The 112,740-nt window shown below is 59.0% G+C and carries 112 protein-coding genes, 3 tRNA genes and 1 pseudogene (2 of these 116 cut by a window edge); 55 read left to right on the top strand and 61 right to left on the bottom strand.

Translation table 11 applies throughout. The features are described 5' to 3' along the window. Nucleotides 1-646: the 5' portion of a pca regulon transcriptional regulator PcaR gene (gene pcaR / locus QFX16_RS06700; RefSeq protein ID WP_283183300.1), read on the bottom strand. It extends 197 nt beyond the left edge of the window; 646 of the gene's 843 nt are visible here — the first part of the coding sequence; it begins with the start codon at nt 644-646; its stop codon lies beyond the left edge, outside the window. A 503-nt stretch (nt 647-1,149) separates the two neighbouring features. Between pcaR and QFX16_RS06695 the strand changes: the two genes are divergently transcribed. From QFX16_RS06695 to QFX16_RS06685, 3 genes are all read left to right on the top strand, one after another. Then, nucleotides 1,150-1,278 carry a hypothetical protein gene (locus QFX16_RS06695; RefSeq protein WP_283183299.1) on the top strand — a complete coding sequence of 43 codons (129 nt, stop codon included), beginning with the start codon at nt 1,150-1,152 and terminating at the stop codon, nt 1,276-1,278. Between the two features lie 46 nt (nt 1,279-1,324). Further along, the gene (locus QFX16_RS06690; RefSeq protein ID WP_007935837.1) at nt 1,325-1,525 is read left to right on the top strand and encodes a hypothetical protein; all 201 of its coding nucleotides are present in this window, start codon (nt 1,325-1,327) and stop codon (nt 1,523-1,525) included. 375 nt (nt 1,526-1,900) lie between these two features. Continuing rightward, on the top strand, nt 1,901-3,376 hold the full coding sequence (locus QFX16_RS06685) for an inorganic phosphate transporter (protein ID WP_283183298.1): 1,476 nt from the start codon (nt 1,901-1,903) through the stop codon (nt 3,374-3,376). A gap of 160 nt (nt 3,377-3,536) precedes the next feature. Here QFX16_RS06685 and ccoM read toward each other — a convergent pair whose 3' ends face one another. The 3 genes from ccoM to QFX16_RS06670 form a co-directional block, all read right to left on the bottom strand. Then, nucleotides 3,537-3,650 (bottom strand): cytochrome c oxidase subunit CcoM, encoded by a 114-nt coding sequence (gene ccoM, locus QFX16_RS06680; RefSeq protein WP_054046898.1) that lies wholly within the window; start codon nt 3,648-3,650, stop codon nt 3,537-3,539. A gap of 144 nt (nt 3,651-3,794) precedes the next feature. After that, the gene (locus QFX16_RS06675; protein ID WP_095128014.1) at nt 3,795-3,956 is read right to left on the bottom strand and encodes a hypothetical protein; all 162 of its coding nucleotides are present in this window, start codon (nt 3,954-3,956) and stop codon (nt 3,795-3,797) included. Between the two features lie 100 nt (nt 3,957-4,056). After that, the gene (locus tag QFX16_RS06670) at nt 4,057-4,398 is read right to left on the bottom strand and encodes an aspartate-semialdehyde dehydrogenase (RefSeq protein WP_283183297.1); all 342 of its coding nucleotides are present in this window, start codon (nt 4,396-4,398) and stop codon (nt 4,057-4,059) included. Nucleotides 4,399-4,616: 218 nt separating this feature from the next. On the opposite strand from QFX16_RS06670, the gene rapA reads away from it, so the two are divergent. Then, entirely contained in the window at nt 4,617-7,463 is a 2,847-nt protein-coding gene (gene rapA / locus QFX16_RS06665) for an RNA polymerase-associated protein RapA (RefSeq protein ID WP_283183296.1), read from the top strand. 98 nt (nt 7,464-7,561) lie between these two features. On the opposite strand, the gene QFX16_RS06660 is transcribed toward rapA, so the two are convergent. Further along, the gene (locus QFX16_RS06660; RefSeq protein ID WP_283183295.1) at nt 7,562-8,911 is read right to left on the bottom strand and encodes a spinster family MFS transporter; all 1,350 of its coding nucleotides are present in this window, start codon (nt 8,909-8,911) and stop codon (nt 7,562-7,564) included. A gap of 288 nt (nt 8,912-9,199) precedes the next feature. Between QFX16_RS06660 and QFX16_RS06655 the strand changes: the two genes are divergently transcribed. Next, nucleotides 9,200-11,482: a putative bifunctional diguanylate cyclase/phosphodiesterase gene (locus QFX16_RS06655; protein WP_283183294.1), complete on the top strand. Its 2,283-nt coding sequence runs from the start codon at nt 9,200-9,202 to the stop codon at nt 11,480-11,482. Here the strand turns inward: QFX16_RS06655 and QFX16_RS06650 are convergent. After that, a complete protein-coding gene (locus tag QFX16_RS06650) occupies nt 11,373-12,269 on the bottom strand; it encodes an NAD(P)-dependent oxidoreductase (RefSeq protein ID WP_283183293.1) in 897 nt (298 codons plus the stop codon). The genes QFX16_RS06655 and QFX16_RS06650 overlap by 110 nt on opposite strands. A gap of 197 nt (nt 12,270-12,466) precedes the next feature. Here QFX16_RS06650 and QFX16_RS06645 point away from each other — a divergent pair, with 197 nt between their 5' ends. Further along, nucleotides 12,467-14,662 carry a hypothetical protein gene (locus QFX16_RS06645; RefSeq protein WP_283183292.1) on the top strand — a complete coding sequence of 732 codons (2,196 nt, stop codon included), beginning with the start codon at nt 12,467-12,469 and terminating at the stop codon, nt 14,660-14,662. A 299-nt stretch (nt 14,663-14,961) separates the two neighbouring features. On the opposite strand, the gene QFX16_RS06640 is transcribed toward QFX16_RS06645, so the two are convergent. Further along, on the bottom strand, nt 14,962-15,267 hold the full coding sequence (locus tag QFX16_RS06640) for a DUF2288 domain-containing protein (RefSeq protein ID WP_007906642.1): 306 nt from the start codon (nt 15,265-15,267) through the stop codon (nt 14,962-14,964). Nucleotides 15,268-15,605: 338 nt separating this feature from the next. On the opposite strand from QFX16_RS06640, the gene QFX16_RS06635 reads away from it, so the two are divergent. The 6 genes and pseudogenes from QFX16_RS06635 to QFX16_RS29675 form a co-directional block, all read left to right on the top strand. After that, a complete protein-coding gene (locus tag QFX16_RS06635; protein WP_283183291.1) occupies nt 15,606-16,733 on the top strand; it encodes a branched-chain amino acid ABC transporter substrate-binding protein in 1,128 nt (375 codons plus the stop codon). A 232-nt stretch (nt 16,734-16,965) separates the two neighbouring features. Further along, entirely contained in the window at nt 16,966-17,889 is a 924-nt protein-coding gene (gene livH, locus QFX16_RS06630) for a high-affinity branched-chain amino acid ABC transporter permease LivH (protein ID WP_008147295.1), read from the top strand. Then, complete coding sequence (locus QFX16_RS06625) at nt 17,886-19,142, top strand: high-affinity branched-chain amino acid ABC transporter permease LivM (protein WP_283183290.1); 1,257 nt, start codon at nt 17,886-17,888, stop codon at nt 19,140-19,142. The genes livH and QFX16_RS06625 overlap by 4 nt, the downstream gene beginning before the upstream one ends. Then, a complete protein-coding gene (gene livG, locus QFX16_RS06620) occupies nt 19,139-19,906 on the top strand; it encodes a high-affinity branched-chain amino acid ABC transporter ATP-binding protein LivG (RefSeq protein WP_283183289.1) in 768 nt (255 codons plus the stop codon). Before QFX16_RS06625 ends, livG begins: the two co-directional genes overlap by 4 nt. Beyond that, entirely contained in the window at nt 19,907-20,608 is a 702-nt protein-coding gene (locus QFX16_RS06615; protein WP_046046223.1) for an ABC transporter ATP-binding protein, read from the top strand. Between the two features lie 236 nt (nt 20,609-20,844). Beyond that, nucleotides 20,845-20,928 (top strand): annotated as a pseudogene (locus tag QFX16_RS29675) (DUF6124 family protein); the annotation flags it as partial. 110 nt (nt 20,929-21,038) lie between these two features. Here the strand turns inward: QFX16_RS29675 and QFX16_RS06610 are convergent. Next, nucleotides 21,039-21,959 carry a LysR family transcriptional regulator gene (locus QFX16_RS06610; protein WP_283183288.1) on the bottom strand — a complete coding sequence of 307 codons (921 nt, stop codon included), beginning with the start codon at nt 21,957-21,959 and terminating at the stop codon, nt 21,039-21,041. Between the two features lie 105 nt (nt 21,960-22,064). Between QFX16_RS06610 and QFX16_RS06605 the strand changes: the two genes are divergently transcribed. From QFX16_RS06605 to QFX16_RS06595, 3 genes are all read left to right on the top strand, one after another. Beyond that, nucleotides 22,065-22,664 carry a short chain dehydrogenase gene (locus QFX16_RS06605; RefSeq protein WP_283183287.1) on the top strand — a complete coding sequence of 200 codons (600 nt, stop codon included), beginning with the start codon at nt 22,065-22,067 and terminating at the stop codon, nt 22,662-22,664. A gap of 59 nt (nt 22,665-22,723) precedes the next feature. Next, entirely contained in the window at nt 22,724-23,389 is a 666-nt protein-coding gene (locus QFX16_RS06600) for a COG3650 family protein (RefSeq protein ID WP_283183286.1), read from the top strand. 95 nt (nt 23,390-23,484) lie between these two features. Then, entirely contained in the window at nt 23,485-25,098 is a 1,614-nt protein-coding gene (locus QFX16_RS06595) for an NAD(P)/FAD-dependent oxidoreductase (protein ID WP_283183285.1), read from the top strand. 143 nt (nt 25,099-25,241) lie between these two features. Here QFX16_RS06595 and QFX16_RS06590 read toward each other — a convergent pair whose 3' ends face one another. Then, entirely contained in the window at nt 25,242-26,336 is a 1,095-nt protein-coding gene (locus QFX16_RS06590; RefSeq protein ID WP_283183284.1) for a PLP-dependent cysteine synthase family protein, read from the bottom strand. A 239-nt stretch (nt 26,337-26,575) separates the two neighbouring features. Between QFX16_RS06590 and nhaA the strand changes: the two genes are divergently transcribed. From nhaA to QFX16_RS06575, 3 genes are all read left to right on the top strand, one after another. Continuing rightward, complete coding sequence (gene nhaA / locus QFX16_RS06585; RefSeq protein WP_283183283.1) at nt 26,576-27,763, top strand: Na+/H+ antiporter NhaA; 1,188 nt, start codon at nt 26,576-26,578, stop codon at nt 27,761-27,763. Nucleotides 27,764-27,884: 121 nt separating this feature from the next. Continuing rightward, nucleotides 27,885-29,075: an S-type pyocin domain-containing protein gene (locus tag QFX16_RS06580; RefSeq protein WP_283183282.1), complete on the top strand. Its 1,191-nt coding sequence runs from the start codon at nt 27,885-27,887 to the stop codon at nt 29,073-29,075. 11 nt (nt 29,076-29,086) lie between these two features. Next, the gene (locus QFX16_RS06575; RefSeq protein WP_283183281.1) at nt 29,087-29,338 is read left to right on the top strand and encodes a pyocin S6 family toxin immunity protein; all 252 of its coding nucleotides are present in this window, start codon (nt 29,087-29,089) and stop codon (nt 29,336-29,338) included. 64 nt (nt 29,339-29,402) lie between these two features. On the opposite strand, the gene QFX16_RS06570 is transcribed toward QFX16_RS06575, so the two are convergent. Further along, entirely contained in the window at nt 29,403-29,867 is a 465-nt protein-coding gene (locus QFX16_RS06570) for an outer membrane lipoprotein (RefSeq protein WP_017336812.1), read from the bottom strand. Between the two features lie 168 nt (nt 29,868-30,035). On the opposite strand from QFX16_RS06570, the gene QFX16_RS06565 reads away from it, so the two are divergent. Then, on the top strand, nt 30,036-30,272 hold the full coding sequence (locus tag QFX16_RS06565) for a hypothetical protein (protein WP_283183280.1): 237 nt from the start codon (nt 30,036-30,038) through the stop codon (nt 30,270-30,272). 5 nt (nt 30,273-30,277) lie between these two features. Here the strand turns inward: QFX16_RS06565 and pdxH are convergent, their stop codons facing one another. The 5 genes from pdxH to dinG form a co-directional block, all read right to left on the bottom strand. Beyond that, complete coding sequence (gene pdxH, locus QFX16_RS06560; RefSeq protein WP_283183279.1) at nt 30,278-30,925, bottom strand: pyridoxamine 5'-phosphate oxidase; 648 nt, start codon at nt 30,923-30,925, stop codon at nt 30,278-30,280. Nucleotides 30,926-30,949: 24 nt separating this feature from the next. Next, complete coding sequence (locus QFX16_RS06555) at nt 30,950-32,077, bottom strand: OmpA family protein (protein ID WP_283183278.1); 1,128 nt, start codon at nt 32,075-32,077, stop codon at nt 30,950-30,952. 113 nt (nt 32,078-32,190) lie between these two features. Further along, complete coding sequence (locus tag QFX16_RS06550) at nt 32,191-33,336, bottom strand: serine hydrolase domain-containing protein (protein ID WP_283183277.1); 1,146 nt, start codon at nt 33,334-33,336, stop codon at nt 32,191-32,193. A 139-nt stretch (nt 33,337-33,475) separates the two neighbouring features. Next, a complete protein-coding gene (locus QFX16_RS06545) occupies nt 33,476-35,998 on the bottom strand; it encodes a beta-galactosidase (RefSeq protein ID WP_283183276.1) in 2,523 nt (840 codons plus the stop codon). 95 nt (nt 35,999-36,093) lie between these two features. Continuing rightward, a complete protein-coding gene (gene dinG, locus QFX16_RS06540) occupies nt 36,094-38,238 on the bottom strand; it encodes an ATP-dependent DNA helicase DinG (RefSeq protein ID WP_283183275.1) in 2,145 nt (714 codons plus the stop codon). A 99-nt stretch (nt 38,239-38,337) separates the two neighbouring features. Here dinG and QFX16_RS06535 point away from each other — a divergent pair, with 99 nt between their 5' ends. Beyond that, nucleotides 38,338-38,802, top strand: a complete 465-nt coding sequence (locus QFX16_RS06535; protein WP_283183274.1) for a CopD family protein — start codon at nt 38,338-38,340, stop codon at nt 38,800-38,802. A gap of 45 nt (nt 38,803-38,847) precedes the next feature. Here QFX16_RS06535 and QFX16_RS06530 read toward each other — a convergent pair whose 3' ends face one another. From QFX16_RS06530 to QFX16_RS06515, 4 genes are all read right to left on the bottom strand, one after another. Beyond that, entirely contained in the window at nt 38,848-39,606 is a 759-nt protein-coding gene (locus QFX16_RS06530; protein ID WP_283183273.1) for a collagen-like triple helix repeat-containing protein, read from the bottom strand. After that, nucleotides 39,599-39,877, bottom strand: coding sequence for a DUF1145 domain-containing protein (locus QFX16_RS06525; RefSeq protein ID WP_283183272.1), 279 nt, complete (start codon nt 39,875-39,877; stop codon nt 39,599-39,601). The genes QFX16_RS06530 and QFX16_RS06525 overlap by 8 nt, the downstream gene beginning before the upstream one ends. A 147-nt stretch (nt 39,878-40,024) precedes the next feature. After that, nucleotides 40,025-40,741 (bottom strand): PA1041 family peptidoglycan-binding anchor lipoprotein, encoded by a 717-nt coding sequence (locus QFX16_RS06520; RefSeq protein ID WP_283183271.1) that lies wholly within the window; start codon nt 40,739-40,741, stop codon nt 40,025-40,027. 89 nt (nt 40,742-40,830) lie between these two features. Further along, nucleotides 40,831-41,526 (bottom strand): PA1041 family peptidoglycan-binding anchor lipoprotein, encoded by a 696-nt coding sequence (locus tag QFX16_RS06515; RefSeq protein ID WP_283183270.1) that lies wholly within the window; start codon nt 41,524-41,526, stop codon nt 40,831-40,833. Nucleotides 41,527-41,718: 192 nt separating this feature from the next. On the opposite strand from QFX16_RS06515, the gene QFX16_RS06510 reads away from it, so the two are divergent. The 4 genes from QFX16_RS06510 to QFX16_RS06495 are packed head-to-tail and all read left to right on the top strand — an operon-like array spanning nt 41,719 to nt 43,442. Beyond that, complete coding sequence (locus QFX16_RS06510; RefSeq protein WP_283183269.1) at nt 41,719-42,216, top strand: DUF6231 family protein; 498 nt, start codon at nt 41,719-41,721, stop codon at nt 42,214-42,216. 4 nt (nt 42,217-42,220) lie between these two features. Continuing rightward, nucleotides 42,221-42,697 carry a YchJ family protein gene (locus QFX16_RS06505; protein WP_283183268.1) on the top strand — a complete coding sequence of 159 codons (477 nt, stop codon included), beginning with the start codon at nt 42,221-42,223 and terminating at the stop codon, nt 42,695-42,697. A 44-nt stretch (nt 42,698-42,741) separates the two neighbouring features. Next, nucleotides 42,742-43,236, top strand: a complete 495-nt coding sequence (locus QFX16_RS06500) for an LEA/WHy family protein (RefSeq protein ID WP_283183267.1) — start codon at nt 42,742-42,744, stop codon at nt 43,234-43,236. Continuing rightward, the gene (locus QFX16_RS06495) at nt 43,233-43,442 is read left to right on the top strand and encodes an SEC-C metal-binding domain-containing protein (protein WP_007906737.1); all 210 of its coding nucleotides are present in this window, start codon (nt 43,233-43,235) and stop codon (nt 43,440-43,442) included. The genes QFX16_RS06500 and QFX16_RS06495 overlap by 4 nt, the downstream gene beginning before the upstream one ends. 143 nt (nt 43,443-43,585) lie before the next feature. Here the strand turns inward: QFX16_RS06495 and QFX16_RS06490 are convergent, their stop codons facing one another. Together QFX16_RS06490 and QFX16_RS06485 are read right to left on the bottom strand one after the other, a co-directional pair. Next, entirely contained in the window at nt 43,586-44,521 is a 936-nt protein-coding gene (locus QFX16_RS06490; protein ID WP_283180612.1) for an IS110 family RNA-guided transposase, read from the bottom strand. A gap of 287 nt (nt 44,522-44,808) precedes the next feature. Continuing rightward, nucleotides 44,809-45,375: a cysteine hydrolase family protein gene (locus tag QFX16_RS06485; protein ID WP_283184526.1), complete on the bottom strand. Its 567-nt coding sequence runs from the start codon at nt 45,373-45,375 to the stop codon at nt 44,809-44,811. Between the two features lie 146 nt (nt 45,376-45,521). Between QFX16_RS06485 and QFX16_RS06480 the strand changes: the two genes are divergently transcribed. From QFX16_RS06480 to QFX16_RS06440, 9 genes are all read left to right on the top strand, one after another. Continuing rightward, a complete protein-coding gene (locus QFX16_RS06480; protein WP_283183266.1) occupies nt 45,522-46,166 on the top strand; it encodes a glutathione S-transferase N-terminal domain-containing protein in 645 nt (214 codons plus the stop codon). A 140-nt stretch (nt 46,167-46,306) separates the two neighbouring features. Further along, the gene (locus QFX16_RS06475; RefSeq protein ID WP_283183265.1) at nt 46,307-48,757 is read left to right on the top strand and encodes a penicillin acylase family protein; all 2,451 of its coding nucleotides are present in this window, start codon (nt 46,307-46,309) and stop codon (nt 48,755-48,757) included. A 150-nt stretch (nt 48,758-48,907) separates the two neighbouring features. After that, on the top strand, nt 48,908-49,942 hold the full coding sequence (locus tag QFX16_RS06470; RefSeq protein WP_283183264.1) for a ligase-associated DNA damage response exonuclease: 1,035 nt from the start codon (nt 48,908-48,910) through the stop codon (nt 49,940-49,942). Further along, complete coding sequence (locus tag QFX16_RS06465; protein ID WP_283183263.1) at nt 49,939-51,627, top strand: ATP-dependent DNA ligase; 1,689 nt, start codon at nt 49,939-49,941, stop codon at nt 51,625-51,627. Before QFX16_RS06470 ends, QFX16_RS06465 begins: the two co-directional genes overlap by 4 nt. Nucleotides 51,628-51,952: 325 nt before the next feature. After that, the gene (locus QFX16_RS06460) at nt 51,953-52,735 is read left to right on the top strand and encodes a transporter substrate-binding domain-containing protein (RefSeq protein ID WP_283183262.1); all 783 of its coding nucleotides are present in this window, start codon (nt 51,953-51,955) and stop codon (nt 52,733-52,735) included. 56 nt (nt 52,736-52,791) lie between these two features. Next, nucleotides 52,792-53,520, top strand: a complete 729-nt coding sequence (locus QFX16_RS06455; protein WP_283183261.1) for an ABC transporter permease — start codon at nt 52,792-52,794, stop codon at nt 53,518-53,520. Continuing rightward, entirely contained in the window at nt 53,517-54,227 is a 711-nt protein-coding gene (locus tag QFX16_RS06450; RefSeq protein ID WP_283183260.1) for an ABC transporter permease, read from the top strand. Before QFX16_RS06455 ends, QFX16_RS06450 begins: the two co-directional genes overlap by 4 nt. Before the next feature lie 24 nt (nt 54,228-54,251). Continuing rightward, nucleotides 54,252-55,370: a succinylglutamate desuccinylase/aspartoacylase family protein gene (locus QFX16_RS06445; protein WP_283183259.1), complete on the top strand. Its 1,119-nt coding sequence runs from the start codon at nt 54,252-54,254 to the stop codon at nt 55,368-55,370. Nucleotides 55,371-55,383: 13 nt separating this feature from the next. Further along, nucleotides 55,384-56,148: an ABC transporter ATP-binding protein gene (locus QFX16_RS06440; RefSeq protein WP_283183258.1), complete on the top strand. Its 765-nt coding sequence runs from the start codon at nt 55,384-55,386 to the stop codon at nt 56,146-56,148. Nucleotides 56,149-56,277: 129 nt separating this feature from the next. Here QFX16_RS06440 and QFX16_RS06435 read toward each other — a convergent pair whose 3' ends face one another. Together QFX16_RS06435 and dcd are read right to left on the bottom strand one after the other, a co-directional pair. After that, a complete protein-coding gene (locus QFX16_RS06435; RefSeq protein WP_084321795.1) occupies nt 56,278-56,487 on the bottom strand; it encodes a hypothetical protein in 210 nt (69 codons plus the stop codon). A 106-nt stretch (nt 56,488-56,593) separates the two neighbouring features. Beyond that, the gene (dcd, locus tag QFX16_RS06430) at nt 56,594-57,160 is read right to left on the bottom strand and encodes a dCTP deaminase (protein ID WP_074874089.1); all 567 of its coding nucleotides are present in this window, start codon (nt 57,158-57,160) and stop codon (nt 56,594-56,596) included. A 354-nt stretch (nt 57,161-57,514) separates the two neighbouring features. On the opposite strand from dcd, the gene QFX16_RS06425 reads away from it, so the two are divergent. Further along, entirely contained in the window at nt 57,515-57,724 is a 210-nt protein-coding gene (locus QFX16_RS06425; protein WP_002554837.1) for a cold-shock protein, read from the top strand. A 109-nt stretch (nt 57,725-57,833) separates the two neighbouring features. Here QFX16_RS06425 and QFX16_RS06420 read toward each other — a convergent pair whose 3' ends face one another. Continuing rightward, on the bottom strand, nt 57,834-58,841 hold the full coding sequence (locus tag QFX16_RS06420; RefSeq protein ID WP_283183257.1) for a DUF481 domain-containing protein: 1,008 nt from the start codon (nt 58,839-58,841) through the stop codon (nt 57,834-57,836). Between the two features lie 163 nt (nt 58,842-59,004). Here QFX16_RS06420 and QFX16_RS06415 point away from each other — a divergent pair, with 163 nt between their 5' ends. The 4 genes from QFX16_RS06415 to QFX16_RS06400 all read left to right on the top strand — a co-directional run bounded on the left by QFX16_RS06415 (nt 59,005) and on the right by QFX16_RS06400 (nt 63,799). Then, nucleotides 59,005-59,358, top strand: a complete 354-nt coding sequence (locus QFX16_RS06415; protein WP_008153938.1) for an MGMT family protein — start codon at nt 59,005-59,007, stop codon at nt 59,356-59,358. A 44-nt stretch (nt 59,359-59,402) separates the two neighbouring features. Next, on the top strand, nt 59,403-60,968 hold the full coding sequence (locus QFX16_RS06410; RefSeq protein ID WP_283183256.1) for an AmpG family muropeptide MFS transporter: 1,566 nt from the start codon (nt 59,403-59,405) through the stop codon (nt 60,966-60,968). Nucleotides 60,969-61,112: 144 nt separating this feature from the next. Then, nucleotides 61,113-62,828 carry a proline--tRNA ligase gene (locus QFX16_RS06405; RefSeq protein WP_283183255.1) on the top strand — a complete coding sequence of 572 codons (1,716 nt, stop codon included), beginning with the start codon at nt 61,113-61,115 and terminating at the stop codon, nt 62,826-62,828. A gap of 17 nt (nt 62,829-62,845) precedes the next feature. After that, entirely contained in the window at nt 62,846-63,799 is a 954-nt protein-coding gene (locus tag QFX16_RS06400; protein ID WP_283183254.1) for a hypothetical protein, read from the top strand. Between the two features lie 129 nt (nt 63,800-63,928). On the opposite strand, the gene dinB is transcribed toward QFX16_RS06400, so the two are convergent. Further along, nucleotides 63,929-64,990, bottom strand: coding sequence for a DNA polymerase IV (dinB, locus tag QFX16_RS06395; RefSeq protein WP_056739239.1), 1,062 nt, complete (start codon nt 64,988-64,990; stop codon nt 63,929-63,931). A gap of 301 nt (nt 64,991-65,291) precedes the next feature. On the opposite strand from dinB, the gene QFX16_RS06390 reads away from it, so the two are divergent. The 5 genes from QFX16_RS06390 (at nt 65,292) to QFX16_RS06370 (ending at nt 70,199) form a co-directional block, all read left to right on the top strand. Next, nucleotides 65,292-65,368 (top strand) — tRNA-Met (locus QFX16_RS06390). A 229-nt stretch (nt 65,369-65,597) separates the two neighbouring features. Then, nucleotides 65,598-65,674: transfer RNA gene (locus tag QFX16_RS06385), tRNA-Met, on the top strand. A 232-nt stretch (nt 65,675-65,906) separates the two neighbouring features. Further along, nucleotides 65,907-65,983, top strand: a tRNA-Met gene (locus tag QFX16_RS06380). Nucleotides 65,984-66,261: 278 nt separating this feature from the next. Continuing rightward, nucleotides 66,262-68,904, top strand: a complete 2,643-nt coding sequence (mprF, locus tag QFX16_RS06375) for a bifunctional lysylphosphatidylglycerol flippase/synthetase MprF (protein ID WP_283183253.1) — start codon at nt 66,262-66,264, stop codon at nt 68,902-68,904. Beyond that, nucleotides 68,904-70,199: a virulence factor family protein gene (locus QFX16_RS06370; RefSeq protein ID WP_283183252.1), complete on the top strand. Its 1,296-nt coding sequence runs from the start codon at nt 68,904-68,906 to the stop codon at nt 70,197-70,199. The genes mprF and QFX16_RS06370 overlap by 1 nt, the downstream gene beginning before the upstream one ends. Before the next feature lie 122 nt (nt 70,200-70,321). Here QFX16_RS06370 and QFX16_RS06365 read toward each other — a convergent pair whose 3' ends face one another. The 3 genes from QFX16_RS06365 to QFX16_RS06355 are packed head-to-tail and all read right to left on the bottom strand — an operon-like array spanning nt 70,322 to nt 72,457. Beyond that, nucleotides 70,322-70,993 (bottom strand): PP2C family protein-serine/threonine phosphatase, encoded by a 672-nt coding sequence (locus tag QFX16_RS06365; protein ID WP_283183251.1) that lies wholly within the window; start codon nt 70,991-70,993, stop codon nt 70,322-70,324. Further along, on the bottom strand, nt 70,990-71,688 hold the full coding sequence (locus QFX16_RS06360) for a hypothetical protein (protein WP_283183250.1): 699 nt from the start codon (nt 71,686-71,688) through the stop codon (nt 70,990-70,992). Before QFX16_RS06360 ends, QFX16_RS06365 begins: the two co-directional genes overlap by 4 nt. Before the next feature lies 1 nt (nt 71,689). Further along, the gene (locus tag QFX16_RS06355; RefSeq protein WP_283183249.1) at nt 71,690-72,457 is read right to left on the bottom strand and encodes a MarR family transcriptional regulator; all 768 of its coding nucleotides are present in this window, start codon (nt 72,455-72,457) and stop codon (nt 71,690-71,692) included. 580 nt (nt 72,458-73,037) lie between these two features. Here QFX16_RS06355 and QFX16_RS06350 point away from each other — a divergent pair. Further along, the gene (locus tag QFX16_RS06350) at nt 73,038-73,346 is read left to right on the top strand and encodes a DUF3077 domain-containing protein (protein WP_283183248.1); all 309 of its coding nucleotides are present in this window, start codon (nt 73,038-73,040) and stop codon (nt 73,344-73,346) included. Between the two features lie 87 nt (nt 73,347-73,433). Here QFX16_RS06350 and QFX16_RS06345 read toward each other — a convergent pair whose 3' ends face one another. Next, nucleotides 73,434-75,335, bottom strand: a complete 1,902-nt coding sequence (locus QFX16_RS06345; protein WP_283183247.1) for a potassium transporter Kup — start codon at nt 75,333-75,335, stop codon at nt 73,434-73,436. A 442-nt stretch (nt 75,336-75,777) separates the two neighbouring features. Between QFX16_RS06345 and rimO the strand changes: the two genes are divergently transcribed. The 6 genes from rimO to tsaA all read left to right on the top strand — a co-directional run bounded on the left by rimO (nt 75,778) and on the right by tsaA (nt 80,968). Next, nucleotides 75,778-77,115: a 30S ribosomal protein S12 methylthiotransferase RimO gene (gene rimO, locus QFX16_RS06340; RefSeq protein WP_010462684.1), complete on the top strand. Its 1,338-nt coding sequence runs from the start codon at nt 75,778-75,780 to the stop codon at nt 77,113-77,115. Nucleotides 77,116-77,227: 112 nt separating this feature from the next. Then, entirely contained in the window at nt 77,228-77,701 is a 474-nt protein-coding gene (locus QFX16_RS06335) for a GNAT family N-acetyltransferase (RefSeq protein ID WP_008153969.1), read from the top strand. A gap of 188 nt (nt 77,702-77,889) precedes the next feature. Beyond that, nucleotides 77,890-78,600 carry an rRNA pseudouridine synthase gene (locus QFX16_RS06330; protein WP_283183246.1) on the top strand — a complete coding sequence of 237 codons (711 nt, stop codon included), beginning with the start codon at nt 77,890-77,892 and terminating at the stop codon, nt 78,598-78,600. A 75-nt stretch (nt 78,601-78,675) separates the two neighbouring features. After that, nucleotides 78,676-79,146 (top strand): YehS family protein, encoded by a 471-nt coding sequence (locus QFX16_RS06325; RefSeq protein WP_056739223.1) that lies wholly within the window; start codon nt 78,676-78,678, stop codon nt 79,144-79,146. A gap of 190 nt (nt 79,147-79,336) precedes the next feature. Continuing rightward, nucleotides 79,337-80,107, top strand: coding sequence for an SDR family oxidoreductase (locus QFX16_RS06320; protein ID WP_283183245.1), 771 nt, complete (start codon nt 79,337-79,339; stop codon nt 80,105-80,107). Nucleotides 80,108-80,266: 159 nt separating this feature from the next. Further along, nucleotides 80,267-80,968, top strand: coding sequence for a tRNA (N6-threonylcarbamoyladenosine(37)-N6)-methyltransferase TrmO (gene tsaA, locus QFX16_RS06315; RefSeq protein ID WP_283183244.1), 702 nt, complete (start codon nt 80,267-80,269; stop codon nt 80,966-80,968). Between the two features lie 169 nt (nt 80,969-81,137). Here the strand turns inward: tsaA and fpr are convergent, their stop codons facing one another. Continuing rightward, nucleotides 81,138-81,917 (bottom strand): ferredoxin-NADP reductase, encoded by a 780-nt coding sequence (gene fpr, locus QFX16_RS06310; RefSeq protein ID WP_030127957.1) that lies wholly within the window; start codon nt 81,915-81,917, stop codon nt 81,138-81,140. A gap of 150 nt (nt 81,918-82,067) precedes the next feature. Between fpr and QFX16_RS06305 the strand changes: the two genes are divergently transcribed. Continuing rightward, a complete protein-coding gene (locus QFX16_RS06305) occupies nt 82,068-82,994 on the top strand; it encodes a LysR family transcriptional regulator (protein WP_008153977.1) in 927 nt (308 codons plus the stop codon). On the opposite strand, the gene QFX16_RS06300 is transcribed toward QFX16_RS06305, so the two are convergent. From QFX16_RS06300 to QFX16_RS06290, 3 genes are all read right to left on the bottom strand, one after another. After that, nucleotides 82,991-83,353: a diacylglycerol kinase gene (locus QFX16_RS06300; protein ID WP_008060649.1), complete on the bottom strand. Its 363-nt coding sequence runs from the start codon at nt 83,351-83,353 to the stop codon at nt 82,991-82,993. The genes QFX16_RS06305 and QFX16_RS06300 overlap by 4 nt on opposite strands. Before the next feature lie 79 nt (nt 83,354-83,432). Further along, nucleotides 83,433-84,080, bottom strand: a complete 648-nt coding sequence (gene erdR / locus QFX16_RS06295) for a response regulator transcription factor ErdR (RefSeq protein ID WP_046046272.1) — start codon at nt 84,078-84,080, stop codon at nt 83,433-83,435. Between the two features lie 234 nt (nt 84,081-84,314). Beyond that, entirely contained in the window at nt 84,315-85,049 is a 735-nt protein-coding gene (locus tag QFX16_RS06290; protein WP_283183243.1) for a tRNA-uridine aminocarboxypropyltransferase, read from the bottom strand. A gap of 189 nt (nt 85,050-85,238) precedes the next feature. Here QFX16_RS06290 and QFX16_RS06285 point away from each other — a divergent pair, with 189 nt between their 5' ends. Further along, nucleotides 85,239-85,664 (top strand): PA3611 family quorum-sensing-regulated virulence factor, encoded by a 426-nt coding sequence (locus tag QFX16_RS06285; protein ID WP_033053929.1) that lies wholly within the window; start codon nt 85,239-85,241, stop codon nt 85,662-85,664. On the opposite strand, the gene QFX16_RS06280 is transcribed toward QFX16_RS06285, so the two are convergent. Then, on the bottom strand, nt 85,665-85,859 hold the full coding sequence (locus QFX16_RS06280; RefSeq protein ID WP_095128071.1) for a hypothetical protein: 195 nt from the start codon (nt 85,857-85,859) through the stop codon (nt 85,665-85,667). A gap of 366 nt (nt 85,860-86,225) precedes the next feature. On the opposite strand from QFX16_RS06280, the gene QFX16_RS06275 reads away from it, so the two are divergent. Beyond that, nucleotides 86,226-87,344 carry an LOG family protein gene (locus QFX16_RS06275; RefSeq protein WP_283183242.1) on the top strand — a complete coding sequence of 373 codons (1,119 nt, stop codon included), beginning with the start codon at nt 86,226-86,228 and terminating at the stop codon, nt 87,342-87,344. An 89-nt stretch (nt 87,345-87,433) separates the two neighbouring features. Here the strand turns inward: QFX16_RS06275 and ltrA are convergent, their stop codons facing one another. The 26 genes from ltrA to QFX16_RS06145 all read right to left on the bottom strand — a co-directional run bounded on the left by ltrA (nt 87,434) and on the right by QFX16_RS06145 (nt 108,612). Then, nucleotides 87,434-88,750 carry a group II intron reverse transcriptase/maturase gene (ltrA, locus tag QFX16_RS06270; protein ID WP_439900106.1) on the bottom strand — a complete coding sequence of 439 codons (1,317 nt, stop codon included), beginning with the start codon at nt 88,748-88,750 and terminating at the stop codon, nt 87,434-87,436. Between the two features lie 474 nt (nt 88,751-89,224). Then, nucleotides 89,225-89,692, bottom strand: a complete 468-nt coding sequence (gene recX / locus QFX16_RS06265) for a recombination regulator RecX (RefSeq protein WP_283183240.1) — start codon at nt 89,690-89,692, stop codon at nt 89,225-89,227. 8 nt (nt 89,693-89,700) lie between these two features. Further along, nucleotides 89,701-90,753 carry a recombinase RecA gene (gene recA, locus QFX16_RS06260; RefSeq protein ID WP_007907270.1) on the bottom strand — a complete coding sequence of 351 codons (1,053 nt, stop codon included), beginning with the start codon at nt 90,751-90,753 and terminating at the stop codon, nt 89,701-89,703. A gap of 83 nt (nt 90,754-90,836) precedes the next feature. Then, nucleotides 90,837-91,337: a CinA family protein gene (locus QFX16_RS06255; RefSeq protein WP_283183239.1), complete on the bottom strand. Its 501-nt coding sequence runs from the start codon at nt 91,335-91,337 to the stop codon at nt 90,837-90,839. An 80-nt stretch (nt 91,338-91,417) separates the two neighbouring features. Then, nucleotides 91,418-91,954, bottom strand: coding sequence for a lysis system i-spanin subunit Rz (locus tag QFX16_RS06250; protein ID WP_283183238.1), 537 nt, complete (start codon nt 91,952-91,954; stop codon nt 91,418-91,420). Then, entirely contained in the window at nt 91,936-92,499 is a 564-nt protein-coding gene (locus tag QFX16_RS06245) for a glycoside hydrolase family 19 protein (RefSeq protein WP_283183237.1), read from the bottom strand. Before QFX16_RS06245 ends, QFX16_RS06250 begins: the two co-directional genes overlap by 19 nt. 35 nt (nt 92,500-92,534) lie before the next feature. After that, a complete protein-coding gene (locus tag QFX16_RS06240; protein WP_283183236.1) occupies nt 92,535-92,981 on the bottom strand; it encodes a phage tail assembly chaperone in 447 nt (148 codons plus the stop codon). Next, complete coding sequence (locus QFX16_RS06235) at nt 92,982-93,878, bottom strand: gp53-like domain-containing protein (protein ID WP_283183235.1); 897 nt, start codon at nt 93,876-93,878, stop codon at nt 92,982-92,984. It abuts the gene before it with no gap. A gap of 85 nt (nt 93,879-93,963) precedes the next feature. Continuing rightward, on the bottom strand, nt 93,964-94,536 hold the full coding sequence (locus QFX16_RS06230) for a tail fiber assembly protein (protein ID WP_283183234.1): 573 nt from the start codon (nt 94,534-94,536) through the stop codon (nt 93,964-93,966). Between the two features lie 7 nt (nt 94,537-94,543). Then, nucleotides 94,544-95,584 (bottom strand): phage tail protein, encoded by a 1,041-nt coding sequence (locus QFX16_RS06225; protein ID WP_283183233.1) that lies wholly within the window; start codon nt 95,582-95,584, stop codon nt 94,544-94,546. 136 nt (nt 95,585-95,720) lie between these two features. After that, entirely contained in the window at nt 95,721-96,236 is a 516-nt protein-coding gene (locus QFX16_RS06220; RefSeq protein ID WP_283183232.1) for a phage tail protein, read from the bottom strand. After that, nucleotides 96,233-97,384, bottom strand: coding sequence for a phage tail protein (locus QFX16_RS06215; protein ID WP_283183231.1), 1,152 nt, complete (start codon nt 97,382-97,384; stop codon nt 96,233-96,235). Before QFX16_RS06215 ends, QFX16_RS06220 begins: the two co-directional genes overlap by 4 nt. 11 nt (nt 97,385-97,395) lie before the next feature. Further along, complete coding sequence (locus QFX16_RS06210; RefSeq protein WP_134418769.1) at nt 97,396-97,995, bottom strand: YmfQ family protein; 600 nt, start codon at nt 97,993-97,995, stop codon at nt 97,396-97,398. Next, on the bottom strand, nt 97,986-99,026 hold the full coding sequence (locus QFX16_RS06205; protein WP_283183230.1) for a baseplate J/gp47 family protein: 1,041 nt from the start codon (nt 99,024-99,026) through the stop codon (nt 97,986-97,988). The genes QFX16_RS06210 and QFX16_RS06205 overlap by 10 nt, the downstream gene beginning before the upstream one ends. Then, on the bottom strand, nt 99,016-99,414 hold the full coding sequence (locus QFX16_RS06200) for a phage GP46 family protein (RefSeq protein ID WP_038979177.1): 399 nt from the start codon (nt 99,412-99,414) through the stop codon (nt 99,016-99,018). The genes QFX16_RS06205 and QFX16_RS06200 overlap by 11 nt, the downstream gene beginning before the upstream one ends. Continuing rightward, entirely contained in the window at nt 99,414-99,923 is a 510-nt protein-coding gene (locus tag QFX16_RS06195; protein WP_283183229.1) for a phage baseplate assembly protein V, read from the bottom strand. The genes QFX16_RS06200 and QFX16_RS06195 overlap by 1 nt, the downstream gene beginning before the upstream one ends. 36 nt (nt 99,924-99,959) lie before the next feature. Beyond that, the gene (locus QFX16_RS06190; RefSeq protein ID WP_283183228.1) at nt 99,960-101,000 is read right to left on the bottom strand and encodes a phage baseplate assembly protein; all 1,041 of its coding nucleotides are present in this window, start codon (nt 100,998-101,000) and stop codon (nt 99,960-99,962) included. Nucleotides 101,001-101,003: 3 nt separating this feature from the next. Beyond that, nucleotides 101,004-102,242 (bottom strand): DNA circularization protein, encoded by a 1,239-nt coding sequence (locus tag QFX16_RS06185; RefSeq protein WP_283183227.1) that lies wholly within the window; start codon nt 102,240-102,242, stop codon nt 101,004-101,006. Further along, the gene (locus tag QFX16_RS06180) at nt 102,229-103,791 is read right to left on the bottom strand and encodes a phage tail tape measure protein (RefSeq protein ID WP_283183226.1); all 1,563 of its coding nucleotides are present in this window, start codon (nt 103,789-103,791) and stop codon (nt 102,229-102,231) included. Before QFX16_RS06180 ends, QFX16_RS06185 begins: the two co-directional genes overlap by 14 nt. A gap of 130 nt (nt 103,792-103,921) precedes the next feature. Beyond that, complete coding sequence (locus tag QFX16_RS06175; RefSeq protein WP_046054588.1) at nt 103,922-104,218, bottom strand: phage tail assembly protein; 297 nt, start codon at nt 104,216-104,218, stop codon at nt 103,922-103,924. Next, nucleotides 104,215-104,562 (bottom strand): phage tail tube protein, encoded by a 348-nt coding sequence (locus QFX16_RS06170; protein ID WP_129441663.1) that lies wholly within the window; start codon nt 104,560-104,562, stop codon nt 104,215-104,217. The genes QFX16_RS06175 and QFX16_RS06170 overlap by 4 nt, the downstream gene beginning before the upstream one ends. Before the next feature lie 67 nt (nt 104,563-104,629). Further along, entirely contained in the window at nt 104,630-106,126 is a 1,497-nt protein-coding gene (locus QFX16_RS06165; protein ID WP_283183225.1) for a phage tail sheath subtilisin-like domain-containing protein, read from the bottom strand. Beyond that, nucleotides 106,126-106,308 (bottom strand): DUF2635 domain-containing protein, encoded by a 183-nt coding sequence (locus QFX16_RS06160; protein ID WP_003198311.1) that lies wholly within the window; start codon nt 106,306-106,308, stop codon nt 106,126-106,128. The genes QFX16_RS06165 and QFX16_RS06160 overlap by 1 nt, the downstream gene beginning before the upstream one ends. Then, a complete protein-coding gene (locus tag QFX16_RS06155; protein ID WP_283183224.1) occupies nt 106,305-106,889 on the bottom strand; it encodes a phage tail terminator protein in 585 nt (194 codons plus the stop codon). Before QFX16_RS06155 ends, QFX16_RS06160 begins: the two co-directional genes overlap by 4 nt. 135 nt (nt 106,890-107,024) lie before the next feature. Next, entirely contained in the window at nt 107,025-107,372 is a 348-nt protein-coding gene (locus QFX16_RS06150; protein ID WP_283183223.1) for a phage holin family protein, read from the bottom strand. Nucleotides 107,373-107,877: 505 nt separating this feature from the next. Continuing rightward, complete coding sequence (locus QFX16_RS06145; protein ID WP_283184525.1) at nt 107,878-108,612, bottom strand: XRE family transcriptional regulator; 735 nt, start codon at nt 108,610-108,612, stop codon at nt 107,878-107,880. 211 nt (nt 108,613-108,823) lie between these two features. Here QFX16_RS06145 and mutS point away from each other — a divergent pair, with 211 nt between their 5' ends. Together mutS and fdxA are read left to right on the top strand one after the other, a co-directional pair. Further along, the gene (gene mutS / locus QFX16_RS06140; RefSeq protein WP_283183222.1) at nt 108,824-111,403 is read left to right on the top strand and encodes a DNA mismatch repair protein MutS; all 2,580 of its coding nucleotides are present in this window, start codon (nt 108,824-108,826) and stop codon (nt 111,401-111,403) included. 142 nt (nt 111,404-111,545) lie between these two features. After that, nucleotides 111,546-111,869 (top strand): ferredoxin FdxA, encoded by a 324-nt coding sequence (gene fdxA, locus QFX16_RS06135; protein WP_283183221.1) that lies wholly within the window; start codon nt 111,546-111,548, stop codon nt 111,867-111,869. 484 nt (nt 111,870-112,353) lie between these two features. Here the strand turns inward: fdxA and rpoS are convergent, their stop codons facing one another. Then, nucleotides 112,354-112,740, bottom strand: the end of a protein-coding gene (gene rpoS / locus QFX16_RS06130) for an RNA polymerase sigma factor RpoS (RefSeq protein ID WP_054047143.1). The gene runs 621 nt beyond the window's last position; 387 of the gene's 1,008 nt are visible here — the last part of the coding sequence; its start codon lies off the right edge, out of view; it ends in the stop codon at nt 112,354-112,356.

Genomic DNA, 112,740 nt, shown 5'->3' with positions numbered 1-112,740 from the left:
AGCCTTGCTGTCGCACCTCTTGCAGGCATTCGAGCAACGCCTCGGGGGTGTGCAAGGTTCGGCTGGTCTTGGCTTGCAGCTCTGCATGGTCTAGGTACTCGTGCAGTGACGTATCGTCCAGCGCAGCGAGAAGAATCCGACCCATCGAGGTGCAATAGGCTGGCAGACGTCCACCCACCGACAGGTCGACCGAAATCAGTCGCTGGGTGGTGGCCGAACGAGCGATGTACAAGATGTCATCGCCTTCCAGAGTGGCCATGTTGCAGGCTTCATGAAGTTGCTCGCTCATGCGGTCCAGGTAGGGCTGGGCGGAAACCGCCAGCGGCGTCGAGGACACATAGGCATGGCCAAGCGTCAGTACTTTGGGCAGCAGCGAATACGTGCGGCCGTCGGTGGTGGCGTAACCGAGTTTGATCAGCGTGTGCAGGCAACGTCGCACAGCGGCGCGGGGAATTTCCGTGCGGTGACTGATCTGAGCGATGGTGAGGTGACGTTTGCGCTCCTGGAACGCTTGCACCACAGCCAGGCCACGGGCCAGGGATGTCATGAAATCCGGGTCGCCGGTCAGTGCCTGGATCCGCTTGGCGGGCGAGGCAACGATCGGCGGCGCCACTGAAGCGAAGGAATTGCGCATTTGATCGTTCATATAAGGTCCTTTTCCACGCGGATCAGCGGCTATTACAAGCGGCAGCCGGTCCCTCACACAACCCCGGCCAGCCAAGACTGTTCGATTATCGAACCGTCGACCGATAATCGCAATCGACTCCCACCAGGACCAGCCGATTATTGAACGGGCTTGCACCTGTTTTTACACTGGCTCTGACGCAGACTAGAAGAGTCGATGTAATTGCCCTAACTTGTTCGACTTAATGGCGTCAGAAAGACATCACTGTAACGTCGTGCCGCCGAACGACCTAGTTAGCCGTATAAAGTTGCGAGTAACAAAACAATCACACATCAAGACCCACTTTTAACTCTTTGGCGATAGTGTTCTTCGAATCGACCGCTATAATGAAATTCAGTGGTGACCGGTTTTTAATTGCCGATTCCGCCATCCGGTAGCGCGATGTTCCATCGCCGTTACCCGCAGCAAGCGCCTGACACTCATTTCATATGCTTAGCCAAGGCGTTCGCTGTAACAGGAAACTGATGCTGCGTCAGCTGTTTATCTCTGGTGTCGTGGCCGCCTGCAACATGGAAGTAATTGATCGCAACGCCGTAAAAAATGATGCCTTTGCGGGCTTTGTCCATTCGGCGAGCGTGGTCAAATACATTTGATGCACGCGTTTCACCAGAATTCATCTCAACTCAATCAGGTAGCACTGTGACGAAAGACGAACTGCGCGCGGAACTTGAGCGCCAGGAACAACGTTACAAGGAAGTTTACGGCGGGGAAGTCACCACCTACGCCGCTCAGCCCGAACCGGAACGCAAACCCTGGCGTAAACGCGCCACCGTTCAGGATCAGGCTTTCACTCAAGAATTGCAGAAAATGGAAAAGGAACTCAAAGCCGAAGAGCCATAAGCCTCGGCCTGAATCCTTTCAAGGGTCTGCGTCTGCACCCGTTAAAAACGGGATGTATCGATGATGCCTTTCGCGCCCGCTACGAGCGGGCAGCGGCCACCTCACCCACCGGATGAGGCAAATGGCTCATGTCTGGCCCTCTTTTCAGATATTTCACACAAGCGTTCAAACCTCTTGCTCCTACGAGAGGACGCCTTGTGGCTGCGGCCTTTTCAAAGAAATTCAATGACTTGCAAAACCCAGTAAAAACCTGGGGTTTTGGCTGCTGCCACAAATTAATTCGTTGAAGAATGTTACCGATGAGCAGCAAGTGCATTGATTAGCAGTCTTTTCTGGCATAATCGCGCCCCCTTACGACCGGGTCAGAAAACCTTCATGATCGATTTATTCAGCGGACTAGATGCTTGGGTGCTTGTGAGCCTCTTGCTCGCCCTGGCCTTTGTCCTCGCCTTCGAGTTCATCAACGGCTTTCATGACACCGCAAACGCGGTGGCCACTGTTATCTACACCAAAGCCATGCCGCCCCATCTGGCGGTGTTCTTTTCCGGTGTGTTCAACTTTCTCGGCGTGCTGCTGGGCGGTGTTGGCGTGGCGTATGCCATCGTTCACCTGCTGCCGGTAGAACTGCTGATCAATGTGAACACCGGTCACGGGCTGGCCATGGTGTTCTCGCTGCTCGCCGCCGCCATCACCTGGAACCTGGGCACCTGGTACTTCGGTATCCCGGCTTCCAGCTCCCACACGCTGATCGGTTCGATCCTCGGTGTTGGTCTGGCCAACGCGTTGATCAACGATATTCCGTTGGCCGATGGTGTGAACTGGCAGAAAGCGATCGATATCGGTGCCTCCCTGGTGTTCTCGCCGATGGCGGGCTTCCTGGTTGCGGCTCTGATACTGATCGGTCTTAAATGGTGGCGTCCACTGTCGAAGATGCACAAGACGCCGGAACAGCGCCGCAAGATCGACGACAAGAAACACCCGCCGTTCTGGAACCGCCTGGTGCTGGTCATTTCGGCCATGGCCGTGAGCTTCGTGCACGGCTCCAACGATGGCCAGAAAGGTATCGGCCTGATCATGCTGGTGCTGATCGGTATCGTGCCGGCGCAGTTCGTACTCGACCTGGGCAGCACAACCTACCAGATCGAACGGACTCGCGATGCGACCCTGCACCTGAGCCAGTTCTACAAGCGCAATGCCGATACGCTGGGTGAATTCCTGGCCCTGGGCAAAAGCGTGGAAGGTGATCTGCCGGAGAAATTCCGTTGCAACCCGCAACAGACCGAACCGACCATTACCGCCCTGCTCGGCACCCTTAAAGGTGTAGCCGACTACCACTCGCTGCCGGCGGAAAGCCGCATCGAAGTGCGTCGCTACCTGCTCTGCCTGGACGACACGGCGAAGAAAGTCAGCAAGCTTCCTGGTCTCGCTGCCCGTGAAAAGGCTGACCTGAACAAGCTGCGTAAAGACCTGACCACTACCACCGAATACGCCCCGTTCTGGGTGATTCTGGCGGTCGCCCTGGCCCTCGGCCTGGGTACCATGGTGGGCTGGAAGCGCGTGGTTCTGACCATCGGCGAGAAGATCGGCAAGCAGGGCATGACTTACTCCCAAGGCATGTCGGCACAGATCACTACCGCGAGCCTGATCGGCATGGCCAACATCTTCAGCCTGCCGGTTTCCACCACCCACGTCCTGTCATCAGGCGTGGCTGGCACCATGGTTGCCAACAAAAGCGGCCTGCAGGGCGGCACCGTCAGAACCATCCTGCTGGCTTGGGTCCTGACCCTGCCAGCCACAGTGACCCTGTCGGCCGGCCTGTTCTGGCTGGCGTCGAAGGCACTGGGCAGCTGATACATAGCCGCACAAAAAAGGCGCGTTCCGTGAGGTTCGCGCCTTTTTTATTACTGCTGAAAAATAGATCGTTCCCACGCTTCAGGCAAATCGCACGCAAAAAAAAAGGGCAACCGAAGTTGCCCAAAATGCCTTGCGTGCTCATTGCTTCCAGAAAGACCTACGGTTTGCGCTTATGCGAATCCTTCCAGATGAAATATCCAAACCCTGCAAAAAACAGAACCATGAGGCCGACTGTCAGCACTCCGGCGATCACCACGTTGTCGAAAAACATGACTGGCCTCCTGCACTTGCCTTGTTGCGATGGGGCTAAGTTAACCAATCAGGCAGGAGAAGAAATTGACCGGGATCAATGTCGCCCGAGACTGGGCGTAAAGGAGGGGGAATAACTGACCTGCATCAACCAATGCAGGGTGTTTCAACGCTTTTTCGGTTTGTTCTTCGGCTTTTTCTTCGCTTTACCCAACGGCATGGCGTGCTCGAACGCCTGGCGTACTTCGTTCAGGCGCTTTTCATTAAGGTCATGAACCCGCTTGGCGCGTTCGGCGTTGAGGTCGATCAGTTTGTCGTCTTGGCTCATGGTGATCAGTGCATCGCTTGGAATGAAATTCAGTTGCCGTATCTGCAGGCAAGGATGTGCCAATAATGCGGTCTGATGGCAGCGCTGACCAGTCGTGACCTCAAATCTGGATATCGACCCACAAACCCTGCCGCGGCTGATCTTCCATCAATGGCGCCACTGGCACGGTATTGTCAGCGTTGAGCTCGTCACCGGGAATCGCCAGGTGCTCGTCGGGATCTTCATCGGCTTCACGGCGGCGCCTTTCCTGATCCTGCTTGCGGCGCTGTTCCTCGCGCAGCTGAAACGCCGCCTCTTCCGGATCGCGCTGTTGCAGGTCGATGGTGCTTTCGTTGGAGCTTTCCTGCACCGGCACCACGGGGGGAATATCCGGCCGCTGGCGAATCGGATCCTGCTGTGAGGTGATTGGCACGGCACTCAAGGGGAGCATCGGTGGCAGCATAATTATTAGTCTCCTGTCAGCAGGCTGTCGGCTGCGGGGATGGCGACTTGAGCCATCGGTCGCAAACTATGACCCGTTTGGCACGAATAGGTGCCCCGACCTGCAAGCGCTGCATCATTGGACTAACGTAAGACTTCGAGTTTTTATGAGAGTCCTTTGGCCCTGAAGCCCTCGTTCCGTTAAGATAGCCCGCTTTTTCAAGGTGGGAGTCAGGCAGCATGGCGCAGCAGTATCAACCGGGGCAACGCTGGATCAGTGACAGCGAAGCCGAGCTGGGTTTAGGCACCGTTCTGGCACAGGACGGCCGCTTGTTGACCGTGCTCTACCCGGCCACTGGCGAGACTCGCCAGTACGCGCTACGGAATGCGCCCCTCACCCGCGTGCGGTTTTCGCCGGGTGACTCGATCACTCACTTCGAAGGCTGGAAACTGACCGTACAAGAAGTCGACGACGTCGACGGCCTGCTGGTTTACCACGGCCTCAACGGGCAGAACGAAGTGGTTACCCTGCCGGAAACCCAACTGTCGAACTTCATTCAGTTCCGTCTGGCCAGCGATCGTTTGTTCGCCGGGCAGATCGACCCGCTGGCCTGGTTCTCCCTGCGATACAACACCCTGGAACACACCAGCCGCCAGTTGCAGTCCGCGCTTTGGGGCCTCGGTGGCGTGCGTGCTCAACCGATCGCGCACCAGCTGCACATCGCCCGTGAAGTCGCCGACCGCATTGCACCGCGGGTTTTGCTGGCAGACGAAGTGGGTCTGGGTAAAACCATCGAAGCCGGTCTGGTGATCCATCGCCAACTGCTCTCGGGCCGCGCCAACCGCGTGCTGATCCTGGTTCCGGAGAACCTGCAGCACCAGTGGCTGGTCGAGATGCGCCGCCGCTTCAACCTGCAAGTCGCGCTGTTCGACGAAGAACGCTTCATCGAAAGCGATGCCGCCAACCCGTTCGAAGACACCCAGCTCGCACTGGTTGCACTCGAGTGGCTGGTGGAAGACGAGAAGGCCCAGGACGCACTGTTCGCCGCCGGTTGGGACCTGATGGTGGTCGACGAAGCCCACCACCTGGTGTGGCACGAAGAAAAGGCCAGCCCGGAGTATTCGCTGGTTGAGCAACTGGCCGAAGTCATTCCCGGCGTTTTGCTGCTGACTGCGACCCCGGAACAACTGGGTCAGGACAGCCACTTTGCGCGTCTGCGCCTGCTCGACCCGAACCGTTTCCACGACCTGCACGCTTTCCGTGCCGAGAGCGAAAACTATCGCCCGGTGGCCGAAGCCGTTCAGGAGCTGCTGGACAAGGGACGCCTGTCGCCTGAAGCGCACGAGACCATTCACGGTTTCCTCGGCAACGAAGGCGAAGCCTTGCTGGCGGCGGTTAACGATGGCGACATCGAGGCCAGCGCCCGTCTGGTCCGCGAACTGCTCGACCGCCACGGCACCGGCCGCGTGCTGTTCCGTAACACCCGCGCCGCCGTGCAGGGTTTTCCGGAACGCAAACTGCACCCGTACCCGCTGCCGTGCCCCGACGAATACCTCGAACTGCCATTGGGCGATCACGCCGAGCTGTACCCGGAAGTCAGCTTCCAGGCCCAGCCGGATGCCAACGAAGAAGAACGCTGGTGGAAATTCGACCCGCGCGTCGAGTGGCTGATCGATCAGCTGAAGATGCTCAAGCGCACCAAAGTGCTGGTGATCTGCGCCCACGCCGAAACCGCCATGGACCTGGAAGACGCCCTGCGCGTGCGTTCCGGCATCCCGGCCACGGTCTTCCACGAAGGCATGAACATCCTCGAGCGTGATCGCGCCGCTGCCTACTTCGCCGACGAAGAATTTGGCGCGCAAGTGCTGATCTGCTCGGAAATCGGCAGTGAAGGTCGTAACTTCCAGTTCTCGCACCACTTGGTGCTGTTCGATCTGCCGTCGCACCCGGACCTGCTGGAGCAGCGTATCGGCCGTCTGGACCGGATCGGCCAGAAGCACATCATCGAACTGCATGTGCCGTACCTGGAAACCAGCCCGCAAGAGCGCCTGTTCCAGTGGTACCACGAAGCGCTGAATGCGTTCCTCAACACCTGCCCGACCGGCAATGCCCTGCAGCATCAGTTCGGCCCGCGCCTGCTGCCGCTGCTGGAAAACGCCGATGACGGCGAGTGGCAAGCGCTGATCGACGAAGCCCGCGCCGAGCGCGAGCGTCTGGAAGCCGAGCTGCACACCGGCCGTGACCGCTTGCTGGAGCTCAACTCCGGCGGCGCTGGCGAAGGTGATGCACTGGTCGAGGACATCCTTGAGCAAGACGACCAGTTCGCCCTGCCGATCTACATGGAAACCCTGTTCGACGCCTTCGGCATCGACAGCGAAGACCATTCGGAAAACGCGCTGATCCTCAAACCGAGCGAAAAAATGCTCGACGCCAGCTTCCCTCTGGGCGACGACGAAGGCGTGACCATCACTTACGACCGCAACCAGGCGCTGTCTCGCGAAGACATGCAGTTCATTACCTGGGAACACCCGATGGTGCAAGGCGGCATGGACCTGGTCTTGTCCGGTTCCATGGGCAACACCGCCGTGGCGCTGATCAAGAACAAGGCGTTGAAACCTGGCACCGTGTTGCTCGAACTGCTCTACGTCAGCGAAGTGGTTGCCCCGCGCTCGCTGCAACTGGGCCGTTACCTGCCACCGGCCGCCCTGCGCTGCCTGCTCGATGCCAATGGCAACGACCTGTCGGCCCGTGTCTCGTTCGAAACCCTTAACGATCAGCTGGAAAGCGTGCCGCGTGCCAGCGCCAACAAGTTCATCCAGGCCCAGCGCGATCAGCTGACGCCACGGATCAACGCCGGTGAAGAGAAAATCTTCCCTCGTCACGCCGAGCGCGTGGCTGAGGCGCAGCGTCGTCTGGCCGCCGACACCGACGAAGAACTGGCGCGCCTGACCGCGTTGCAAGCGGTCAACCCGACCGTGCGCGACAGCGAACTGGTTGCCCTGCGCAAGCAACGCGAGCAAGGCCTGGCCATGCTCGACAAGGCTGCGCTGCGACTGGAAGCGATTCGGGTGTTGGTGGCGGGATAAGCTCCCTCCCCTACCGCTAAAACAAAGAAGGCCCGCAGCGATGCGGGCCTTTTTTTGTCTGCTGGAATGTTGAGGTGTTGCTGATGACCCCTTGGCGATCACGCAGTCGCTACAGAAACCCCTGGCTCAACCACCGCCACCAACCCTTCCTTCATCCGCTTGGCATCGCGCACAAAACACCGAGAAGCCAGGAACAGAAATACCATGGTGAAAAACAGCGCCACCGGGATCAGGTACATCGCGTCATGCAAGCCGACAGCCTTGAACGCCTCAGTCATCTGTTCAGCACCCGCCGAGAGCATCGCCGTATGCGCGAAGTGGTCGGACAAGGCGCCCACCACTACTGGACCCAGACCGCCACCCAGCAAATATAACCCGGCAAAGAACAGCGCCATGGCCGTAGCCCGCAAGCGCGGCTCGACTACGTCCTGAATGGCGGTGTAAACGCAGGTGTAGAAGTTGTAGGCAAACAACCAGCCCACACTGAACACCGCCACAAACACGCCGATCTCGATCCGCCCGGAATGCAGCGCCCAAGCCGTGCACACCGTCGAGATGATCAAGCTGAATGCCGCAAACAACAGCCGACCACTGGCCACCCGCTGGTGAATCTTGTCCGCCACCCAACCGCCCAGTGTCAGGCCAAACAACCCGGTCACGCCGACGATCACCCCGGTCGCCACCGCCGCTTCCTGCAACGGCATCAGGAAATAGCGCTGCAGCATCGGTACCAGAAACGAGTTGCAGGCATACGTAGCGAAGTTGAAGCACAGCCCCGCCATCACCAGCCACAGGAAAGTCGGCACCGCCAGCACCCGACGGATTGGCCGGTCGACGCGCTCCTGCGAGACTTGCACACTCTCTGCGGCGCCGCGTTTCGGTTCCTTGATGAAGAACATGAAGACCGCAAGGATCAGCCCCGGCACTGCCGCGATAAAGAACGGCGCGCGCCAGCTGTCGAAGGCCTTGACCATCCAGCCGATGGTGAAGAACGCCAGCAGCAACCCCAGCGGCAGACCGAGCATGAAAATGCCCATCGCCCGTGCCCGACGGTGGGCCGGGAACAGATCGCCGATCAGCGAGTTGGCGGCCGGTGCGTAACTGGCTTCACCGATGCCGATACCCATGCGCACGATCAGGAAAGCCCAGAAACTCCCCACCAGTCCGTTGACCGCTGTCAGCCCGCTCCACGCCGCCAGGCCCCAGCCCATCAATTTACTGCGCGAACCGGTATCGGCCATCCGTCCCAGAGGCAGGCCGGCAATGGCATAAACGAGGGTGAATGCGGTACCGATGATCCCCAGCTGAAAGTCGCTGAGGTGCCATTCCATGCGGATCGGTTCGATGATGATGGCCGGAATGGTGCGGTCGAAGAAGTTGAACAGGTTGGCCAGGAACAGCAGGAACAGAATGCGCCAGGCATTCGCCGCTTGGGTCGAGTTCTGCATGGGTCCGTCTCTTTTATTGTTATTGGGGCTTCACTGCCAGCGCAACCGAGCCCGGAACCTGCAATCTAGTCAGGCCAGCCAGAGCTGTCTGTCATTATTTGTAAAGCTGATATCCGCCCATGGAAGATGTCGCAGCTGATACAACATTTATTTCCAGACGCTCTAACGCTCATTCCAAAATGGTTAGGGCCAATTTGCCACTATCGTTTGCACTCTAAACATGCCTTCTATACTCCAAAGCATTCGCCAGCGTTCATGGCGCCAGCCAGGATGACAATGGGGCATGCTATGGAGTGGCTTGGTTTGCATTTCATTACTGAGCTGACGGCGAACGGCCAGGTAATACTCAACTGCACACATGACCCTTTTCTGGTACTGCTGGCGTATTTGGTCGCCTGTGTCGGCAGCTTTGCCACATTGGACATGGCCGAACGGGTCTGTCACATGGAAAAACCCGCCTCGCAGCGGCTCTGGCGCTGGGTCGGCGCCAGTTGCCTGGCGGGCGGGATCTGGGCCATGCACTTCATTGGCATGCTAGCGTTTCAGGCTCCGATCGACATTCAATATGAATTACCCATCACTCTCCTTTCTCTGTTGATCGCCCTGCTCGCCTCGTGGTTGGCCATGCATACTCTCAGCCATCCCCGCCTGAGTTTTTGGCAATACCTCCAGGCTTCGATCTGCATCGGCCTGGGCATCGCCACCATGCATTACGTGGGCATGACCGCCATGCGTTCGAGTGCGGTGGCCTATTACCAACCTACGCTATTCGCCCTCTCCATTGTGATCGCCATCGGTGCCAGCCTTGCAGCCCTGCTGATATCAAGTCATCTGCGCGACGGCACCGGTCTGTTCCATCAACTGCTCAAATACAGCGCCAGTCTGGTGCTCGGGGCAGGCATCATCAGCATGCACTTCACCGGCATGGCCGCCTTCAATCTGGTGCTGCCCGCCGACAGCCTCCAGCCGCTGCCCGGCGTAAACAATCATCTGCAACTGGGTCTGACGGTGGCGATCATGACGCTGCTGATCATCGGCAGCAGCATCAGCGCGGCGCTGGCGGACAAGAAGCTGCAAAACAAGGAGCGCGACCTGCAACGGGTCAACGCCCTGCTCAGTCAACTGGACCAGGCGAGGATGTCGTTACAACAGGTGGCGCACTACGACGCCCTGACCAACCTGATCAACCGTCGTGGCTTCAACCAGATTTTTGCCGAGAAACTCATCGAGAAAACCAACGAAGGCGGCATGCTGGCGGTGTTGTTCCTGGACATCGACCATTTCAAGCGGATCAACGACAGCCTCGGCCATGATGCCGGCGACGAATTGCTCAAAGTCCTGGCCAGCCACATCAAGGGTTCAGTGCGCAGCCACGAAGACGTCGTGGCGCGTTTCGGCGGTGACGAATTCTGCATCCTCATCGGCCTGCACGATCGTGAAGAAGCGCGGCACATGGCCCAACGCATCATGCTGAAAATGCAGGAGCCCATCGAGCTGTCCGGGCGGCGCATGGTCATGACCACCAGTATCGGCATCAGCTTGTTTCCGCAAGATGGCAAGACCTGTGAAGAGTTGCTGAAAAACGCTGACCTGGCGCTGTATCAGTCCAAGGACACCGGGCGCAATGGCCTGAATTTCTTCAGCGAAGACCTGAAAACCCGCGCAACGCTGGAACTGCAACTCGAAGAAGAACTGCGCCACGCCCTGCGCGAAAACACCGGGCTGATGCTCTATTACCAACCGATCTACGACCTGAAAACCGGCCAAGTCAGCAAGCTTGAAGCGCTGATCCGCTGGCAACATCCGGTTCACGGACTGCTGGCACCGGATCGCTTCATTGCCATCGCCGAAGCCAACGGCCTGATCGCCGAACTGGACCACTGGGTCCTGCGCAAAGCCTGTGAGGATCTGGGCGAGTTGTCGCGTCAGGGTTGCGAAGAACTCCACATCGCCGTGAACTGCTCGCCCCTGAACCTGGCGCGCGAAGAATTGGCCGATGAAATCGAACACGCACTGCGGCGCGCCGGGGTGGCGCCGCAGCGGCTGGAACTGGAAGTAACCGAGAACGCGTTGATGGGCAACATCGCCAACACGGCGGTGTTGCTGCGCCAGATTCGCGCCCTCGGCGTTTCGCTGTCGATTGACGACTTCGGCACCGGTTACTCATCACTGGCCTATCTCAAACGGCTGCCACTCAACACGCTGAAGATCGACCGCTCGTTCATCCAGGACATTCCCAAGGCCACCCAAGACATGGAAATCGTTCAAGCGATCATCGTCATGGCCCACACACTGCATTTGCAGGTGGTGACCGAAGGCGTCGAAACCCTTGAGCAATACGAGTTTCTGGAGCGTAACGGCTGCGACTTCGTGCAGGGCTACTTGCTCAGTCGTCCGGTACCGCTGGTGGAATTGCGTCCCGTGCTGAGCGAAATCAACCAGCGCAAGCACTCGCACACTGTCAGCCCTTTGAGTCTGGCTCGCGGTACAACTGCACTAGCGTCGACGGATCTTTTTCCAGGAATCCCTGGCTCCCATGCAGGCGCATCAACTGTGCGGCCAGTCCACTGATCGGCGTGGCCGAGCCTTGCTCACGGGAAAACTTCACCGCGGTATCGAGGTCCTTGAGCAACGTACGCACATGCCATTTCACCGGTTCGAAACGGCTGTCGGCCATTTGCGGACCCAGGATCTGCAAGGGCTTTGAATCGGCATACCCGCCTGCCAGAGCCTCTGCGATCAGGCTGGCCTGCACCCCGGAACGCTCGGCCAACGCCACGACTTCGGCGATGACCAGCGCGTTGCAGGCGACGATCATCTGATTGCAGGCCTTGGTCACCTGCCCCGCTCCGACGGCGCCCATGTGGGTCACGCGCTGGCCGAGGCTCAACAGCACAGGCCTGACGCGCTCAAGATCCGCCGTTTCACCGCCCACCATGATCGCCAGGCTGCCGGCCTCGGCACCGACCACTCCGCCGGACACTGGTGTATCCAGCCAGCTCATGCCGGTTTGGCTGACCAGCGCTGTCGCCATTTCCCGCGTCGCGGTAGGTTCCAGGCTGGAAAAATCCACCAGCAATTGACCGATTTTCGCACCTTGCGCAATCCCTTCCGCGCCAAACACCACCTCTCGAACCACCGATGTGTCCGCCAGGCACAGCATCACCACGTCGGCGTGCTGGCACAGCTCAGCCGGCGTGGCGACCTGTCGTGCACCGGCCTCGACCAGCGGCGCGCACTTTGCCGGATTGCGGTTCCACACGGTCAGCGGATAACCCGCCGCCAGCAGGCGCCGGCACATCGGCAAACCCATCAGGCCGATCCCGGCAAACCCAAGTAAAGGTAACGTTGCCATCATTTAGCCTCCTTTTGATTAAAGATCACCGAATATTGGCCGATTCATCATGACTTAGGAAAGGATTCCCCCGAGCGATGCGCAGGCCAAGGCCCTGACGCTTGGGCCAAATACGCGCTGAAAAAAGACGCGAGATCCCATCCGTGATGGTTCGACGACAGCTTGTCGCCCAACCAACCAGCCCAGGTACATGGCGCACAATGACTTCTAAAAACAATCCGGCCGCTGCGATATCCGATCTGACGTTGAGCCCAGCGGCGAACAGCCCCGCACCGTCGAAGCCATTGACGCCATCGCGCCCGTTGGCGACTCAGCAATACCTGTACTTCACCGAAACCAACACCGACCGTATCCTAGACAACCTCGACGGCCTGCGCGATATGGTGTTCCCGCGCCCACCGCATCTGGAAGGCGACAGTGAACAGCACAGCGATCAGGAATTCCCGTCGGTATGCTTGATCGGCCTGGGCCGCTGCGGTTCGAACATCGCACTGGACGTCGCCGAACTGGTGTACAACGCCCGCAAGTTCTACCTCAACGAATTCAATAACGAAGATCGCCTGTCGCCGGACAAGCGCTTCGCCGAAAAGGGCTACAGCCCGGCACAGTGGATTCGCAACAATCTGCGCCTGGGTCCGAACAAGGCCCCAAAACCGGTGTTCCTGGTTGAACCACTGGTCATGCTTGGCGACCTGGACAAAGACATCGCCGGTCGCATCCGCTTCTCGCGCAAGGGCGAAAAAAGTGGGTTCCTGCGCGACTACAGCAAAATGAAAATCATGGACTTGTCGGAAGTCCACGCCGGTGGCGCCGGTAACGCGCCGATCCTCGGTCAATACCTGGCCAAGATCATCCTGAACAAGGACACCCAGCGTTTCTCCAGCCCTGACTGGAAGATGATCCACTCGTACCTGATCGACAGCTGCGGCATCAAGGCCAACCAGTCGCGCCTGTATTTCTCGATCTTCAGTGCCGGTGGTGGTACCGGTTCGGGCATGGCTTCGGAATTCGGCTTGGCCCAGCAACACTCGTACATGAACAAGACATTCGACACCAAGCCAATGGACGAGCACGACAGCAAAAGCGGCCATGCTTTCGTCTTCGAGCCGATCTTCACCAGCGGCATCTGCGTGCTGCCGAACATTTCCGATCACCGCAGCGAAATGTCCGAGGCGCTGCACATCAACGCCGGTCGCCTGCTGTGCAAATACCTGTCGGAAGAGTGGGACTTCTCTTACAACTTCGCCAACGAAGACAGCAGCGAAGCCAGTGTCATGGGCCGTATCCGCCCATGGAACGCCATGATGCTGATCTCCAACGACATCATGCGTTACGCCGAAGAAAGCGATGACGGCAACATCCAGAACATCGACGTCAATGCGATGGAAAAGCACGCTAACCAATACATCTCACAGCAGATCTTCAACATTCTGACGGCGCAAGCGGTCACCACCGACTACGACCAGAACTATTTCCGTCGGGCTGGCATCGACATTGGCGAAACCATTCGCCTCGACGCCAACGACCTGTTCATGAGTCTGGCCGGCCCCGTAGCGATTGCCTACGCCGAGTCCGTGGTGCCGGAAACCCCGCCGCCGAGCAGCGACAAGTTCAAGGTGTTCGAGAAGGAACCGCAGCGCCTGAACATCGACGACCTGTTCTTCCGCTCCATCGACTTGCCGCACTTCAACAAAGTGACCCAGGCAATCGAAGGCATCAGCCTGTTGCCGATCGAATCCAAGCGCTATCGCGCCTCGCTGGAGCAGTACAAGAACTCGGGGTATGACGCGGCCGCCTTGCACGACCTGCACTTCTTCAAGAACTGCTCATCGGTAGTGTCGATTGTTTCGCTGCCGAAGGACTACAAGCTGTCCTACATGGACCTGAACCGGTTGAAGACCCACCTCAACAGCCTGTTCCCGAACACCACGCTCAAGCGTTATGCGCTGGTCATCGGCGCCTCGGCCAACCTGTCGCTGACCACCCTGATCGCCAAGAGCCCGTGCCTGTCGGACGACTTCCTGACGCTGATCGTGGCCTTCATCAAGCGTTGCTTCGCGAAAAACCCGTACCGCTTTGATGAAACCCTGGATAACTCGATTCTGGATTTCATCATTAATGAAGATTTCGACGAAGACCGGATCGACGAGTTGCTGAATGAATTCGAGAACCCGGCGAAGATCCTCGACACCAACTGGTACGCGATCAAACCGATGTACGAGAAGAAGTACCGCGAACTGATCAACGACAAAGACAAGTTCGTCTCGATCAATGACATTCGTCTGTCCCGGGACTGCGTGAAGAAGGCGATCAAGTACTTGCGCGAGATTTATCGCCACCGGATTGGCAAGACCAAGGTTATTTCTTTGAATAACCATACGGGCAAGACGGCTTAATTAGCGGCGCGCCCAATCGCGAGCAGGCTCGCTCCCACAGGGGACCGCGTTCTTTCAGGAGGAATGCGATCACATTGTGGGAGCGAGCCTGCTCGCGATGGCGGCATAAAATTCACCACAAATCCCAACATTCAGAAACAATTAAGTAGCCCTTAGGCTGCTCGATAAACTGTTCCCGTTACGTTTACGTCACCGTGATGCTGGCCCGCCTGTGGCCTTTCTCTACGGCAACATGCCATCACGCTACTCGGCTACACACTTTCGTCCAACAAAGTCACGCACCAATAGAGTGCGCTACTTCAGCTCGTCGCCCTTTCCTGGATCAGAATCCACGGCGAAACGACCACTGCCCACAGCTCCGGATCGCGTTCAAAAAGATCCAGCGCCCGCGTTTCAGACAGCTTGGCGACCTTGTCGGCGGCCAGCCAGGCAGCCACTTTCTCGCCTTCGTCGGTCGCGACTGCCTCCGCTGCAGCAATCAGATCCAGACCGGGATCGACCCACAATAGGGCACCCCTAGCGAAGAACGGCTCAAGCTCCTTCCAGGTAATAGATGCGGTTTCACCAAGCAGCTTGGCATAGAGGGTGCTAGGTTCTTGAGTCATGGGTCCTGTCCGGAAAAGAAATCGACGTAATCATAACGTTGGTGGTCTGGCAGAAAAACCCGGATGCAATTGAGTTACTGATTGAAAACAGCAGGAAAGCCAAGGATTGCTGATATTTCAGCTATAACCCCCGCCGCCATTCTGTCTTTTTCTTTCAAAAAAGCGACACCCTCTGATTTTGCCCCCTGGCGCCAGCTTCCCAGGCTAACAATTGGCGCTCTACACTGTACCGGTACAGTTGCCGGGGGCATTTTCCGGAGGATATCGAAGATATCTGACCCGGTTCTGCTGCTACGGCGCCAGGACTATAAAAACTACAACAGTAAGAGTGGAGCACTATGACTAAGGCTACTAAGCAGATTTCCAAACTGTTTGCCGCTATGGTTCTGGCCGGGGTTGCCAGCCATTCGTTCGCAGCTGACACCATCAAGATCGGCATCGCCGGCCCTAAAACCGGCCCTGTAGCCCAATACGGCGACATGCAGTTCAGTGGCGCCAAAATGGCCATCGAACAGATCAACGCCAAAGGCGGCGTAGACGGCAAGAAACTCGAAGCCGTTGAATACGATGACGCCTGTGATCCAAAACAAGCGGTAGCGGTCGCGAACAAAGTCGTCAACGACGGCGTCAAGTTCGTGGTCGGTCACCTGTGCTCCAGCTCCACTCAACCGGCTTCGGACATTTACGAAGACGAAGGCGTGATCATGATCACCCCGGCTGCCACCAGCCCGGACATCACTTCCCGTGGTTACAAAATGGTGTTCCGCACCATCGGTCTGGACAGCGCCCAAGGCCCTGCCGCCGGTAACTACATTGCCGACTTCGTAAAACCGAAGATCGTTGCTGTTCTGCACGACAAACAGCAATACGGTGAAGGCATCGCCACCGCTGTGAAGAAAACCCTGGAAGGCAAAAACGTCAAGGTTGCCGTGTTCGAAGGCATCAACGCCGGCGACAAAGACTTCTCTTCGATGATCGCCAAACTCAAGCAAGCCAACGTCGACTTCGTCTACTACGGCGGCTACCACCCGGAGCTGGGCCTGATCCTGCGTCAAGCCCAGGAAAAAGGCCTGAAAGCCAAGTTCATGGGTCCGGAAGGCGTGGGTAACGACTCCATTTCGCAGATCGCCAAGGACGCTTCCGAAGGTCTGCTGGTAACCCTGCCGAAATCCTTCGACCAGGATCCGGCCAACGTCGCCCTGGCTGACGCGTTCAAAGCCAAGAAAGAAGACCCGAGCGGTCCGTTCGTGTTCCCGGCCTACTCGGCTGTGACCGTCATCGCTGACGGTATCAAGGCTGCCAAGAGCGAAGACACTGCCAAAGTGGCTGAAGCTATCCACGCAGGCACCTTCAAGACTCCGACTGGCGACCTGAGCTTCGACGCCAAGGGCGACTTGAAAGACTTCAAATTTGTGGTTTACGAGTGGCACTTCGGCAAACCTAAAACTGAAGCAAAACCTCAGTAAGGCGCGGCCAAACTGACTGCCAATAAAGCCCACGGCGTGCCGTGGGCTTTGTTTTACGAATGTATTGGGCCGCACTGGCGTGATCCGCCAGTCTCCCCACCTGAAAATCTCAAAACCGTCATCAGCGGTTCGCTGGCAAACCTCGCGTTCGAAGTGGATGCAGATCCACGGGGCTCGAGCGGGAAAATGACTCCACCAGTGAAATGCGTATCAGGTTTTTAGGAGCGCTGTAATGCCTGACATCTATCACTTTTTCCAACAGCTGGTTAATGGTCTGACCATTGGCAGCACGTATGCCCTGATCGCCATCGGCTATACGATGGTTTACGGCATCATTGGAATGATCAACTTCGCCCACGGCGAGGTGTACATGATTGGCTCTTACGTGGCGTTCATCGCCATTGCGGGCCTGTCCATGATGGGACTCGACAGTGTTCCGCTGTTGATGACCGCCGCTTTTCTCGCGACCATTGTCGTGACCAGTGCCTACGGTTACAGCATCGAACGGATCGCCTACCGCCCTCTGCGCGGCAGCAACCGTCTGATCCCGCTGATTTCCGCCATCGGCATGTCGATCTTCCTGCAGAACACGGTTCTGCTGGCGCAAGACTCCAAGGACAAATCCATCCCCAACCTGATCCCCGGCAACTTCTCCATCGGGCCAGGTGGCGCACATGAAGTGCTGATTTCCTACATGCAAATCGTGGTGTTCGTGGTGACCTTTGTCGCCATGCTCGGCCTGACGCTGTTCATTTCCCGCTCTCGCCTGGGTCGCGCCTGCCGTGCCTGTGCCGAAGACATCAAGATGGCCAACCTCTTGGGTATCAACACCAACAACATCATCGCCCTGACCTTCGTCATCGGTGCCGCACTGGCAGCGATTGCGGCTGTGTTGCTGAGCATGCAATACGGCGTGATCAACCCCAACGCCGGTTTCCTGGTCGGCCTCAAAGCCTTCACTGCAGCAGTACTGGGCGGTATCGGCAGCATCCCCGGAGCCATGCTCGGCGGGATCGTGCTTGGGGTGGCGGAAGCCTTTGGTGCCGATATTTTCGGCGACCAGTACAAGGACGTCGTGGCGTTCGGCTTATTGGTTCTGGTGTTGTTGTTCCGGCCAACCGGCCTGTTGGGCCGTCCGGAGGTTGAAAAAGTATGACTAGGAATCTTAAACAGGCGTTGTTCAGCGCCTTGCTGGTGTGGGCCGTTGCCTACCCGGTGCTTGGTCTGAAACTGACCATCGTCGGCATCAACCTCGAAGTCCATGGCACCAGCGACGCCACCCTGATCACCATCGCCGTGTGCTCGGTGCTGATGTTCCTGCGGGTGTTGTTCGATCAGCAGATCAGCTCGGCCTGGAAATCCTCGCCGAACCTGCCAGTGATGCCGGCCAAGGCCAGTACGTTCCTGACCCTGCCGACCACTCAGCGCTGGATCATCATCGCGTTGATCATCGGTGCGCTGGTCTGGCCGTTCTTCGGTTCCCGCGGTGCGGTGGATATCGCCACGCTGGTGCTGATCTACGTGATGCTCGGCCTGGGCCTGAACATCGTGGTCGGTCTGGCTGGTCTGCTCGACCTCGGTTACGTCGGCTTCTATGCCGTCGGCGCCTACAGTTATGCGCTGCTGTCGCACTACTACGGTCTGAGCTTCTGGATCTGCCTGCCAATCGCCGGGATGATGGCGGCCACCTTCGGCTTCCTGCTCGGCTTCCCGGTCCTGCGTCTGCGCGGTGACTATCTGGCGATCGTGACGCTGGGCTTCGGTGAAATCATTCGTCTGTTCCTGCGTAACCTGACCGACATCACCGGTGGCCCGAACGGCATCAGCAACATTCCCAAGCCAACGCTTTTCGGACTGACCTTCGATAAAACGGCCGCAGAGGGACTGCAGACGTTCCACGAGTACTTCGGCCTGGCATACAACTCGATCAACAAGGTGATCTTCCTTTACCTGATCGCGGTGTTGTTGTCGCTGTTCGCCCTGTTCGTCATCAACCGCTTGCTGCGCATGCCGCTGGGCCGTGCCTGGGAAGCACTGCGTGAAGACGAAATCGCCTGCCGTGCGCTGGGGCTCAATCCTACGGTCATCAAGCTGTCGGCCTTCACCCTCGGTGCTGCGTTCGCCGGTTTCGCCGGTAGCTTCTTCGCCGCGCGCCAAGGTCTGGTGACACCGGAGTCCTTCACCTTCATCGAATCGGCGACCATCCTCGCCATCGTGGTGCTGGGTGGCATGGGCTCGCAACTGGGCGTCGTACTCGCCGCCACGGTGATGATCCTGTTGCCAGAAATGATGCGTGAGTTCAGTGAATACCGCATGTTGATGTTCGGCGCCTTGATGGTGCTGATGATGATCTGGCGTCCTCAAGGACTGCTGCCCATGCAACGTCCTCACATGGAGCTGCGCAAATGAGCCGCGAGATCCTTAAAGTCGAAAATCTGAGCATGCGCTTCGGCGGCTTGCTGGCGGTCAACGGCGTAGCCCTGAGCGTGAAGGAAAAACAGGTCGTGGCACTGATCGGCCCCAACGGCGCCGGCAAGACCACCGTGTTCAACTGCCTGACCGGTTTCTACCAGCCGAGTGGCGGCAGCATCCTGCTGGACGGCGAGCCGATCGAAGGCCTGCCCGGCCACAAGATTGCCCTCAAAGGCGTGGTGCGCACCTTCCAGAACGTGCGGCTGTTCAAGGACATGACGGCGGTCGAGAACCTCTTGATCGCCCAGCACCGTCATCTGAACACCAACTTCCTGGCGGGCCTGTTCAAGACCCCGGGGTTCCGCAAGAGCGAACGCGAGGCCATGGAGTTCGCCGAGTTCTGGCTGGAAAAGGTCAACCTCAAGGCGTTCGCCAACCGTCCGGCCGGCACCCTGGCCTACGGTCAGCAACGTCGTCTGGAAATCGCTCGCTGCATGATGACCCGTCCGCGGATCCTCATGCTCGACGAACCGGCCGCCGGCCTGAACCCGAAGGAAACCGAAGACCTGAAGGCGCTGATCAGCATGCTGCGTGAAGAGCACAATGTCACCGTGCTGCTGATCGAACACGACATGAAACTGGTCATGAGCATTTCCGACCACATCGTCGTGATCAACCAGGGCACGCCTCTGGCTAACGGCACGCCGGAACAGATCCGCGACAATCCCGAAGTGATCAAAGCCTACCTGGGGGAAGCGTAAATGCTGCAATTCGAAAACGTTTCCACCTTCTACGGCAAGATCCAGGCCCTGCACAGCGTCAACGTGGAAATCCGTCAGGGCGAAATCGTCACCCTGATCGGTGCCAACGGCGCGGGCAAATCCACCTTGCTGATGACGCTTTGCGGTTCGCCGCAAGCCCACAGCGGCAGCATCAAGTACATGGGTGAAGAGCTCGTGGGGCAGACCTCGGCGCAGATCATGCGCAAGAGCATCGCCGTGGTTCCGGAAGGTCGTCGAGTGTTTGCCCGTCTGACCGTGGAAGAAAACCTCGCCATGGGCGGTTTCTTCACCGATAAGGGCGATTATCAGGAACAGATGGACAAGGTTCTCGGACTTTTCCCACGCCTGAAAGAACGCTTCGCCCAACGCGGCGGCACCATGTCCGGCGGCGAACAGCAAATGCTCGCCATCGGCCGTGCGCTGATGAGCAAACCCAAGCTGCTGCTGCTCGACGAACCTTCGTTGGGCCTGGCACCGATCATCATCCAGCAGATCTTCGACATCATCGAACAGCTGCGCAAGGACGGTGTGACGGTGTTCCTGGTGGAGCAGAACGCCAACCAGGCGCTGAAAATCGCTGACCGCGCGTACGTTCTGGAGAACGGCCGGGTGGTGATGACAGGCACTGGGGAAGCGTTGCTGACTGATCCGAAAGTACGTGAAGCGTACTTGGGTGGTTGAGTCTTTGCGGTAAACAAAAAACGGCCTTCGGGCCGTTTTTTTTGTGCCTCACACAAACTCGGCAACGATGAAGATCCCTGTGGGAGCGAGCTTGCTCGCGATAGCGGTGTGACAGTCAACATTGATTCCGACTGACCCTCCGTCATCGCGAGCAAGCTCGCACAGGGGATATTGGGTGTTTTGGAGAGCGTGTTTAATCAGTGTCCGTGTTACTTCCTGCAAGCTACAACGTCTTGCTGCTCGGTATCCAGCAAAGCATCATGCTGGGCGAGCTGGCGGTGAATCGGGCGCTGGATCAAATCGCCCCACAAGAAGCCTGACCACGAAGATCACCCTGTGGGAGCGAGCCTGCTCGCGAATGCAATTTCACATTCAACAGAAATGTTGTCTGCCCTGCCGCTTTCGCGAGCAGGCTCGCTCCCACAGGGATCTATGTGGTGTGCTGGAGCCGATCCAGCGCTTCACCGCTGCGCTTGAACCAGCCAATCAGGTAATCCGCCAATACCTGCGTGCGCTTCGGCAAACCGCCCTGATACGGGTGAACCAGGTACATCGGCATTCTGCGCGTCTGATAGCCACGCAGGAGCCAGAGCAAACGGCCGTCAGCCAATTCCGCTTGCAGCAGGTAGGACGGCAACCGCGCAATGCCGGCACCGGCCAGTGCCGCTTTTTTCAGCAGGCTGTAATGGTTGCTGGCGAACGGTCCCGACACGCGAACCCGCAACAATTCGTGTTGCTGGTGATAGGTCCACTCTTCGCGACCGCTGAAATGACTGTTGAGCAGACAGCGGTGTTCAGCGAGTGCTTGAGGCGTCAACGGTTCGCCGTACTGCTCAAGGTAAGCCGGGCTCGCGCAGGTCATTTCGTGCCAGGCTAATAGCGGTCGGGCCACCAGGCGCTCGTCATTGCCCACCTCGGAGCGAACCGCGAGATCAAACCCGTCGCGGGACAAATCACGGTAGTTGTTGCTCAGGTCCAGCTCGATCTGCACCTCGGGATATTTGCCAGAGAACTCCAGCAACAAGCCATCGAAGAAGGTTTCCCCCAGCGATACCGGAACCGTCATACGCACCGGCCCGGCAATGTCATCCTTCAACCGCGCCAATGCCTGACGTGCCCTCTCGACCTGGACTACGAGCGCCTGGGCTTGCGGCAACAGCGCCGCACCCGCGGCGGTCAGGCTCAAACGGCGGGTGGTGCGTTGCAGCAGCACCACTGAAAACCGCGATTCCAGTTGGCTGATGCGCTTGGATAACTGCCCCTTGCTGCACCCCAATTGCTGCGCCGCCAAGGTAAAACTCCCCGCTTCGATCAACACCGCAAACGCTGCCAGATCATCCATTTCGCTCATGGATTGTTTCCATTTGAAAACCAAAGGTTGCCTATTAGCGCGCTTATCAATGGAAAAAACCACTCTAGACTTAAGCCTCTTTCAACCCACTCGAGAATCAGCAGCATGAAAATTCTTTTGATAGGCGCAGGCGGCACCATCGGTTCGGCGGTCGACAAGGAGCTGTCCGAGCGTCACGAAATCATCCGTATCGGCCGCAACAGCGGTGATTACCATGTGGATATCAGCGACAGCGCTTCGATTCGCAAGCTGTTCGAGAAAACCGGCAAGTTCGATGCACTGGTCTGCGCCGCTGGCAACGTGACCTTTGCCCCCTTGAGCGAAATGACCGAAGACAGTTTTGCCCTGGGCTTGAAAGACAAGTTGATGGGCCAGGTCAATCTGCTGCTGATCGGTCGCGAGTTCGCCAATGACGGCGCCTCGTTCACCTTCACCACTGGTGTGCTCAGCCACGACCCAATTCGCAGCGGCGCTTCGGCAGCACTGGTCAATGGTGCTCTGGACAGCTTCGTCCGCGCCGCCGCCATCGAACTGCCTCGCGGCCTGCGCGTCAACTCAGTGAGCCCGAACGTACTGGTCGAAGCCATGGGCAGCTACGCGCCGTATTTCCGCGGCTACAAACCGGTTCCGGCAGCGGATGTGGCATTGGCCTACGCCAAAAGCGTGGAAGGCCTGCAAACAGGTCAGACCTTTCACGTGGGCTAAACCCTTGTGATGAACGGTCAGGCTGAGTAACGTGGCGGCACTTGTCTGGAGACTCAAAGATGCGTGTTGCCCGTTCCTTAGTCCTTGTTGCCCTGCTTCCGCTGTTTGCCGCATGCCAGTTTTTCGATGGCCCGCGTGAAAGTGCCTCCCACGTGGGCCAGACCCGCATGCAGGGCCAGTTGACGGCGGCCGACGGCAAACTGTTGTTCCAGCCGTGCAATGAACAGCGCAGTTATGTGGTCAACGACACCGGCGGCACCAGCGTCCTGCAAGAGGCCGCGACCCTGGCCGATGCCCAGGGCAAACTGTTTGCCGACGTGCGTGGCCGGATCGTTGCCAGTGGTGCCGACAGCCGCCTCGATCTTGCGCAGCTGTACCGCGTCGAGCGCTCGGGCACCGCGTGCAACGATCCGAACTTCAAAGTGCTGATTCTGCGCGCCGCCGGCCATGGGCCTGAGTGGAGCGTGAAAGTCAGCGGCAAAGGCATGGTCATCGAGCGCGCCGGTCAGCCGCCATTGGCCGTGCCCTACGTTGAAGAGCAACTGGGCGATGGCCGCTTCAACCTCAGCACCGAAGCCAATAACCAGCACATTGAACTATGGGTCGCGCCACAACGTTGCGTCGACAGCACCACCGGCAGTGTCCAGCACATGAGCGCCGAACTGCGCGTCGACGGCCAGGTTCAGCGTGGCTGCGGGTATTTCGGCGAATCGCGTAACGACTGATCGTTTTAGCCTCACGGGAATCATTCTTTGAGGCTTATAATCGCGGGCTTCAAACGCCTTGGCGCAGTTGTGCGCCCCGCGAACCGGATCCTGTCATGTTACGAATCACCGAACTCAAGCTGCCGATCGACCATCCCGAAGAAGACCTGCGCCCTGCCATCGTGCAGCGCCTGGGCATCACCAGTGATGACCTGCTCGATTTCACCTTGTTCAAGCGCAGCTACGATGCGCGCAAAAAGTCCTCCGAACTGTGCTTCATCTACACCATCGACCTCAACGTTCGCGATGAGGCGACGGTGCTGCACACGTTCGCCGATGACCGTAACGTCAACGTGGCGCCCGATGTCAGCTACAAAGCGGTCGGCCAGGCGCCGGCTGATCTTGAGCAACGTCCTGTCGTCGTGGGCTTCGGTCCGTGCGGGATTTTCGCCGGGCTGCTGCTGGCGCAAATGGGCTTCAAGCCGATTATCCTCGAGCGCGGCACCGAAGTGCGTCAGCGCACCAAGGACACTTGGGGTCTGTGGCGTAAAAGCGTGCTTAACCCGGAATCCAACGTGCAGTTCGGTGAAGGTGGCGCGGGGACATTCTCCGACGGCAAGCTCTACAGCCAGATCAAGGACCCGAAGTTCATCGGTCGCAAAGTCCTGCATGAGTTCGTCAAGGCCGGTGCGCCGGAAGAAATCCTCTACGTCAGCAAACCGCACATCGGTACGTTCCGTCTGACCGGTGTTGTGGAAAACATGCGTGAGCAGATTCGCGCGTTGGGTGGCGAAGTGCGCTTCCAGCAGCGGGTGACCGATGTGTTGATCGAGGACGGCCAACTGGTCGGCGTCGAGCTCGATGGCGGCGAGCAGATCCATTCGAAACACGTGATTCTGGCCCTCGGTCACAGCGCCCGGGACACCTTCCGCATGCTCCACGGCCGTGGCGTGTTCATGGAAGCCAAGCCGTTTTCGGTGGGTTTCCGCATCGAACACCCGCAATCGCTGATCGACCGCGCGCGTCTGGGCAAGTACGCCGGCCACCCGAAACTCGGGGCTGCCGACTACAAACTGGTGCACCACGCCAGCAACGGACGTTCGGTCTACAGCTTCTGCATGTGCCCGGGCGGCACCGTGGTGGCGGCGACCTCCGAGCCGGGTCGCGTGGTCACCAACGGCATGAGCCAGTACTCGCGTAACGAGCGCAACGCCAACTCCGGGATCGTCGTCGGGATCACCCCGGAAGTCGATTATCCGGGCGGCCCGCTGGCGGGTATCGAGTTGCAGGAACGCCTGGAATCCCACGCCTTTGTGCTGGGCGGCAGCAACTACGAAGCGCCGGCGCAACTGGTCGGTGACTTCATTGCCGGCAAGCCGTCCACCGAGTTGGGCAGCGTAGAACCGTCCTACAAACCGGGGGTTGCCTTGGGTGATTTGGCGTTGGCCTTGCCGGCGTTCGCCATTGAAGCCATTCGCGAAGCCTTGCCAGCGTTCGAGAAGCAGATTCGCGGTTACTCGCTGCACGACGCCGTGTTGACCGGGATCGAGACGCGTACGTCGTCGCCGCTGCGGATTACCCGTGACGAGTCGATGCAGAGCCTGAACGTGAAAGGCTTGTTCCCGGCGGGTGAAGGCGCGGGTTATGCGGGCGGGATTCTGTCGGCGGGTGTCGATGGGATTCGGATTGCTGAAGCGGTTGCCCGCGACATCCTTGGCCTCAAGGCCTGACCTGCATTACCTGGAATAAATGCAAAACCCTGTGGGAGCGAGCTTGCTCGCGATGACGGAATTACACTCAACACATGTGTTGACTGATCTACCGCTATCGCGAGCAAGCTCGCTCCCACATTGGTTTCAGTGCTTGAACAATCTCAGATATTGGCGCGCAGCACGGTGGCTGGAAGCGGCTCGCCGCGCTCGACACTCCCCGCCACGGCATCCATCAAACCGCTCAACTCATACCCTTGGGCCTTGAGCCAAGCCTGATCGTAATAGGTGGTCGCATAGCGCTCGCCGCCATCACACAAAATCGCCACGATCGACCCCGACTCCCCCGCCGCCGCCATCTGCTGGGCCGCCATCAACGCGCCGATCAGGTTGGTCCCGCTCGACCCGCCCACCCGACGTCCCAAACGCTGCGCCAGGTAATGCATGGCCGCCAGCGACAACGCGTCTGGAACCTTGACCATCGCATCGATCACTTTTGGCAGGAACGACGCTTCTACCCGAGGCCGGCCAATGCCTTCAATCCGCGAACCGCAATCCAGGCGCAGACTGGCGTCGCCGGTCTGGTAGTAATCGAAGAACACCGAACGCTCGGCATCGGCGCAGAGCACGCGGGTGCAATGCTGGCGGTAACGTACGTAACGGCCCAGCGTCGCGGTGGTGCCGCCGGTGCCGGGGCTGGAGATCAGCCAGCTCGGCTCGGGGTGCAGTTCGAAGCGCATTTGCTGGAAGATCGACTCGGCGATGTTGTTGTTCGCCCGCCAGTCGGTAGCGCGCTCGGCATAGGTGAACTGGTCGATGAAATGCCCATCGTGTTCGCGAGCCAGGCGTTCGGATTCGGCGTAGATCTGCGTCGGATCATCGACCAAATGACTCTTGCCGCCGTAGAAGGCGATCTGCGCGATCTTCTCTTTGGAGGTGGTCGCCGGCATCACCGCAATAAACGGCAAGCCCAGCAAACTGGCGAAGTACGCCTCGGAAATCGCCGTCGAACCGCTGGACGCTTCAATCACCGGCGCCCCGGGCTTGAGCCAGCCGTTACACAGCGCATACAGAAACAGCGAGCGCGCCAAACGGTGCTTCAGGCTGCCGGTGGGATGGCTGGACTCATCCTTGAAATACAACTCGATGCCCGGAAAACCCGGCAGCGGCAAGGGAATCAGGTGGGTGTCGGCGCTGCGCTGGAAGTCGGCTTCGATGATCCGGATGGCTTCGCGGGCCCACTGTCGGTTGTCGCTCATGGTGGTTTTCTCGTTGATTCGGCCTTGTTGCAAGGCTCAGCTAACAAGCTTAGGAAAAAACCTACATCACGCACAGGTACAGCTGAGGTTCAATACGCCGGACAACTGCTAGGCTCAGGTCCCTGCCGGTCGTTCACGTTGTAACGGCATATAACAAAAAAGAATATAACTTTTGTTTTAACAACTAACGGTACAGGTTAGGGTGTGCCACCTTTTGAATTCATCGATGGAGAGCGACCTTGCCTCTGCGTAGCACTTTCACGCGTTTCTTCCAGTTGGAAGCTGCTAGCGGTCTGTTATTGATCGCCGCTGCTGCCCTGGCTTTGATCATCAACAATTCCCCGCTGTCGTGGCTTTACAGCAGCTTTCTGGACACGCCGGTAGTGGCGCAGGTCGGCGCGTTGCAGATCGCCAAACCGGCGCTGCTGTGGATCAACGACGGCCTGATGGCCCTGTTCTTCCTGCTGATCGGGCTGGAAGTGAAGCGCGAAGTCCTTGACGGTCAACTGTCGAAACCGTCGCAAATCGTCCTGCCCGGCGCGGCGGCGATTGGCGGCATGGTGGTTCCGGCGCTGCTCTACTGGTTTCTGAACCGCGAGGACCCGGCAGCCCTGAGCGGCTGGGCCATCCCGATGGCCACCGACATTGCCTTCGCCCTCGGCGTACTGGCCCTGCTGGGTAAGCGGGTGCCGGTGTCGCTGAAGCTTTTCCTGATGACGTTGGCGATTATTGACGACCTCGGCGCAATCATCGTCATTGCGATCTTCTACTCGGGTACGCTCTCGACCCTTTCGCTGTCTCTGGCCGCGACGTGCATCGTGGCACTGATCGCGATGAACCGGCTCGGGGTGGTCAAGCTCGGGCCGTACATGATCATCGGCCTGATCCTTTGGGTTTGCGTGCTCAAGAGCGGCGTCCACGCGACACTGGCCGGTGTGACCCTGGCCTTCTGCATTCCACTGCGCACGAAAAACGCCGAACCCTCGCCGCTGCTGACCCTCGAACACGCCCTGCATCCGTGGGTGGCCTACGGCATCCTGCCGCTGTTCGCCTTCGCCAACGCCGGCCTGTCCCTGAGCGGCGTGACCATGGAAAGCTTCACCCACCACGTTCCCATGGGCATCGCGGTCGGCCTGCTGCTGGGCAAAACCCTCGGCGTCTTCGGCCTGACCTGGCTGGCCGTGAAAATCGGCATCGCCGCCCTGCCCCAAGGCGCCAATTGGGGCCAGGTGATGGGCGTGGCAATCCTCTGCGGTATCGGCTTCACCATGAGCCTGTTTGTCGGATCCCTGGCCTTCGTGCCCGGCGCCAGTGAATACGCCGGGATGGATCGGATGGGGATTTTGACCGGATCGATACTGGCGGCATTGATTGGTTATGCGGTGACGGCGGCAGCGAGTCGCAAGAGCAGCGCGCTGCAATCCTGATAAACAGAGACAACTCTTAGAGTCATTGAAGACTCGTCCTACAGCCACGATCAGCCTCGTTCGTTAACGTCGCACAGCCCCTTTGTTGGGGGCTGTCGACGGACGAACGCAAGGAAGATCAGTGGCTGGCAACAAGGACATTCCCCGGGTTCAGAACCCACCGTCAGGCGACGGGCATCACGTCACTCACCGCTTTATGACGGCTACCGAACTGGCCGCGCGGGATGCCAGACAAAACGCTTACGACGCCATGCTCGCAAGGCAAGACGCCTTCGAACGGAGTCGTGAGGTCGTGGCCAAAAAGCACGAAGCCCTTCGCGCCGGATGCGTCTTTGCCAAGTCCTGCAAGCTTCCCGACGCCATCATCGACTACTCGAATCCTTCGGGAATGGTGCCCACCGACAGCCTTAAGGACTACGGAGAAGTCGCCTGGCTCGGCGCTCGCGAGGTAGACGATGCCGGGCTGCTGAATCTTGAAACGATCAGTGGCAGTACGGTCTCGCTCGGTATCGGTCGTCTAGCACTTCACGCCCCGGCGCTCGCCGCTCCGGCCGCTGCTCTTGGCGGCGCTGGATCCGCCGTATTGGCCGGCGTGGTCGCGTTATTCTGGACCCCGAGCCTGGGCGATAGCGCGCTCTATACCGAAGATCAATTGCGCGCCCTGAAACAGGCCAGAACCCGCGTTCGGCTAAGAGTCGAGCAACAGGCTGACGGCAGTCTCAAGGGCTACGGCTTCTACACCGGCAAGAACCGCGATTGGGAAATGGTTGATCTCGTGCAGTTCAGTTTGCGCGGCAGCCAGCAGGTGGCGGATCTCGGGGATGGCGTTGAGCTGATCTGGACACCGGCTGTGGATGGCTCCGACATCCTCGGTATTCCAGCGCTGGAGGCTGCGCCGCAAGCGCCGCATATTTGGGTTTATCCGCCGACGAAAGCGGCTGACAGCATTATTGTGAATCCGGTGTATCCGCCTGAGTACAAGGATTTCATTCTTGTGTTTCCGGCGGGGTCGTTGGTGAAGCCGGTTTATGTAGTGATGAGCATGCCGGGGGATCATAAGTACTACGATGATCCGGAAACCCTCCCAGGCTTCCCTGATGCATTCCCCGTAAAACCGAAGGTTTCAGTTCAAGGTGGAGGTAAAAAACGAGCCCGATGGCTAGACCGCAGAGGCCGTATATACGAGTGGGACTCCAAAAGCGGTGCTGTAGAGCTTTACGATAAATTAGGAGTGCATTTGGGCGAATTCAATCACGTAACCGGCGAGCGAACTAAAAAGGCAAAGCCTGGTAGAAGAACCTCAAGAAACTGAAGAGAAAAATTATGCGCTATCTATCCATCACCGGTTTTTACCCTGATGAAAAACAAGATGACTCATTGCAGTTCCAACTGACCATCAAAGACTATGAGATGAACCAGGCATTGGCTCAATTGACCGAATCAAAAAAACTGGAAGAAGTAGAGCCTGGAGAGCTGGAGCTAACAGCTGCTCAAATCCTACAGGTTGCAGCACTACTAGAAGTCGACTTTCCCGAGGGGCTGGAATATTTTATAGGTCCCCGCGCCGCGCCGTGACAATCCTTAACAAACAAAACCCCGACCAGTCACCTGATCGGGGGTTTCTTTTACCCGTTCCCGCTTAATGCGAAACGCGGCTAGTCCCATCAACAGTAGCAATCCGCACTCGCTCGCCCACACGGAATACTTCATTCTCCTGAACCTGTTGCACGTAGGCGCGCATGCTGCCGTCGTCTTCGCGAACAGTGATTTCCACACCTTGGGCGCGGGTCAGGCCTTCTTCGGTGGCCGAGCCGATCAGGCCGCCAGCAACGGCGCCGATAACCGCAGCAACGATGCTGCCGCGACCGCCACCGATAGCGCTGCCGCCAACACCGCCCACCGCCGCGCCGGCAAGGCCGCCGATCGGGGTTTTGGTGCCTTCGATTTTGACCGGTCGCAGGGATTCGATGGTGCCCATGCGAACGGTCTGCACGCGACGCGCTTCGTCACGGGAGTAGGAGTCACCGGTCAGGCTGGACTGGCAACCAGTGAGCAACATCGCCATCGTGGAAAAGGAAGCAACCAGCAGAACAGACTTACGCATAGCATCAACTCCAAAGGACAAGTATTCATTAAACTCCGCAACTTGACGCCTGTCACGGCCTCGCCCGGATAAAATTGGTTTGATTCAGGCCCGGGACAGGCACCTCCACGAACTCACCACACAGTAGCGGCAAATTCCGGAATCTGCGCCGCTGACCCAAGGATTGTCATGGATTACTTCATCATTGTCGTCACTACCGTTGCCGGTTTGTATTTCCACTGGTGGCTATACGTGCGGATCAAACGCTGGATGGACCGCGATCTGGCGTTGGCACTGGCGGGTAAAGACGAGCAGAAAAAGGCTTTCATGCTCCAGCAACTGGCGAACGCTCAAGCGCAGAAAATCAAGCGCCGAGACCTGCCACAGTGGCTTGAAGCCGCTGCGACAGGCTATCCCGATCGGTAGACTGCTTAGGGTGCCAGACGTTCAAGAATCCAGTCGGCGCCCTGCAAACGGTAGTTGAGGCGATCGTGCAGGCGGCTCGGACGGCCCTGCCAGAACTCGATGCGCTCCGGTAACAAGCGATAACCGCCCCAATGCTCAGGGCAATGAGGTTGCGTATCGCTGAAACGTTGCTCGGTGTTCTTGAGCAGCGCTTCCAGTTCGGCGCGATCGGCGATCACCCGGCTCTGAGGCGAAGCCCAGGCACCGAGGCGGCTGCCCAGTGGACGGACCTGAAAATAGGCGTCGGACTCTTCAGGCGTGACTTTCACCACTCGCCCTTCGATCCGCACCTGGCGCTCCAGGGCCGGCCAGAAAAAAGTCATGGCCGCGAACGGATTCGCGGCCAGATGCTGGCCCTTGGCGCTGTCGTAGTTGGTGAAGAAAGTGAAGCCCTGCTCGTCCAGCCCCTTGAGCAGCAGAATGCGGCAATGCGGCCGACCGTTCTGATCGACGGTGGCCAGGGTCATGGCGTTGGCTTCCACCGGCGCCTGCTCGGTTTTCACCGCGTCGGCGAACCACTGATGGAACAGCGCGAATGGCTCAGCCGGGGCTTGCGCCTCGGTCAGGCCATCACGGGTGTAGTCGCGACGCATATCAGCCAGGCCCTGGGTCATGGCGCATTCCTTTTGGTTAACGAATCACTTCTTTGTGGCGTCGCCGTCGGCAGCAGCGGCGGTGGCTTTTTTCGAGTCGGCAGCGGCTTTGGCCGGAACGGTCTTTTTCGCCGGGGTCGCGGTTTTAGCCGGTGCCTTCTTGGCGGCGGCTTTCTTGGCCGGGGCTTTTTTCGCAGCAGGCACAGCCGCTTTCTTCGCGGCTGGCGCAGGGGTGACTGGTTTGACCACTGGCTTGACGTCCTGGGCAGCGACCACCTTCACTGGCGCCGGGGCTGGCATGTTGTACTTGCTCAGCAACGCGACCATGGTGTTTTGCGGTGTTACCAGCAGTTCGACGCGACGGTTCAAGGCTCGGCCTTCATTGCTGTCGTTGGCAGCACGCGGAGCTTCGCCACCCATACCGCGCAGCATCAGACGATCACGCTGCAGACCGCTGAGGCGGAAAATCGCTGCCACGGCCTGGGCACGCTCCTGGCTCAGTTTCACGTTGGCCGGTGCGGCGCCCGACGTATCACTGTGGCCGAGCACCAGCACGGCAGTCTTTGGATCAACTTCGAGGATTTTCGCGACGCGAGTGAACGGGCCGAGGGTCACCGGCAGCAGCATGGCCGGACGGTCAGGGTTGAACGAGCCATCTACCGGCGCGGTCACCACCAATACGTTTTCACGGCGCTCGAGTTGCAGGTTGCTGCCCTTGATCGCTTCGCGCAGGCGCGGTTCGTAGTCGTCGAGCCAGGCCTGGGTGACTTTAGGATCAGGCATTGGCACGGCTTTAGCGGTGCTTTGCTCTTTACCACCGAACGGCCACCACCATTTGCCACCTGCATCGGCCTCAGCCTTGGCCTTGGCCACCTCGACCGGCTTGGCTTCAGGCTTGGCGCCAGCTTTCACTTCAGGCTTGGCAGGCGTCTTGTCGGCGCCGTCATCGGAACCGAACGGCCAGTACCAAGGGCTGGAGCTTTCTGTCTTGGCCACCGGGGCGGTCGCGGCAGGCTTGAGGGGTGCCGGGGCCGGAGCCGGGTTTTTAGCGGCGACTTTGTCGGAAGAACCGAACGGCCACCAGCTGCTGCCATCCGAGTCATTTTGTGGAGTTTGTGCGCAACCGGTAATAGCGAAGCACAGGGCCAAAGCGAGAGTTTTATTGGATGACATTGGATATCCACAAAATGAAGTAATGAAAAATCAGGCCGGGTTGACCCGGATAAACAGACGCTTGGAAACCATAAAGGCCTCGGGGTTCCGGCCTTGGAACCCCTGAGCGCGTTTTACAGACAAGTGGCCAGTGCCCGCACCAGCTTTTGTGCGCGCGGGTCCATCAAGACGTACGGCCCTAGGGTATTTGTCACAAAGCCGAAGGCCACATCGTGTTCCGGGTCAGCAAAACCGGTGGAACCGCCGGCACCCGGATGGCCGAACGCGCGAGGGCCGAGGCCGTAGGTGGCGTTGGGGACGTCCGGTTGGTCGAGCATGCAACCCAGGCCGAAACGGGTCCGGGTCAGTAAAGTCTTGTCCTCGCCGAGGCTGTACTCGCGTGTCATTTCGTCGAGCATTTCGCTTTCCAGTAAGCTGCCATCGAGCAGACCGGCATAGAACCCGGCCAGGCTGCGGGCATTGCCGTGGCCATTGGCGGCCGGCTGCTGCATGCGCCGCCACTCGGGTTTGTTGGTGCTGGTCATGATCGACGGCGGGTTGGTGAACGCCCTCGTGGTCATGGCCGTCGGCTCGCGCATGGTCACTTGCAGCAAGCGCTGGGCGGCGGCATCGCCGACATTGCCCTTGCCACGAGCGATGTGCGCCACGCGATGGAACTCCTGGTCCGCCAGGCCGACGTGGAAATCCAGCCCCAAAGGCTTCGCGATCCGCGCCACGATGGACTCACCCGGCCCACGACCGTCGGCACGGCGCAGCAACTCACCAACCAGCCAGCCGTAGGTGATCGCGGCGTAACCGTGACCGACGCCCGGCGTCCACCACGGTTCTTCGGCGGCCAGGGCATCAACCATGGTTTGCCAGTCGTAAAGGGCTTCCGGGGCCAACAGCTCACGCAGTGCCGGCAGACCGGCCTGATGGCAGAGCAATTGACGCAGGGTCACGGACTCTTTGCCGGCGGCGGCGAACTCGGGCCAGTAGCGGGCAACCGGTGCATCCAGTTGCAGCTTGCCTTCGGCCACCAGTTGCAGGGCGGTCACCGCGGTAAAAGTCTTGGTGCAGGAGAACAGATTGGCGATGGTGTCGCTGTGCCAGGCTTCGGTACCGTCCTTGTCAGCGCTGCCGGCCCACAGGTCGACCACGGTTTCACCGCCAATCTGGATGCACAACGCTGCGCCGCGTTCCTGAGGATCGTCGAACAGCGCCGAGAAAGCCTCACGCACCGCTTCGAACTTCAGCTCGTAAAAACCCTGAATCTGCACCCGCAACTCCTCTGGATAAACACTCTACAAAGTGGCCGTATTGTTCCAGCCATTAAAGGTTTTGGGAACAGGGCAGGGCCGGGCGGTCGCCATCCCGCCCGGGTGAAACACTCAGAAAATCTTACGTACCTGTCAGCACTCAGTGGCCATTGCCGGAATGCCCACCCGCATGGCCAGCGCCCTGCCCTGCGCCTTTGCCAGCCTCGCCTTTTCTGCCGCCCTCAGTTGCTTGACCGGCTTTATCCGCCTCAGCCTTGGCCTTCTCGGCCTCTTTACCGAGCTGATCGACGGTCTGCAAATTGCTCTTGCGCACGCTATCGACGAAACCCTGGAACGGCAGATCGGTAATGCCCACCAGCCCGAAGTGACCGTTCTCGCCATCCAGCAGACGACCGGTCACCGGTTGGTCAAGGTATTGGAACCAGTGCACGCCGACGATCGACGGTTCGCTCATCGCCTGTTTGAGGAAATTGGCATACGCCGGCCCACGATCTTCTTCCTTCGCCAATTGCGTCACGCCGCCCCAGAACGGGCCGCGATCCGCGGAGCCGAAGTTGAACTCGGTGATCAGCACCGGTTTGTCCAGGCTGCGCAGCTTGGCGAAGTCGTAACCGTCTTGCGGTTGCAGGGTGTACATGTTGAAGCTCAACACGTCGCAATACTGGGCGCAGGACTCAACCGCTTCCGGGGTGCTGATGGCAAACCGGCCACCCAGCAACAGCTGATTCGGCGCGTGCCACTTGAGCGAATCGGAGAGGGTCTTGAAGTACGTGTCGGCGAAGACCTTCTGGAAGTATTTGAAGTCGGCTTCGATTTCCGGGTATTCGGCGCTTGGCAGCGGCGGCACGAAGCCCGGGTCTTCCATCAATTCCCAAGCCGGCAAATCAATACCCCAGGCTTTGGAAAGGCCCGCCTGATTGCGGTACTTGTCCCGCAATTGCTTGAGGAATGCGCGCTTGGCGGGCACGTCGGTGGTCATTTTCAAGGTGCCGTAGGCCAAGGCGTAACGGGCTTTCGGGTCGTCGCCGGGACCGGCCCAGGCCAATTCGTTGTCGGCAAAGTAGCCGATCAGCCATGGATCGTCGCGATGATCGCGCGCGGCGATGGCCACGGCACGTTCGGTGGCCATGGCGAAACGCGGGTCAAACGGGTCGGGCATTCCGCCCCACCAGTCGGTGCCGGTGCTGATGCTGGCGTAATCGCCGACGATCGACAGCGGCAAGGTGTACGGCACGCGATCAGCGTTGGCCAGCGCCGGGGCGCTCCAGTTGCCGATGGTGTTGAAGCCCCAGGCTTGCAGGCGATCAAGGGTGTGGCTGGCCCAGCGCTGTTCATCAACCACCGTTTTGCAGGGTTCGGCAGGTGTTTGCTCAGCTGCTTTCGCGGCGGTCGCTTCAACGGCGCCGGTCTTGGCGGCTTCGGCGACACCGGATTCGGCCGTCGAAGGAACGACAGGTTGCTCAGCAGCCTTCTCGGCTGTTGCCTCAACGGCGTCGGCCTTGGCGGCTTCAGCGACACCCGCCTTAGTGTCGCTGCCCTGAGCGCAAGATGCGCCATACAGACGCTGCAAGTTGGCGCCATAGAAGTCATACCAGCGACCGGCATTGTAGCCACGGCCCTGATCGACGCCGTTGCCTCCACGGTTATCGCCTTCGCCATAATGGCTGGCCAGTGGCTCGTCGGGTTTGGGCAGCGACTCAAACATCCACTCGCGGCCGGCGACGTAGGTCTGATCGACATCCGGAGTGACGGTGTTGACCCCTAGCGAATAGAACGGATGGCCTTCCGGCGTCACCAGGTACCAGCGACCGTCGCGCTTCTCAGTGCGGAAAAAGCCGCTGGCCTTGAATGCCAGGCCTTTGTTCCAGCCACCGAACTTGTCCAGGGACGACTTCTCGCGCTCGGCCAGCCAGGTTTTCAGTTGCTGCTGTTCCTTGGCGGCGGCGCTTTTCAGTTGCTCGTCGCTGCTGACTTTCTCTGGCCATTTGGCCCGGGTCGACTGGCCATAAGCGTCTACAAGGCCGCCAAAAGCCGATTGGGTAACCGCATCGCCGGCCTGCACGCCAAAGCGTTCCAGCAGAATGCTTTGCGCGACTTTCGGCTGATCCATCGACAAGGTCACCGACACCACTTGGCTGCGCTCCAGCTCACCGGCGCTGCTGGCCAGCAATACGCGCTGCCCCTCAAACGTCATCGGCATCGGCGGGCCGGCTTTCAGGCCAAGGCTCAAAGGCGTAAAGGGCTGCAGCGGCACCAACAAGGTTTGCGCAGGGCCGGCCGGCAAGTCGACGCGGCTGACCAGCGTTTTGCCGTCGTTGCTCTGGATTTTCACGTACAGGGTCACGGCCCAGTTCATTGCGCTCTGAATCCGCAAACTCATGAAGCCCGACTGCGACCAGTCCCAGGCGCCGGTTTGCGGGGTCAGACGCAAGGTCGGTTGTGCCACCGGGTTGAACGTCACCCGACGCAGCACTTCGCCTTCGGCCGTTTGCTCGGCGTTGGATTGCGGCAGGCTGGCGTCCTGAGTCGCCACCTGGACCACATCGGCGGGGCGCACAAAGTTGAACAGCGTCTGTTGGCCGGCAGGAGCCGCCAGCAAAGGGGCTGCGAACATCAGAGCGAAAACGGCAGGTAACGAACGGCGCAGCGAACGGTGAATCATGAGAACGAAATTCTCCCTAACGACCCGGATGGGCCAGTGGAAAAGCGATGGCAGAGAGATAGACAACGCGGTGGGCAAATTTGCCCACCGGTGTATCAGGAAATTTCACGACGGAAGGGTGGCAACGCATTGAGGATCGCTTTGCCATAACGCTGGGTGACCAGACGTCGATCGAGCAAGGTGATGGTGCCGCGATCTTCTTCGGTGCGCAGCAAGCGACCGCAAGCCTGGACCAGCTTCAGCGAAGCGTCCGGCACAGAGATTTCCATGAACGGATTGCCACCCCGCGCCTCGATCCACTCGGCCAGGGCCGCTTCGACCGGATCATCGGGCACCGAGAATGGAATCTTCGCGATCACCACGTGCTCGCAATATGCACCGGGCAAGTCGACCCCTTCGGCGAAACTCGCCAGGCCGAACAACACGCTGGAATCCCCCCCATCGACCCGTGCCTTGTGCTTGTTCAGGGTTTCCTGTTTCGACAGGTTGCCTTGAATGAACACTTGCTTGCGCCAGTCGCGGTCGAGACCGTCGAACACGTCTTGCATCTGTTTGCGCGAGGAGAACAGCACCAGGGTGCCGCGCGAACCTTCCACCAATGCCGGCAAGTCGCGGATGATCGCTGCGGTGTGGGCCGGCGCATCACGCGGATCGGCCTTCAGGTCCGGCACTCGCAGCACGCCAGCATCCGCATGATGGAACGGGCTTGGGACCACGGCGGTCACGGCTTTTTTCGGCAGACCGGCGCGCATGCGGAAGCGGTCGAAGGTACCGAGCGCAGTCAGGGTCGCGGAGGTCACCAGAGCGCCGTAGGCCACGTTCCACAAATTGCGACGGAGCATTTCCGCCGCGAGGATCGGGCTGGCGTTGACCTCGATGTCGAACAGCGAGCCGCTTTCGGCCAGGGTCAGCCAGCGGGCCATTGGCGGGTTGTCTTCCGGGTCTTCAGCGGTGAAAGCGCCCCACAATTCCCAGTTGCCCGAAGAGCGGGACAACAGGCTGCCGAACAGCGGATACCACTCTTCGGCCTGGTTGCTGGCGATGCCGATGTTGACCTCGCCATCCATGCCTTCCTTGAGCAGTTCGGTGAGCCGGGTGAACAGGTCAGTCAGACGGGCAAAGCCCTTCTTCAGCTCGATGCCCATTTCGCGCATGTGCTCGGGAATGACCCCACCGACGAAGCGATGACGCGGTCGCTCGCGACCTTCGACGTCTTCGCCGGGTTTGAAATCGGCGACCTGCTCGCAGGCACTGAACATGAATTGCTGCTGGGTCTTGATCTCCCGCGCGAGTTCCGGCACCTGCTCGATCAACTTGCCCAAGTCGCCCGGCAGCGGATGCTGGGCCAGCAACTTGGTGAGGTTCTTGGCGGTAGTTTCCAGCCAGTCGGCGGTGGAACGCAGACGCGTGTAATGGGCGAAATGGCCGATGGCCTTGTCCGGCAGGTGGTGGCCTTCGTCGAACACGTAGATGGTGTCGCGCGGGTCCGGCAGCACGGCACCGCCGCCCAGCGCCAGGTCGGCCAGGACCATGTCGTGGTTGGTGACGATCACGTCGACCTTGCCCATGCCTTCGCGGGCCTTGTAGAAGGCGCACTGGCCGAAGTTCGGGCAATGGCGATTGGTGCACTGGCTGTGATCGGTGGTCAGGCGCGCCCAGTCGGCATCTTCCAAGGCGGTGGACCAACTGTCGCGGTCGCCGTCCCACTTATTGCCGGCGAGTTTCTCGATCATGCTGGTGAACAGCTTCTGACTGGCCTCGTCCACCTCGATCTTGAAACCTTCTTCTTCAAACAGCTGCGCCGTGGCGGTTTGCGCGTGACCTTCCTGGAGCAACATGTCGAGCTTGGACAGGCACATGTAGCGCCCGCGCCCCTTGGCCAGGGCGAAACTGAAGTTCAGCCCGCTGTTGCGCATCAGGTCGGGTAAATCCTTGTAGACGATCTGCTCTTGCAGGGCCACGGTGGCCGTGGCAATTACCAAGCGTTTGCCAGCAGCCTTGGCCGTGGGGATGGCGGCCAGGCTGTAGGCCACGGTTTTGCCGGTACCGGTGCCGGCTTCCACCGCGACAATCGCGGGGTCGCCACTGCGCCGGCCTTCGTCGTCGGTGTCGATGTCACCGAGGACCTTGGCAATTTCGGCGATCATCAGGCGTTGACCGTAGCGCGGCTTGAGGCTCTTGGCTTCGAGAAAACGCGAGTAGGCGCCCTGGATCGTGGTTTTGAGTTCGGTGCTGATCATGGATTGTCGGGCGCAAAAAACGCTGGATAAATTTTCAGTGGTTCGGAGAGGCCGCTATCATACCCCGCTAATTAATCCCGCGCAGAACGGAGTACCTCAATGACACCTTTTGGCATCCTTTACACCCTGCATGTCCTGTCCGCCCTGGTCTGGGTCGGCGGCATGTTTTTCGCGTGGATGGTCTTGCGCCCCGCAGCGATGAAGGCTTTGGAAGGCCCTGCCCGTTTGAAGCTGTGGGTAGAAGTGTTTCAAGGTTTTTTCCGCTGGGTCTGGGTCGCGGTGGTGCTTTTGCCAATCAGCGGTGTGGGCATGATTCATTTGCAGTACAGCAGTTTTGAAGCGGCACCGCGGTATGTGCAGGTGATGATGGGGTTGTATGTGGTGATGACGGCGCTGTTTATCCGGATTCAGGCGTTGTTGTTGCCGGAGTTGCGCACGGCGGTGGCGGCGCAGGACTGGCCGACCGGGGCTGCGACGCTTGGAAAAATTCGCAAGTTGGTGGGGATTAATCTGATGGTCGGGTTGGTGCTGGTGGCGATTGCTGCGGCTCGGCCGATGCTCTAGGGCGTCTGATCGTTCCCACTGCGTGGGAACGATCACTGTCAGGGGTTACAACCGCTGAACAGTCACCGAACCCGCCGCACCGGCAGACCCCGGCTGGCCATCAGCGCCAGGGCGGCCGCTCTTGCCGCCATCAGCCTTGTAAACGAAACAGCCCTTGGCCTTGCCACCCGCGCCCGGTTTACCGCCAGGCCCGGCCACACCACCGTCACCGCCGGCCACCTGAACCTTGATCAGTTCCGCCGGGTAATCGCGCGGCACTTCCAGACGAACCAGTGCACCCGGCGCGCCCGGCTGACCGTCGCTGCCATCACTGCCATCGGCACCACGACCGGCCTGGCCCCAGGTACAACCCGGTGCCTGACCGTTGGCCCCATCGAGACCGACGAAACCCGGTGCGCCCGCACCGCCGCGAGCGTCTACCCACAACAGCGGCGCACTCAGTGCCTTGATCTGCAAGTTGAGGTTACGCCCGGAGCGGGCTGCCTTGAGGTAAGTTCCCGGCGCGCCGCGAGCCGTGATCTGGCTGCCTTCCGACAACTGCGCACGAATGACCTTCAGCTCAAGCGGCTGTTCGCCGGGCACGATGGAGATCCGCGCTTCACGACCCAGACGCAATTCACCGACGGATACCTCGGTCACATTCGAGGGAATCAACAACGTGCCGTAGTCGGCCACATCCAGGCGTTCCAGTTGCAAGGTGCTGGCGGTGTTGGGCAAGCGCATCAAGGAGTTGGTTTCGACGCTCACCACCTGGGCGCAGGCCAACGGGCTGATGAGTGCAGCGAGCAGACAGAGTTTACGCATGGGAAGCCTTAGACGCGGTCGGAGCCGGGATGGTTTGCAGGTGGAAAACGCCGAAAAAGAGGATCTTCAGGCGATCAAGCCAAGGATGAGCGCGACCTCTGAGGCTGCGGAAACAGAACACCGCCTCAAGAAGATGAAGGCATGCCAGCAGGCTGCCGGCCAGATCGACCAGCAGATGCAGAGGATTGACAAACGGCATGAGCTGATTGACCAGCACCACCAGCCAGAACAGCAGGGTCAACAGCTTCCCCAGCCCCCAAAACACGTTCATACGCCCCCCGTTGAGAATTATTCTCTGCGCGCACAGTACCGGCTTCCACGCGGGATTAGCCAGAGGGCAACGGAAAATTCTTCATGAAGGCCGTCGAATGGCTGCCGGGCCCACTTCAATTGTGGTCCGACAGCTCTATCTCGGGGCTCAGCGATTGATGTGCAACTCCACCCGACGGTTTTTCGCCCGTCCTTCTTCCGTTTCGTTATCGGCCACCGGCTGACTTTGGCCCTTGCCTTCGCTGGTGAGCTTGTTCGGCGCCAGACCCTGGCTCAACAGGTAGGCTGCCACGCTACTGGCGCGACGTTCCGAGAGTGCCTGGTTATAGGTTTCCGAGCCGACGCTGTCGGTATGACCGATCACCTTGATGCTCACCACCTCGGCGCTTTGCAGTTTGGGCATCAGCGAATCCAGCTTGCTCTGCGCGGCAGGGGTCAGTTCGGATTGGTTGAAGGCAAACAGTACGTCGCCCGCGTCGCTCAGGGTGATGACCTCCGATTGCACAGGTTCAGGTTTCACGCTGGCCGGGTACTGCGGCAGTGGGCAACCATGATGTTCGACGGGGGTATTGGCGGGCGTATCAGGGCAGCGATCGCGTCGATCGAAGACTCCATCGTCGTCTTCGTCGCCATCCTGGGCGTAACAGATCAAGCCACCGGTCAAGATACCAAGCGCCGCCCCACCGGCCGCCCAACCGCTACTTTGGAGAGCGCCCAAACCGCCACCGACCAGGCCGCCGATAACGCTGCAGATTGGCCAGGTTCGTTGATTGAGGGGAGCGGTGCCATCGCTGTGAGTCGCGCAACCGGTCAACAGGCTGCCCAGCAGTACAACCGGCAAGACGGTCCGTGTGAGAACACTCATGGTGAAAGCTCCTGTGTTACCGGCCAATGCCGGTCACACAGGAGTAAAGACCCGCATCCGCGACTGCACAAGCCGCGGAGTACGAGGGTTTAGCGGTTGATTTTGATTTCCGTGCGACGGTTCATCGAGCGGCCTTCAGCGGTTTTGTTATCGGCAACCGGCTGGCTTTCACCGGCACCGGTGACAGACACGAAGCTGCTGCGTGGTACACCTTGGGAAATCAGGTATTCAACGACCGAGTGCGCACGACGATCCGACAGTTTCTGGTTATAGGTATCGCTGCCCACGCTGTCGGTGTGACCGGTTACAGTCAGTTGGGCGTTAGGCGCTTCCCCTTTCAAGCGAGTGGCGATTTTATCGAGTACCACTTTGTCGGCAGGGGTCAATGTGGCCTTGTCGAACTGGAAGTGAACATCGCGAATGACAATGACTTCTTCTCTAACCACGGCCGCTTCTTCGACCACTGGTGCAGGCACCGGTGGAGGGCAACCGTCGGCATCGACGCGCACGCCTTTAGGTGTTCCAGGGCACTTGTCGCGGCTATCCGGCACGCCATCGCCGTCTTCGTCGCCATCACCGTGAACCCAGCAATAGGCCGCAGCCGTACCGCCGACGAGCAGCGCGCCATACCCCGCCCATGCCGAGCTCTCGGTCGCGCCGAGACCTGCACCCACGACACCACCGACCGCCGCACAGGTCGGCCAGTCGGTTTTCTGCAAACCTGCGCAACCAGTCAACACACTGGTTAGCAGAACCAAGGGTAATGCTGTGCGAACTATGCTCATCTAGTTTTCTCCTGAGGGGATCGGCTTAGAACCGATTCAGGTAGTAAAGACCCGAGTTTTAATCTCCGCCAGCAATAGGCCATTGCAGTTTTAACCCCGTGTTCACGGCACATCGGCGCTTTTAGGACGAACCAACTCTAGGCCCGGTCCTTTGAGCAGGCTAGTCTTGGCAGCTCTGATTGAGGATCTTCGATGATTGCAAGTATTTCTTCGCGCACGCCCCAGCAGGCGTTGGTCGCTTTGCTTGATCGTTACGCCCCCGCGCGCCTGTTGCTGATTGGCGCCAGCGAGTTTCCCGCGCTTGAGGCCTTCAAGCTGGCGCACCCGGACACTTGTGTGGCCCATGCGGCACCTGGACCGTTGCCTGCTGAACTGGCGGCGCGCCGGTTTGACCTGGCGCTGGTGGTCGATTGCCTCGAACATTTACCCAAACGCGATGGCCTGAATTTGCTTGGCGGGGTCCGTAACCTCAACGCCAGTCGCATCGCGGTGCTGGCGGATTTGCCGGCCAGCGGCTGGCAGGAGACCGACTTTTTCTCCCTGGCCCTGCAAGCCAGCGAACGCTTCCAGCGCGACGATCAAGTGTTGACCCTGTTCACCTATGATCTGCTTGACTACAAACAAGTCCCCGATTGGCTCAACTCACGGTTCTGGGCCAATCCGGAAAACTTCGGGAAATATTGGTGGTAACGCAATGAGTACATCCATTTGCCCCTGCGGTAGCGGCACCCTCCTTGATGCCTGCTGCGGCCATTACCATGCCGGTCATCCGGCGCCTTGTGCCGAAGCCTTGATGCGTTCGCGCTACAGCGCCTACGTACTGGGACTGATCGATTATCTGGTGGCGACCACCCTGCCCGCACAACAGGCAGGCCTGGATCGGCAGTCCATCAGCGACTGGAGCGCCCAAAGCACCTGGCTGGGCCTTGAAGTGGAAAGCTCCGAGGTCTTGGGCGGCCAGCCGGAACATGCCTTCGTGACCTTTATCGCGCGCTGGCACGACGGCAGTGGTGAGCACAGTCACCGCGAGCGCTCGTCGTTCGTGCAGAACGCCGGCCACTGGTATTTCATCGACCCCACCGTACAACTCAAGGCCGGGCGCAATGATGCGTGCCCTTGCGCCAGCGGGCAGAAGTTCAAGAAGTGTTGTGCGGGTTATTTCAGCAGATGAGGTAATCGCAAGAGACTAGACTGGGCATCAAAGGGAGTCACTCCATGCTCAGTCAGCGGCGCGTCTTTCAAACCCTCACCCTGCTCCTATTTCTGGGGCTCGGCGGCTGTGCGTCCTGGTTCGGCGACGATAAACCGGAACCGCAGGTGCATCTGGTCAAGGTCGAAGTGGTCCAGGCCAAACTGATGCAGCAGCGATTCCTGCTGCACTTTCGCGTCGACAACCCCAACGACAGCGATCTGACGGTGCGGGGCATCGAGTACCGCATTCACTTGGGCGACATGCTGCTGACCGAAGGCGAGCACGAACATTGGTTCACCGTCGGTCCCAAACGCAGTGCCTACTTTAAAGTGCCGATCCGCACCAACCTGTGGCCCAAGGTGCGGGATCTGGTGAAACTGCTGAAAAAACCCAAGCAGCCCATTCCCTATCGTCTGGAAGGTGAACTGGAAACCGGTTTATTCATCGCGCACTACGTGCACCTGGCGCGCAATGGCGTGATAATCCCCGCCGATTTAATTCCGGAGCAAAACCGATGACCCAGCAACCCCATGTCCATGGCCCTGACTGCAACCACGATCATGACCATCACGACCACCATGATCACGACCATGGCCATGTCCACGGCCCGAACTGCGGCCACGCTCACCAGGAACCGGTGCGCAACGCCCTGAAAGATGTCGGCCGCAACGACCCTTGCCCCTGCGGCAACGGCAAGAAATTCAAGAAGTGCCACGGCGCATAACGCTTCGGGCGAGTTTCTTTTTCGCCTGTTGAATTGCTATCGCGAGCAAGCTCGCTCCCACAGGGTTTTGCGTCGAACACAAACAATGTGCTCACCCGAATTCCAATGTGGGAGATTCTATGTTGCAGGGCAACCCCGCAACCTCAGGCCGGGTGGTATTCGCTCTGATTTTTCATCAGGGCAAATGCCACCCGGCAGAGTTTCCGGGCAAGGGCCACCAAGGCCTGGGTTTTCGAGAAGCCTCTTGCCAAATACGACTCGTAAAACGGTTTCCATTTAGCTGAGCGACAGGCTGCCATTGCGGCGTTGTAAGCCAACCGGCGGACTTCCGGATCCCCTTTTTTTGTCAGGTGCCGGGGGCCGTTCTTCTTCCCGGAGTCATCGACCGTAAGGTCCATCCCTAGAAACGCGATGAACGCATCACTATTGGCAAAATCACCGCGCATAAAGGTCGTCGCCAACCCGGTTGCAGTCAGTTCGCCAACCCCTTCGATGGCTTTGCAGCGGTCGATATTCTCTTCAATACCCGCCTCTTTGCTGACCTTGCGCAGCAGTTTCTGAATGGCCTGATCCGCTTGCTTGAAGGCCTTTTGCTGGGCGCTCTGTACTTTCTTCAACAAGGGTTCATTGGCCCAGCTCAGCATCAGACCGGCATGGTTCTGGATCAGCGTTGCACGTCTGTGGAGCAGGCTTTTCAGCGAGGTGTAGGCCTTGGGTGGTGGGCTCCAGATCCGCAGTCCGTCTTGTTCGTTCGTCAAATAACGCGCCAGCAGACGGGCATCGCAGGGATCGTTCTTGGCTCGTTGGCCGATGCCGCGGCGATAGTTGCTCACCCGATAAGCATCCACGACATAGACCTGGTGCCCCATCGCATGGGCCAGCTCGACGGTGTCCAGGTGGTAGATGTTGGTGGCTTCAACGGCGATAGCGCTTTGGGCGGGCAATGTTTTAAGCCAGCGTTTGAGGGCTGTTCGATCGTTCTTGATGGTGTCAGTGGTTAGCCGGTCGGAGCGATAGACAACTATTTCGGTCTTGGCGATATCGACGCCAACCACCGTCTGCGAAGTAAGGATTGTCATGACGAATCCTCGGAGCTAGGGTTTAAGAGCTTGTCGGGGTCTACCGTTGCGCTGGCTTGCCTCTATCGTCGGTTTTACCGATGAATTCCTTATCGGCGCTTTGGGTAGAAGGGGCGGGATGAGAAGTCTCCCACGGTCTGTACTGGTCAGAATCGAGCTTTTAGTCCCGCCCACCCCTTCAAGTCTAAACATACAAGCGAGCTTGCTCCGGGCGGCGATCCGACGATGACTGCGGCACATCCAATAGAAATGTTTCAGACAGACTGCTTTCGCGAGCAAGCCCGCTCTCACAGGTTTTGGTCAGCCTTCAAAATCTGCGCAGTGCTCACGACCGTGGCATATTCCCCATGCAGATTGCCCAACGACATCGCATGCACTTCTTCAGCTGAATGGGTGTTGCCAAAATAATCGGCCTTGTCGAAGGTAAAACACGCATCCTCCACGACCCACGTTTCAAACCCCAGATTACCGGCCGTTCGCGCAGTGGACTCCACCGAGTTGTTAGTCGCTACGCCAACGATGACCAACTGATCGATCCCCGCCTCTCGCAAACTTTTCTCAAGCCCCGTCGCACAAAACGCATCCGGCACCTGCTTTTGAATAAGCTGCTCACCGGTCTGTGGCTGAAACCGTTCCTGAAATTCCACCCCCGATTGCTGCGGCCAGAACACTGAGTCGGGTGAACGGGACAGGTGCTGCACATGAATGACCAGTCGCCCGGTTCGACGCCAATGCCCTAGCAAATCGAGGATTCGCTGCTCGGCCTGAAGATTATTTCGGCGACCCAGCTTGGGATGCAGGATGCCTTTTTGTTGATCGATGATGATCAGCGCCGCGTTTGTTTTGAGCTCCATGCCTGTTTTTCTCATGCGGGGTCATTGAATTTCCCGCACTTCAGCATCACCTGTTCCTACAGGCAAGCTATCGAACGCAAACAGGACGACCTGATGCCGGCGTTTGCTGTCCGCAAGTAACGACATCTTTTGATTTGGAGTACTCCATGATCGACCTGTATTACTGGACCACCCCCAACGGCCACAAAATCTCGATATTCCTGGAAGAAGCCGGCCTGCCCTACAACGTCCACCCGATCAACATCAGCCAGAACGACCCGTTCAAACGCGAATTCCTGAAAATTTCCCCGAACAACAAAATTCCGGCCATCGTCGATCCCGAACCGGCCGATGGCGGTGAACCGTTGGCACTGTTCGAGTCCGGGGCGATTCTGTTGTACCTGGCAGAGAAAACCGGCAAGTTCCTGCCCAAAGACTTGCGTGGTCGCCAGCAAGCGCTGCAATGGTTGTTCTGGCAGATGGGTGGCCTGGGGCCGATGGCCGGGCAGAATCATCACTTCAGCCAGTTCGCTCCGGAGAAAATTCCTTACGCGATCAAGCGCTACATCGACGAAACCGCCCGCCTCTACGGGGTACTCGACAAGCAGCTGGCCGATAAAGACTTCGTCGCCGGTAGCGAATACAGCATTGCCGACATGGCGATCTACCCGTGGATCGTTTCCCACAAGTGGCAGAGCCAGAACCTGGAAGACTTCCCCAACGTGCTGCGCTGGTTCAACCACATCCAGAGCCGTTCGGCGACGGTGAAGGCGTATGCCCTGGTGGCCAAAATCAACCCGCCTAAATCCTGAAAAACGACGCAATCCCCTGTGGCGAGGGGGCTAGCCCCCTCGCCACAGGGGAAGAAATAACCCCGCTGCCGCTTGCGCGGGCACCTCCTGCTCACTAACGTAGCGCCTTTAATGACGCTACCCCCCGCAGGAGCTTTGCCATGGCCTCGCCAGCCCTTACACATTTTCTTCCCCGGTTCGGCGTTGCCGCAGCAGTGGCCGGTGTTTTGAGCCTGACCGGTTGTCAGACCTGGAACACCCAGGACACCCTCCCGCCGACCACCGGTGTGCAGCCGCTCAAAGGCCTGGCGCAGAACGTTTCGGTACGCCGCAATGCCATGGGCATGCCGTTGATCGAAAGCAACACCTTCCACGACGCGCTGTTCACCCTGGGTTACGTCCACGCCACCGACCGCATCACGCAAATGGTCACCCTGCGCCTGTTGGCTCAGGGCCGTTTGTCGGAGATGTCCGGTTCGGACCTCCTCGACGCTGACCGCTACATGCGCGCCGTCAATCTGAAGAAAAGCGCCGGCGAGCTGTACAAGGCGTCTTCGCCGCGCCTCAAACGCTTCTTCGAAGTCTATGCCCGCGGCGTCAACGCCTACCTGTTCCGTTACCGCGACAAACTGCCGGCGGACCTCGCGGCCACCGGCTACAAGCCTGAATACTGGAAGCCGGAAGACTCGGCGCTGATTTTCTGCCTGCTGAACTTCAGCCAGTCGGCCAACCTGCCGGAAGAGATTGCCTCGCTGATGCTGGCCCAGACCGTCAGCACCGACAAACTCCCGTGGCTGACCCCGTCCGCTCCCGATGAAAAACTGCCGCTGACCGAAGCTGAAAAACTTCAGGGCATCAAGCTCAACGGGCAAATCCCGGGCCTGGCCGAGATCAGCAAAGCCACAAGCCAACTGTCCGATCTGAATCTGCTGGGCGCCACCTCGTCGAACAACTGGGCGATCGGCCCGCAACGCAGCCGCAGCGGCAAAAGCCTGCTGGCCAGCGATAGCCATGGCCCCCTGGGCGTGCCGTCGTTGTTCAGTTACGTGCAAATTCGCGCGCCGAAGTACCAGGCTTCTGGTGTGACGATTGCCGGTTTGCCGATGGTGCTTGGCGGTTTCAACGGCAAAGTGGCGTGGAGCATGACCACCGTCATGGGCGACAACCAGGACCTGTTCCTGGAAAAAATCAAACGCCAGGGCAACGGACTTTCCTACGAGGTGGGCGGCAAATGGCAGCCGGCGATCGTGCGAAACGAAACCTACTTCGTCAAAGGCCAGCGACCGATTCGCGAAGTGGTGTACGAAACCCGTCATGGCCCGCTGCTCAACAGTGCCCAAGGCACGACGCTGACCAACGGTTTCGGCCTGGCCTTGCAGACGCCGAACTTCACCGATGACAAGACCCTGGACGCGTTTTTCGACCTGTCCCGCGCCCAGACCGTCGAGAAAGCCTCGGACGCCAGCCGCGAAATCCGCGCCATCGCGCTGAACCTGGTATTTGCCGACGCCAGCAACATTGGCTGGCAAGTCACCGGCCGCTTCCCGAACCGTCGCGAAGGCGAAGGCCTGCTGCCGTCACCAGGCTGGGAAGGTCGATACGATTGGGACGGTTACGCCGACCCGATGCTCCATCCCTATGACCAGGATCCGGCCCAAGGCTGGCTCGGCACAGCTAACCAGCGAGTCATTCCCCATGGCTACGGCATGCAGTTGTCCAACTCCTGGTCAGCGCCGGAGCGTGGCGAACGCCTGGCCGAACTGGCGGGCGTGGGCAAACACGACACGCGCAGCCTGATCGCCATGCAATACGATCAGACCACAACCTTCGCTGCCAAGCTGAAGAAGATGTTTGAAGCGCCGGGCATGTCCCAACCGCTCAAGCAGGCCATCGAAGCGTTGCCGGTTGCCGATCGTGGCAAGGCTCGCGAGGCGTATACCCGCCTGGTGGCCTTCGACGGAAAACTCAGCCCGACCTCCGCTGATGCAGCGATTTACGAATTGTTCCTGCAGCAAAGCACCCAGCAAATCTTCCTCGACGAACTGGGCCCGGAAAGCAGCCCGGCGTGGAAAGCCTTTATTGCCAACGGCAAGTTGTCCTACGCGGCCCAGGCCGATCACCTGCTGGGTCGTGAGGACAGTCCGTTCTGGGATGACGCTCGCACGCCGCAGAAAGAAGATAAACCGGCGATCCTCGCCCGCAGTCTGGCGGCAGCGATCAGCGCGGGCGACAGTCAGTTGGGCGGCGATCACAAAGCCTGGCAATGGGGCAAACTGCACCGCTACGAGTGGAAAAACGCCAGTGGCCAGACTGTGCGAGGTCCGGTGGCGGCCGGTGGCGACCACACCACGCTGAATACTGCAGCATTCGCCTGGGGTCAGGATTTCAACACCACCCTGGCGCCAGCCATGCGCTTTATCGTCGACTTCGGCCAGGCCGAACCGCTGATGGGGCAGAACGGTACGGGGCAATCCGGTAATCCGGCGAGTCCGAACTACCTCGACAGCATTGATCCGTGGCTGAAGGGGCAATACCTGAGCTTGCCAATGCAGCCGCAGAACTTTGACAAGGTGTATGGGAAGACGCGGTTGACGCTGACACCTGGCAAGTAAGGTCACCATCGACCCAATGTGGGAGCGGCGGTGCGGCGATCCGACTTGCTCGCTCCCACATGGGTATGTCGGTTGCCGATGAAAAATCAATAGAACTTCTAGCCTCGCGCAAACCTCATAGCTAACAAGTCCCTCCATTTTGGTAACAACATGGATCTTGTTATCGCGCGTCCTGAAGGTTTGTACTGCCCGGCCGGGGATTTCTACATCGACCCGTGGCGGCCGGTCGAGCGTTCAGTCATCACCCACGCTCACGGCGACCATGCCCGCACCGGCAATCAGCATTATCTGGCGGCCGCTCCCGGCGAAGGGATTTTACGTGCGCGATTGGGCCAGGACATCAACCTGCAAACCCTGCCCTACGGTCACCCCCTGACCCACCATGGCGTCACCTTGAGTTTTCACCCCGCCGGGCATGTCCTTGGCTCGGCACAGGTGCGTCTGGAATACGGCGGCGAAGTCTGGGTCGCCTCGGGCGACTACAAGATCGAACCCGACGGCACCTGCGCGGCGTTCGAACCCGTGCGCTGCGATACCTTCATCACTGAATCGACCTTCGGACTTCCGATTTATCGCTGGCAACCTCAGGCGCACGTCTTTGCCGAGATCAATCAGTGGTGGCAAGCCAATGCCGCCGCCGACAAAACCAGCGTGTTGTTCTGCTATGCCTTCGGTAAGGCGCAGCGAATTCTCCACGGCATCGATGCCAGTCTCGGCCCCATTCTGGTGCATGGCGCCGTGGAACCGCTCAATCAGGTTTATCGCGAAGGTGGTATTTATTTACCGCCAACGATCTATGCCGGCGAAGTAAAAAAGAGCGACCCCATGATGCGCAAGGCGTTGGTCCTGGCCCCGCCTTCGGCTGGCGGCAGCACCTGGATGCGTCGCTTCGGTGACTACAGCGATGGTTTCGCCAGCGGCTGGATGCGTTTGCGTGGCACACGGCGGCGTCGTGGCGTGGATCGTGGCTTCGTACTGTCTGACCACGCCGACTGGCCCGGTCTGCTCTGGGCCATCGAACAGACCGGTGCTGAGCGTGTGATGGTGACCCACGGTTCGGTCGGAGTACTGGTGCGCCATCTGCGCGAACAGGGCCTCGATGCAATGAGTTTCAGCACCGAGTACGGCGACGATGAGGAAGAAAGCGCAGCCGTCGGCTCCGAGGTCGCCGAGGTGCTGCCATGAAGGCGTTCGCCCAGTTGTACGCCGAACTCGATGCCACGACGTCGAGCAACGCCAAACTGGCGGCGATGCAACACTACTTCGCCGAGGCCGCGCCGGAAGATGCCGCATGGGCTGTTTACTTTCTGTCCGGCGGGCGGCCTCGGCAACTGGTGCCGGTGCGCATCCTGCGAGAGTTGGCGGTGGAGATCTCCGGCCTCTCGCCGTGGCTGTTCGAAGAGAGTTATCAGGCGGTCGGCGATTTGGCGGAAACCATTTCGCTGGTGCTGCCCGAAACGCTTCACAGCTCCAACGATGGATTGGCGATCTGGATTGAAGACAAATTGCTGCCGCTGCGCGGTGAAACCCCGCAAGTCCTCGCCGAGCGACTGCGTACCCTGTGGTCGCAACTGGACCGCCAGAGCCTGATGCTCTGTATCAAACTGATCACCGGTAGTTTCCGTGTTGGCGTCTCCAAGTTGCTGGTCACCCGCGCCTTGGCGGCCATGGCCGGGCTCGACAGCAAACGCGTCGCCCAGCGACTGGTGGGTTACACCGACCTGTCCAACCGCCCGAGCGCGCCGGGTTATATGAAGTTGATCGCCGCCGAATCGTCTGACGAACATGCCCAACGGGGCGGTCAGCCCTATCCGTTTTTCCTCGCTCACGCGCTATCACAACCCGTTGAACAATTCGAAACCCTGCTCGGCCCGGCCAGCGATTGGCAAGTGGAATGGAAGTGGGATGGCATCCGCGCCCAGGTGGTCAAACGCGACGGGCGATTGTGGATCTGGTCGCGAGGTGAAGAGCTGGTCACCGAGCGCTTCCCCGAACTCGACAGTCTGGTTCACTGCTTGCCCGATGGCACGGTCATCGACGGTGAAATCGTCGCCTGGAAAACCGAACAACCCACCACCGAAGACGCCTTCAACCCTCAATCCCCGGCCTCACCCGCGGTAAAGCCTTTCGCTCTGCTGCAACAGCGGATCGGCCGCAAAACCCTGGACAAAAAAATCCTCGAAGAAGTGCCAGTGGTGATCCTCGCCTACGACCTGCTGGAATGGCAGGGCGAAGACTGGCGCAACCAGCCTCAAACCAAGCGTCGCACTCAACTGGAGCACGTCGTCGCCCGGTGCAACAGTCCGGTGTTACTCGCCTCACCGGTGCTCACCGGCGAAGACTGGTTCGACCTCGCCCGACAACGGCAAGCCTCCCGCAGGCTCGGTGTCGAAGGCATGATGCTCAAGGCCCGGGAGGCGTTGTATGGCGTCGGACGGACCAAGGACATGGGCGTCTGGTGGAAATGGAAAGTCGACCCGTTCAGCGTCGACGCGGTGCTGATTTATGCGCAACGCGGCCATGGTCGCCGCGCCAGCCTCTATAGCGATTACACCTTCGCCGTGTGGGATGGGCCACCTGACGCGAGCGAACGCGCACTGGTGCCGTTCGCCAAGGCGTATTCGGGGCTGACAGACGAAGAAATGCGCCAGGTCGACAGCATAGTGCGCAAAACTACCGTAGAGAAATTCGGGCCGGTGAGCAGCGTGACGCCGAGCCTGGTGTTTGAACTGGGATTTGAGGGCATCGCCCTGTCCAGGCGACACAAGAGCGGGATTGCGGTGCGGTTTCCGAGGATGTTGCGCTGGCGGCAGGATAAATCCGTCGAAGAAGCGGACAACCTGGGAACGCTGCAGGATTTGTTGGATTGATCCAATTCCCTTGTGGGAGCGAGCCTGCTCCGGGCGGCGTTCCGACGAAAGCGGTCTGTCAGAAGCATTGATATCGCCTGACACTCCCTCTTCGCGAGCAGGCTCGCTCCCACAGTGGCTTGTGTGATTCCGAACCAAGTTGGTGCAACTGTTTTCCGGCGGCCGTTTTCGTGCACAAATCCTTCCTTGCCATTTCTTGAATCACCTTTTAAAACACTTGTTCGGGACTCTGGTTCGGAAATTGCTACTTTCATAAGGTCTTACGCTTTCCAGTAACAATAATTCTGCGCCACAAGCGCTCATATTGGTTTTTAGGGATTGAATAATGAAAAAAGCATTGCTGACCCTTTCTGCACTGGCGTTGTGCATGGCAGCCGGTTCCGCGCTGGCCAAGGAATACAAGGAATTGCGTTTTGGCGTTGACCCTTCCTACGCTCCGTTCGAGTCAAAAGCGGCTGACGGTAGCCTGGTAGGCTTCGATATCGATCTGGGTAACGCGATCTGCGCCGAACTGAAGGTCAAGTGCAAATGGGTCGAAAGCGATTTCGACGGCATGATTCCGGGCCTGAAGGCCAATAAATTCGACGGTGTGATCTCTTCGATGACCGTCACCCCGGCCCGCGAAAAAGTCATCGACTTCTCCAACGAGCTGTTCTCCGGTCCAACCGCCTACGTATTCAAGAAAGGTTCCGGCCTGACCGAAGACGTCGCTTCGCTGAAGGGCAAAACCGTCGGCTACGAGCAAGGCACCATTCAGGAAGCTTATGCCAAAGCCGTTCTGGACAAGGCTGGCGTGAAAACCCAGGCCTATCAGAACCAGGATCAGGTGTATTCCGACCTGACTTCCGGCCGCCTCGATGCTGCGATCCAGGACATGCTGCAAGCCGAACTGGGCTTTTTGAAGTCGCCAAAAGGCGAGGGCTACGAAGTCAGCAAGCCGGTGGACAGCGAATTGCTTCCAGCCAAAACAGCTATCGGTATCTCTAAAGGTAACAAAGACCTCAAAGACCTTTTGAATAAAGGTATCAAAGCGTTACACGACGATGGCACCTACGCCACCATTCAGAAGAAACACTTTGGCGATCTGAATCTGTACAGCGGCAAATAATGCCCGGCGCCCATCTTGAGATGGGCGCTTTTTTTACCCGATCAGGTTGCTGATTTATGTTCGAAAACCTACTACAAAACCTGGGGCTCTCAGCCTTCAGCCTCCAGGGCTTCGGTCCGTTGCTGATGGAAGGCACCTGGATGACCATCAAGTTGTCGGTGTTGTCGCTGTCGGTGGCCGTTTTGCTCGGCTTGCTCGGCGCCAGCGCCAAGCTGTCAAAAGTCAAACTGGTGCGCGTACCGGCCCAGCTCTACACCACGCTGATTCGCGGTGTGCCGGACCTGGTGCTGATGCTGTTGATCTTCTACAGCCTGCAGACCTGGCTGACGTCGTTTACCGATTTCATGGAATGGGAATACATCGAGATCAACCCGTTCAGCGCCGGGGTCATCACCCTGGGCTTCATTTATGGCGCGTATTTCACCGAAACCTTCCGCGGGGCGATCCTCGCGGTCCCACGGGGCCAGGTCGAAGCCGCCACCGCTTATGGCCTCAAACGCGGCCAGCGTTTTCGTATCGTGGTGTTCCCGCAGATGATGCGCTTCGCCCTGCCGGGCATCGGTAACAACTGGATGGTGATGCTCAAGGCCACCGCACTGGTTTCGATTATCGGCCTTGCCGACTTGGTCAAAGCTGCGCAGGATGCCGGTAAAAGCACCTATCAACTGTTTTACTTCCTGGTGCTTGCCGCGCTGATTTACCTGCTGATCACCAGCGCCTCCAACTTCGTCCTGCGCTGGCTCGAACGCCGCTACGCCGCCGGTTCCCGGGAGGCCGTACGATGATCGAACTCTTGCAGGAATACTGGAGACCTTTCCTTTATACCGACGGCTACAACATCACCGGCCTGGCCATGACCCTGTGGCTGCTCAGCGCATCGATCTTCATCGGTTTCGTGGTGTCGATCCCGCTGTCCATCGCCCGGGTTTCGCCGCACTTCTACATCCGCTGGCCGGTTCAGTTCTTCACTTATCTGTTCCGGGGTACGCCGCTCTATATTCAGCTGCTGATCTTCTACACCGGGATTTACAGTCTGGCCGCCGTGCGCGCCCAACCCGTACTGGATGCGTTCTTTCGCGATGCGATGAACTGCACGATCCTGGCCTTCGCCCTGAACACCTGCGCCTACACCACGGAGATTTTCGCCGGGGCAATTCGCAGCATGGCCCATGGTGAAGTCGAAGCGGCCAAGGCTTACGGTCTGACAGGCTGGAAGCTGTATGCCTACGTGATCATGCCTTCGGCCCTGCGTCGTTCGTTGCCTTATTACAGCAACGAAGTGATTTTGATGCTGCACTCGACCACCGTGGCCTTCACCGCGACCATCCCGGACATCTTGAAAGTCGCGCGGGACGCCAACTCGGCGACCTTCCTGACCTTCCAGTCGTTCGGCATCGCTGCGCTGATCTACCTGACCGTTACCTTTGCGCTGGTTGGCCTGTTCCGCCTCGCCGAACGCCGATGGCTAGCCTTCCTCGGGCCGACCCACTAGGACCCGCTTTAGGAATAAAGAGACATGCGCCACCAGATTCATGACCTGCTGGCCCCGCTGCCGGGGACCGCTCGACAGATTCACAGCTTTCACTTCGGCCCCTCATCGGCCAAAGGCAAAATCTACATTCAGTCATCCCTGCATGCCGACGAAATGCCCGGCATGCTGGTTGCCTGGCACCTCAAGCAACGTTTGGCGGAACTCGAAGCCGCCGGCCGTCTGCGCAGCGAAATCGTGCTGGTGCCGGTGGCCAACCCGGTCGGCCTCGAACAAGTGCTGATGGATGTGCCGCTGGGCCGTTACGACCTCGAAAGCGGGCAGAACTTCAATCGCTGGTTCGTCGATCTGAGCGAAGCCGTCGGCAACGAGATCGAAGGCCTGCTCGGCGACGATCCACAGCACAACCTCGACCTGATTCGCAGCAGCCTGCGCAATGCCCTCGCCCAACAGACTGCCAGCACGCAACTGCAATCCCAGCGCCTGGCTCTGCAACGGCTGGCCTGCGATGCCGACATGGTGCTGGACCTGCATTGCGATTTCGAAGCGGTCGCCCACCTTTACACCACGCCCGAGGCGTGGCCGCAGGTCGAGCCGCTGGCGCGGTACATCGGTGCCGAAGCCAGTCTGCTAGCCACCGACTCCGGCGGGCAGTCATTCGATGAATGCTTCACCCTGCTCTGGTGGCAGTTGAAGGAGCGCTTCGGCGAACACTTTGATATTCCGCTGGGCAGCTTTTCGGTCACCGTCGAATTGCGCGGTCAGGGTGACGTCAATCACCCGCTGGCCAGCCTTGATTGCCAGGCGCTGATCGATTACCTGATTCATTACGGCGCGATTGCCGGCGAGCCGGCGCCACTGCCCGAGCTGCCCTACCTGGCCACGCCGCTGGCCGGTGTTGAACCGGTAGCGACACCGGTCGGCGGACTGCTGGTGTTCACCGCGCTGCCAGGGGAGTACCTCGAAGCCGGGCAACTGATCGCTGAAATCATCGACCCGATCTTTAACCGCGTCACCCCCGTTCATTGCACCGTTGCCGGGTTGATGTACGCCCGTTCGCTACGGCGCATGGCCACTGCCGGCATGGTGATAGCCCACATTGCGGGCACCGAAGCCTATCGCAGCGGCTACCTACTTTCGCCTTGAGGATGCATGCCCCATGTACAAACTGACCATTGAAGGCCTGCATAAAAGCTATGGCGAACATAAAGTACTCAAAGGCGTTTCGCTCAAGGCCAACACCGGCGACGTCATCAGCCTGATCGGCGCCAGCGGCTCGGGCAAAAGCACCTTCCTGCGTTGCATCAACTTTCTTGAACAGCCCAACGACGGCGCCATGAGCCTGGACGGCCAGAACATCCGCATGATCAAGGATCGCCACGGCATGCACGTGGCCGATGCCGATGAACTGCAACGGATCCGCACCCGCCTGGCGATGGTGTTCCAGCACTTCAACCTGTGGAGCCACATGACGGTGCTGGAAAACATCACCATGGCCCCGCGTCGGGTGTTGGGGTGCAGCAAGGAGGAAGCCGAAGACCGTGCCCGGCGCTATCTCGACAAGGTGGGCCTGGCCTCGCGCGTGGCGGATCAATACCCGGCGTTTCTTTCCGGAGGTCAACAGCAACGCGTGGCAATCGCCCGGGCACTCGCGATGGAGCCAGAAGTGATGCTGTTCGACGAACCCACCTCGGCCCTCGATCCCGAACTGGTGGGTGAGGTGCTCAGGGTGATCCAGGGTCTGGCCGAGGAAGGCCGAACCATGATCATGGTGACCCACGAAATGAGCTTCGCGCGCAAGGTGTCGAGTCAGGTGTTGTTCCTGCACCAAGGGCTGGTAGAGGAAGAAGGTGCGCCAGACGACGTGCTGGGCAATCCAAAAAGTGAGCGGTTGAAGCAGTTCCTGAGCGGCAACCTCAAGTAAACCTGAAACCCTGTAGGAGCAAAGCTTGCTCGCGAGGGCGGTGTGTCAGCCAACATTATCCTTGCCTGACACATCGCCTTCGCGAGCAAGCTTCGCTCCTCCACGCCATTCGTTTTTCGCAGGCGGCGATCAAACAACGGGCGCCGGAGGTGGCTCATCCGGCAGGGTAGGCTCACCGGGCTCGGTGGGTTGTTCGTTGGGGGTATCGGGATCAGGCTGACCGGGGATGCCCCCTGCCATGCTGATGGGTGGATGTGCCAACAAGGACCAGGCCAAAACGCCAACCTGATTGGGCTCAAGCCTTGCCAGTTCGGCACTTATTCGCGGATCGATCTTCATAAGGCACTCCTGAGCGATGGCCCCGTCCGCGTTGCGCGAACCGGGCAGTACACCCAATAGAGTGTCTACCCGCTCAAGAATTCCCACGAGTTGCCAGACGAACGGATCAGGTGCGTGGCAGGGTGACGCCGCGCTGGCCCTGATACTTGCCGCCACGGTCCTTGTAGGACACTTCGCACTCTTCGTCGGATTCGAAAAACAGCATCTGTGCCACACCTTCGTTAGCGTAGATTTTTGCCGGCAGCGTGGTGGTGTTGGAGAATTCCAGGGTCACGTGGCCTTCCCACTCAGGCTCAAGCGGCGTCACGTTGACGATAATGCCGCAACGCGCGTAAGTGCTTTTACCCAGGCAGATCGTCAGCACATTGCGCGGAATACGGAAGAATTCCACGGTGCGTGCCAAGGCAAAGGAGTTCGGCGGGATGATGCAAACATCGCTCTTGACGTCGACGAAGCTCTTCTCGTCGAAGTTCTTCGGATCAACGGTCGCCGAATTGATGTTGGTGAACACTTTGAATTCATCGGCGCAGCGTACGTCGTAGCCATAGCTCGACACGCCGTAGGAAATCACTCGGTCGGCGCCTTCACCGCGCATCTGGCGCTCTACGAAGGGCTCGATCATGCCGTGCTCTTGCGCCATGCGGCGAATCCACTTGTCCGATTTGATGCTCATGGCGGGTGTCCTGAATAGCGAGGTGGAAAAAATCTGTCCGGCATCTTACCGGGCGCGCGCTTCGGGTTCAAAGTCCGGGTCACAAATCTTGCCGATCCCCCGTAATTTCCAGCCCTTGCGGGTAAATCGGCGGACCGTCAGTCATGAAAACAGAGAAACCTTCGCAGGAAGCATTGGCACGTTCCTGAAAAAGGGTTAAGGTGGCGCCACTGTGCTGCTTGTGTCACTGAGAATCTCTACACGATATGTTGAATTTCGATCCAACCATCTACAAGAATTTTTCCTGCTCTTTGCACTCAGTCTCGGCCAGGGTTCTTCCTGCGTCGCAGTTATCTTTGTTCAAGGAGTTACACCATGTCTAATCGCCAAACTGGTACCGTTAAGTGGTTCAACGATGAAAAAGGCTTCGGCTTCATCACCCCACAATCCGGTGACGACCTGTTCGTTCACTTCAAAGCTATCCAATCCGACGGCTTCAAAAGCCTGAAAGAAGGCCAACAGGTTTCTTTCATCGCTACCCGCGGTCAGAAAGGCATGCAAGCTGAAGAAGTTCAAGTTATCTAACTTGTACTTGCTTTAGTAAAAAGCCCCGCCCTCAAAAGCGGGGCTTTTTTGTGCCTGTCTGTTTTGCAGGCAAAAAAAATCGCAGCCCATGGCTGCGATTTTTTGCGTCTTACCAAGCCACGCCAAACCCGGCGGTGTACCGGGTCTTGTCTAGATCAGCATCGTCGGTACCGCTGATGATGTCTCGTTCGGCCTTCAGGTTAAGCGACGCCCACTCGGTCACCTTGTAGCGCAAGCCCATTTCGGCATCGAGCGCGTAATCCGCCACGCCCGACAACGGCTTGCCCACTTCGCCATTGGTGAAGAATTCCACCTTCTTGCCGATCAGGTAGCGGTTGTAATCCCACTTCATCGCCAGGGAGTAGAAGTTTTCCTTGCCGCCATCGCTGAACTCATAGTCCGTGCGGTTGACCAGCGAGCCCAGCGAGAATGCGCCCAGCTCGTTATCCCAGAACTGGTAACCCGGACCGGTACCGACGGTGCGCTGACGAGAGAGGTCTTCAACCTTGTCACGTTTATAGACTGCGCGGCCCTGCCAGAACCACTTCTCGGTCAGGAAGCGGTCGAGCGAGTATTCGCCCCGCCAGTTGTCGGTAGTGACCACGTCATCCTGAAACTCGCGGTTGTACTCGCCTTCTGCGGTGTGCCGCCATCTGCCATGACGCGCAGTGGTCTTGAAGTCGATATCGTAATCGTCGGTGTCTTTCTCGGCCCGCTGATAATCCAGCGCTGCATCGACATTACCCTTCCACACTAAATCCTCCACCACCGGCTTGGGCTTGAGGATCTGCTGAATGCTGGCCAGTTCGACGGTCTTGGGAGCGTCGCCATTGGCCAGGGTGACCTTGCCGTCTTCTGCCGCATGCAGCGCCTTGGCCTTTTCACCGGTGTAGGCATCCTGCTTGACCAGCAACTGCTGATCGCTTTCCAGGGTTTTGACCTGCTTCCAGTCAATCGGGACGGCACCGGCGTATTCGGTCTGGATCAACAGCTTGCCGCCATCGAAAACGGTGATCTTGCCGCTCAGCTTGTCACCGTTCTTCAACCAGACGGTATCGGCGAGCAAGGGCGTGGAGGCACTGACGACAGCGAGGCACAGCAGGGTTCTGGACAACATAAGCAAATACAGGCTCAAGTTTGCGAAAAAAAGTCGGCATTATCCATACGAATAAGACCCTAGCAAGGACTGACCCGACTATTTCTATTGAGTTCATTTCTCAATGAGCGATCCAGGATTTACTCTACAGACGGTAAGGCCAACTTTTTCAGGAACTGCCGACGTGACTGACTCAACCACTGAAACCGATAGTCCGGCGCAAATCCGACGCACGGCGCTGTACCTGACACTGGCGCAAGTCCCAGAGGGTAAAGTCGTGAGTTACGGTCAGCTCGCCGAGTTGGCGGGACTGGGTCGCGCCGCCCGCTTCGTCGGACGGACACTGAGCCAACTGCCGGGTGACAGCAAATTACCCTGGCACCGCGTGCTCGGCGCCGGCGGGCGTATCAGCCTGCCTGCAGGCAGCCCTTCGGGGGATGAACAACGCGCGCGTTTGCGCATGGAGGGCATCAGTATCCTGAACAATCGTGTTGATATTCAGCGCCATGGCTGGCGCCCGGTAGAGCACAGCGGTTAGAGTGCGCGCTTTGTTTCCGTATTTCTTGAGGCAGACTCCAGCCCATGCCCCGTAAAACCTGGCGCGCCGCGCTCGCCGCCTATGCCAGCCCCTCGACGCTTGTACTGTTGCTGCTTGGTTTCGCCGCCGGCCTGCCCTACATGCTGGTGTTTTCGACACTTTCGGTCTGGCTGCGCGAAGCCGGCGTAGCTCGCGAAACCATTGGCTATGCAAGCCTGATCGGCCTGGCCTACGCCTTTAAATGGGTCTGGTCACCGCTGCTCGACCAATGGCGCCTGCCATTTCTCGGCAAGCTCGGTCGCCGACGCTCCTGGCTGGTGCTTTCCCAGGCACTGGTCATCCTCGGCCTGATCGGGATGGGTTTCTGCGACCCGCAAAAGCATTTGTCCTGGCTGATCGCCATTGCTGTGGTCGTTGCTTTCGCCTCGGCGACGCAAGACATCGCAGTCGACGCCTATCGCCTGGAAATCGCCGACGACACCCGCCAGGCCGCCCTCGCCGCCAGTTACATGTCCGGTTATCGGATCGCCGCGCTGCTGGCCACCGCCGGCGCCCTGTTCTTCGCTGAAGGCTTCGGCTCCACCGGCTTCAACTATAAGCATTCGGCATGGGCCGGCACCTACATCCTGTTCGGCGCCTTGATGGTTCCGGCGCTGCTGACCTCCTTTTTCATGCGCGAACCGCCGGTGCCGCTGCGCACGCAGCTTCAGGCCGGGCGCTACAGCTTTGTGCATCAACTGGCATCGGTGTTTGTGCTGATCGTGCTGCTGGTTTCCGTGCCGGCCATGTTCACTCAGTTGTACAACACCGATTTCGCCAGCGTGCTGTTCGAAGGCGTGAGCGTGCTCGACCTGCTGCTCGAAGACCGCGCGTTCCTGCGCGCGATCCTTTACACCACGCTCACCGCCATGTGCCTGTCGGCCATTGGCCGCCGTGGCCTGGCGCCGGTGCTGACGCCGATCAACGACTTCATTCTGCGCTACCGCTGGCAAGCGTTCCTGCTGCTTGGGTTGATCGCCACCTATCGGATGTCCGATACGGTCATGGGCGTGATGGCCAACGTGTTCTACATCGACCAGGGCTTCACCAAGGATCAGATTGCCAGCGTCAGCAAGATCTTTGGCCTGATCATGACCCTGGTCGGCGCTGGCATGGGCGGCCTGCTGATTGTGCGCTTCGGCATCTTGCCGATTCTGCTCATCGGCGGCATTGCATCAGCCGGTACCAACCTGCTGTTCCTGATGCTCGCCGACATGGGCGCCAACCTGAACATGCTGATTGGCACCATCTCCCTGGACAACTTCAGCTCGGGCCTGGCGACCTCGGCGTTCGTCGCCTACCTGTCGAGCCTGACCAACTTGAAGTTCTCCGCGACCCAGTACGCCCTGCTCAGCTCGATCATGCTCTTGCTGCCACGCCTGATCGGCGGCTACTCGGGGGTCATGGTGGAGAAATTCGGTTATCACAACTTCTTTCTGATCACTGCCCTGCTGGGCGTACCGACGCTGCTGTTGATCGCGTTGCACTGGTTCCAGGAGAGCCGCCGCGAAGGCCCGACGCCAACGCCGACACCAGAACCGGTTCCGACCCAGGTCGCGGAGGAATCGTAGGTTCTTTAGCGGGAAACAGCGCAGAGGGCGCGGGGGTTCCCGCCCTCCCGCCACACCCCGCCGACCGCACGCCTGTACGCCAGCAGATCTCGCCCGTACAATGCTCCGTCATTTCTCGTCATCAGCAACCGACAACGGCCAACCATGCGCACCAGTCAATTTTTGCTCGCCACACAGAAAGAAACGCCTTCCGACGCGGTCGTGATCAGCCATCAGCTGATGCTGCGCGCCGGCATGATCCGCAAACTCGCCTCGGGCCTGTACACCTGGCTGCCGATGGGCTTGCGAGTGATGCGCAAGGTCGAAGCCGTCGTTCGTGAAGAAATGAACGCCGCGGGCTCTCTCGAAGTGTTGATGCCGAGCACCCAACCGGCTGAGCTGTGGCAGGAATCCGGTCGCTGGGAGGAATACGGCCCTGAATTGTTGCGCTTCAAGGATCGCCACGGTCGCGATTTCTGCGCCGGCCCGACTCACGAAGAAGTCATCACTGACCTGATGCGCAACGAGTTGAGCAGCTACAAACAGCTGCCGATCAACCTGTACCAGATCCAGACCAAATTCCGTGACGAAATCCGTCCACGCTTCGGTTTGATGCGCGGTCGCGAGTTCATCATGAAGGACGCCTACTCCTTCCACGCTGACCAGCCGTCGCTGCAGGTCACCTACGACCGTATGCACCAGGCGTATTGCAACGTGTTCACCCGTCTGGGCCTGAAATTCCGCCCGGTTGAAGCCGACAACGGCTCGATCGGTGGTGCTGGCTCCCACGAGTTCCACGTGCTGGCCGAATCCGGCGAAGACGATATCGCCTTCAGCAACGGTTCTGACTACGCGGCGAACATCGAGAAAGCCGAAGCCGTGCCACGCGAGACTTCCCGCGCCGCACCTGCCGAAGAGCTGCGTCTGGTCGACACGCCGAACGCCAAGACCATTGCGCAACTGGTCGAAGGCTTCAACCTGCCGATTGAAAAGACCATCAAGACCCTCGTGGTTCACGCTGAAGAGAAAGGCAAGCTGATTGCCCTGATCATCCGTGGCGACCACGAGCTGAACGAAATCAAGGCCGGCAACCAGCCTGGCGTTGCCAGCCCGCTGGTCATGGCATCCGAAGCCGAACTGCGCGACGCCATTGGCGCCGGCGCCGGATCCCTCGGCCCGTTGAACCTGCCACTGCCAATCATCATCGACCGTTCCGTCGAGCTGATGAGCGACTTCGGCATCGGCGCCAACATCGATGACAAACACTACTTCGGCGTGAACTGGGAGCGTGATCTGCCGGTTCCGACCGTTGCCGACCTGCGCAACGTAGTCGCCGGCGACCCGAGCCCGGATGGCAAGGGCACCCTGGAAATCAAGCGCGGCATCGAAGTCGGGCACATCTTCCAGCTGGGCAACAAGTACAGCAAAGCGATGAAGTGCGAAGTGCTGGGCGAGAATGGCAAGCCAGTCACCCTGGAAATGGGTTGCTACGGCATCGGCGTTTCCCGCGTGGTGGCTGCGGCCATCGAGCAGAACAACGACGCCAACGGGATCATCTGGAGTGACACGCTGGCCCCGTTCCAGATCGCTCTGGTACCGCTGCGCTACGAAACCGAACAGGTTCGCGAAGCCACCGACAAGCTGTATGCAGAATTGACTGCCGCCGGCTTCGAAGTACTGCTGGACGACCGCGACAAGAAAACCAGCCCGGGCATCAAGTTCGCGGACATGGAGCTGATTGGCATTCCTCACCGGATCGTGGTCAGTGACCGCGGCCTCGCCGAAGGCAATCTTGAATACAAGAGCCGCACCGAGCCCGAAGCGCAAGCGCTGCCGGTCGCAGACGTGCTGCCCTTCCTTCAGTCCCGTATCCGCCGCTGACACCAGATAGAGAAGTCATGTTCAAGCGAAACACCTTAGGCCTCGGCGGTGCCGCCCTGTGCGGCACCCTGCTGGTCAGCGGCTGTGCCAATCAAATGTCACAACGCAGCGAGCACGAGGAACGTGTCGAGCGTAAATTGCTCGATCACAGCCTGCAGATTGATGTCGGCGAGCCAAAGGTGCTTGAGCTGCCGCAACGTCGGGTGAAGATCCACGAGCAGAAGACTTTCGAAGTCACCGAATTCGAAGTCACACGCCACTACGACCGCTACACGCCTTACCAACCCTGGCGGGAGGCTTACGAGGTCCCGCTGGGTGCGGTGGCAGTAGTGGCCGGTGTCGGTGCGAACGTGGTCAACGTGTTCGCCCTCGGCAACCTGCCGGACAGCGTGACGAAAGACTGGTTGAGCTACGGTTTCGCCGGGCTCAACCCGTTCATGAACGTGCAGTCTCATGGTCGCGCGCAACAGAACCTGGCGGGAATCGACGAGGTCCAGCTCGACAAGCGCACCGAATACTCAAGCCTGCCATGGAGCGAGCGTCCGGTTGAGGTCAAGGCCGGTAAGGAAACGTTCAACCTGAGCACCGACAAAAACGGCGTATTGCGCGTGAACCTGCTGGACAGCCCGTTCGCCGAACACGACATCAATCATTTGAGCCGGCTGCTGATCAGTGTCCAGGATGCTCAGGACGACGTGCACACCAATTCGTCCCTGGCGGTCAGTAGCTCCTTGCGCGGCAAGCTGCTCGAAGCTCACGGACTGATTTACGACGACCTCGAAGACGACGAAGTGAGCCAGTGGGTACACCGGGTCAAACGTTTGTCGGAACTGGGCCTGGAAGAAGAAGCCACCGAACTGGAACAAAGCCTGATCGAACTGACACGCAACGATCCCGAGCTGCAGACCGAATTCCTCAAGTCATTGACCAAGGATGCCGGGCGACTGGTAGCGGATCCGGGACCGAATTAAAGTCAAAAGCTTCGCGAGCAGGCTCGCTCCCACATTAGACCGCGTTCGTCTGAACAACTCGGTCAACTGTGGGAGCGAGCCTGCTCGCGAAGGCGGCCTGACATTCACTACAACATTAAGATCTGCCCACTACCGCTCAAACAACTCCATCTGCTCAAACCCGCCCCGCAAATCCTCCAGCCGCACTCCAATCCCCAGCAACCGCACCGGTTTCCCGCCGCGATTGAACGCCTGGGTCAGCAACAACTGATAGCTCCCCAAATCCCGCCCTGCCCCAGCCTGCTCCAGAGTGGTCTGGGTGAAGTCATGGAATTTCACTTTGACGAACGGCTTGCCCGGTCGATAGCTGCTGTCGATACGCGCCATGCGGCCGGCCAGGGTCTCCAGTAACTCGGGTAATTTATCGAGGCAGCTCACCAGATCCGGCAGGTCCACGTCGTAGGTGTTTTCGACACTGATCGACTGCCGACGACTGTCGTTGTGCACCAACCGGTCATCGATCCCACGGGCCAGACTCCAGAGTCGCTCGCCGAAGCTGCCGAATTCCCGCACAAGCGCCAACTTGTCCCATTCGCGCAGATGTGAACAATCGACGATGCCAAGCCTGCCTAATTTGTCTGCGGTCACTTTGCCAACGCCGTGCAACTTGCTCACCGGCAAACCACTGACAAAATCCTCGACCTGATCCGGCGTAATGACGAACAAGCCGTTGGGCTTCTTCCAGTCGCTGGCGATCTTGGCCAGAAACTTGTTCGGCGCAACGCCAGCCGAAACGGTGATGTGCAGCTGATTAGAGACGCGACGGCGAATGTCTTGGGCGATCCGCGTGGCGCTGCCGCCGAAATGCGCACTGTCCGACACGTCGAGGTAGGCCTCATCCAGGGAAAGCGGCTCGATCAAGTCGGTGTAATCGCGAAAGATCGTGTGAATTTCCTTGGAGGCTTCTCTATAGGCCTCCATGCGCGGCTTGACGATGGTCAGGTCCGGGCACAGCTTCAAGGCATGCCCGGAAGACATGGCCGAGCGCACCCCATAAGCCCGCGCTTCATAATTGCAGGTAGCAATCACTCCACGCCGATCCGCCGAACCACCCACTGCCAAGGGTTTACCGGCCAGGCGCGGGTCGTCACGCATCTCGATGGCGGCGTAGAAGCAGTCACAATCGACGTGGATGATTTTTCGCTGCGTCATATAAATGCAGTGTTCATGATGAAGAAATGGCGTATTGGCGAGTCAGATCGGCAGTATCTCACTGACACCTGTATATAGCACCAGTACTCTGAATGTTCTTTTCCACCCGTAGGAAAAGTGCCAGATGAATTTATTTTCTCAATCGAAAAGCCTCACCCGATAGAGCTGAAAGCCTTGCCACACTGACCTTACAGCCAATCACCCAGTCCTATTTTCAAGCTAAGCGATTGAACGGGAAGAGGTTTTCTCTGGATTGAAGGTTGACAGCCCGCCGATCCTCTGTAGAATGCCGACACACAGACGCGGGATGGAGCAGTCTGGTAGCTCGTCGGGCTCATAACCCGAAGGTCGTCGGTTCAAATCCGGCTCCCGCAACCAAACATCAAAAAAGGCTACTCGAAAGAGTGGCCTTTTTTGTGCGCGTCTCTTTTGTAAACACGAGATAGAAAGAGCGGGTAACGGCTGACAAACAGGATTGAAAAATCGTTCTGATTCAGAAACTTAAGTCTTCCCCTCGACCGTTCGCCGCTCATTTACGCTTATTTGACCCTATTCAGGATTAACGGTAGACACTCCGGCGTTCACCTGTAGAATGCCGCCACACAGACGCGGGATGGAGCAGTCTGGTAGCTCGTCGGGCTCATAACCCGAAGGTCGTCGGTTCAAATCCGGCTCCCGCAACCAAACATCAAAAAAGGCTACTCGAAAGAGTGGCCTTTTTTGTGCGCGTCTCTTTTGTAAATATGAGCATAGATACGAGCGGGTTACGTCTGACGGCGCAGAAACGAGAAATCGTTCTGATTCCGAAACTTAAGTCTCCCCCACGACCGTTCGCCACTCATTTACTCTTATTTGACCCTATACTGGATTAACGGTTGACACTCCGGCGTTCGCCTGTAGAATGCCGCCACACAGACGCGGGATGGAGCAGTCTGGTAGCTCGTCGGGCTCATAACCCGAAGGTCGTCGGTTCAAATCCGGCTCCCGCAACCAAACATCAAAAAAGGCTACTCGAAAGAGTGGCCTTTTTTGTATCTGTTGAAAAAGTCCTTTCGCAACAATGATCTGCCACTGTGTAGCGAGCCGTCCGGGATCACCCATGCTCTGAGCCCAGACGATGCTGAACCTCAGACAGAACCCTCTACGACTGATGACGTACCATCGCCGATACCCGGTGAGAGGCGTCAAAATTTGTGATTATTTTTTTCTACAGGGATTGGTAACTTGGCTGGATACCCCCATCCTGTCGCGCACAATCCAAGAGGTGATTGATGCGCGCCAACTCGTCTGATTCACAAGACACCGTCACAGCGACACAACCGATCAAAGCCGAGCGTCTGCGCTTGCTTGATCGAATCAGCAAATACCGCCAGCCCATCGGCCTGGCAGTCACTTTGCTGTTGTTCGCTATCGCGCTGATTGCCTGTCGCCACCTGCTGAGCGAACTCGATCTATACGCTCTGCACGACTCGATTCTCGACGTTCCGAAACCGGCATTATTGGGCGCGCTGGGCGCGACCGCGGTCGGTTTCATTATCCTGCTGGGCTACGAATGGTCGGCCAGCCGCTACGCAGGCGTGACACTGGCGCCACGAATCCTGGCTCTGGGTGGGTTCACCGCATTCGCCATCGGCAATGCCATTGGCCTTTCGATGCTCTCGGGGGGCTCGGTTCGCTATCGTTTATATGCACGTCATGGTCTGGGCGCTTCTGAAGTCGCGCACATGACGCTGTTCGCCAGCCTCTCGCTCGGCTGCGCCCTGCCCCCACTGGCCGCTCTCGCCACCCTCAGCAACCTGCCTGGCGCCTCTGCCGCCCTGGGTCTGTCCGAGACGTTGCTGGGTGCCATCGCCGTGGCCGTTTTGCTGCTCTTCAGCGTACTGGCCATCGGGATTTACCGCCGCCGCCTGCCAGAGCAACCTCACCCGGACAACCTGCTGGTCAAGGTCGGACGCCGCACCTTGCGCCTGCCGGGCCGTCGCCTGACGTTCCTGCAACTGATCATCACGGCCCTGGACGTCGCCGCAGCAGCAACCGTGCTCTATCTGTTGCTGCCTGAAGCACCGCCCTTCGGCGCGTTCCTTCTGGTGTACCTGCTGGCACTGGCCGCCGGTGTGCTCAGCCATGTTCCCGGCGGGGTCGGGGTGTTCGAAGCGATTCTGCTGGCCGCCTTCTCCGACAAACTCGGCGCTGCGCCACTCGCTGCCGCCCTGCTGCTCTATCGCCTGATCTACGTGGTGCTGCCGTTGCTGGTGGCCTGCGTATTCCTGCTGATCAACGAAGGTCAGCGCCTGTTTCAATCGCGTCAGTCCTTAAGGGTGGCGTCCGGCCTGGCCGCGCCGATTCTGGCGGTGCTGGTATTTCTGTCCGGCGTGGTGTTGCTGTTCTCCGGCGTCACCCCGGAAATCGACACACGCCTGGAACACATCGGCTTTCTGATCCCGCATCGACTGGTTGACGCCTCGCACTTCGGTGCCAGCCTGATCGGCGTGCTTTGCTTGCTGCTGGCTCAAGGACTGCGCCGCCGACTGTCGGCCGCCTGGATGCTGACCACCATCTTGTTGCTGGTCGCTGCCCTGCTCTCTCTGCTCAAGGGCTTCGACTGGGAAGAAGCCTGCTTGCTGACGCTGACTGCGAGCTTGCTGGGGGTTTTCCGCAGCTCGTTCTATCGCCCGAGCCGTTTGACCGAGGTGCCGTTTTCGCCGCTGTATCTGGTGGCGAGCCTGTGCGTACTCGGTGCGTCGATCTGGCTGTTGCTGTTCGCCTATCAGGACGTCCCGTACAGCCATCAGCTCTGGTGGCAGTTCACCCTCGACGCCGATGCCCCGCGGGGCTTGCGCTCGCTGCTCGGCGCCGCCGTGCTGCTGGTGGTGGTGTCCCTGACCTGGCTGCTGCGCACCGCACGCCCGGTGATCCATCTGCCAACGCCCGATGAACTGGGCCGCGCGATAAAGATCCTCATGGCCTCCGCACAACCGGATGGCGGCCTCGCCCTGACCGGTGACAAGGCGCTGCTGTTTCACCCCAATGACGAGGCGTTTCTGATGTACGCCCGCCGTGGTCGCAGCCTGGTGGCCTTGTATGACCCGATCGGTCCGACCCAGCAACGGGCCGAAATGATCTGGCAGTTCCGCGACCTCTGCGACATCCACCACGCCCGCCCTGTGTTCTATCAAGTGCGCGCCGAGAACCTGCCGTACTACATGGACATCGGCCTGACCGCGATCAAACTCGGCGAAGAAGCCCGGGTCGATCTGCTTCGCTTTGATCTCGAGGCCAAAGGCAAAGAGATGAAAGACCTGCGCTACACCTGGAACCGTGGCACTCGTGATGGCCTGTCGCTGGAGATCTTTGATCCCGGACAAGCGCCGATGGATGAGCTCAAGGTGATTTCCGATGCCTGGCTGACCGGCAAGAACGTGCGCGAGAAAGGCTTCTCCCTCGGCCGCTTCAGCGATGACTACCTCAAGCATTTTCGCGTCGCGGTGATTCGTTTCGAAGGGCGCCCGGTAGCGTTCGCCAACCTGCTCGAGACTTACGGCCATGACCTGGCCAGCCTCGACCTGATGCGCGCGCACCCGGACGCACCCAAGTTGACCATGGAGTTCATGATGGTCGGCCTGATTCAACATTATAAAAATCATGGGTACGCGCGCTTCAGCCTGGGCATGGTGCCGTTGTCGGGGTTGCAACCCCGACGTGGTGCACCACTGACCCAGCGTCTGGGCTCGATGGTTTTCCGCCGTGGTGAGCAGCTCTACAACTTTCAAGGCTTGCGCCGCTTCAAAGACAAATTCCAGCCTGACTGGGAACCCCGTTATATGGCCGTACCTGCCGGACTCGATCCGCTGGTTGCCCTGGCCGACACTGCTGCCCTGATTGCGGGCGGCTTGACTGGATTGGTGAAACGCTAATGATTCAACGCTCCTTGCGGTACGTACTGGCCACACTGGTAGTGCTGGCCCTGATTCTCGGTGGCGGTTACTGGTACCTGAAACGCCCGGCACCCGAACCGATCCTCGAACAGTTGACGCCGGCGGATGGCGCCACGATGACCCGCGTCATCCCCGGCAACACGCCACGCGCCCAGGTGCTGGTGGCGGTCAATGAAGACCAGAAGCTCAGCAACAAACAGTTGATGACCCTGAGCCGCACCGGTTCGGCGCAGATTGTTCAGGTGATCCTGCCCAAAGACTGCCTGTTGCAAAGTCGCGCCCTGCAATCGGCCCTCAGAGAACTCAAAGGCCCGGCGACCCTGGTCAGCGGCATCGGCCCTGGCGCCGTGCTGGCGTGGCGCTGGTTGTCCGAGCAGAAGGACGACAAGGCTCAAGCCATCTCGGTGGACCTGGCCCTGGAAAAACCCGGCTGCACACACCTGCTACCGAAAAGCGCCGCTCACGGCCACTGGCTGGTGGCCTGGAACGATAACCCGGACGACACCAGCGCCGGCTTCGTGCGCGACCAACCCAACGCCGAAACCAGCATCAGCGACTACGACATCAACCTGCCGCAAGTGCTGAACAACGAACTGCGCAAGATCCTCGTCGGTGGCGATAAAGCCGCTGGCGGCCTGCAGATCCCGGTAGTCGAAGTGCCCGCCGGCCAAGCCAAGGACACCGTGACCCTGTTCCTGTCCGGTGACGGCGGCTGGCGTGACCTGGACCGCGACGTCGCGGGCGAGATGGCGAAGCTCGGCTACCCGGTGGTCGGCATCGACACCTTGCGTTACTACTGGCAGCACAAAAGCCCCGAGCAAAGCGCCCTGGACATCGCCGAGTTGATGCAGCACTACCGGCAGAAATGGGGCACCAAGCGCTTCATCCTGACCGGTTACTCGTTCGGCGCCGACGTCCTGCCCGCCATCTACAACCGCCTGGAGCCATCGGAACAGCAACGGGTCGATGCGATCATCCTGCTGGCCTTCGCCCGCACCGGCAGCTTCGAAATCGAAGTCGAAGGCTGGCTCGGCAACGCCGGCAAAGAAGCCGCCACCGGCCCGGAAATGGCCAAGCTGCCGCCGGAGAAAGTGGTGTGCATCTACGGTGAAGAGGAAGTGGACGAGAGCGGCTGTACCGACAAGACCGCGGTGGGTGAAGCGATGAAATTGCCGGGTGGTCACCACTTCGACGAGAACTATCCGACGCTGGCAAAGCGATTGGTGGACATCATCGCCAAGCGACAAGCCAAGGACGAGACGGCTCAGGAGTAATCTGAGACACCGTCGACAAAAAAGCCCCCGCAGCCATAAGGCTGCGAGGGCTTTTTTACATGTACAAACATGAAGCGCTACCAGCTAGCCGGACTTCATGTCGATGCTCTGTAGTTCCAAGGCTAAAGCTGAACATCTATCCACGTTACGTCATCTTCAACAGCGATAAAGTCGCTATCCGGAGCTGCCAGCAAGCTGCTTTGTTGCGACTCCGTTAACTCCGCCCAGAATCCATCGGTAACGAAAACCAGTCGCTCACCGACGGCCAATTTGTGAAAAACAAAGTCAGGGTCCGGGGCACGATTAACCTTCAGGCATCGGGTTATCCAGTTTCGAGCCGGATCTTGCGCCAGCTCACGATGCGAACGGTCGCGCCTCCAATTGGCCTTGCAGTGAGGCGGTGTAATCCACTCGATCGTGCCTGCCGGTGTCACCACACCGCACGAGCAGTCACCTTCATACGCAAGCGTAAGCTTCCCATGAGCAGCGAAACCGATCAGGTAACACATGGCCCCTGTCTGGTCCGCAAACAAAGTGGGGTGAAGCTCGGCCAGCATTGAACAAAGTACCTGCTCGACTGTTCCGTGCTCGGTGATATCGCCCCCCTGCTCCATGTGTTTCGGATACGTCTCTAAAACACCTTTTACGAAGCATTCGGCCAGTTGGCCACTGCCGAGCTTCGACGTACCGTCCGTGATGACGAACAGCCCTCTGTCGCCGTCGCAGAGAGCTCCAGCATAGTCATGATTGGATTTCCTGGTCCGTCCGATTACTGATCTGGTGGCGTATCTCATACGTTGCCCAGATCCTTCATGCGCATGTGGATGATTCGCCCTCTACCCGGATTAGCCTGCACCGAGCCCGAGCTTTCAATCACGTAGTCGATACCACTGAGCGCCGCGAGCTCTCGAGTTCCAGTCGTGATGAAGTCCTTGAGCTCAGACTCAGCCTGGCGAACCTCTTCCAAAAGCTCTGTACGACCATCAATCAAGATGATGATGTCTTCGACGTCTTTGTGGTACGGGTCGCCCTCACCGCGACCGCTAAAGGCCTCTAGCTTCGTCGCAAGAAAGTAGGTCGGTTTAAATATCTGGATGACCGTACCGCTGGGCAACGTAAATTTATCAGCCCTCGCCAGCCCCTCCACGAACCAACGGTTTGCATATCCGAGAACAGCGGGGTCAGAAGGCATCACGTCAACGACGACGTCGTTGAAGCGGAAACGACAGTTGACTTCATCCTCACCGGTGATCTTGAAATTCTTGGCTGCCAGCCGTTTAGTGAGGTGTTGCCAAGCGCTAATGCCTGCCAGTTCGATCACCAAGTCAACATCATCGGTGAAACGAATGTCGTCCAGCACAGCAGCGTCAGTGACCAGCATGGCCGTGGTGCAACCGCCGACGAAGGCTACCTCAGCGAGAAACTCCTCCCCCAAGCCATGTGCAACAAACTCTATGAGTTCATAGTTGTGATCAGCGTTTGATGACATGCTATTTCAGCCCCATCCCTGCTTTTAGAATGTTAACCGCCACACCACACTCTCGCGGGCCGCCAAGACGTATCGCATCAGCAAGCGCAAGGTAATGATAAAGAGTCCTATCCTTCTTAACCGCTTCCGGCACAGTTTTGTAGAGCGGCTCTATCGCCTGACCACGCTCAGTTCCGAGTGCATCAGGCCAAACCGGAATCAACCCGCCAGCGCTCTTGATGCTTTTGGACAGGGCTGGCGCTGCGAAGCCTGTTGGAATACCGCGAACCATTGCGCCCGGCTTCACGGGGAAAAAGTATTTCAAAGCGTGCTCGGTGATTTTCAGCAGCTCTCGCCGATTAACTTTCGCAAGCCCGGTGTCGTAGTCATTGGTCAGCAATCCAGACTCGCGACATCTGGCTATGGAGTTTGAAATCTCGCTTTTGCTTAGCCCAAGAGACGCAGACAACGCACGCAACGAGTAAGCTTCACTCCAGCTCGTCAGCGGCGGAGAAGGTACGGGCTCCGACCACCCCTCCCACCCTTCCTCCTCGCCCAAGGGTGAGTCGAACTCCCGGCGGTGGAATACAGCTTCTTCACCATCAGTAGGGTAGGTGGCTAGCGGCTGCCCCACTCGCCCCCCTGCCGTCATTCGATTTATATGCTGGGGCTTCAGCAATTCCTCAACCGTGTTCGAATTCGACTCAGATTCCATCTTCCCGAAAAGATTTTCTTCCTGGGCGTGCAGGCTGGCCATTTTGAACAAAAGCAATATGTCTTGACTCTTCATGAAGCTAGAAACTCCAAGCGTCCACATTCCATGAAACGTGGACACTTGTCTCATTGAAAATATCGAGCCGTCAAGACCTTTCAATATTTATCAGTTTTCACTGGGAAATCCGCAAATCGTCTGCCAATTCGCGAACAGGTGAGATAAGACAATTCCGGCTTCATCCGTTTGGCTCAACTGCTCAAGCACTCCAGCGATATGTAAAATCGCTCGCCACGTTTAGTTTTGTTTACTTAAGGTGTCGCAATATCGGATGACGCCCGTAGACCTTGTAGGCAAACTCCGAATCTCGCGTTTGGGCACTTTGATGCCTTGTTGCGCTTTTCTTCGACGGGATACTCTCCGGACGTCGCTGACCATTCAGCGATCGGGTGTGGTAACCCGGTTAGGCAAAGTGCAACACCGCTCCCATCACGGTTCGTGCGTTTTTACGTCTGTAATCCCGTGTTATGGCGGCTGTGCGTGGGAGACCTTCGGGTCTGCCGGTTCCTTTGCTCCTCCGGTTTACCACCCTGCGTACAGCTGCCACCCATTCGTGTGGTAACGAATGCGGCAGCTCCTCGTTTTAAGGAGCGAAACAATGAGCAAAACAAATCCGCCCTCCCCCTCAGATCTGAAAACCATCGGCCTCACCCCCTTCATCTACTGCTCGAACCAGGCACTGTTCCGTGTCAGTCGAGACGTACCCCTCGGTGATGCGCTAGCCATGGCCTCTGATTTTCTGTTCCTTGCCAAGGAGCTGACTAAAGATGCTGCCTACGCCCGCGACACCGACCGACACGCTTGGGCCGCGCATTACCTGACGGCAATGAGCAAGGCCGTAATTGATGATGTGGTGAAGGTACTGACGCCGCCACCTGCTCGGACAAAGGCCGAATCTAAAAAATAGCTGCCTGAGCGCAATTAAAGGCACCGAGACACCAGACACAAAAAAGCCCCCGCTACCACAATGGCAACGGGGGCTTTTTGTTGTGGCTTACATCTCTACCTGCGTCCCCAACTCAATCACCCGGTTCAACGGCAGATTGAAGAAGCGCAAATTGCCGTTGGCGTTCTGCAACATGAAGGCGAACAGCGTCTCACGCCAGCGGGCCATGCCTTCGAGTTTGGAAGCGATGACCGTCTCGCGGCTGAGGAAGTAAGTGGTACGCATAGGGCTGAAATCCAGATCATCGAGATGACACAGTTTCAGTGCTTGCGGCACGTCCGGCTCGTCGACGAAGCCAAAGTGCAGGATCACCCGGAAGAAACCTTCGCCGTAGGCATCGACCTCGAAACGCCGTGATGCTGGCACCCGCGGGATGTCTTCGTACACCACCGTCAGCAGCACCACTTGCTCGTGCAGTACCTGGTTGTGCAGCAGATTGTGCAACAGCGCGTGGGGCACGGCGTCCGGGCGCGCGGTCAGAAACACGGCGGTGCCCTGAACGCGATGCGGTGGTTGCACGGCGATGCTGCTGATGAAGATCGGCAGCGGCAAGCCACCCTCGTCGAGACGATCAACCAGCAATTGCTTGCCGCGTTTCCAGGTGGTCATCAGCACAAACAGCACGATACCGGCAATCACCGGGAACGCCCCGCCCTGAATGATTTTTGGCACGTTGGCAGCGAAGTACAGACCGTCCACCACCAGGAAACCGAGCAATAGCGGAACCGCGAGGACCGGAGGCCATTTCCACAGCAGCAATATCACCGCCGACACCAGAATGGTGGTCATCAGCATCGTGCCCGTCACGGCCACGCCGTAAGCCGCAGCCAGCGCGCCGGAGGACTCGAAGCCCAGCACCAACAGGATTACGCCGACCATCAGCGCCCAGTTCACCGCGCCGATGTAGATCTGGCCTTGTTCGGCACTGGAGGTGTGCTGAATGTGCATGCGCGGTATGTAACCGAGCTGAATCGCCTGACGAGTCAGGGAGAACGCACCGGAAATCACTGCCTGGGAGGCAATGACTGTGGCCAGGGTCGACAACCCCACCAACGGAATCAGCGCCCAGCTCGGCGCCAGCAAGTAGAACGGGTTGCGAGCGGCTTCCGGATCACCGAGCAGCAACGCGCCTTGGCCAAAGTAGTTCAGCACCAGCGCCGGCAGCACGAGGATGAACCAGGCGCGTGCGATCGGCTTGCGACCGAAGTGGCCCATGTCGGCGTACAGCGCTTCGGCACCGGTCAATGCCAGCACCACCGCGCCGAGGATCGCCACCCCCATGCCCGGGTGCACGATGAAGAAGCGCACGCCCCAGACCGGGTTCATCGCTTGCAACACTTCCGGGTGCTGCATGATGCCGTAGACACCCAGCGCCCCCAGCACGACAAACCAGGTCACCATGATCGGCCCGAACAGAATGCCTATCCGCGCAGTGCCGTGGCGCTGAATCAGGAACAGCGCCACCAGCACGATCAGCGACAGTGGCACCACCCAATGGTCTATACCCTCGAAAGCCAGCCCCAGGCCTTCAATGGCCGAGAGTACGGAAATCGCCGGCGTGATCATGCTGTCGCCATAGAACAACGCCGCGCCGATCAGCCCGCAGACCACCAGCAACGCGCGCAACTTCGGATGCCCGGCCGCAGCCCGCCGAGCCAGGGCGGTCAAGGCCATGATCCCGCCTTCGCCCTGGTTGTCGGCACGCAGCACGAACAGCACGTATTTGATTGAAACGACCCAGATCAGCGACCAGAAAATCAGCGCCAGAATCCCGAACACGCCGTCATGGTCGACCGGTACACCATAGTGACCGGAAAACACTTCTTTGAGGGTGTACAGCGGGCTCGTGCCGATATCGCCATAAACCACACCGACCGCCGCGACCAGCATGCCGATCGGCTTTGCCGCCGAATGCTCAGAGCCCGCTACCTGACTACTTGCCTGCCCCATCCAAAACTCCTACTACTCAGACCCGGACTTCTTATAAGAAGCACTATGCTTTGCCGTGCAGCATGCGCTGTTTTACTTGAGGTTACAGACGTTTTGTTGACTGTAAAAATTCGGTAAAGCGTAAAGGCACGAAGCATAGCGCAGCACTCGTCGTATTTCCCTGCATAAAGCTGGTCAAGTGCGCCTCTCATCGCTAGAATTGCGCACTTTTTGATCAGAGGCTAAGCGTCCTGCCTCGCTAATACTGCTGTTTTTTGACTGCGCCTGTTGTCGCCATGCTGCGTTGCCGCTTCTCGCCATAGCGAACTATGACTCGGCGCGGCGCCTTGCCTGGCAACAACAGTCACTCGTCAAAGCAGCGTATTCACGAGGCAGGACGCCAAGCGCCCGTCTGTCGCCTTGCCGTCTTCGGCTGGAGGCGTCACAAATACCGAGGTTAGACATGTCCACCACTCCTGCGCCGGCCAATCCAAAGGTTGGCTTCGTATCCCTGGGTTGCCCCAAAGCACTGGTCGACTCCGAGCGCATCCTTACCCAGCTGCGCATGGAAGGCTATGACGTTGTGTCCACTTACGAGGACGCTGACGTCGTGGTGGTCAACACCTGCGGCTTCATCGACTCGGCCAAGGCTGAGTCTCTGGAAGTGATCGGCGAAGCCATCAAGGAAAACGGCAAGGTCATCGTGACCGGCTGCATGGGCGTCGAAGAAGGCAACATTCGTAAAGTGCACCCAAGCGTGCTGGCCGTGACCGGTCCGCAGCAGTACGAGCAAGTGGTCAACGCCGTGCACGACGCCGTGCCACCGCGCCAGGATCACAACCCGCTGATCGACCTGGTTCCGCCGCAAGGCATCAAGCTGACCCCGCGCCACTACGCCTACCTGAAGATTTCCGAAGGCTGCAACCACAGCTGCAGCTTCTGCATCATCCCGTCGATGCGCGGCAAACTGGTCAGCCGCCCGGTCGGTGACGTGCTCGACGAAGCCCAGCGCCTGGTCAAGGCCGGCGTCAAAGAGCTGTTGGTGATCTCGCAAGACACCAGCGCCTACGGCGTCGACGTGAAATACCGCACCGGTTTCTGGAACGGAGCGCCGGTGAAAACCCGCATGACCGAACTCTGCGAAGCCCTGAGCACCCTCGGCGTCTGGGTTCGTCTGCACTATGTTTACCCGTATCCGCACGTCGACGAGCTGATTCCGCTGATGGCCGCCGGAAAAATCCTGCCGTACCTGGACATCCCGTTCCAGCACGCCAGCCCGAAAGTCCTGAAAGCGATGAAACGCCCGGCCTTCGAAGACAAGACCCTGGCCCGCATCAAGAACTGGCGCGAAATCTGCCCGGACCTGATCATCCGCTCGACCTTCATCGTCGGCTTCCCCGGCGAAACCGAAGAAGACTTCCAGTACCTGCTGAACTGGCTGACCGAAGCGCAACTCGATCGCGTCGGCTGCTTCCAATACTCGCCAGTCGAAGGCGCACCAGCCAACCTGCTGGACGCGGCCATCGTGCCGGACGACGTCAAGCAAGACCGCTGGGATCGCTTCATGGCGCACCAGCAAGCCATCAGCTCGGCACGCCTGCAAATGCGCGTCGGTCGTGAAATCGAAGTGCTGGTCGATGAAGTCGACGAGCAAGGCGCGGTTGGCCGCTGCTTCTTCGATGCCCCGGAAATTGACGGCAACGTGTTCATCGACAACGGCAGCAACCTGAAACCAGGCGATAAAGTCTGGTGCAAAGTGACTGACGCCGACGAATACGACCTGTGGGCTGAACAGATCTAAACGCAAAAAATACGAAAAGCCCTGCTCTCTTGACGAGATGCGGGGCTTTTTTACGTCTATCGTTTTGTGAGGAAAGGATTCGCATCATCAACTGCAAAAGGGGCAGCCGGCCATGCGCCAACATTCGGTCATCCACACGCCGAAACAGAGCGACTACGAAGAACTCACTCAAGTCTGGGAAGCCTCGGTGCGCGCCACTCATGACTTTCTGCCGGACAGCTACATCGAACTGCTGAAGAATCTGGTGCTGACGCGCTACCTCGATGCGGTGATGCTGATCTGCACCAAAGACCCGCGCCAGCGCATCACCGGGTTCGCCGGGGTCGCGGCGGGCAAGATCGAAATGCTCTTCATCGACCCGGCTCACCGCGGCCAGGGCCTGGGCAAGCAGTTGCTGCGCTACGCCATGGAACATCTGAATGCCGATGAACTGGACGTCAACGAACAGAACCCGCAAGCCCTGGGTTTCTACTTCAAACAGGGCTTCGAAGTGATCGGTCGTTCGGAAGTCGATGGCATGGGCCAGCCTTATCCGCTGCTGCACATGCGTTTGCGCCAAAACCAGCAACATTCGCGGCATGGCTGACACCACACAGAACAACTGTGGGAGCGGGCTTGCTCGCGAAGAGGCCATCAGCTTCAACATCAAATTGACTGACAAACCGCTTTCGCGAGCAAGCCCGCTCCCACAAAAAGCCAAACGGTGAAATGGACCCGCGATTAACCGGCGCCAGGCAGGTACAATGCCCACCCCTTTTTTGTTACGGCCCTGTCATGACTGACCCGATTCGTCTCTCCAAACGCCTCATCGAACTCGTCGGCTGTTCCCGTCGGGAGGCTGAGCTGTTCATCGAGGGCGGCTGGGTCACCGTGGACGGTGAAGTCATCGACGAGCCGCAGTTCAAGGTCGAGAACCAGAAAGTCGAGCTTGATCCAGAAGCCAAGGCCACTGCGCCGGAACCGGTGACCATCCTGCTGAACGTGCCCGTGGGCATGGATGCGGAAACGGCCTTGGCAACGATCAGCGCCGAGACCTTGAGCGAAGAACACCGCTTCAGCAAACGTCCGCTCAAGGGCCACTTCCTGCGCCTGACCGCCAGCACCGACCTGCAGGCCAACGCCAGCGGTCTTTTGGTGTTCACCCAGGACTGGAAGATCCTGCGCAAACTCACTGCCGACTCCGCCAAGATCGAGCAAGAGTATGTGGTCGAAGTTGAAGGTGACATGGTGGCTCACGGCCTCAACCGCCTGAACCACGGCCTGACCTACAAGGGCAAGGAACTGCCGCCGGTCAAAGCCAGCTGGCAGAACGAAAACCGCCTGCGTTTTGCGATGAAGAACCCACAACCGGGCGTCATCGCCCTGTTCTGCCAGGCCGTAGGCCTGAAGGTCGTCGCCATCCGCCGCATCCGCATTGGCGGCGTGTCCATCGGCAAAGTGCCGCTGGGGCAATGGCGCTACCTGTCCGGCAAAGAGAAGTTCTAAGACTTCTCAAGCCGCCACACATTTTGGCGCCGCTGTTTATGCGGCGCCCACTGCTGAATATCAGGATTGCACACCATGATTCATAACGACGTACTGCGCAGCGTGCGCTACATGCTCGACATCAGCGACAAGAAAGTCATCGAGATCATCAAGCTCGGCGGCATGGACGTGACCCTGGAAGACCTGGTGACGTACCTCGACAAGAAAGAGGAAGACGAGGAAGGCTTCGTACGCTGCCCGGATGAAGTCATGGCGCATTTCCTCGACGGCCTGGTGACCTTCAAGCGCGGCAAGGACGAAAGCCGTCCGCCGCAGCCGATCGAAGTGCCGGTGACCAACAACATCATCCTGAAGAAACTGCGTGTGGCTTTCGAACTGAAAGAAGACGACATGCACGCCATCCTCAAGGCCTCCGAGTTCCCGGTGTCCAAGCCTGAACTGAGCGCGCTGTTCCGCAAGTTCGGCCACACCAACTACCGCCCGTGCGGCGACCAGTTGCTGCGCAACTTCCTCAAGGGCCTGACCCTGCGCGTGCGTCCGCAGTAAATCGCCCACGAACCTGTAAGAGCACAGCTTGCTGGCGAAGGCGATCTTGAAAACGCCTTCGCCAGCAAGCTGTGCTCCTACAGAGACGGTGGCAAAGGCTGTATAGCCCCTCATTCCTCGCAAAAATAGTGGCTCCGCTTCCGGCGGCTGACGACTAGGGTGTATTGACCCTCAGCGCTCAGGATTCGCCATGCACCCGTACTTTTCCCTGCAAGGCCGCACCGCTCTGGTGACCGGCGGCTCCCGTGGTATCGGCAAAATGATCGCCAAGGCTTATGTCGAGGCCGGCGCCACCGTGTACGTCTGCGCCCGGGATGCCGAAGCCTGTCAGCAAACGGCAGATGAATTGAGCGCATTCGGTCGTTGCCACGGAGTGGCGGCCAACCTGGCCACCGAAGAAGGCGTACTTCAACTGGCTACGCGACTGGGCGAGCAGATCACTCATCTGGATATTCTGGTGAACAACGCCGGCACTACGTGGGGTGCGCCGCTGGAGAGCTACCCGGTCAAGGGCTGGGAAAAAGTCATGCAGCTCAACGTGACCTCGGTGTTCAACTGCATTCAGCAGTTTTTGCCACTGCTGCGTAAGGCCGGTTCGGCAGCGAATCCGGCGCGAATTATCAATATCGGTTCAGTGGCCGGGATTTCGTCCTTCGGCGAACAGGCGTATGCCTACGGGCCAAGTAAAGCTGCCCTACATCAACTATCACGGATTCTGGCGCGGGAGCTGGTGAGCCAGCACATCAACGTCAACGTCATCGCGCCGGGGCGTTTTCCGAGCAAAATGACTCAGCACATCGGCAATGATGAGCAGGCGCTGGCCGACGACACGGCGTTGATTCCAATGAAACGCTGGGGCCGGGAGGAAGAGATGGCGGCGCTGGCGATCAGTCTGGCGAGTACGGCCGGGGCTTACATGACCGGGAATATCATTCCGCTGGATGGTGGGTTTAGCCTCTAGATCGGCGGCGCGGCCATCGCGGGCAAGCCACGCTCCCACAGGGGAATGCATTTCAAATAATGAAATGGCTACCCCCGCGATGACGGACTAACAGGCACCACCGGTCTTGCGACTGCTCGGGTTATCATGCCCGCCCTCACCCCGCCTCGACCCCAGACCATGACCTACAGCGTTTCCCCCATCGGCTTCGTGCGCTCCTGCTTCAAGGAGAAGTTCGCCATCCCGCGGCAGCCACAACTGGCCCCGGCCGCTCGCGGCGTGCTGGAACTGGTGGCGCCGTTCGATCAGGGCGATGCGGTGCAAGGTCTGGAACAGGTCAGCCACGTGTGGCTGCTGTTCCTGTTTCACCAGGCCCTGGAAGAAAAGCCACGACTGAAAGTCCGCCCTCCTCGTCTCGGCGGTAACAAATCCATGGGTGTGTTCGCCACCCGCGCGACGCATCGGCCTAATGGCATCGGCCAATCCGTGGTGAAGCTGGACAAGGTTGAAGCCAATCGCCTGTGGATATCCGGCATCGACCTGCTGGACGGCACGCCGATTCTCGACATCAAACCCTACGTGCCTTACGCCGACATCATCGATACCGCCTCCAACAGCATCGCTAGCGCCGCACCGCAGTTGATTCCCGTGCAGTGGACGGATTCAGCGCTGCAACAGGCTCACGGCCATGCTCAGCGCCTTGAAGAACCGTTGGTGGAGTTGATCGAGCAATGCCTGGCACAAGACCCACGTCCGGCGTACCAGATTCCTACACCCGAACGGGAATACGGCGCGCAGTTCTGGGACCTGGACGTACGCTGGCATTACCCCGAAGCCGGGGTAATCCGTGTCCTGGAAGTCATCCCCGCCTCCAACCTGTAGGAGCTGTCGAGTGAAACGAGGCTGCGATCTTTTGATGTTACTTTTAAAAACAAGATCAAAAGATCGCAGCCTCGTTTCACTCGACAGCTCCTACAAGGTTTGCATTGGACATAAAAAAGCCCCCATTTGCCTGCACAGGCAATGGGGGCTTTTCAGTGATGCAGTGTACTTACTTCTCGACGAACGCTCGCTCGATCAGGTAATCACCCGGCTCGCGCATCCGCGGCGACACTTTCAGGCCGAAGCTGTTCAACACTTCGCTGGTCTCGTCGAGCATGCTCGGGCTGCCGCAAAGCATGGCGCGGTCGTCCTGCGGGTTGATCGGTGGCAGGCCGATGTCGCTGAACAGCTTGCCGCTGCGCATCAGGTCGGTCAGGCGACCTTCGTTCTCGAACGGCTCACGGGTCACGGTCGGGTAGTAGATCAACTTGTCACTCAGGGCCTCGCCGAAGAACTCGTTCTGCGGCAAGTGCTCGGTGATGAACTCGCGGTAAGCGACTTCGTTGACGTAACGTACGCCGTGGCACAGGATCACTTTTTCGAAACGCTCGTAGGTTTCCGGGTCCTGGATGACGCTCATGAACGGCGCCAGACCGGTACCGGTGCTGAGCAGGTACAAATGTTTGCCAGGCTTCAAGTCATCCAGCACCAGCGTGCCGGTAGGCTTTTTGCTGATGATGATCTCGTCGCCTTCCTTCAGATGCTGCAGCTGGGAAGTCAGCGGGCCATCAGGCACCTTGATGCTGAAGAACTCGAGATGCTCTTCCCAGTTCGGGCTGGCAATCGAGTAAGCGCGCATGAGCGGCCGGCCGTTGGGCTGTTGCAGGCCGATCATCACGAACTGACCGTTCTCGAAGCGCAGGCCCGGATCGCGGGTGCACTTGAAGCTGAACAGAGTGTCGTTCCAGTGATGAACACTGAGGACACGCTCGTGGTTCATGTTGCTCATGTACGTGGGACTCCTGGAGATTTTGTCTGCGCATGCTCTGCGCCTGCTCTGCGAAAAATGAGCTGCTGTGCGCAATTGCATCGCATTCTAATGGCAGCCACAATATCTGTTAACTGGATTATTAAGATAAGGGTTATCGGTTATATAGATATGCGATTTACTCTCCGTCAACTTCAAGTATTCGTCGCCGTCGCCCAGCAGGAAAGCGTATCCCGTGCTGCGGGTCTGCTCAACCTCTCGCAATCGGCGGCGAGCACCTCGATCACCGAGCTAGAGCGTCAGTCCAGCTGTCAGCTGTTCGACCGCGCCGGCAAACGGCTGAGCCTCAACGCCCTCGGCAAACAGCTGCTGCCGCAAGCGGTGGCGCTGCTCGACCAGTCCAAGGAAATCGAAGACTTGCTCAATGGCAAGTCGGGATTCGGCTCTCTGGCGGTCGGCGCGACCCTGACCATCGGCAATTACCTGGCCACCTTGCTGATCGGCAGCTTCATGCAGCGCCATCCGGAAAGCCAGGTGAAGCTGCACGTGCAGAACACTGCCAACATTGTGCAGCAGGTCGCCCACTATGAAATTGATCTGGGTCTAATCGAAGGCGACTGCAGCCATCCAGACATCGAAGTGCAGAGCTGGGTCGAGGATGAACTGGTCGTGTTTTGCGCGCCCCAGCATCCACTGGCCAAGCGCGGCACGGCGACCATGGAAGAGCTTACCCACGAGGCCTGGATTCTGCGGGAACAGGGTTCTGGCACGCGACTGACCTTTGACCAGGCCATGCGTCACCATCGCAGCTCGCTGAATATCCGACTGGAACTGGAACACACCGAAGCGATCAAGCGTGCGGTGGAGTCCGGGTTGGGGATTGGCTGCATTTCTCGCTTGGCACTGCGCGATGCATTCCGCCGCGGCAGCCTGGTGCCGGTGGAGACACCGGATCTGGATCTGGCGCGGCAGTTCTATTTCATCTGGCACAAACAGAAATATCAGACGTCGGCGATGCGTGAATTCCTCGACCTGTGCCGCGCTTTCACCGCTGGGGTTCAGCGCAGCGACGAGATTGTGCTGCCTACCATCGCTTAAAGCAGTATCACCGCCCACACCAGCGCGATCATGGTTAACGCCACGAGCTGAGCGGCGCTGCCCATGTCCTTGGCGTTTTTCGACAATGGGTGCAACTCAAGGGAAATGCGGTCGATGGCCGCTTCCACTGCCGAATTGAGCAATTCGACAATCAACGCCAACAGGCAGACTGCAATCAGCAACGCCTGCTCGACGCGACTGACGTTCAGGAAGAACGACAGCGGGATCAATATGACGTTGAGCAACACCAGTTGCCGAAAAGCCGCTTCGCCGGTGAAGGCTGCGCGCAGACCGTCCAGTGAATAGCCGGAGGCGTTGAGGATGCGTTTTAGGCCGGTTTGGCCTTTGAAAGGTGACATAAAGTAGGCAACTGACCAAAAAGGAAGTGGGAAAGCTAGAGTAAGCAAAGTCAAAAAAGCGTGAACGCACCGCGCCTGATCAGCTCGAAATTGACTCAAGTTGTTGCAGAAGCAACGCCGCCTGGGTCCGGGTCCGCACATTCAGCTTGCGAAAAATCGCCGTCACATGCGCCTTGATCGTCGCTTCGGAAACGCTCAGCTCGTAGGCAATCTGCTTATTCAACAAGCCTTCACAGACCATGGTAAGAACACGAAACTGCTGAGGCGTCAGACTCGCAAGGCCTTCGCTGGCGGCCTTGGCTTCGGCGGATACGCTGACCGCCTCGAAGGCCTGGGGCGGCCAGAACACATCACCATCGAGCACCGCGCGTACAGCTTTCTGGATGACGCTCAGATCACTGGATTTGGGGATGAAGCCGCTGGCGCCGAATTCACGAGACTTGACCATGATCGAGGCTTCTTCCTGGGCCGACACCATGACCACCGGAATTTGCGGATACTGACCGCGCAGCAACACCAGCCCTGAAAAACCGTAGGCCCCCGGCATGTTCAGGTCCAGCAGCACCAGATCCCAGTCGGACTTCTCGTCCAGACGGGTTTCCAGCTCGGCAATGCTCGCCACTTCCACCAGACGGACTTCCGGGCCCAGGCCCAGGGTCAACGCTTGATGCAGGGCGCTACGAAAAAGAGGGTGGTCATCGGCAATCAGGATTTCGTATGTGGCCATTTTTCAAATGATCCTGTTTTTCAAACAACTCGAGGTACAGCCACGGAGCTGTACCAACAGGGCACGTTCAACGCCAATCACGTGGCTATCCACGTAAAGAATACGGCGTATCAAACTTTGGCCGCGCCCTAATCGGCGCCAAGCATGCCCAGCGAATCGGGGGTGGTCAAGGTGCATGGCCAGTACAGTTCTTTGCAGTATGGGCGACAATCAGCGCGAGACAGGGGCGCCGATTTACACAAAAGGCATCAGCTCTGCGTGTGCCGGTGTTGAAACATTCATTTCAAGCTGATGTTTGGCATCAAGGTAATGTTGGCTGAACACGTCGAAATAAGCGTCCAGCGCCGACGCTGCCTCGGTATCACCCGCCAGATCGAGACACAGTGCCGCCACTTCGGCGGTGCATAAATGCTCGCTGCGGGTCGATCGGCGCAACCGGTAGCGCGACAACTTCTCAGGCAACAAGCTCAGGATTGGCAGCCGATCAAAGTAGGGGCTTTTGCGGAAAATCTTCCGGGCTTCTGTCCACGTGGCATCCAGCAGAATGAACAGCGGACGCTTCGAACTATCGGCATCGACGCTGTTTGTGACACGCTCGGGCTCGACGTACTCACCCGGAAACACCAGATAGGGCTGCCATTGCGGATCGGCCAGCAGCGCCAGCAGTTGCTCATCAACTTCCGTACGCGACCAGATGAACGCATGGTTGTCGCGCACCACATCGGCGATCAGCCAACCGGTGTTGCTCGGTTTGAACACTTCCTTGTTGGTCATGATCAGGCACACGCCAGAACGGGCCTCGACCTGCGGGCGCCAGGCGCACAGGCAGTGGCTCTCGATCACGCGGCAGGCTCGGCAACGCGGCGCCCTCCAGCCTCGGGCCTGAATCGGCTTGATGCCCTCTTCCTCTCGCTCATCGCGCAAGCGGGCTACTGCGTTTGCAGCAAAGCGTGGGGTTGCAGGGTTCATCGCAGGCAACGCCGGCAGGGGAAGAAAATCGACACGAAAAACACTCGGCAGGGCAGAAAGTGGCGGCAGTTTATCAGAGCAGCCGGCGCAAGCCTGTACCGTCCAGGCCTCGTCCCCTATAATTCGCCGCCACTGAACGCACAGTCATGTGACGGGTCGAACCACCAGTCACTGAACCAGGAGAGTTTCATGCTGCGCCTTATCGTTCCCACCGCTGCCATTTTGCTGGCGTCGTCCTTCAGCGCTCAGGCTGCTTCCTTGAGTGAGCAGAATCTCAACAGAGAGCTGCGAAACGTCGCCACACAAAGCAGTGTTGGTACTCCACGGGCGATCAACGAAGACATTCTTGATCAGGGCTACACCGTCGAAGGCAACACGCTGATCAACCATCTAAGCGTACAAAGCAGCCACGCCAACAAGATGCGTGCCGACCCGAAAGCCGTGTATTTCCAGCTTGGCGCCTCTGTATGCAACAACCCATCGTTCCGCAAACTGATGGCCAAGGGCGCAGTCATGCGTTACGACTTCACTGAGGTGAAGACCAACCGCTCAGTCGGCTCCGCCAGTTATCAGGAATCGGACTGCCCGAAAGCGGCTCCGACCAAGAAGAAGTAATCATCGGGAAGTGGCGCGCCGCTGTTCATCCTCGGCGCGCAGTTCTGCCAACAACGCCTGCAAATAACGGGAACGTCGGTCGGCGCCCTCCAGACGTCGGCAACACTCCTCTTCGAGACTCAAATGATTGGTCTCGGCCGATGACTTCAGTAATCGATACAATTGCGTATCGATCTCCAGAATGACTCTGGCCATCGCTTCCCGCCTCCCTGCACCTCGCCCTTGCTTGAGCGATAAAATCCTTGAACCGCTTGTACCGTACGCCTTGCCTTTGACGCAAAGTTGTCGTGTCGTGCCTGTAATTCAGTAAATCAGACTGTCAGACACTCGCCTTGCGTTCAGACGAGCGGTGAAAGCACCTTGCAAATCGCCAATAAGCGGTTGCCAGGAAAGACTTTGCGGCGCAATGATCAAGTCAGCGAAAATCTCCGCGAGGGTCTAGATTCATAGTGTTCACGTTCATTTTTCAGGGCAGGAAAGGGGCTGCCCGTTGCACGTCTTGTTGTGCGAATGTTTCCTTCATCCAAGGGAAAAACAGAGCCTGTATGGAAGGAGAAGTTGATGCCTTACCAATCGAATGACCTCCTGAGCCGTCATTTTGAAGAAAGCGGCCACGACCTCATCAGCAAGGTCGAAGAGCAACTCAACCTGGTTTCACCCAACAGCCCGAACATCCCGATCTACCGCGACATGATCCTGACCGTGCTACGCATGGCCCAGGAAGATCACAACCGCTGGAATGCCAAGATCACCCTGCAAGCCCTGCGTGAACTGGAGCACGCTTTCCGTGTTCTGGAGCAATTCAGGGGGCGCCGCAAGGTCACCGTTTTTGGCTCGGCCCGAACACCGATAGAACATCCTTTATACGGTCTGGCCCGGGAACTTGGCGCCGCGCTGGCGCGCTCAGACCTGATGGTCATCACCGGTGCCGGTGGTGGCATCATGGCGGCGGCCCACGAAGGTGCTGGCCTGGCACACAGCCTGGGATTCAATATCACCCTGCCCTTCGAGCAACATGCCAATCCCACCGTGAATGGCACCACCAACCTGCTGCCCTTCCACTTCTTCTTTACCCGCAAGCTGTTCTTCGTCAAGGAAGCCGATGCTCTGGTCCTGTGCCCTGGCGGTTTCGGTACCCTGGATGAAGCGCTGGAAGTGCTGACATTGATCCAGACTGGCAAAAGCCCGCTGGTGCCCGTGATATTGCTGGACGCTCCCGGCGGTAAGTTCTGGCAAGGCGCGCTGGACTTCATCCACCATCAACTGGAGGAAAATCGCTACATCCTGCCGACCGATATGAAGCTCGTCAGTCTGGTCTACAGCGCGGAAGAGGCTGTGGAGCAGATCAACCAGTTCTACAGCAACTTCCACTCCAGCCGCTGGCTCAAGCATCAATTCGTGATCCGCATGAATCACAAGCTCAGCGACCAGGCGCTCGAACACATGCAAGAGGCTTTTGCCGACCTGTGCCTGAGCGACCATTTCCATCAACATGCTTACAGCGGAGAGGAACACGACGAACCGCAGTTCAGCCACCTGGCGCGACTCGCTTTCACCTTCAACGCCCGTGATCATGGACGCCTGCGTGAACTGGTGGACTACATCAACCTGCCGGAAAACTGGGCGCAATCCCAACCCCAGGCGCAACAGCGCTCGCGGGAACCGTCCAAGGTTACATAGAATCGGCATAGGGGGCAGCCTTCATAGGCCGCTCCCCTGCCACACCACCCGGCATGCGGGTCCGCACCGGGCGGTTCGAGAGATTGAGGTTATGAGAGTCGCACCAGTCCCAGCCTGTCGAACCACGCTATATTCAACACTCGATTCAGCTCAAATCGGCTGTTACGCCACCAGCTATACGAGTTGGCCGCCACTTTCCGGGCCGATTGGCTGCTGGCTCCCAGCGCCCTCAGTTCGCGGTAGATCGTCGGTCCACGCCTCCACTGCTTAAGCTGGATCGCTCGCAATCGGTGTCGTATCCATTCGTCCAGCTCTCGCCAGATTTTCGGTGTTTGTGACAACCCAAAGTAAGTTTTCCAGCCCAAGAGATAAGGGCGTAGATTTTCGACGACTTGTCGCAGACTGCGACCGCCTGAGCGACGAGTAAGCTCGCGTATCCGTTGCTTGAACTGCTTGCGCGCCTTGACCTCCACTGCTCTTTTGACGCCTTGTGCAGATGCCCAGAAGGCGTATCCCAGAAACTTGCGACCCAATGCGCTCGTCACTGCACTCTTGCTCTCGTTGACGCTCAAGTGCAGCTTTTCGTACAACCGTCTCAGCAGGGCCATTACCCGCTGCCCAGCCCTGCGGCTGCGAACATACACATTCGCATCGTCGGCATAGCGCACAAAGCAATGGCCTCGGCGTTCAAGCTCCCGATCCACTTCGTCCAGCAGCACGTTCGCCAGCAACGGCGATAACGGGCCACCTTGCGGCGCCCCGCAGCGGCTTTTCTCGACCACGCCATTGATCAGCGCTCCCGCATCCAGATACGCCCGAACCAGTCGAATAACCGCCTGATCCGCGATCCGTTTGCGTAGACGGTCAATCAAAATGTCGTGATCGACCCGGTCGAAGAACTTCTCCAGATCAACATCCACTACCACTTTTCGACCCGAGGACACGTAGCGCTGAGCCGCCAACACGGCGTCCTGCGCACAACGTCCCGGACGAAAACCGTAGCTGTGTTCACTGAAGGTTGGATCAAGCAACGGCTGCAAGACTTGCAGCAACGCCTGTTGGATCAAACGGTCGGTGACCGTCGGAATACCCAACTCACGTTGACCGCCGTCAGGCTTGGGAATCACCACTCGCCGCACCGGACTGGGCCGGTAGGCACCTGAAAGAAGCTGTTCGCGAATCGCAGGCCAACGGGTCAGCAAATGTTCGGCCGTCTGTTCAATGTCCAGACCGTCGACTCCCGCAGCACCCTTGTTGGCCTTGACTCGCTTCCATGCCCGTTTCAGGTTTTCTCTCGCAAAGGCCCGTTCCAGCAGCCCTTGCCCTGCGTTGTCGGATTCATCTTGCGGGCGATTGACCTCGTCGCTGACGGAGCTTCTCACGGCTTCACCGTTCGCAGTCTCCATCCGCCCCGCGTTTGGCAGGCATCTGACTTCCGGTCGTTCGCATCAACATGGCCTATAACGCTTTCTCTCGTTCGGCCCTTCGTCAAAAAAAAAAAAGATGACTACTACGGCCTCTGCTGACTTCTCGCTCCGGCTTGCACCGTCGCCCTTTCAGGCACGAGGCGAGATCTCCCCAGGTAAGAACGCAATCCTTCCCCGCACAACCGCCGGATTTACGCAGCCTGATCTTTGACCACAAGAGCTTCGCGGTTTATGGCCCGCTCGCCCTGATCGGCTTCGCCTTATATCCGGTTCTTGTCCATCGGCTCGCGGTTTCGATTCACGCTTCCTCCCCACACTCGGTCACCCTCATGCAGTTGCGCTTCACTTCGTTCGCTGTGGTCAGCTTACGGCGGGACTTTCACCCACAAGATTGCGCCCATGCTGGGCGCACCAAAAAAAACGGCCCGCTATCGAAGTAGCGAGCCGTTTCAGTCAATCGTCCATCCCTCGGCCGCTGAACAAGCGGCTGATCATTTCCATGGAATATCCCCGATAACTCAGGAACCTGCCTTGTTTGGCACGTTCCCGGGCGTCTATCGGTAAATGCCCGGAAAACTTTCGCCGCCAGGTGTCTTCCAGTTGTTCCTGCCAGTTGATACCGCTCTCGCGTAAAGCGAGTTCGATGTCGGTACGTTGCAGGCCGCGCTGGCTCAACTCTTCGCGAATACGCAAAGGGCCATAACCGGAACGGGAACGGTAGGAAACAAAGCTTTCGAGATAACGGGATTCGGACAGCAGGCCTTCTTCCGTCAAACGGTCGAGTGCCGTGTCGATCATTTCAGGGAGGGCGCCGCGTTGACGCAGTTTACGCGTCAACTCGACTCGACCGTGCTCGCGTCGCGCGAGCAGGTCCATTGCGGTTCGTCGCACCGCGACGAGTGTATCGAGTACGGCGATCATCGGATCAATCAGATATCAGCGTCAGCCAGGTCATCAGCAGTCTCTTTGACTGGCGATGCTTTGACGTCCGGCGCTGGAGTCAGCAACTTGTCGCGCAGCTGCTTCTCGAGCTTGGCGGCGATTTCCGGATTATCTGCCAGGAACTTGGCCGAGTTAGCCTTGCCCTGACCGATCTTGGTGCCTTCATAGGCATACCAGGCACCGGACTTCTCAACGAAACCGTGCAGAACACCCAAGTCGATCATCTCACCGTTGAGGTAGATGCCTTTGCCGTAAAGAATCTGGAACTCGGCCTGACGGAACGGCGAAGCTACCTTGTTCTTCACAACCTTGACGCGGGTTTCGCTACCGACAACCTCGTCACCTTCTTTCACCGCGCCGGTACGGCGGATATCCAGACGAACCGAAGCGTAGAACTTCAGCGCGTTACCACCGGTGGTGGTTTCCGGGCTGCCGAACATCACACCGATTTTCATACGGATCTGGTTGATGAAGATAACCAGACAGTTGGCGTTCTTGATGTTACCGGTGATTTTACGTAGCGCCTGGGACATCAGACGGGCTTGCAGGCCCACGTGCATGTCACCCATTTCGCCTTCGATTTCAGCCTTTGGAACCAGAGCCGCCACGGAGTCGACAATGATCACGTCAACCGCGTTGGAACGCACCAGCATGTCGGTGATTTCCAGGGCTTGCTCGCCGGTGTCCGGCTGCGAAACCAGCAGGTCGTCGACGTTGACGCCCAGTTTGCCGGCGTATTCAGGGTCGAGGGCGTGTTCAGCATCGACGAATGCACAGGTCGCGCCGGCTTTTTGAGCCTGGGCGATGACCGACAGTGTCAGCGTGGTTTTACCGGAGGATTCAGGACCGTAGATTTCAACGATACGACCTTTTGGCAGACCGCCAATGCCGAGCGCGATGTCCAGACCCAGAGAGCCAGTGGAGATAGCCGGGATCGCCTGACGGTCCTGATCGCCCATACGCATTACGGCACCCTTGCCGAATTGACGTTCGATCTGACCCAGGGCCGCAGCCAAGGCTTTCTTCTTGTTGTCGTCCATTAAAGTCCTCACGTAATCAATAAGGCCTGACGGCCAACACCTGTATAAGTAGCCAGTATTATTCCACAGCGTTTCAGGATCGCCTACCCCTGATTTGAGATTTCTCCAGCGGCATGGCGCAGCAGCCCCTCTAGCGCGGCCTTCACCGTTTGTCGGCGGACCTCGTCACGGTTGCCGGGAAAGTGCTGCACCTCGCTGAACACCTGTTCACCAACGCCCCAGGCCAGCCACACAGTGCCCACCGGCTTGCTCGGCGAACCGCCATCCGGTCCCGCCACACCGCTGACCGCCACGGCAAAATGCGCCCGGCTTTTTTGCTGCGCGCCGCGGACCATGGCCTCGACCACCTCGCGACTGACCGCCCCCACCGTCGCAAACAACTCGACCGGGACATTCAACTGCTCGGTTTTCTGGCGGTTGGAGTAAGTGACATAACCGGCCTCAAACCACGCCGAACTCCCCGGAATACGGGTGATCGCCTCGGCAATCCCGCCACCGGTACAGGATTCGGCGGTAGTGACGTGGGCATTGAGCACCTGCAAGCGTCTGCCAAGTTCAGCAGCCAGCTGAGTGATATCTTTCACGGCTCTCTCCTGATCGAGCGGAATGAGAACTACCGTACACGAGCCGATCACGCTTGCAAGGTTCAGGATCGATCAAAATGTTAGCGAGCGAGGGCTCTGATATAAGCCTGACAAGCCTGCAAGGCAATCAGTCCGCGGTCCCCCGCGTCGGTGATGGCGATAATTCGCTGAGCATGCGCCGGGTCAAGTCGGGCGCGTGCGACTCCATGATCCACGCGGCTGGCTCCGGAGGCGGTTGGCACGGCACAGAAAGAGGCGGCGTCATGGGCATCGAGGAGGACTGACAAGCGCACATCAGCAGTGGCAAGACGATCGCGCAGGCGACCTTGATCACGTTGGGCATCGCTAAGCGCTCGATAATGGGTTTGTTCGCTGGCCGACAGCCGCTGCTCCAGCGCCAGATGCTCGTGCTGCTCGGCCTGTTGCTGCGTCGCGGTTGCCAGGGTCAGCTGATTCAGTGCCTCGGCGTGCAGCTTGGCCTGTTCCGCCAGTTGCCCGCCATAACGCCAATCCTGAAAGCGCCAGGCCAGCGCCGCCGAGCCACCGGCCAACACAGCCAGAAAAACAACAACGCCAATGACGCGGTAAGACATCGGCATCAAACCGAAGACTGGCATAACACCGCCCTCGCCCGCGCCCAGAGTTGCAAGCGATCCTGCAAACCGTTCAGGCCGCCGTTGATGCGGCGGGTGATGCTGTTGAACTGGTCGCGGTCGGCCAGTTCATTGAAGCCATTTTGCTCCCAGAACCACGCGGCCGATTCGGCGGCCCATTGCGGTTGTTCCAGTAGTTCTGGCAAAAACAGTAAACGATCATCACCGAAGAGTCCGAGACTGCACTGACGGTAATTGTCGCGACCAGTGATCTGAATCAGGCCTCGGCCACGGTATTTCTGACCGTCACCGTCAGGCTCCGGTGTATTTCCCAAGCGCGCAGCCAGCGCGCCAGTGTCGTACTTGCTCAAGTACTGAGCGCTCCCCAACTCACGTACGTACTGCAACTGCCCCGATTCGTGACCGACTTGCGCGAGGAAGGCGGCAATGCGTTTGGGGGTGTTGATGTTGCGGTGAGCCATGGCTGTGTTCAGGACGGAAATGAAAACGCCCGCTTGGTGGCGGGCGTTGGGCATAACGATCTGTAGATGTTGCTGCGTAACGGTCATATAGCCCCCAGGCCCTGACAAGTGTCTGGTTCGTGTCAAAGATATCCACTCAGCCAAAGTGGCGTGGTGGGTCGATGTTCAGCGAAAGGAAAAAACGACCCTTGCGGCCAATCCCGAAGTGCACGGCGATAGGCCTGCAACTCAGCGTATTGCTCGGTGGTCAGCGTCGTGCCACCGCCGTCCTCCAGTTCGTCCCTGTCGCGGGCGACCATACTGTCGGTGGCCAATAGCTGAGCATCACGCCAAAGTCGCTCGGCCTTCGCTGCTTCCTCCGGCACAAGAGGCGGTGTATCCGTAAGAACGGGATAGCCATTATCGGCCCGCACCGAAATCATTTTCGGGGCTACAGCCAACTGTTGGAGTAACGAAATCCAATAAGCCTGGGGGATTTCTATGACATCGGAAGGGATATCCGACGCATTGATTCCTGGAACATAAACACCGCAAGTACTTGCGCTAAACAAAACATTGAACGCGTTCATTCAATAGCCCTTTGCAAAATAATTCACGCTCCATCCCGCCTGCACCTGACCGGAAAAACTCCGAACCTTCAGGCGGCAGCCCTGTTTGGTCCCGGTGCCCCCGACCAGGATGACCATCGCCCCGTCGCCACCCACATGGGTGGCCACGAGCGAAGAAAAAGACGTCGGGAACGAGATCGGGAAAGTGATATAGACATCGCCATTGGCATCCGTGGTGCCAACGCCCCATTGTTCAATGTTTCCACTGGGATACTTCTGGTAACCGACGTTGCCGTAGACGCCGGAGAAGGACGATGCATACTTGTCGCTAACCGAGCCCCCATACAAGCGCCACTCGTTACTCAGCTTGATGAAGTGCGCGGAGTCACCGACGCCGAGCTTGACCGGCCCGAACGTGCTGTTACAGGTCTCGATGACTTCGGCGCCAGCCGGGTTGATGGTCAGCACGCCGTTTCCGGCGTTGATGACATGGATCGTGCTGGCATGGGCAAGTCCATTGATGGACGGCAACGTCGCCGTGATCGGCGTGGCGCTGGCAAAACTCACCACCCCGCCCACGTTGGCTGCGGTCAACGCAGCGCTCGCGGGAAAGACGTTGAAACCTGAAAACTGTAAACCGCTGCGGGTCACAAATTCAGTGGTGGCGACCGACTGATCGCTGTCGAACTGTGGCGCGGTCACAAACAGCTTGTTACTGCGCAACGCCGTCAACAGTTGATCGTTACTCGCCTCTGACGGTTTGATACCGGCAGCCTCGATGACTTTCAACAACTCCAGAGTGACACCGTTACCCCAGCTGGCTGGGATCAAAGAGCCCGGAGTCCCCGTAATCAGGTTTTCATCGACAAACTTGCCGTCCACCAGACCTGTGCTGGGGACGCTATTGGGATAATCCACGGTATATCCTTCCGTTGGTATTTTGCAGGCAGCCGCGTGCTGGCAACACAAGACTGCACTTCCAGTTATTAATAAGTTTCAGGGTTTATACGGCTACGACGCTGACAGGTGAAGCCGGCCAGTCAATGATCAGTGGGAAGTCCGGTTGCTGTTCAATGTTCATCAACTTGAGCGTATAGCGTTTCCACTCTTGCAGAGTGGCCAGTTGAACATTGGTGGCCTCACCCAGTTCATAGCCGTATTGCAGCGGTGCGACGCGAATAACCATCTCACGCAGACGATTGTCTCGCTCGGCGCCGGCTTGAGCGGTTTTGCCTGTTCGTTCGGCAGCCAAGTCCAGCGCCCAGTCATCATTCAGCCAAACATCGTATTCGCCGGGGCGAGGCTTGACGGTCAGATAGTCAGGCAACGGGCCCAACTCGTACCAGAATTGAAGGCCGCCTGTGTCTTTGCGATACACCGGGCGGTTGCGTAGATCGATCAGTTGCGAAGCGGCACCGTTACGCCAAACCCATACATAACCGGTTTCGGCGGGTGGCAGAACTTCCGGCAACTCGATCGCATTGCCCGGCAAGACAACGCCCATACCAGGAATGACCGGTAACTCGACAGGACCGGTCAACTCTTGAGAGCTTTCATTTAAATAGTAATAAGCCATATGCCCCTCAAATTAGTTTCAATCGACCTGGATAAGCAATGTTCCTGGGGCGAGTCATCCCCCAGTAAGTACTGCCCAGATTCTCGGTCATGGTGGCGGATACGTAGTAACAGAGACCGGTAAAGGATGTTGGGTCAGCCCCTACTGTCGCGATGTTGGCAATACCCTGAACCGCTGGAGCGGCGCCGTTATCACCCGTGATGTGGGTACCCGTCTGCCAAGTGCCGGCTGCGCGCGCAGTATCGACACCACGTTGTTCATCGAGAACGCGGATAAACTCACCTCGAACTTCCGGGGCGCGGAACGTCTTGATCCCATCGCCACTGCTCCAACCTCCGGCGCGGTCAACTTCTGCGCGCAACATTCCGGACTGAACGGCGTGATCCCAAAGCCAGGGCCATTCGGAGCGAAGAAACTCTCTGCTGTTCAACGCGCCATAACCACCAGCACTGAACGCGGTTGTCGTCTCAAGAACAATCCTTCCCAATGGCGTTGCATCGAAGCGCCCGACGGGCCACCAATTGCTCGCTCCATCGCTTCGTAAGTGCCACCAATCACCCGCCCCCATCAAAACCAGAAACGGGTATCCGTTCGGCGACAAGTGAGTGTGGAACTTGATTCGATCATTACCTGAGGCCTGTACTACCAAGCGGTTAACACCGTTGTCAGTCCGTCGAACAACGACATCCCGAACACCTGACAACGAACTTGCTGCCGGCAGGGTAATAGTCGTCTCCGTCGCGCTGGCGTTAATCAGTACCAGCCCCAACTCTTCTGGCATCAACGCCTTTGATGTCGATACTTCAGTCACCCGCGAAGACATGGGACTGGCCAAATTCAGGAGCGTCTTCAAGGCCACCAACAATTGATCGTTAACACCCTCGGATGGCGTCATTCCGGCCGCTGTAATAACGGCCAGAAGCTCTTCGGTTACACTGTTTCCCCATACTGCCGGAATCAACGATCCCGGCGTCCCGGCCACCGGGTTTTCATCGACAAACCGGCCATTGACCAGCCCGACGCTAGGCACGCTTTTTGGATAGTCCATACGTCTATCGTTCCTCTAAAATGACAAATGGTCCGTGTCGACGCAGTTAGCGGTGCAATCGCGTCCACGATTTTTTTTCAAGAAAAAAAAGCCCACGAATACGTGGGCCAGAACAGGGGAGTTGAAGGGTTCTCGCCTAGTCAGCCATGCCGCTGACGAATTCACGAATAGCCACCAATGCTTCATCGCCAGCGCTGCGGGCCAGATCTATCTTGCCCTTGGCCGCGTACGCGCGGATTTGCATTTTGGCCTTGAGGCGCAAGGTGCGCAGGGTCAGCAGATTGTCGCTCAGCTGTGCGGCTTTGCTCAGGATCTGCTCAGCGGCCTGCTTGGCCGTCCGGCCTTTAACGACCCATGCGGAGACGGCCATCGGCACGTCTTTTTTCGGGTAGCCCGCGTCCTTATAGGCTTGGGCGTCGACGGCGGCTTGGGCGTACTCCATGGCTTTGAGTGGATCACCGGCCAGAGCAGTGCGTGCTTTGTCTGCAGCAGCATCGACTTCGGCGCACAGGCGTTCGGTTTCCTGTTGTTCCAACAGAGCGATTTTCGCGGCGTCCAGCACCCATTTTTCACCGTCCCAGTCATGGACGACAGAAGGTTGTGCAGGACGCAGACCGTCCTCGAACTGATGAAGCTCTTGAATAACGTTCATCGAATCAACTCCCAAGAAAGACTGACATTGACTGCCGCCGAGAAGTTGACCGCGATTCCAGTGGCGTAATCAGACACGGGGTGGTTCTTGATCCCCATACTGAACAGCAATTCATCGCTGACGGCGCTGGTCGAACCGAGCATGTGTTCGGCCTGGTAGGACTGCCACAACGAGCGCAATTGCGAATGGTCGAAACTGGCGGTCAGGGTCGTGACCGTGGCGTCGTTGACAAAGTTATTGGTGAAGATCACGCACGGCATCGGAGTCGTCCAACCACCATCGTGATTGGAACTGGTGGTCAGCGCCGGTGAGAGAAAGCAGTAGTTGCCACCAACCCAACCTGTTGGCGCAAACGACACCCCGGAGATCTCCGTCGCCGAAGGCGTCGGGTTCCCCACCACCAGACGTGCCGCCCGGGCATGAGGATCCAGAGGTAGGTAAACCACACCGTTGCCGTTGACAGTTTGCGTCCACGCCAACCGATTACGATTGTAGATCGGCCTGATGACCGGCACGGAACCCGGCGCAGCCGTCACCACCCAAGCAATGCAGAGGTCCAGTGGCGTGGACTGAAAACCGCCCCCCGCCCCGCCATTGACAGTGCCCTTCAAACCTTCGGGCGCGGCGTCATAGATTGTTCCGCGCTGCATGTAAAAGGTCAGCGCCCCACCGATCACCTGCGCCCGAAGAAAGTAGCTGGAGGTCGGCATCAAATCCGCACTGCTCCACGCTTGGGTAGTAAACGTCCGCGCCCTGCCCAACTGCCCCGCGACGACTTCCTGGCCAATGCTGACCAACACTCCCACCGGAATCGACACCCGGCCGCCACTGGTCGAAACCGCCGCAGGGGTCACCGGCAAACGCCCATCCGCCGTCGCCACGGTGGCCGACGGCAGAGAGCCGATCGGCAACGCCGAATCCAGATTCCAGCCCTTGGCCGAAACGCTCTGAATGGCCTGCAGCAATTGGTCGAACTTCGTCTCATCCGGAGTCAGATCCCCGGCCTTGATGACATTCACAATCTCCTGCGTTACCCCATTCCCCCAGTCCGCCGGAATCAACGACCCCGGCGTCCCCATCAACGGGTTCTCATCCACAAACTTCCCATTCACCAACCCGGCGCTGGGCACACTTTTCGGATAGTCCATCTCTCTACTCCCTAGTCATAATTGATGTGCACCTTGGTATGCGCCGGGGCGCTGCGATGGATCTGGCATTCCAGTGCAGAACCCGGGTTCATACCGAAGCGTTCGCCCCAGTAACTGGCGCCGAAACGTCGGCCCAGCAGCAGGCGGCCACCGGTGTTCAGCGTCCACATGAAATGCGCCTGCCATGTTCCGAAATGCGCCTGGCCAAACCGGGCCCGTCCCATTCGCGGGACTTCAAGCTCGGTGATGGTGGCGTTCGGGTACCCCTGACTCTTGGCGATCTCGACGTAGTAGCTGATGGCCTGGCTGCCAACCGCCAGCAGTCGACGGCGTACGGCGAGGCGGCGGTCGTCGAACAGTGGCGTCGCGCCCAGGCACGGGTCGGGCAGGTTCATCACCCGCTCCCAATCCGGCACCAGTTCGCTGACGCCCGCCGGGTCCATTTCGTTGAGCAGGTCAGCGGCGCGAGCGTCGAGGCGGGCCAGTTCCTGGGCGACGCCTTCAAGGACTTCTTCGAGTTCCGGGACCCGCTCGGGGTCCCACGCGGGGCCGCTGGGTAGCAGGCTGCGCAGTTGGGCCTGGTATTGCGCGGCGGTTCTGATTACTGCCATACGCAACCTCCGAAGGTCAGCAACTGGTTGCTCTCGGCTTCGACATCGGCGGTAGGAGATTTGAGATCGTGATCACTTTCACCGGTTGCGCTGCTGATGGCTTCACGGATGTGACTCACCAGCAGGGTGTCGCCCAGGCCTCCTTCGCGGTTATGCAGATCGCGCAGTTGCGCCTCAACGGCGGCGCGTACGGCCGTGGTGTCGGGCTTCAGGCTCAGTCGGTAAGTCACCGGCGCTTGTACCGGTGGCAGCACACGCAACTCGGCGGTGACTGGCCGCAGAGGTTCGATATAGGCCTGGACTTCAGCCAGTTGCTCGGGATTGGGGACGGGTTGCGCATCGTCGTCCCGCATGATGTACAGACTGACAATGCCGGGGCCGGGATAGCTGCCGCGACACCAGGCACGGGTCACCCCAGGACATTCAAGCGCCCAGGTTTCGTAGTCTTGCGCCGCACCGCCGTGAGGAATGACCCGGTAAGAACGAATCACCCGGGACCGCAGGGACTCCAGGCTTTCCCGAGCGATACCGCCGGTCAACCCCGGCGCCAGCACCGTGAAGCTGTTGCCGATAATGCCCAGAATCGGCTGCACCGGAATCAGCGTCATGCCGGCGTCGGCATTCCCGAGGCTGCCGGCGTCGAGCGCGGCGATGGTGGTGCTGTTTAGACCATTGCTGGTGGTGCGGGTGGAAGTGACTTTGTAAGTGCGACCATCACTCGATTGCAGAAGAGTATCGACGTCCAGCACAGCGCCAGCGCTGGCGGTAAAGCTGACGCTGCCACTGGCCGATTGTGCAGCTTTGCGCGGCTGGTTCAGACGCAGTGCGGCGATCCGTTCCAGGGTCGACTCATCGGCCTTGTCCGGGAGGATCTGCTCGGCAATCCAGTTCAGATAGCCATACAGGCCATAGGCGGCGCCACCGAGGGTGCGGGCCAGCACTTGCGCATCGGACTGGCGCAGCGAATCGCTGGCCAGGTCGCTTTGGGTGCGCTTGATCAGCACCGGCAGCGAAGGGGTTTCAAACGGCATAGATCACCTGCCAACTGTTATCAGGGTTGATGTCCAGGCGCTCGCCGTCGGCCAGGGTCAGGACCGTGCGCAGGTTCAGGCGCTGAGCGTCGAGGCGTTCGCTGATGATGTCGATGGCGCTGCAGTGGCCGTCGTCGATCAGCCACTGCAAGGCTTCGCGAGCATAGAACTCGGCGTCCATCTGGGTCTGTCGGGTCAGCTTGACCCGCCGCAGCAGCCACAGGCGTGAGCCGATACGGTCGTCCGCGACCGTAGGAAAGGTGTCGCCCCACCAGCCGAAACGTTCTTCGTCATCGAGGGCATCGTCATCGGCGGCGCGGCGCCAGGTGAACAGGCTGATCAGCACTGAACGGGTCAGTGCGGCGTGGAGGTTTTGGCTGATAAACATCACTGGCCTCCCGCCGGCACGCCGGTCTGGCCGTTGCCCGCCTGCACGCCGACGTGCACGTGCTTGATCTGGCTGATGCCACCGGCAATCTGATCGCCCTGAGAGACGATCTTGCCGGTCTGGCTCAGGGTCGGTGTGTCGATGTTTACGGCCGTGCTGGCGCGGATGTTCAGGGTGGCGGTTTCGATGTCGATGATTCGTCCGCGCTTGAAGTGGATCTTGTCGCCTTCGTCGGTGTAGATCGCCACTTCGCCCTGGGCCAGTGCCTTGAGGCGATAGCGGCGGTCGGCGACCACCAGCACGATGGCGTGGGAACGATCGCCGCCCAGAAACGTCGCGATACCTTCAGCGCCGGCCAGCGGATTACTGGTGAACCCGTAGGGTTCGAAGTGCTCCATGTCGTCGTTCACTTCGCCGGCGGTGAGGCGCATTTGTAGGGATTGAAGCTTGGTGGCCGAGTTGGCGAGCACGACAGTGCCGCGCGCCAGGAGGCGTGTCAGTAGGCTCATATTGATTACCTTGTAGGAGCGAGGCTTGGCGGGGAGTCAGGTTTTGGGAGGCATCGGATTCGCATCGAAGGTGTAAGGCGGCGCCACTTGCAGCGTGGTGACCGAGCCCTGTTCGGACAGCGAGTACGTCACCTTGGAGATCAGCATGTCGTGGTCAAAACCCAATACCTTGTCGATCACCCGCACCAAGGTGTTGTGCTTCCACAAATCACCGTTGGACTGCCGCCAGCCTTGTACCCGATAGGTCGTGGTGCCAGCCTTGCCGACGCGAATACCGCTTTCCCAATCGGCACGTTGTTGCGCCAGTTCCGGGGTCAATTGCGCGCTTTCGCTGATCACCGTCACACGTTTGCGTCCGATGATCGGGTCGGTGGAGGTCCCGGACACTTCGCTCACGGCCGCACCGCTCTTCTCGTCGCCGCCCTTGTGCTGGCCAATCACCCGGTACTCGGAGAACACCTGGCTGAAGTCCATCGGCGCGTTGGCCGACAGAATGTTCTTGCCCAGCTCAAGCACATCACTGGCTCGCCCACCGCTGCCCGGCCGGGCCAGTACTACCCGACCTTCAGCGTCATCGGTGGAAAACACCCGAAACAGCGTGAGCAAGCGGTCGATCGACTGAAAGACCGTTTCCCCCGGCACGATGGTGTGGCTGCCGAGCCGCGTGGTTTCCGGGATTTCGCTGACCACTTTCCCGGCATAGGGCGCGGCCAGCGCTTCGACGATGCTGAGTAACGATTGCTGATGCCATTGGTTGGGCGTGTTGATCGCCGCGCAGTCCACCAGGTCCTGAGTCTTCGAACTGCCTCCGATGCTCAGGCTGATCTGCCGCCCGTCATAGCTGACCGGCGCCTTGAACACATACCCGCTGAGCACCAGATCGCAGCCGATTCGCACTTGGCAGGGCGCACCCGGACGAATGGGTCGGTCGACCGTCTGCCCCGGCCATTGCCAGGTGATGTCGAGCTTGAAGGTGCGAAACTGACGCTCGAGGTCTGCAGTGATTTCAACGCTTTTCCAGCCGCCATACTCCAGACCGTCAACGGTCAGCAACACGCTGTTGTCGAGTTCATTCATGGTCTATTCCCCCAGGACTTTCACGTCGTCCAGCGGGAGAAACCCCGGATGAATAATGCCGTTGCGCTGTAGTACTTCAGCGATTCGCGTGGCGTCTCCACTTTGCTGATAGATCACCACAAGCCCCGGAAGGCTTTGCTTGAAAGACTTGCTGACCAGTCGAACGCCCGACGACGCGACCGCTTTCAAATGCGCCCGAAGGGCCTGACGCAGATTGCTCATCGCCAGATAGTGCGCGGGATCAGCCTTGGCCTCGGGCAGCTTGAACACTTCCTCAAGTGCCGCGCGCAAGGCCTCTAAATCGTCGACCACCGGAACGTCCTGATGCGTGGTCGGTTGCACAGCCTGATGCCCGACCGGCAGGTTGGTGACCCGCTTGACTGCCTGCGAAGCCACCGGCATCGACGCGACCCACTGGGCCACTTGCACAATCAAGGTGTCCTGCACCAGATTGGTCAGCGCCTGGGCCGCAGCAGTGGTGTCTTTGCCAGTGGTCAGCTTCGGCGCATCGGCCTTCTTGATGGCTTCGACCTGCTGGGAGACGTTGGCAATCACGCCACGATAACCTTCACGGGCGAAGTCTTTCAGTTCGTTGATGTCGCCGATCAATCCCTTGAATTCCTCCGCCACATCCTTGGGCAGCTCCTTGACGGCTTTGACCAGATCGCTGATCTGCTGGTACTCATCGATCAACGGCTGAAGGTGTTGCTGAATCACCTCGTAAGCCTCCTTGATGCTGTTGCGCAGGTTGGCAATGCCGATCCGCGCAGCCTTGATCAAGGTCATCGCATCTTCGAAACGCTTCACCGCGGAGCCCAGCAGGCTGTCGGCGGACACCAGCAATAGCTTCTGCGTGCTGACCGCCGCCGTCGGAAACGGCACCGGTAGATCGGGGTAAAACTTCAGGGTAAAGGTCACCAGCCCGCCGTCCTGGCGGGTGTGAGTCATGTCGCATTCGCCGACCTTGACCTGCAGACGTCCCAGCCACGGGTGAACCAGCTCACCACTGCCCTGCTCCAGCGCCTTGAGCAGTTTGTCGCGCTGCTCCAGGCAATCGGGGCCAACGATAAATGCGGTCAAATCGTGAATCTTCGCCTGCAGGCCAAGGCCCTCGAAATACGGCAGATCCCGCTGCGGGTACTCGTGCAACTGGCCCTTTTGGCCGACCGGGTTTTTCGCCTGATCGACCCAGAACCGGACGCCGCGAAACGACGCCGGCATCAAACGATCACGCCAGCTCATTGGAACCTCCAAGGGACAGTGTGCGGTAGCCGATGCGCGAATTGAGCGCCAGCGCCGGTTGATTGCTTTGCGGCTGATCGGTGCGCATGCCGGCCGGCGCATTTTCGAAGCGCACGGTCAGGCCGCCTTCGAGTTGTGTGCGGCTGTTGGCGGCGCTTTGCTGAATCAGGGCGCTGGAGTTTTGTGTCAGGGAGCCAGGCTGCATCGAGGGTGTGTGCGGCAGATTACCGGGCCGCACTGACAGGCTTTGTGGTTGCTCGGTATCGGTGCCAAAAAACGCCGGCGCAAACTTACCGTTGCCTTCGGCATTGGTTTTTTCTTGCGCCTCGGTCAGGCCCTCGACCTTGCCAGTCACGCTGGCGACAAGGCTGCCGAAACCACCGGCAAAGAATTCCTTGATCGGCGCGACGACGCCTTGCAGCTTGTCCCACCATTGGCTGAACCATTCGGTGATCGGCTCCCAACGCTTTTTGATCTCGTCCAGCGGAAACCAGTCAAACAGGCTGCGCAGCGTGCCGGACATCACCAGTGCCGGGACCTTGATGCTGTCCCAGATGCCGGAAAACAGTTCGGTGACCGCGCCCCAGCCGGCGATGATCATCTCCCGCGGCGACCAGTCGAACAGGCCATGCAGAAAGTCCATGACCGGCACCGACAGCGCTCTGAGCAAGTCCCAGATGGCCGAGAACAGGCCCGTCAACGGAGTCCAGTTGCTGATGATCAAACCCAGTGGCGACCAGGAAAAAAGCGTCTGAAAAAAACCGATTACCGGCGTGGCCGCTGCTTTGATGACGTCCCAGATCGCCGCGAACACGGCGGTGATCGGTGCCCAATGGCTGATGATTTGTCCCACCGGCGTGAACGCAAACATCGTCTTGAAGAACTCGACCATGGGCATCACGACCGGAGAAATCTTTTGCCAGAGCCCGGCGAAGAACGTCGATATGGGCTTCCAGTTGGCCACAATCAAACCGGCTGCCAGGGCGATGCCCGTGGCAATCAACACGAAGGGATGGGTCTTGAGCACCATGTTCATCAGATCGAACACTTGGGTCGCGCCGGTCACGGCCGTTTGCATCGCCGAAAACGCAATGGCACCGGCCGCAAGTCCCTCGACCAGCTTCGGGTTGTCATCGAGCAGACTGCCAAAGCCAATGAGCAGCGGCTGAAGTCCTGCCGTGACGGTCGCGACGGCAGGTTGTAACGCGGTGTTTGCGGCAGCCGATACCTGCTCCATCGACCGACTGAACACATTCAGGGTTTGCGTGGCGCTAGTCGGCACGCTCGGCACATCGACACCTTTGGCGGCCTCATTCACCTCGGTCAATTGGCCCTTGAACGCAGCGGACGCCTTGATCCCGTCCACGAAGGGCGTGATCACGCTGCCGCCCTTGAACAGACCGCTGATGTCCAGCTTGCCCAGCCCCGTCTGTTCAAGATGTGTTCTGAAGCCCTCGATCCTCGCTCGAATGCCGGCGAGCTTGGGGGTCAGTTCATCGATCCCCGTCAGCCGGACCGATTTTTTGTCTTCCTTTTCCATGTCTGCCATCACTGCACCTGCTGCATCGCATTGATCCGTTGCGCGTGCTCCAGCGATTCGCGGAGCACATCCAGTGGCCTGGCCATCATCTGTTCGGGGTCAACCTTCCAGAACCAGGCCAGGTCATAGGCGACTGAAATCAGGTCGGTGATGGCTCCGACGCCGCACTCATGAAAAAACTCGCGACAGCCCAGCTCAGCGCGTTGAGGTCAGCCAGGTCCAACTGGTTGACCGACGACGGCGGGATGCCGGCGCACACCGCGATGTATTTGGCCGCGACGTCCATGTCGAGGCTCACTTCTTCGCTCTTGTCGATTTTGTACGGCAGCGCCTTGATCGCTCGAACTTCCTGCACCGTTGGGCGGCGCAGGTTGAGTTCGGTCAAGGGCTCGCCGTGAGCTTCGATCGCGACTTGAAGCTTCACGGCGCCAGTCATTGCCAGGTCCCCTTGATGCCTTCGAATTTCAGTTCGATGGTGGCGTCATCGCCTTTCGATACCGGTTCTTCCACCAGGTAGGCGCCGGCCAGTACGTAGACTTTGCCGTTGCTGAATTCGCAGGTGACGGTCATGTCAGAGCCTGCGATCAGTTGCTTGAGCGGGAAGTCCGCGGTGTGCAGCGCCGTCACTTTGAACGACGGGGAAATGTCGGTTTCCTTGTAGAAACCCGGTACGACGGTTTCCCGTTTCACAGCCATCAACGGCGCTTCGCAGCCGCCATTGATAGTCAGTTGAGCGCCGTCCACTTTGACGTAGCAGGTGCCCGCAATCAGTTGACCCATGGTGTTTCTCCCTTCAAATCAAATGCCCACGCGAGGTGGGCTGAAATCACACAGTCAAAGGCAGCGATCAGGCTGCGTCGTCGTACTGCAGACGGAATTGGTTGAGCAGCGCGAACACGCGCAGACCGTTGATGTAATCCGGCGGGAACAGCACGTTGACCCGGCTCGGGTCCTGCACGTCGCGTTCGACGATCAGGTGCTCGGCGAACAGCTCGGCGTTTTCGACGTGGCCTTCCAGTTCGAGCTTGGCGTACTGGGCGATCAGCTCGCCGCGAATAGTGCTCGGGGTAACGATCGGCTGGCCGGCGCCGAAACGGGTGCCGTCAGAGGCCAGTTTGTGGCGACCGTATTTGCTGGTGATCACGCTTTGCAGACGACGCACGATGAAGGCCGACTGGTGCATGGTTTCGCTGTCCAGGTAGGAATTGTCTGCCTGGCCGTAGGCGTTCTTCTGATAGGTGGTAATCGAACGCTGAATGCGCACGTAGCCGCCTTCGTAGTACGCGGTGGCGATACCGTAATTGAGCAGCGACTGACGCTCGGTCAGGGTGAAACGCTCACTGGCGGATGCAGGGTCGAGACCTGGCAGGCTGCCGCTTTGGGTCGGACGGCTGGCGTCGGCGGAGATGAATACCGACGTGCGCGCAGCCAGTGCGGCGGCCTGAACCCAGAACGGTTGCGGTACACCCGGCTCCAGCGCCTGAAGGGTCATGTGCTGGTCATTACGCGCCTGGCCGGCAGCGACCAAAGTACCAATGGTGCCGCGCTTGGCGCTGTAGACATGACCGAACAATTGCTTGGCCCACGACCAACGACCGGTGCTGTCATCCATGACGGCTTGCCAGATGTTGAGGGTCGACAGGTCCGAGAATGGCATGCAGATGAACTCGAACGGCTCATCGCCCAGCGCCGCTACCGCAGCGACCTGATCCGGCACACCGGCGCCGCCGGTCATGGCGGTGATGGCCGTGGTCAGGCCGGCCGGGGTTTCTTCGCCATTGCTCTTGCCCAGGCGATTGAATTGCAGGCTGATGTCGTTACCGCTGTCGCCAGTCCATTTGGCGCTCAGCGTCACGATGCCTTCTACGGCTGCAGCGCTGACCGGCAGATCTGCCGAGGCGTTGATCTTCAGCGCCAGCGCGGTGGCCGCTTGAGCCGCAGTAGCGCCGTTGACAATGGCTGCTTGAACACGAACGCCGCCGACATACAGGTTGAGCACGCCGCTTTGAGTGGCCGCGCCGGTCAGGGTCAACACGCCTTTGGCGATGCTTCCTTCGGTGTTGTGCAGCGGCAGGCACCAGATCTCGCCGATCGGGTCGGTCTTGCGCCAGGTTTCATACATCGAAGCGAGCATCGAGCCTTGGCCGCCAATGCTTTTGGCCAGCGCCACGCTGGACACCAACACCAGTTTGCCAACCTCGGCCGGCGCAATGTTGTCGTTGACCTGAGCGACGATCAAACGGCGCATGGCCGACGACGCGCTATTGGCGGCCGAATTGTCCATTTCTGCGTAGAACAGCGGAACACGAATGTCCGCGGGGATGTTGCTGAATCCGATCGCCATTATTTGGCTCCCTGTGGTTTCGCCGCTTTCACGGCTTTGGTAGTGATATCGCCATCGGCCAGACGTCGACGCCACCAGGCGTTGTCCGGCACTTCACGGCCCTCGAGGGGCAACAGATCGCCCGCTTCCGGGTCGGGCACGGCGCGGCCTGGGGCCGGCAGCACGGTGATGCGTTTACTCATGGGGTTACGTCTCCAGAGAAAGTCAGTTCCAGGCGTCCGTCGGGGCCTGGGCGTTTCAGATTGGGGTCCGCCGGATCGATCGCATCGACCCGCACGGTGACCCCGGTAAAGGACGACAAACCGTCCAGTTCACGTTCGTGCCAGCTCTCCGCAGGCTGACCAGGCAGATTGCGGCCGAGCTGGAACTCGGCAAAAAAGCGCAGGCGATACAGCACGCGGTTGCTGTTGATGGAAACCCGTTCACCGCCGTCATAGGCGATGGCGTCGTAATCACTGCCGGGCTTGAAACCCACCAGCGCCCGCCAAAGTTCGGCCCGCAGGTCGTGCAACAGATCCAGCGCTTTTGTAGCGTCGGTGGTGTCAAGCACCAGGGTCACTTCGAAGCGGTCGCGAATGGTCTGCCACGTAGCGTTTTGCGCCGTGTTTGCGCCTGCCAGATCGGCAATCGGCACCACGTAGGCGCAAGGAGTTGAAAGCGGGGTACTGGCTTGCAGCGTTTCGAGGTCGATGCCGGCAGCCACGCGATTGGCGAGGGTTGGGCAGTGATCACGCAGTTGGGTGACCAGTGGGGTGATCTTCATGGTGTTTTCACCGGGCAATAAAAAACCCGCTTGGTTGGCGGGTTTGAGTGAAAGGTACTGGCCTTGGGAAACCCGCGTCCTTGCAGGTCGGATGCCGGTCGGCACCGCTGATCGCCATTCCATTGGGCTTGGTGTTCAGGGATCCTGGCGGGTATCTCGCGGGGGCACTTCGCAAACGCCAATCCGCTTGGCCGCCCAGCGTTCATAAAGGCCAATGGCAACGTCTGCCCCGGCCATCGCCGTAAGGCAACCGAACGCGCAAGCCGTCCAGATCGACACGCCGGCGGCATACAGCAGCATGATTGCGGAGACCCCGCAGACCATGCAGGCCCCGGAACGTAGCGCCAGGCGCCGCAGCAGCGACCAGCCACGGGCGCCCTCCTTGTCGGCGCGCCACATTTCGCCGGACACCCCGCCCACCAGGGCGAGGACGATGACGAGCCAGATCGGCATGTCCAGCAACGCTTGTTGCTCGTTTGTCATGTCACGCCTCCTGGGGGTGATTGATGAGTGATGTGTGTGTCTTTCAAACGGTGTCTCTTGAGTTGCCTGACGGTAGGCAGGCATTCCAAAAAGCCCGGTCACCCAGGCTTTTCAGTAATGCGGTCCTTCGCGTTGACCTTTCGGCGCTACTGGCGCGGTACGGATCGATTCATATTGTTTTTCCGACCGCGGTCCCTGCCCGCCGGATAACTGCTTCTGGTGCTTTACGCTGCACACCCGGGTCAGTTGCCAACCCTCTGAACCGTTGAGGCCGGTTCATCGCTGCCTTTGTGGTGGAACTAAAGAGCTTCGTTTCGAGCTGCTTTGTTGAGCGGCTTGAGACAAAGAATATGCATGGATGCATATACAGTCAATGCACAAATGCATTTATTTATGCGTTAGAAATGCATTTCTGCATGAAAGCCCCGCAGACAAAGGCGCTGGAGGCTTTTGGCAGGCGAAAAAAAACCCGCTCAATGGCGGGTTTTATCTGACAGCGGTGAGGTTAACGGGCGTACATGCCCCACCAGAAGACGTGACCGAGGATGACAATCTGCTCTTCCTGGATTTCCTGGAAGGTGTAGTCCTCGTCCGGATGTTCATCGCGATTGAAGCTGCGCAGACGTATCCCGGTAGGCAGGCGATAAAGCTGTTTCACCCGCAGCTGGCCGTTATGGTTGATGGCATAAAGGTCGCCATCCACGATATCGCCGATCCCGCACTTGCCGGCATTAACGCCGACGGTGGCGCCGTCGCGCAGTACCGGCAACATACTGTTGCCGCGCACCGTCACGCATTTTGCCTGGTCGAACTGAACGCCGTTGTGACGCAGGCTCCGCTTGCCGAAGCGCAGGCTAGAGCGCTCGCTCTCTTCGATGACGAACCTTCCTGATCCTGCAGCCAATTCAACCTCGCGAAGAAAGGGGACCGACACCTCGTCATCATCGACGGGCGTATCGTCGTCCCACAGACTTATGTCCTTGAGTTCCGAATGCAATTGATCGCGCCCGGTGCTGGCTGCCAGCGCGACATCCGCACGGCCCCGCAACTGGTCGGTGCTCACGGCGAAGTACTCGGCGATCTTCGAGATGTGTTTATCCGAGGGATCGACGATCTTCCCGCTGAGGATCCGCGAGAGAGTGGATTGAGGCACGCCGGTGCGACGGTGAAGCTCCGTGGGGGAGATCCCGTGCTGATCGAGCAGCGCTCTTAGTACGGTAGAAACATTGCGTTTTTGCATAACGCGCATAGTGCTTGTTCTTTTCGCGGAAGACAAATGCCCAATTGCATAAATTGCGCATATGTCGTGCATAGACAGAAGAAATATATCGCAGGGCTTTCATGCCTGCGTCGGGTGGACCGCCCATGTTAACCTTGCGCCCATCGCGGAAAAGCCGGGCCGATGCCCCTCCTTTGCCCTACACCTTTCAACGAATTTGCCTGATTATCCGATGAATAAAGCGCTCTCCGATCTGTCCTCCCACACGCCGATGATGCAGCAGTACTGGCGCCTGAAAAACCAGCACCCAGACCAGCTGATGTTCTACCGCATGGGCGACTTCTACGAGATCTTCTATGAAGACGCGAAGAAGGCCGCCAAATTGCTGGACATCACCCTGACCGCCCGTGGGCAGTCGGCGGGTCAGGCGATTCCGATGTGTGGGATTCCTTACCACGCCGCGGAAGGCTACCTGGCGAAACTGGTCAAGCTCGGCGAGTCGGTGGTGATTTGTGAGCAGGTCGGCGACCCGGCGACCAGCAAGGGCCCGGTGGATCGTCAGGTGGTGCGGATCATCACGCCGGGCACGGTGAGTGATGAAGCGTTGCTGGATGAGCGTCGGGATAACCTGATTGCTGCCGTCCTGGGGGATGAGCGTCTGTTCGGTCTGGCGGTGCTGGACATCACCAGCGGCAACTTCACCGTGCTGGAAATCAAAGGCTGGGAAAACCTGCTGGCAGAACTGGAGCGCGTCAATCCGGTAGAGCTGATGATCCCGGATGACTGGCCGAAGGATCTGCCGGCGGAGAAACGTCGTGGGGTTCGTCGCCGTGCGCCGTGGGATTTCGAACGTGATTCGGCACTGAAGAGTCTCTGCCAACAATTCTCCACCCAGGACCTGAAAGGTTTTGGCTGCGAGAACCTGACCTTGGCCATCGGCGCCGCGGGTTGCCTGCTCAGCTACGCCAAGGAAACCCAGCGCACCGCCCTGCCCCATTTGCGCAGCCTGCGTCATGAACGCCTGGACGACACCGTGGTGCTGGACGGCGCGAGCCGTCGCAACCTGGAACTGGACACTAACCTGGCTGGCGGTCGCGACAACACGTTGCAATCTGTGGTCGATCGCTGCCAGACCGCCATGGGCAGCCGTCTGCTGACCCGCTGGCTGAACCGTCCGCTGCGGGATCTGACCGTATTGCTGGCGCGCCAGACCTCGATCACCTGCCTGCTCGACGGTTACCGCTTCGAGAAACTGCAACCGCAGCTCAAGGAAATCGGCGACATCGAGCGAATCCTGGCGCGGATCGGCCTGCGCAATGCCCGTCCTCGTGACCTGGCTCGCCTACGCGATGCGCTCGGAGCATTGCCTGAGTTGCAAGTGGCGATGACTGAGCTGGAAGCTCCGCACATCATTCAACTGGCGAAGACCACCAGCACCTACCCGGAACTGGCGGCCCTGCTGGAAAAAGCCATTATTGACAACCCGCCCGCGGTGATCCGTGACGGCGGCGTGTTGAAAACCGGTTACGACGCCGAACTGGACGATTTGCAATCGCTCAGCGAAAACGCCGGGCAGTTCCTGATCGACCTCGAAGCACGCGAGAAGGCCCGTACCGGTCTGTCGCATCTGAAAGTCGGTTACAACCGCATTCATGGCTACTTCATCGAGTTGCCAAGCAAGCAGGCTGAGTCGGCGCCGGCAGACTATATCCGTCGCCAGACGTTGAAAGGCGCCGAGCGCTTCATTACGCCGGAACTGAAGGCGTTCGAAGACAAGGCCCTGTCAGCGAAGAGCCGCGCCCTGGCGCGCGAGAAGATGCTCTACGAAGCACTGCTTGAAGATTTGATCGCCCAGTTGCCACCGCTGCAAGACACCGCCGCGGCACTGGCTGAGCTGGACGTGTTGAGCAACCTTGCCGAACGTGCGCTGAACCTCGATCTGAACTGCCCGCGCTTCGTCAGTGAGCCGTGCATGCGCATCAGCCAGGGTCGTCACCCGGTGGTCGAGCAAGTGCTGACCACGCCGTTCGTGGCCAACGACCTGAGCCTCGACGACAACACCCGTATGCTGGTGATCACCGGTCCGAACATGGGTGGTAAATCCACCTACATGCGCCAGACCGCTCTGATCGTGCTGCTGGCACACATCGGCAGCTTCGTACCGGCAGCGAGTTGCGAGTTGTCTCTGGTGGACCGGATCTTTACCCGGATCGGTTCCAGCGATGACCTGGCCGGCGGGCGCTCGACCTTCATGGTCGAAATGAGCGAAACCGCGAACATATTGCACAACGCCACCGAGCGCAGCCTGGTGCTAATGGACGAAGTCGGTCGTGGCACCAGCACCTTTGACGGTTTGTCCCTGGCGTGGGCGGCGGCCGAACGCCTGGCCCATCTGCGGGCTTACACGCTGTTCGCCACCCACTACTTCGAGCTGACGGTGCTACCGGAGGCACAACCGCTGGTGGCCAACGTTCACCTTAATGCCACCGAGCACAACGAACGCATCGTGTTCCTGCACCACGTGCTGCCAGGGCCTGCCAGCCAGAGCTACGGCCTTGCGGTTGCACAGTTGGCCGGTGTGCCGAGCGAAGTGATCGTGCGCGCTCGCGAACACTTGGGCCGGCTGGAAGCGGCCGCCCTGCCTCATGAAGTTCCCAAGACTGCCAAAGGCAAACCGGCGGCGCCGCAGCAGAGCGACATGTTCGCCAGCCTGCCGCATCCGGTGCTGGATGATCTGGCCAAACTTGATCTGGACGACATGACGCCGCGTCGGGCGCTCGAAATGCTCTATACACTAAAGACACGGATCTAACGCACTCGCCTGCAAGCTGTTAGAATCTCGCGCGGTTTGGGATGCTGCTGGCTTATAGCCTGACCAGCAGACTATCGCTCCCAAACCTGGCGACCCCAACGTGAAGGGGCTCCGCTGCCGCCGCCTGAGGAGAAAATTAGAAATGACCTTCGTCGTCACCGACAACTGCATCAAGTGCAAGTACACCGACTGCGTAGAAGTCTGTCCGGTGGACTGCTTTTACGAAGGCCCGAACTTCCTGGTGATTCACCCGGATGAGTGCATCGACTGCGCACTGTGCGAACCAGAATGCCCTGCCGTGGCCATCTTCTCCGAAGATGAAGTCCCGGAAGACATGCAGGAGTTTATTCAGCTGAACGTTGAGCTGGCGGAAATCTGGCCCAACATCACCGAGAAGAAAGAATCCTTGCCCAATGCCGAAGAGTGGGATGGCGTCAAAGGCAAGATCAAAGACCTCGAACGCTGATTACCCCCGCGTTCTCGAAAAGGCCCCTCGCGGGCCTTTTTGCTTTTCTGCAGGCAAAAAAAGGGGCGGTTTGACCCGCCCACATTTTTTCCCTATTCCCTGTGTTCCTTTTCATCGTCCTGATGAATCGCTTCCTGCGATGTCCTTTCCCCCTCATCCTTGAAGGGTGTGTCTGTCCGTCGACACAGTTCAGATACTAGAGAGTTCCCTACCAAGAGCAATCGCCTCCATTAGCTGAAACTGACTGTCACAAGCTATTAATCTTAAAAAATAAGCATATAAATCAATCAGTTAATCATATCTCACGTAGGAATATGTACGGCTGCTACCCATGGAATTAGCGAACACTTACGAAAGAGTAAGCAAACACTTACAGCGAGAGACTACAAACCAGAGGGATTACGGAGGGAACTCCCAGCCCGTCTCCCAGGCAATAAAAAACCCCGAACCAGTCAGGGCTTTTTAATGCCAGCCAGCAAATTACTTATTGAAACAACGACTCGCTCGACAGGCCATTCTTCTCGAGAATCTCCCGAAGACGCTTCAGGCCTTCAACCTGAATCTGTCTGACCCGCTCCCGAGTCAGGCCAATCTCCAGGCCTACATCTTCAAGCGTGCTGCTCTCGTGACCGCGCAGGCCGAAGCGGCGTATCACCACTTCGCGTTGCTTGTCGGTCAGCTCCGAGAGCCATTGATCGATGCTCTGGGACAGGTCGTCATCCTGCAACAGTTCACATGGATCGGTTGGGCGGTCATCGGTAAGGGTGTCCAGCAGGGTTTTATCCGAATCCGGACCCAGCGAGACGTCGACCGAAGAAACCCGCTCGTTCAGGCCGAGCATGCGCTTGACCTCGCCCACTGGTTTTTCCAG

It is taken from the genome of Pseudomonas svalbardensis (genome assembly GCF_030053115.1).
GTDB classification, from domain to species: domain Bacteria; phylum Pseudomonadota; class Gammaproteobacteria; order Pseudomonadales; family Pseudomonadaceae; genus Aquipseudomonas; species Aquipseudomonas svalbardensis.
The sequence above is the reverse complement of the archived record's forward strand: the minus strand, read 5'-3'. Positions and strand labels throughout refer to the sequence as shown.

Bases quoted from the DNA above. Each gene is read 5' to 3' on its own strand.
- QFX16_RS06615 (WP_046046223.1), top strand. From the start codon at position 19,907: ATGCTGCAATTCGAAAACGTTTCCACCTTCTACGGCAAGATCCAGGCC.
- QFX16_RS06330 (WP_283183246.1), top strand. From the start codon at position 77,890: ATGACTGACCCGATTCGTCTCTCCAAACGCCTCATCGAACTCGTCGGC.
- QFX16_RS06675 (WP_095128014.1), bottom strand. From the start codon at position 3,956: ATGAGCCAAGACGACAAACTGATCGACCTCAACGCCGAACGCGCCAAG.
- QFX16_RS06210 (WP_134418769.1), bottom strand. From the start codon at position 97,995: ATGGCAGTAATCAGAACCGCCGCGCAATACCAGGCCCAACTGCGCAGC.
- QFX16_RS06245 (WP_283183237.1), bottom strand. From the start codon at position 92,499: ATGACCGTTACGCAGCAACATCTACAGATCGTTATGCCCAACGCCCGC.
- livG (WP_283183289.1), top strand. From the start codon at position 19,139: ATGAGCCGCGAGATCCTTAAAGTCGAAAATCTGAGCATGCGCTTCGGC.
- recX (WP_283183240.1), bottom strand. From the start codon at position 89,692: ATGATCGCCGTACTCGATACACTCGTCGCGGTGCGACGAACCGCAATG.
- QFX16_RS06195 (WP_283183229.1), bottom strand. From the start codon at position 99,923: ATGAGCCTACTGACACGCCTCCTGGCGCGCGGCACTGTCGTGCTCGCC.
- QFX16_RS06250 (WP_283183238.1), bottom strand. From the start codon at position 91,954: ATGCCAGTCTTCGGTTTGATGCCGATGTCTTACCGCGTCATTGGCGTT.
- QFX16_RS06590 (WP_283183284.1), bottom strand. From the start codon at position 26,336: ATGAGCGACAACCGACAGTGGGCCCGCGAAGCCATCCGGATCATCGAA.
- QFX16_RS06290 (WP_283183243.1), bottom strand. From the start codon at position 85,049: ATGAACCCTGCAACCCCACGCTTTGCTGCAAACGCAGTAGCCCGCTTG.
- QFX16_RS06445 (WP_283183259.1), top strand. From the start codon at position 54,252: ATGCGCCACCAGATTCATGACCTGCTGGCCCCGCTGCCGGGGACCGCT.
- livH (WP_008147295.1), top strand. From the start codon at position 16,966: ATGCCTGACATCTATCACTTTTTCCAACAGCTGGTTAATGGTCTGACC.
- QFX16_RS06285 (WP_033053929.1), top strand. From the start codon at position 85,239: ATGCTGCGCCTTATCGTTCCCACCGCTGCCATTTTGCTGGCGTCGTCC.
- QFX16_RS06565 (WP_283183280.1), top strand. From the start codon at position 30,036: ATGGATTACTTCATCATTGTCGTCACTACCGTTGCCGGTTTGTATTTC.
- QFX16_RS06355 (WP_283183249.1), bottom strand. From the start codon at position 72,457: ATGAAGAGTCAAGACATATTGCTTTTGTTCAAAATGGCCAGCCTGCAC.
- QFX16_RS06200 (WP_038979177.1), bottom strand. From the start codon at position 99,414: ATGTTTATCAGCCAAAACCTCCACGCCGCACTGACCCGTTCAGTGCTG.
- QFX16_RS06300 (WP_008060649.1), bottom strand. From the start codon at position 83,353: ATGTCACCTTTCAAAGGCCAAACCGGCCTAAAACGCATCCTCAACGCC.
- QFX16_RS06515 (WP_283183270.1), bottom strand. From the start codon at position 41,526: ATGAGCATAGTTCGCACAGCATTACCCTTGGTTCTGCTAACCAGTGTG.
- QFX16_RS06420 (WP_283183257.1), bottom strand. From the start codon at position 58,841: ATGTTGTCCAGAACCCTGCTGTGCCTCGCTGTCGTCAGTGCCTCCACG.
- mutS (WP_283183222.1), top strand. From the start codon at position 108,824: ATGAATAAAGCGCTCTCCGATCTGTCCTCCCACACGCCGATGATGCAG.
- QFX16_RS06205 (WP_283183230.1), bottom strand. From the start codon at position 99,026: ATGCCGTTTGAAACCCCTTCGCTGCCGGTGCTGATCAAGCGCACCCAA.
- QFX16_RS06485 (WP_283184526.1), bottom strand. From the start codon at position 45,375: ATGGAGCTCAAAACAAACGCGGCGCTGATCATCATCGATCAACAAAAA.
- QFX16_RS06325 (WP_056739223.1), top strand. From the start codon at position 78,676: ATGATTCATAACGACGTACTGCGCAGCGTGCGCTACATGCTCGACATC.
- QFX16_RS06495 (WP_007906737.1), top strand. From the start codon at position 43,233: ATGACCCAGCAACCCCATGTCCATGGCCCTGACTGCAACCACGATCAT.
- QFX16_RS06460 (WP_283183262.1), top strand. From the start codon at position 51,953: ATGAAAAAAGCATTGCTGACCCTTTCTGCACTGGCGTTGTGCATGGCA.
- QFX16_RS06505 (WP_283183268.1), top strand. From the start codon at position 42,221: ATGAGTACATCCATTTGCCCCTGCGGTAGCGGCACCCTCCTTGATGCC.
- rapA (WP_283183296.1), top strand. From the start codon at position 4,617: ATGGCGCAGCAGTATCAACCGGGGCAACGCTGGATCAGTGACAGCGAA.
- QFX16_RS06280 (WP_095128071.1), bottom strand. From the start codon at position 85,859: ATGGCCAGAGTCATTCTGGAGATCGATACGCAATTGTATCGATTACTG.
- QFX16_RS06320 (WP_283183245.1), top strand. From the start codon at position 79,337: ATGCACCCGTACTTTTCCCTGCAAGGCCGCACCGCTCTGGTGACCGGC.
- mprF (WP_283183253.1), top strand. From the start codon at position 66,262: ATGCGCGCCAACTCGTCTGATTCACAAGACACCGTCACAGCGACACAA.
- QFX16_RS06610 (WP_283183288.1), bottom strand. From the start codon at position 21,959: ATGAGCGAAATGGATGATCTGGCAGCGTTTGCGGTGTTGATCGAAGCG.
- rimO (WP_010462684.1), top strand. From the start codon at position 75,778: ATGTCCACCACTCCTGCGCCGGCCAATCCAAAGGTTGGCTTCGTATCC.
- QFX16_RS06240 (WP_283183236.1), bottom strand. From the start codon at position 92,981: ATGAACGCGTTCAATGTTTTGTTTAGCGCAAGTACTTGCGGTGTTTAT.
- QFX16_RS06370 (WP_283183252.1), top strand. From the start codon at position 68,904: ATGATTCAACGCTCCTTGCGGTACGTACTGGCCACACTGGTAGTGCTG.
- recA (WP_007907270.1), bottom strand. From the start codon at position 90,753: ATGGACGACAACAAGAAGAAAGCCTTGGCTGCGGCCCTGGGTCAGATC.
- QFX16_RS06480 (WP_283183266.1), top strand. From the start codon at position 45,522: ATGATCGACCTGTATTACTGGACCACCCCCAACGGCCACAAAATCTCG.
- tsaA (WP_283183244.1), top strand. From the start codon at position 80,267: ATGACCTACAGCGTTTCCCCCATCGGCTTCGTGCGCTCCTGCTTCAAG.
- QFX16_RS06605 (WP_283183287.1), top strand. From the start codon at position 22,065: ATGAAAATTCTTTTGATAGGCGCAGGCGGCACCATCGGTTCGGCGGTC.
- QFX16_RS06500 (WP_283183267.1), top strand. From the start codon at position 42,742: ATGCTCAGTCAGCGGCGCGTCTTTCAAACCCTCACCCTGCTCCTATTT.
- QFX16_RS06655 (WP_283183294.1), top strand. From the start codon at position 9,200: ATGGAGTGGCTTGGTTTGCATTTCATTACTGAGCTGACGGCGAACGGC.
- QFX16_RS06450 (WP_283183260.1), top strand. From the start codon at position 53,517: ATGATCGAACTCTTGCAGGAATACTGGAGACCTTTCCTTTATACCGAC.
- QFX16_RS06685 (WP_283183298.1), top strand. From the start codon at position 1,901: ATGATCGATTTATTCAGCGGACTAGATGCTTGGGTGCTTGTGAGCCTC.
- fpr (WP_030127957.1), bottom strand. From the start codon at position 81,917: ATGAGCAACATGAACCACGAGCGTGTCCTCAGTGTTCATCACTGGAAC.
- ccoM (WP_054046898.1), bottom strand. From the start codon at position 3,650: ATGTTTTTCGACAACGTGGTGATCGCCGGAGTGCTGACAGTCGGCCTC.
- QFX16_RS06185 (WP_283183227.1), bottom strand. From the start codon at position 102,242: ATGAGCTGGCGTGATCGTTTGATGCCGGCGTCGTTTCGCGGCGTCCGG.
- QFX16_RS06305 (WP_008153977.1), top strand. From the start codon at position 82,068: ATGCGATTTACTCTCCGTCAACTTCAAGTATTCGTCGCCGTCGCCCAG.
- QFX16_RS06425 (WP_002554837.1), top strand. From the start codon at position 57,515: ATGTCTAATCGCCAAACTGGTACCGTTAAGTGGTTCAACGATGAAAAA.
- QFX16_RS06455 (WP_283183261.1), top strand. From the start codon at position 52,792: ATGTTCGAAAACCTACTACAAAACCTGGGGCTCTCAGCCTTCAGCCTC.
- QFX16_RS06165 (WP_283183225.1), bottom strand. From the start codon at position 106,126: ATGGCGATCGGATTCAGCAACATCCCCGCGGACATTCGTGTTCCGCTG.
- pdxH (WP_283183279.1), bottom strand. From the start codon at position 30,925: ATGACCCAGGGCCTGGCTGATATGCGTCGCGACTACACCCGTGATGGC.
- dinB (WP_056739239.1), bottom strand. From the start codon at position 64,990: ATGACGCAGCGAAAAATCATCCACGTCGATTGTGACTGCTTCTACGCC.
- QFX16_RS06435 (WP_084321795.1), bottom strand. From the start codon at position 56,487: ATGAAGATCGATCCGCGAATAAGTGCCGAACTGGCAAGGCTTGAGCCC.
- QFX16_RS06530 (WP_283183273.1), bottom strand. From the start codon at position 39,606: ATGCGTAAACTCTGTCTGCTCGCTGCACTCATCAGCCCGTTGGCCTGC.
- QFX16_RS06405 (WP_283183255.1), top strand. From the start codon at position 61,113: ATGCGCACCAGTCAATTTTTGCTCGCCACACAGAAAGAAACGCCTTCC.
- QFX16_RS06555 (WP_283183278.1), bottom strand. From the start codon at position 32,077: ATGTCATCCAATAAAACTCTCGCTTTGGCCCTGTGCTTCGCTATTACC.
- QFX16_RS06625 (WP_283183290.1), top strand. From the start codon at position 17,886: ATGACTAGGAATCTTAAACAGGCGTTGTTCAGCGCCTTGCTGGTGTGG.
- dcd (WP_074874089.1), bottom strand. From the start codon at position 57,160: ATGAGCATCAAATCGGACAAGTGGATTCGCCGCATGGCGCAAGAGCAC.
- QFX16_RS06360 (WP_283183250.1), bottom strand. From the start codon at position 71,688: ATGTCATCAAACGCTGATCACAACTATGAACTCATAGAGTTTGTTGCA.
- QFX16_RS06510 (WP_283183269.1), top strand. From the start codon at position 41,719: ATGATTGCAAGTATTTCTTCGCGCACGCCCCAGCAGGCGTTGGTCGCT.
- QFX16_RS06150 (WP_283183223.1), bottom strand. From the start codon at position 107,372: ATGACAAACGAGCAACAAGCGTTGCTGGACATGCCGATCTGGCTCGTC.
- dinG (WP_283183275.1), bottom strand. From the start codon at position 38,238: ATGATCAGCACCGAACTCAAAACCACGATCCAGGGCGCCTACTCGCGT.
- QFX16_RS06350 (WP_283183248.1), top strand. From the start codon at position 73,038: ATGAGCAAAACAAATCCGCCCTCCCCCTCAGATCTGAAAACCATCGGC.
- QFX16_RS06670 (WP_283183297.1), bottom strand. From the start codon at position 4,398: ATGCTGCCACCGATGCTCCCCTTGAGTGCCGTGCCAATCACCTCACAG.
- QFX16_RS06155 (WP_283183224.1), bottom strand. From the start codon at position 106,889: ATGAAGATCACCCCACTGGTCACCCAACTGCGTGATCACTGCCCAACC.
- QFX16_RS06465 (WP_283183263.1), top strand. From the start codon at position 49,939: ATGAAGGCGTTCGCCCAGTTGTACGCCGAACTCGATGCCACGACGTCG.
- QFX16_RS06490 (WP_283180612.1), bottom strand. From the start codon at position 44,521: ATGACAATCCTTACTTCGCAGACGGTGGTTGGCGTCGATATCGCCAAG.
- QFX16_RS06660 (WP_283183295.1), bottom strand. From the start codon at position 8,911: ATGCAGAACTCGACCCAAGCGGCGAATGCCTGGCGCATTCTGTTCCTG.
- QFX16_RS06525 (WP_283183272.1), bottom strand. From the start codon at position 39,877: ATGAACGTGTTTTGGGGGCTGGGGAAGCTGTTGACCCTGCTGTTCTGG.
- QFX16_RS06470 (WP_283183264.1), top strand. From the start codon at position 48,908: ATGGATCTTGTTATCGCGCGTCCTGAAGGTTTGTACTGCCCGGCCGGG.
- QFX16_RS06220 (WP_283183232.1), bottom strand. From the start codon at position 96,236: ATGAACGTTATTCAAGAGCTTCATCAGTTCGAGGACGGTCTGCGTCCT.
- QFX16_RS06645 (WP_283183292.1), top strand. From the start codon at position 12,467: ATGACTTCTAAAAACAATCCGGCCGCTGCGATATCCGATCTGACGTTG.
- QFX16_RS06400 (WP_283183254.1), top strand. From the start codon at position 62,846: ATGTTCAAGCGAAACACCTTAGGCCTCGGCGGTGCCGCCCTGTGCGGC.
- QFX16_RS06160 (WP_003198311.1), bottom strand. From the start codon at position 106,308: ATGAGTAAACGCATCACCGTGCTGCCGGCCCCAGGCCGCGCCGTGCCC.
- QFX16_RS06650 (WP_283183293.1), bottom strand. From the start codon at position 12,269: ATGATGGCAACGTTACCTTTACTTGGGTTTGCCGGGATCGGCCTGATG.
- QFX16_RS06345 (WP_283183247.1), bottom strand. From the start codon at position 75,335: ATGGGGCAGGCAAGTAGTCAGGTAGCGGGCTCTGAGCATTCGGCGGCA.
- QFX16_RS06180 (WP_283183226.1), bottom strand. From the start codon at position 103,791: ATGGCAGACATGGAAAAGGAAGACAAAAAATCGGTCCGGCTGACGGGG.
- QFX16_RS06640 (WP_007906642.1), bottom strand. From the start codon at position 15,267: ATGACTCAAGAACCTAGCACCCTCTATGCCAAGCTGCTTGGTGAAACC.
- QFX16_RS06570 (WP_017336812.1), bottom strand. From the start codon at position 29,867: ATGCGTAAGTCTGTTCTGCTGGTTGCTTCCTTTTCCACGATGGCGATG.
- QFX16_RS06695 (WP_283183299.1), top strand. From the start codon at position 1,150: ATGCTGCGTCAGCTGTTTATCTCTGGTGTCGTGGCCGCCTGCAACATG.
- QFX16_RS06145 (WP_283184525.1), bottom strand. From the start codon at position 108,612: ATGCAAAAACGCAATGTTTCTACCGTACTAAGAGCGCTGCTCGATCAG.
- erdR (WP_046046272.1), bottom strand. From the start codon at position 84,080: ATGGCCACATACGAAATCCTGATTGCCGATGACCACCCTCTTTTTCGT.
- QFX16_RS06170 (WP_129441663.1), bottom strand. From the start codon at position 104,562: ATGGGTCAACTGATTGCGGGCACCTGCTACGTCAAAGTGGACGGCGCT.
- QFX16_RS06440 (WP_283183258.1), top strand. From the start codon at position 55,384: ATGTACAAACTGACCATTGAAGGCCTGCATAAAAGCTATGGCGAACAT.
- QFX16_RS06410 (WP_283183256.1), top strand. From the start codon at position 59,403: ATGCCCCGTAAAACCTGGCGCGCCGCGCTCGCCGCCTATGCCAGCCCC.
- QFX16_RS06190 (WP_283183228.1), bottom strand. From the start codon at position 101,000: ATGAATGAACTCGACAACAGCGTGTTGCTGACCGTTGACGGTCTGGAG.
- ltrA (WP_439900106.1), bottom strand. From the start codon at position 88,750: ATGGAGACTGCGAACGGTGAAGCCGTGAGAAGCTCCGTCAGCGACGAG.
- QFX16_RS06545 (WP_283183276.1), bottom strand. From the start codon at position 35,998: ATGATTCACCGTTCGCTGCGCCGTTCGTTACCTGCCGTTTTCGCTCTG.
- QFX16_RS06520 (WP_283183271.1), bottom strand. From the start codon at position 40,741: ATGAGTGTTCTCACACGGACCGTCTTGCCGGTTGTACTGCTGGGCAGC.
- QFX16_RS06335 (WP_008153969.1), top strand. From the start codon at position 77,228: ATGCGCCAACATTCGGTCATCCACACGCCGAAACAGAGCGACTACGAA.
- QFX16_RS06635 (WP_283183291.1), top strand. From the start codon at position 15,606: ATGACTAAGGCTACTAAGCAGATTTCCAAACTGTTTGCCGCTATGGTT.
- QFX16_RS06275 (WP_283183242.1), top strand. From the start codon at position 86,226: ATGCCTTACCAATCGAATGACCTCCTGAGCCGTCATTTTGAAGAAAGC.
- QFX16_RS06230 (WP_283183234.1), bottom strand. From the start codon at position 94,536: ATGGCTTATTACTATTTAAATGAAAGCTCTCAAGAGTTGACCGGTCCT.
- QFX16_RS06225 (WP_283183233.1), bottom strand. From the start codon at position 95,584: ATGGACTATCCAAAAAGCGTGCCTAGCGTCGGGCTGGTCAATGGCCGG.
- QFX16_RS06600 (WP_283183286.1), top strand. From the start codon at position 22,724: ATGCGTGTTGCCCGTTCCTTAGTCCTTGTTGCCCTGCTTCCGCTGTTT.
- QFX16_RS06535 (WP_283183274.1), top strand. From the start codon at position 38,338: ATGACACCTTTTGGCATCCTTTACACCCTGCATGTCCTGTCCGCCCTG.
- QFX16_RS06365 (WP_283183251.1), bottom strand. From the start codon at position 70,993: ATGAGATACGCCACCAGATCAGTAATCGGACGGACCAGGAAATCCAAT.
- QFX16_RS06215 (WP_283183231.1), bottom strand. From the start codon at position 97,384: ATGGACTATCCGAAAAGTGTGCCCAGCGCCGGGTTGGTGAATGGGAAG.
- QFX16_RS06595 (WP_283183285.1), top strand. From the start codon at position 23,485: ATGTTACGAATCACCGAACTCAAGCTGCCGATCGACCATCCCGAAGAA.
- QFX16_RS06175 (WP_046054588.1), bottom strand. From the start codon at position 104,218: ATGACTGGCGCCGTGAAGCTTCAAGTCGCGATCGAAGCTCACGGCGAG.
- QFX16_RS06575 (WP_283183281.1), top strand. From the start codon at position 29,087: ATGCGCTATCTATCCATCACCGGTTTTTACCCTGATGAAAAACAAGAT.
- QFX16_RS06475 (WP_283183265.1), top strand. From the start codon at position 46,307: ATGGCCTCGCCAGCCCTTACACATTTTCTTCCCCGGTTCGGCGTTGCC.
- fdxA (WP_283183221.1), top strand. From the start codon at position 111,546: ATGACCTTCGTCGTCACCGACAACTGCATCAAGTGCAAGTACACCGAC.